The sequence below is a fragment of the Ruminococcus flavefaciens 007c genome (assembly GCF_000571935.1).
In the GTDB taxonomy this organism is placed as follows: Bacteria; Bacillota; Clostridia; order Oscillospirales; family Ruminococcaceae; genus Ruminococcus; species Ruminococcus flavefaciens_F.
Genome location: NZ_ATAX01000017.1, coordinates 1 through 82,484 on the forward strand (window position 1 = coordinate 1; position 82,484 = coordinate 82,484).

The 82,484-nt window shown below is 47.6% G+C and carries 85 protein-coding genes; 15 read left to right on the top strand and 70 right to left on the bottom strand.

All coding sequences use genetic code 11. The features are described from left to right. Window positions 1-2,671: calcium-binding protein (locus RF007C_RS05530; protein ID WP_037297987.1), on the bottom strand; the 2,671-nt coding region annotated here is incomplete at its 3' end. Between the two features lie 716 nt (window positions 2,672-3,387). Here RF007C_RS05530 and RF007C_RS05535 point away from each other — a divergent pair. The 4 genes from RF007C_RS05535 (at window position 3,388) to RF007C_RS16360 (ending at window position 7,606) form a co-directional block, all read left to right on the top strand. After that, window positions 3,388-3,954 carry an RNA polymerase sigma factor gene (locus tag RF007C_RS05535; protein ID WP_019679600.1) on the top strand — a complete coding sequence of 189 codons (567 nt, stop codon included), beginning with the start codon at window positions 3,388-3,390 and terminating at the stop codon, window positions 3,952-3,954. A 12-nt stretch (window positions 3,955-3,966) separates the two neighbouring features. Then, complete coding sequence (locus RF007C_RS05540; protein WP_037297989.1) at window positions 3,967-5,085, top strand: hypothetical protein; 1,119 nt, start codon at window positions 3,967-3,969, stop codon at window positions 5,083-5,085. Between the two features lie 8 nt (window positions 5,086-5,093). After that, window positions 5,094-5,216 (top strand): hypothetical protein, encoded by a 123-nt coding sequence (locus RF007C_RS18180; RefSeq protein WP_275450837.1) that lies wholly within the window; start codon window positions 5,094-5,096, stop codon window positions 5,214-5,216. 191 nt (window positions 5,217-5,407) lie between these two features. Next, window positions 5,408-7,606: a glycosyl hydrolase family 8 gene (locus tag RF007C_RS16360; RefSeq protein ID WP_051456532.1), complete on the top strand. Its 2,199-nt coding sequence runs from the start codon at window positions 5,408-5,410 to the stop codon at window positions 7,604-7,606. Between the two features lie 78 nt (window positions 7,607-7,684). Here the strand turns inward: RF007C_RS16360 and RF007C_RS05555 are convergent, their stop codons facing one another. The 8 genes from RF007C_RS05555 to RF007C_RS05590 all read right to left on the bottom strand — a co-directional run bounded on the left by RF007C_RS05555 (window position 7,685) and on the right by RF007C_RS05590 (window position 14,704). After that, window positions 7,685-8,191: a hypothetical protein gene (locus tag RF007C_RS05555; RefSeq protein WP_037297991.1), complete on the bottom strand. Its 507-nt coding sequence runs from the start codon at window positions 8,189-8,191 to the stop codon at window positions 7,685-7,687. Continuing rightward, entirely contained in the window at window positions 8,188-9,324 is a 1,137-nt protein-coding gene (locus RF007C_RS05560) for a hypothetical protein (RefSeq protein WP_037297994.1), read from the bottom strand. The genes RF007C_RS05555 and RF007C_RS05560 overlap by 4 nt, the downstream gene beginning before the upstream one ends. A 77-nt stretch (window positions 9,325-9,401) precedes the next feature. Continuing rightward, window positions 9,402-9,758, bottom strand: coding sequence for a hypothetical protein (locus RF007C_RS05565; RefSeq protein WP_037297997.1), 357 nt, complete (start codon window positions 9,756-9,758; stop codon window positions 9,402-9,404). 378 nt (window positions 9,759-10,136) lie between these two features. Then, window positions 10,137-10,322 carry a dockerin type I domain-containing protein gene (locus RF007C_RS05570; RefSeq protein ID WP_037297999.1) on the bottom strand — a complete coding sequence of 62 codons (186 nt, stop codon included), beginning with the start codon at window positions 10,320-10,322 and terminating at the stop codon, window positions 10,137-10,139. A gap of 401 nt (window positions 10,323-10,723) precedes the next feature. Continuing rightward, entirely contained in the window at window positions 10,724-11,104 is a 381-nt protein-coding gene (locus tag RF007C_RS05575; protein ID WP_037298001.1) for a hypothetical protein, read from the bottom strand. After that, window positions 11,076-11,870 (bottom strand): hypothetical protein, encoded by a 795-nt coding sequence (locus tag RF007C_RS05580; protein ID WP_051456533.1) that lies wholly within the window; start codon window positions 11,868-11,870, stop codon window positions 11,076-11,078. The genes RF007C_RS05575 and RF007C_RS05580 overlap by 29 nt, the downstream gene beginning before the upstream one ends. After that, the gene (locus RF007C_RS05585) at window positions 11,842-13,698 is read right to left on the bottom strand and encodes a recombinase family protein (protein ID WP_051456534.1); all 1,857 of its coding nucleotides are present in this window, start codon (window positions 13,696-13,698) and stop codon (window positions 11,842-11,844) included. The genes RF007C_RS05580 and RF007C_RS05585 overlap by 29 nt, the downstream gene beginning before the upstream one ends. Continuing rightward, window positions 13,664-14,704: an AAA family ATPase gene (locus tag RF007C_RS05590; RefSeq protein ID WP_161634874.1), complete on the bottom strand. Its 1,041-nt coding sequence runs from the start codon at window positions 14,702-14,704 to the stop codon at window positions 13,664-13,666. Before RF007C_RS05590 ends, RF007C_RS05585 begins: the two co-directional genes overlap by 35 nt. Before the next feature lie 255 nt (window positions 14,705-14,959). Between RF007C_RS05590 and RF007C_RS05595 the strand changes: the two genes are divergently transcribed. Then, complete coding sequence (locus RF007C_RS05595) at window positions 14,960-15,301, top strand: helix-turn-helix domain-containing protein (RefSeq protein WP_037298004.1); 342 nt, start codon at window positions 14,960-14,962, stop codon at window positions 15,299-15,301. Window positions 15,302-15,392: 91 nt separating this feature from the next. Here the strand turns inward: RF007C_RS05595 and RF007C_RS05600 are convergent, their stop codons facing one another. The 9 genes from RF007C_RS05600 to RF007C_RS16370 all read right to left on the bottom strand — a co-directional run bounded on the left by RF007C_RS05600 (window position 15,393) and on the right by RF007C_RS16370 (window position 25,846). Beyond that, complete coding sequence (locus RF007C_RS05600) at window positions 15,393-15,803, bottom strand: hypothetical protein (protein ID WP_037298005.1); 411 nt, start codon at window positions 15,801-15,803, stop codon at window positions 15,393-15,395. Window positions 15,804-15,978: 175 nt separating this feature from the next. Then, a complete protein-coding gene (locus RF007C_RS05605) occupies window positions 15,979-17,046 on the bottom strand; it encodes an NAD-dependent epimerase/dehydratase family protein (RefSeq protein WP_037298007.1) in 1,068 nt (355 codons plus the stop codon). 3 nt (window positions 17,047-17,049) lie between these two features. Beyond that, window positions 17,050-18,543, bottom strand: a complete 1,494-nt coding sequence (locus RF007C_RS05610) for a nucleotide sugar dehydrogenase (protein WP_037298009.1) — start codon at window positions 18,541-18,543, stop codon at window positions 17,050-17,052. A gap of 246 nt (window positions 18,544-18,789) precedes the next feature. Then, window positions 18,790-19,152 (bottom strand): hypothetical protein, encoded by a 363-nt coding sequence (locus RF007C_RS05615; protein ID WP_161634875.1) that lies wholly within the window; start codon window positions 19,150-19,152, stop codon window positions 18,790-18,792. 43 nt (window positions 19,153-19,195) lie between these two features. Next, window positions 19,196-20,386, bottom strand: coding sequence for a recombinase family protein (locus RF007C_RS05620; RefSeq protein WP_051456536.1), 1,191 nt, complete (start codon window positions 20,384-20,386; stop codon window positions 19,196-19,198). Beyond that, window positions 20,383-21,891: a recombinase family protein gene (locus RF007C_RS05625; protein WP_051456537.1), complete on the bottom strand. Its 1,509-nt coding sequence runs from the start codon at window positions 21,889-21,891 to the stop codon at window positions 20,383-20,385. The genes RF007C_RS05620 and RF007C_RS05625 overlap by 4 nt, the downstream gene beginning before the upstream one ends. A 188-nt stretch (window positions 21,892-22,079) precedes the next feature. Further along, entirely contained in the window at window positions 22,080-23,555 is a 1,476-nt protein-coding gene (locus tag RF007C_RS16365) for a recombinase family protein (RefSeq protein WP_051456538.1), read from the bottom strand. Further along, on the bottom strand, window positions 23,537-24,505 hold the full coding sequence (locus RF007C_RS05635; protein ID WP_051456539.1) for a recombinase family protein: 969 nt from the start codon (window positions 24,503-24,505) through the stop codon (window positions 23,537-23,539). Before RF007C_RS05635 ends, RF007C_RS16365 begins: the two co-directional genes overlap by 19 nt. A gap of 153 nt (window positions 24,506-24,658) precedes the next feature. Further along, on the bottom strand, window positions 24,659-25,846 hold the full coding sequence (locus RF007C_RS16370; protein ID WP_051456540.1) for a GH25 family lysozyme: 1,188 nt from the start codon (window positions 25,844-25,846) through the stop codon (window positions 24,659-24,661). A 131-nt stretch (window positions 25,847-25,977) separates the two neighbouring features. On the opposite strand from RF007C_RS16370, the gene RF007C_RS05650 reads away from it, so the two are divergent. Both RF007C_RS05650 and RF007C_RS16375 read left to right on the top strand, forming a co-directional pair. Next, window positions 25,978-26,562, top strand: coding sequence for a hypothetical protein (locus RF007C_RS05650; RefSeq protein WP_037298013.1), 585 nt, complete (start codon window positions 25,978-25,980; stop codon window positions 26,560-26,562). 60 nt (window positions 26,563-26,622) lie between these two features. Beyond that, window positions 26,623-27,162, top strand: coding sequence for a DUF6465 family protein (locus RF007C_RS16375; RefSeq protein ID WP_051456541.1), 540 nt, complete (start codon window positions 26,623-26,625; stop codon window positions 27,160-27,162). Window positions 27,163-27,203: 41 nt separating this feature from the next. On the opposite strand, the gene RF007C_RS05660 is transcribed toward RF007C_RS16375, so the two are convergent. Genes RF007C_RS05660 through RF007C_RS05685 form a run of 6 tightly spaced genes read right to left on the bottom strand, consistent with a single transcriptional unit; the run spans window position 27,204 to window position 33,031 of the window. Continuing rightward, complete coding sequence (locus RF007C_RS05660; RefSeq protein ID WP_037298016.1) at window positions 27,204-27,665, bottom strand: phage holin family protein; 462 nt, start codon at window positions 27,663-27,665, stop codon at window positions 27,204-27,206. Between the two features lie 12 nt (window positions 27,666-27,677). Then, a complete protein-coding gene (locus tag RF007C_RS05665; RefSeq protein ID WP_037298018.1) occupies window positions 27,678-28,349 on the bottom strand; it encodes a hypothetical protein in 672 nt (223 codons plus the stop codon). Next, entirely contained in the window at window positions 28,346-29,704 is a 1,359-nt protein-coding gene (locus tag RF007C_RS17720; RefSeq protein WP_037298019.1) for a hypothetical protein, read from the bottom strand. The genes RF007C_RS05665 and RF007C_RS17720 overlap by 4 nt, the downstream gene beginning before the upstream one ends. After that, entirely contained in the window at window positions 29,704-31,053 is a 1,350-nt protein-coding gene (locus RF007C_RS05675; protein ID WP_037298022.1) for a leucine-rich repeat domain-containing protein, read from the bottom strand. Before RF007C_RS05675 ends, RF007C_RS17720 begins: the two co-directional genes overlap by 1 nt. A gap of 4 nt (window positions 31,054-31,057) precedes the next feature. Then, complete coding sequence (locus RF007C_RS05680; RefSeq protein WP_037298023.1) at window positions 31,058-32,170, bottom strand: siphovirus ReqiPepy6 Gp37-like family protein; 1,113 nt, start codon at window positions 32,168-32,170, stop codon at window positions 31,058-31,060. Window positions 32,171-32,173: 3 nt separating this feature from the next. Continuing rightward, complete coding sequence (locus tag RF007C_RS05685) at window positions 32,174-33,031, bottom strand: phage distal tail protein (RefSeq protein ID WP_037298027.1); 858 nt, start codon at window positions 33,029-33,031, stop codon at window positions 32,174-32,176. 73 nt (window positions 33,032-33,104) lie between these two features. Here RF007C_RS05685 and RF007C_RS05690 point away from each other — a divergent pair, with 73 nt between their 5' ends. Continuing rightward, window positions 33,105-34,109: a hypothetical protein gene (locus RF007C_RS05690; protein WP_037298030.1), complete on the top strand. Its 1,005-nt coding sequence runs from the start codon at window positions 33,105-33,107 to the stop codon at window positions 34,107-34,109. Window positions 34,110-34,177: 68 nt separating this feature from the next. On the opposite strand, the gene RF007C_RS05695 is transcribed toward RF007C_RS05690, so the two are convergent. From RF007C_RS05695 to RF007C_RS05760, 15 genes are all read right to left on the bottom strand, one after another. Continuing rightward, window positions 34,178-39,055, bottom strand: a complete 4,878-nt coding sequence (locus RF007C_RS05695) for a phage tail tape measure protein (protein ID WP_051456542.1) — start codon at window positions 39,053-39,055, stop codon at window positions 34,178-34,180. Window positions 39,056-39,106: 51 nt separating this feature from the next. Next, entirely contained in the window at window positions 39,107-39,760 is a 654-nt protein-coding gene (locus RF007C_RS05700; RefSeq protein WP_037298031.1) for a YczE/YyaS/YitT family protein, read from the bottom strand. Beyond that, on the bottom strand, window positions 39,750-39,914 hold the full coding sequence (locus tag RF007C_RS17725; RefSeq protein ID WP_193385749.1) for a hypothetical protein: 165 nt from the start codon (window positions 39,912-39,914) through the stop codon (window positions 39,750-39,752). The genes RF007C_RS05700 and RF007C_RS17725 overlap by 11 nt, the downstream gene beginning before the upstream one ends. Further along, window positions 39,911-40,291, bottom strand: a complete 381-nt coding sequence (locus tag RF007C_RS05705) for a hypothetical protein (RefSeq protein ID WP_037298034.1) — start codon at window positions 40,289-40,291, stop codon at window positions 39,911-39,913. The genes RF007C_RS17725 and RF007C_RS05705 overlap by 4 nt, the downstream gene beginning before the upstream one ends. 15 nt (window positions 40,292-40,306) lie before the next feature. After that, window positions 40,307-40,957, bottom strand: a complete 651-nt coding sequence (locus RF007C_RS05710; RefSeq protein WP_037298035.1) for a major tail protein — start codon at window positions 40,955-40,957, stop codon at window positions 40,307-40,309. 2 nt (window positions 40,958-40,959) lie between these two features. Beyond that, a complete protein-coding gene (locus RF007C_RS05715) occupies window positions 40,960-41,277 on the bottom strand; it encodes a hypothetical protein (protein WP_037298038.1) in 318 nt (105 codons plus the stop codon). After that, window positions 41,274-41,642 (bottom strand): HK97 gp10 family phage protein, encoded by a 369-nt coding sequence (locus RF007C_RS05720; protein ID WP_037298040.1) that lies wholly within the window; start codon window positions 41,640-41,642, stop codon window positions 41,274-41,276. The genes RF007C_RS05715 and RF007C_RS05720 overlap by 4 nt, the downstream gene beginning before the upstream one ends. Beyond that, window positions 41,629-41,994 carry a head-tail adaptor protein gene (locus tag RF007C_RS05725; RefSeq protein WP_037298042.1) on the bottom strand — a complete coding sequence of 122 codons (366 nt, stop codon included), beginning with the start codon at window positions 41,992-41,994 and terminating at the stop codon, window positions 41,629-41,631. Before RF007C_RS05725 ends, RF007C_RS05720 begins: the two co-directional genes overlap by 14 nt. Then, the gene (locus tag RF007C_RS05730) at window positions 41,994-42,272 is read right to left on the bottom strand and encodes a head-tail connector protein (protein ID WP_343203229.1); all 279 of its coding nucleotides are present in this window, start codon (window positions 42,270-42,272) and stop codon (window positions 41,994-41,996) included. Before RF007C_RS05730 ends, RF007C_RS05725 begins: the two co-directional genes overlap by 1 nt. Window positions 42,273-42,292: 20 nt before the next feature. Next, window positions 42,293-43,549, bottom strand: a complete 1,257-nt coding sequence (locus RF007C_RS05735) for a phage major capsid protein (RefSeq protein WP_051456543.1) — start codon at window positions 43,547-43,549, stop codon at window positions 42,293-42,295. A 54-nt stretch (window positions 43,550-43,603) separates the two neighbouring features. After that, a complete protein-coding gene (locus RF007C_RS05740) occupies window positions 43,604-44,533 on the bottom strand; it encodes a head maturation protease, ClpP-related (protein ID WP_051456544.1) in 930 nt (309 codons plus the stop codon). Next, complete coding sequence (locus RF007C_RS05745; RefSeq protein ID WP_037298044.1) at window positions 44,534-45,904, bottom strand: phage portal protein; 1,371 nt, start codon at window positions 45,902-45,904, stop codon at window positions 44,534-44,536. Between the two features lie 12 nt (window positions 45,905-45,916). Beyond that, complete coding sequence (locus RF007C_RS05750; protein ID WP_206537798.1) at window positions 45,917-47,557, bottom strand: terminase large subunit; 1,641 nt, start codon at window positions 47,555-47,557, stop codon at window positions 45,917-45,919. Further along, the gene (locus RF007C_RS05755) at window positions 47,557-48,030 is read right to left on the bottom strand and encodes a phage terminase small subunit P27 family (RefSeq protein WP_037298047.1); all 474 of its coding nucleotides are present in this window, start codon (window positions 48,028-48,030) and stop codon (window positions 47,557-47,559) included. The genes RF007C_RS05750 and RF007C_RS05755 overlap by 1 nt, the downstream gene beginning before the upstream one ends. Window positions 48,031-48,111: 81 nt before the next feature. Continuing rightward, on the bottom strand, window positions 48,112-48,351 hold the full coding sequence (locus RF007C_RS05760) for a DUF7678 domain-containing protein (protein WP_037298049.1): 240 nt from the start codon (window positions 48,349-48,351) through the stop codon (window positions 48,112-48,114). A 340-nt stretch (window positions 48,352-48,691) separates the two neighbouring features. Between RF007C_RS05760 and RF007C_RS16380 the strand changes: the two genes are divergently transcribed. Continuing rightward, a complete protein-coding gene (locus RF007C_RS16380; protein ID WP_051456545.1) occupies window positions 48,692-49,660 on the top strand; it encodes a hypothetical protein in 969 nt (322 codons plus the stop codon). Between the two features lie 204 nt (window positions 49,661-49,864). On the opposite strand, the gene RF007C_RS05770 is transcribed toward RF007C_RS16380, so the two are convergent. Both RF007C_RS05770 and RF007C_RS17730 read right to left on the bottom strand, forming a co-directional pair. Then, a complete protein-coding gene (locus RF007C_RS05770) occupies window positions 49,865-50,209 on the bottom strand; it encodes a hypothetical protein (RefSeq protein ID WP_037298053.1) in 345 nt (114 codons plus the stop codon). Window positions 50,210-50,401: 192 nt separating this feature from the next. Next, a complete protein-coding gene (locus tag RF007C_RS17730) occupies window positions 50,402-50,764 on the bottom strand; it encodes a DUF6900 domain-containing protein (RefSeq protein ID WP_051456546.1) in 363 nt (120 codons plus the stop codon). Between the two features lie 245 nt (window positions 50,765-51,009). Between RF007C_RS17730 and RF007C_RS05780 the strand changes: the two genes are divergently transcribed. Continuing rightward, window positions 51,010-51,339, top strand: a complete 330-nt coding sequence (locus RF007C_RS05780) for a hypothetical protein (RefSeq protein WP_037298054.1) — start codon at window positions 51,010-51,012, stop codon at window positions 51,337-51,339. An 81-nt stretch (window positions 51,340-51,420) separates the two neighbouring features. Here the strand turns inward: RF007C_RS05780 and RF007C_RS05785 are convergent, their stop codons facing one another. From RF007C_RS05785 to RF007C_RS05925, 29 genes are all read right to left on the bottom strand, one after another. Continuing rightward, window positions 51,421-51,774 (bottom strand): DUF3846 domain-containing protein, encoded by a 354-nt coding sequence (locus RF007C_RS05785; RefSeq protein ID WP_051456547.1) that lies wholly within the window; start codon window positions 51,772-51,774, stop codon window positions 51,421-51,423. Between the two features lie 243 nt (window positions 51,775-52,017). Next, a complete protein-coding gene (locus RF007C_RS05790) occupies window positions 52,018-52,221 on the bottom strand; it encodes a hypothetical protein (protein ID WP_024860231.1) in 204 nt (67 codons plus the stop codon). Next, entirely contained in the window at window positions 52,218-52,682 is a 465-nt protein-coding gene (locus RF007C_RS05795) for a gamma-glutamylcyclotransferase family protein (protein WP_037298056.1), read from the bottom strand. The genes RF007C_RS05790 and RF007C_RS05795 overlap by 4 nt, the downstream gene beginning before the upstream one ends. Before the next feature lie 78 nt (window positions 52,683-52,760). Then, window positions 52,761-52,955, bottom strand: a complete 195-nt coding sequence (locus tag RF007C_RS05800) for a DUF6900 domain-containing protein (protein ID WP_037298059.1) — start codon at window positions 52,953-52,955, stop codon at window positions 52,761-52,763. A 278-nt stretch (window positions 52,956-53,233) separates the two neighbouring features. Continuing rightward, the gene (locus tag RF007C_RS05805) at window positions 53,234-54,178 is read right to left on the bottom strand and encodes an amidoligase family protein (protein ID WP_037298062.1); all 945 of its coding nucleotides are present in this window, start codon (window positions 54,176-54,178) and stop codon (window positions 53,234-53,236) included. A 224-nt stretch (window positions 54,179-54,402) separates the two neighbouring features. Beyond that, on the bottom strand, window positions 54,403-54,711 hold the full coding sequence (locus RF007C_RS05810; RefSeq protein ID WP_343203230.1) for a DUF4314 domain-containing protein: 309 nt from the start codon (window positions 54,709-54,711) through the stop codon (window positions 54,403-54,405). Further along, entirely contained in the window at window positions 54,617-55,648 is a 1,032-nt protein-coding gene (locus tag RF007C_RS05815; RefSeq protein WP_037298067.1) for a hypothetical protein, read from the bottom strand. Before RF007C_RS05815 ends, RF007C_RS05810 begins: the two co-directional genes overlap by 95 nt. A 223-nt stretch (window positions 55,649-55,871) precedes the next feature. After that, a complete protein-coding gene (locus RF007C_RS05820) occupies window positions 55,872-57,152 on the bottom strand; it encodes a site-specific DNA-methyltransferase (protein WP_051456548.1) in 1,281 nt (426 codons plus the stop codon). A 1-nt stretch (window position 57,153) separates the two neighbouring features. Then, window positions 57,154-57,453: a hypothetical protein gene (locus RF007C_RS05825; protein WP_037298070.1), complete on the bottom strand. Its 300-nt coding sequence runs from the start codon at window positions 57,451-57,453 to the stop codon at window positions 57,154-57,156. Beyond that, window positions 57,450-57,917: an anaerobic ribonucleoside-triphosphate reductase activating protein gene (gene nrdG, locus RF007C_RS05830; RefSeq protein ID WP_037298073.1), complete on the bottom strand. Its 468-nt coding sequence runs from the start codon at window positions 57,915-57,917 to the stop codon at window positions 57,450-57,452. The genes RF007C_RS05825 and nrdG overlap by 4 nt, the downstream gene beginning before the upstream one ends. Further along, on the bottom strand, window positions 57,914-60,055 hold the full coding sequence (gene nrdD, locus RF007C_RS05835) for an anaerobic ribonucleoside-triphosphate reductase (protein ID WP_037298076.1): 2,142 nt from the start codon (window positions 60,053-60,055) through the stop codon (window positions 57,914-57,916). Before nrdD ends, nrdG begins: the two co-directional genes overlap by 4 nt. Then, the gene (locus RF007C_RS05840) at window positions 60,052-60,546 is read right to left on the bottom strand and encodes a hypothetical protein (RefSeq protein ID WP_037298079.1); all 495 of its coding nucleotides are present in this window, start codon (window positions 60,544-60,546) and stop codon (window positions 60,052-60,054) included. The genes nrdD and RF007C_RS05840 overlap by 4 nt, the downstream gene beginning before the upstream one ends. 183 nt (window positions 60,547-60,729) lie before the next feature. Then, on the bottom strand, window positions 60,730-61,020 hold the full coding sequence (locus RF007C_RS05845; protein WP_051456549.1) for a hypothetical protein: 291 nt from the start codon (window positions 61,018-61,020) through the stop codon (window positions 60,730-60,732). Window positions 61,021-61,449: 429 nt separating this feature from the next. After that, complete coding sequence (locus RF007C_RS05850) at window positions 61,450-61,809, bottom strand: HNH endonuclease (RefSeq protein WP_037298081.1); 360 nt, start codon at window positions 61,807-61,809, stop codon at window positions 61,450-61,452. 146 nt (window positions 61,810-61,955) lie between these two features. Then, complete coding sequence (gene metK, locus RF007C_RS05855; protein ID WP_037298084.1) at window positions 61,956-63,050, bottom strand: methionine adenosyltransferase; 1,095 nt, start codon at window positions 63,048-63,050, stop codon at window positions 61,956-61,958. 1 nt (window position 63,051) lies between these two features. After that, entirely contained in the window at window positions 63,052-63,240 is a 189-nt protein-coding gene (locus tag RF007C_RS05860; protein ID WP_037298087.1) for a hypothetical protein, read from the bottom strand. Between the two features lie 299 nt (window positions 63,241-63,539). Then, entirely contained in the window at window positions 63,540-65,975 is a 2,436-nt protein-coding gene (locus tag RF007C_RS05865) for a phage/plasmid primase, P4 family (protein WP_051456550.1), read from the bottom strand. Continuing rightward, on the bottom strand, window positions 65,966-66,451 hold the full coding sequence (locus RF007C_RS05870; protein ID WP_051456551.1) for a type II toxin-antitoxin system PemK/MazF family toxin: 486 nt from the start codon (window positions 66,449-66,451) through the stop codon (window positions 65,966-65,968). The genes RF007C_RS05865 and RF007C_RS05870 overlap by 10 nt, the downstream gene beginning before the upstream one ends. Window positions 66,452-66,547: 96 nt before the next feature. Then, window positions 66,548-67,918 carry an SNF2-related protein gene (locus tag RF007C_RS05875; RefSeq protein ID WP_037298089.1) on the bottom strand — a complete coding sequence of 457 codons (1,371 nt, stop codon included), beginning with the start codon at window positions 67,916-67,918 and terminating at the stop codon, window positions 66,548-66,550. Further along, window positions 67,915-68,355: a VRR-NUC domain-containing protein gene (locus tag RF007C_RS18235; RefSeq protein ID WP_343203231.1), complete on the bottom strand. Its 441-nt coding sequence runs from the start codon at window positions 68,353-68,355 to the stop codon at window positions 67,915-67,917. Before RF007C_RS18235 ends, RF007C_RS05875 begins: the two co-directional genes overlap by 4 nt. Continuing rightward, entirely contained in the window at window positions 68,352-68,585 is a 234-nt protein-coding gene (locus RF007C_RS05885; protein ID WP_037298092.1) for a hypothetical protein, read from the bottom strand. Before RF007C_RS05885 ends, RF007C_RS18235 begins: the two co-directional genes overlap by 4 nt. Beyond that, window positions 68,582-69,631, bottom strand: a complete 1,050-nt coding sequence (locus RF007C_RS05890; RefSeq protein WP_037298095.1) for a DUF932 domain-containing protein — start codon at window positions 69,629-69,631, stop codon at window positions 68,582-68,584. Before RF007C_RS05890 ends, RF007C_RS05885 begins: the two co-directional genes overlap by 4 nt. 12 nt (window positions 69,632-69,643) lie before the next feature. Further along, a complete protein-coding gene (locus RF007C_RS05895; RefSeq protein ID WP_037298097.1) occupies window positions 69,644-71,599 on the bottom strand; it encodes a DNA polymerase in 1,956 nt (651 codons plus the stop codon). Window positions 71,600-71,649: 50 nt separating this feature from the next. Then, window positions 71,650-72,231 carry a DUF2815 family protein gene (locus RF007C_RS05900; RefSeq protein WP_037298099.1) on the bottom strand — a complete coding sequence of 194 codons (582 nt, stop codon included), beginning with the start codon at window positions 72,229-72,231 and terminating at the stop codon, window positions 71,650-71,652. A 26-nt stretch (window positions 72,232-72,257) separates the two neighbouring features. After that, complete coding sequence (locus RF007C_RS05905; RefSeq protein ID WP_037298101.1) at window positions 72,258-73,508, bottom strand: DUF2800 domain-containing protein; 1,251 nt, start codon at window positions 73,506-73,508, stop codon at window positions 72,258-72,260. A gap of 14 nt (window positions 73,509-73,522) precedes the next feature. After that, window positions 73,523-74,011, bottom strand: a complete 489-nt coding sequence (locus RF007C_RS05910) for a hypothetical protein (protein ID WP_037298104.1) — start codon at window positions 74,009-74,011, stop codon at window positions 73,523-73,525. Then, window positions 73,998-74,357: a hypothetical protein gene (locus RF007C_RS05915; protein ID WP_037298106.1), complete on the bottom strand. Its 360-nt coding sequence runs from the start codon at window positions 74,355-74,357 to the stop codon at window positions 73,998-74,000. Before RF007C_RS05915 ends, RF007C_RS05910 begins: the two co-directional genes overlap by 14 nt. Before the next feature lie 122 nt (window positions 74,358-74,479). Further along, on the bottom strand, window positions 74,480-75,187 hold the full coding sequence (locus tag RF007C_RS05920) for a sigma-70 family RNA polymerase sigma factor (RefSeq protein WP_037298108.1): 708 nt from the start codon (window positions 75,185-75,187) through the stop codon (window positions 74,480-74,482). 612 nt (window positions 75,188-75,799) lie between these two features. Beyond that, window positions 75,800-77,728: a helix-turn-helix domain-containing protein gene (locus tag RF007C_RS05925; RefSeq protein WP_037298110.1), complete on the bottom strand. Its 1,929-nt coding sequence runs from the start codon at window positions 77,726-77,728 to the stop codon at window positions 75,800-75,802. Window positions 77,729-78,161: 433 nt separating this feature from the next. On the opposite strand from RF007C_RS05925, the gene RF007C_RS16390 reads away from it, so the two are divergent. The 5 genes from RF007C_RS16390 to RF007C_RS05950 all read left to right on the top strand — a co-directional run. Next, complete coding sequence (locus tag RF007C_RS16390; protein ID WP_051456552.1) at window positions 78,162-79,043, top strand: XRE family transcriptional regulator; 882 nt, start codon at window positions 78,162-78,164, stop codon at window positions 79,041-79,043. 5 nt (window positions 79,044-79,048) lie between these two features. Continuing rightward, entirely contained in the window at window positions 79,049-79,606 is a 558-nt protein-coding gene (locus RF007C_RS05935) for a thymidine kinase (protein WP_037298113.1), read from the top strand. 14 nt (window positions 79,607-79,620) lie between these two features. Continuing rightward, window positions 79,621-80,253 (top strand): SOS response-associated peptidase, encoded by a 633-nt coding sequence (locus RF007C_RS05940; RefSeq protein ID WP_051456553.1) that lies wholly within the window; start codon window positions 79,621-79,623, stop codon window positions 80,251-80,253. Window positions 80,254-80,479: 226 nt separating this feature from the next. Continuing rightward, entirely contained in the window at window positions 80,480-81,985 is a 1,506-nt protein-coding gene (locus RF007C_RS05945; protein WP_037298116.1) for a type I restriction-modification system subunit M, read from the top strand. Beyond that, on the top strand, window positions 81,975-82,484 hold a 510-nt coding region (locus RF007C_RS05950), incomplete at its 3' end, for a restriction endonuclease subunit S (RefSeq protein WP_037298119.1). The genes RF007C_RS05945 and RF007C_RS05950, both read left to right, overlap by 11 nt.

Here is an 82,484-nt window from a genome sequence, read left to right on the forward strand (position 1 = left end):
CGTCTCCGCCGTTGAGGTAATCGTTGCCTGTACCGCCGTGGAGCTCGTCGTTTCCGTTGCCGCCGTAGAGCTTGTCATTGCCTGCACCGCCGAACAAAACATCGTTTCCGCTTAATCCCTTTATTTCATCGTCACCTGATTTACCAAAGAAAACATCTGCTGAATCTGTGCCGCTGAGCTTATCATTATCATATGTACCTTTGATAGCACCAATTATTGCATCATCAAACAGATCAGAAGAATATACAAAGTTATTCACGATCATATTTCTTACGTTCGTGAAGAGACTGAAGTTATTCTGAACTGTTTTTTCAACATAGAACAGATATGCACAGAGATCGGTTAACTCAGAAAAATCTAATGCATTAAATTCTGCAGCCATATAAAGATGTGCTTTCAGTACGGATGTATCATAAGTAATTGTTCCGTTATTATCCACCTTCATCATAATATCGCTAAGATACTTTTCGATTCTACTACCTACCATTGCGAAATAGTACATCTCGACAAGGGATGAATAAACACTTTCGAGTATAGGCACAGCAGCTGAATTAGGCTCTGCTCCATTTACTCCGACAAAATCTTCTCCCATAAACTGCTCTATGATATGCAGTTTCTTTGCGCTGAAACTATTGCCTCGGCTGTTATCCTCGATCTCATCTGTATTACAAATGAAATTAAGTATCTTCTCAACACTTTCAAGACGGCTGTCTCTGTCCGAAGTGTTTACAAAAGATTCAACAAGGCCTCTGAGTTCGCCTGTCTCATCTGTTTTTATAGCATTGTAGAGTGAGCTTACCTTTCCATAATTCTTTACATTCGGAAGTCCATCAACAAGTTCGTCAAAACCTGTAATTACCTCTTCTATGGTATCGTAAAGATCTGAAGCTACCCAAAGCTCTCCTATCTTGCTGTTGTCCTTTGAACTGTCACTGTAAACTACTTCAGAAGTATTTCCGATAACGGCCTCTGTTCCTGTTCCAAGGTTGGAGTTCTCATAATCAAGCTTGATAGCACTGATACCTGATTTGCTGAGCTTTGTCAGCTCACTTGCTTCGGATATACCGTTGCCGTTAGCGTCCTTCCAGAGTAAAAGATCATTATATATGCTGTCTGAAGAATCAATTACTCCGTCCTGATTAGTATCATACTGCTTAAGTGCTTCAAAACCATTTTTCGCACGTTCACCTGTTTCATTTATAATATGATAATCACCGAATACCTCGCGGCCGTTATCGATCTTGCCATTTTTATTAATATCCAACCCGAGTATTGAATCCTGATCTGTCCAGTTGATCTTCTCGGCATAGCCATCGGAATTAAGATCAAAATATGCTCCTTCAGACTTGTTACGGATATTAAAACCATCATTATCTGTGTCAAGTATCAGCGGATCAACAGCAACTCTTGCTTTTTTAGCTGAGCTGTATTTCGAGCCTATTATCGATTCCCATCCAAGCCTCCATGTACCAATCCAGCCGTCATATTCATCACCTGAATAGATAACATCTGCTACATGATCCATTTTCTTATCAAAAGCAATTGCTTTATCATCTATCCAATCAATAATCGATTCTTTAATAGCGTCCTTCTTTTTCTCTAAATTATCATATGTTTCGTCAACCCAATCGGTAACGCCCCAATCAACAAGCTTATCATATATTGCGTCTCCAAGAGACTTTTTACTTTCCTTAATGTTCTTATTTGATTCTGTCCATACGACTTCTGCCCAATCCCAAAATCCACCTTTCTCCCATGCATCAGAAGCCTTTTCTTTAAATGATCTGTGATCTTCAAAGAGACTAATGCCTGTCAGCGGCTCCAATTCACAGTTGAGCTCATAAATAATTCTCCATTCAATATAAGGCATGAACAATGATTGCTTTTCAGGCATCATTTTATTCAGAATACACGACATCTCACCGTCCTTAATGCTCGGACCGTTTTTCCAATCATCGGTCGGTTCTGCATGGCTGGCTATATTGTATGCAAGGAATTGAGCAGAATATGAATGATTCGGATTAATCCTTCTGATCTCTTCATTAAATCCTTCACTGTCCGTTCCTTCGCCTGCACCTATAAGATCTTTTTCCAGAAGTGAGAAATTTGTTTTCTCCACTATCTTTTTGCCATACTGATAGCACGCAAACAGCTGTGTTAGCATAGTATTCATGAGATTTCCTCCGGGCACTAAACCCACGAGGTTTTTAATAATTGACATGAGTTCGCCGGTAGCATGGTCAAATGTATCCATGACCTTGGCATTCGTCTGGATAGCACCTCTGTCATCCTGATACTGTTCTATGACTTTAAGGTCTTTCCTGAGGTTATTAAGATGTGTTCCGTATGAATCCCAGTTGCTCTTGAAGCTTTTAAGGCTCTTATAAATTTCACTTTTACGCAGCTCCGAATATGCAGGAGACTTATCAATAACGCCCATTAAACCGTTTATTGTTGCAGTAAGGGGATCCTTCTCCCATTTGTCATCCCCCATTATTTTATATATTTTTACAAGAGTATCACCGTTCAAGCCTAATGATTTCATCTCGTCTTCAAGATACTCATCTACGCAATACGCAAAAACAGACTGTGCTGCTTCGCCCGGTTTAGCTTTCAAATCATCAAGATATTTGTTTACAAGTTCCTCTGTTGGATTATTAGTATTAGCCATTTTTTATTCCTTTCTATCATGGTTATCCGTATTTACATATGAATAATCGAAAAACATATTTAGGTAGTCTTGCATTATCGTTGTTTTTTCAATCCCCGAAAAAGAACGCTTTCCTTTCTCCTGCCAAAAGCCCAAAACAACAATAGTGAATTATAATGTCCTTAGCAATAACCAAAATCTGACTGACAAGACATTATAACAAATCCCAATTAATTCCTATACCCCCTTCATCCTTAGATTTGATCAGACAACTACCCCAGTCTAATCAGAATATATTATATTATATCAAAAGTAAACTGTCAAATCGGTTGTTAACTCGGGTTAACGATTAAATAAAAAAACAACGCATTGCAGAAACAGACATTTCTAAAGTTTGACAGTAAAACAAAGTGCCTATAATTGTTTGTTTTAAGCAATAAAAGCTTATAGCAAATAACATTTATGCATTTCCCTTGGATTCAATTATACTATGTGATATAATACTGTTATGATGTAAAGATATATCGGGAGCATTTAACACTTGGTCAGTGCTAAAAAATGTTAAGAAATTTCTTATAAAGGAAAACTGCTATGACAGTTTTTCAGCTTACTTTAACGGAAATACTGTATACATAATGTTATAAAAAATTTTTTAGAAAAAATGTCCTACCCGATGTCACAAGTACGAGTGTATATAATGAAAGCGATCGCTGAACTGAATAGAAGGAGGTATACATATGACGGATCAGGAGTTCAAGAAACACATGGAACAATCTCCGGAAGAGTGCATGAGAGCAATTTTCAATGAATACTGCAATTATGTATATGTTATAGCCGCAACTAAACTTAAAAACTGCAGTACTGCGGAAGATATAGAGGAATGTGTGAGTGATACTTTTACAGAGGTATTCAAAAAGATAAATAATCTTGGTGACCGAGATGGTGACCTGAAAGGATTTATCGGAGTGATAGCCAAACGCAAAGCAATAGATATGTACAGAAAGCTCAATGTAAAAGCTGAAAAAACGATATCTGCTGACGATGAAGTGATCAGAGAAATATCGTCGGGAGAAAGTATAATTGAATCTTCTGAGCTGTCAGAGCGTAATTACATCTTATTTAATAAAATAAAAGAATTAGGCGAACCTGACACGTCGATAATAATAAAACAGTACTACTATAATATGACAGTAGCTGAAATAGGAAGAGCGATCTCAATGACCGCAGACGCAGTACAGAAACGAAGCATTAGGGCAAGACAAAAGCTGAAAAAGATGCTTTGTGAAGTCGGCATAAATTATTAAGGAGGGATATGTATGAATATGAAAGATGAAATGTCCAAGGAATTCGACATTGACCTTGAAACTGCAGACAGAATTGCAAAGGAATATCCGTCCCTGTCAGATTCAGCCAAAGAAAGAATGTTTAATATGACTAAGAAGAAAATTAATTTAACAAACGCTGCTGATGAGGATAATAATGACAGCGTACACGGTGTAGAAAAATACAATCGTCCGGGGTGGATAAAGTTTGCTGGTATGGCAGCAGCAGTTGCTATTATCGCAGGCGGCTTCGGCGGAGGAACCTATCTGTTCCACAAGATGAAGGATTCAGCTCCGAATACAAGCGCAACATCAGGAACAGAACCTGCTACTGAAAGTTCATCATTTACGACAGAAACTGCTACTGAATCTTCTGTAATAACAAGCATTACTACAATAACTATAACAACAGCAGCAACTACAGCTACTACTGCCGTTGCTGAGACAACTACAGAAGCAACTGAGACAAAGAGCTTAACTCCTGAAGAAGAAATAGCACATAACCTTACTGATAATTATTGGGATTATGAGTGCTTCTTCCATACTCATTCACATTCAATGACTTCTCAAGATGCAAGTGCAAAGGGCATAAATTTGAAATACTCTTACCAGCGTGACGGGAGGACAATTGATACCGAACTAACATATATTAAAACCGATGATGAAAGACTTACAGAGAGTACTATGGACGATTTGAAGAAGTTATACAATACATATTACAGCAAAAACTATGATCCATTCTATTCTGACCATGTTCAAAATACAAAAGAATATGAATTATTCGGACCTTCATTTACGGCAGATACTCTTACGACTGACACACAAGTAGATCGTATTTATACATTTATTGAGTATGAGGGCGAATTATATCAGAGAATTATACCCAGTCAATATTTCGCAGGTACACACTGGTCAGATAATCAGGTAGATATAACCGACGTAACTGAAAAATCTTTCACACTTAAAAGAAAGATACATTACCCACCAAAGAACGGTGAAATTCCTGGTGAATTCACATTTAAAATTGTATTCGATGAAGATGTTCAGGATTGGAGAATCGAGCAGGTAGATGAAGAATATGAATTCACAAATACATCTGAAGCCGCCAACTGATCCTATATATGAAAAAGAAGATGACACAGGCTGAGTTTGCCGCATGGACTGATTATTCTCTTGAGCTCAGGTCTAAGGCTGAAAACGGGGAAATCGAGTTTGAGGTCTATGTGGAAAATATAAAAAAGTAGTGTTATAAAAGTACTCTCCATAAAAGCAGTTAAATGACATATGATCTTTTCTGCTCCCCCATTGCATTCTGTGGGATTCTATGCTATAATGGCTATAAAAGCTGAGGAGGAACTATTCCTTTCCCAGACAGGGAAAACATCATTCCACGAACCTCAGAAAATATGCAATGCGTAGATGGGGAGGAAGCGCCATGAAAAAGAAACTTTTTGCATTACTCGGTTGTGTGCTGTTGCTGAACATGATCAGGATTCCGATTCCTGCATCAGCACAAACACTGACCAATGACACACAACATTATTATGAAGACTGGAAAGAAACTTATCTGCGGCAAAATCCGTATGTCAAAGATGAAACGCAGTATTATGTGTTCTACGGAGAGCAGGAATATGCGGAAGCACATTCCACGGTTGAGGTCACTGTTTCTGAAGCACATGGTTACGGTATGCTCATCGCGGCTCTGATGTCAGACTATGACAACGAGGCCAAAGACATTTTCGACGGTATGTACCATTATTATCTGGCACATCCGAGCAGCATCGGCCCGCATCTGATGGCGTGGCAGCAGAGCGATAACGGCAAGGCCCTCGTAGATTCCAACGGTGCGGATTCTGCAACGGACGGAGATCTGGACATTGCCTATGCACTGCTGCTGGCGGATAAGATCTGGGGAAGCAGCGGCGAAATCAATTACCGGCAGGCTGCCGAGCTTGTGATCAATGACATTATGAAATATGATGTGAGCCATGATGATAACATTCTGCGGCTCGGTGACTGGGCATACGATGTCGATAAAAATGACAAATATTACACTGCGACACGTGCTTCGGATTTCATCATGCAGTATTTTCCGGTGTTTTACGAAGTGACCGGCGATGAACGCTGGATGCAGCTTTATAACAACACCTACGGCATCATTAACCATTTTGTGGATAAATATCAGACCGGTCTGCTGCCGGACTTCATCATCAAGGACAGCAGCGGTGAATGGATCTCCGCACCCGCGAACTTCCTTGAAAATGAAAACGACGGTGTCTATGAATACAATTCCTGCCGTGTTCCGTGGCGTATCAGTACGGATGCGCTCGTCGGTCAAAACGCAGATGCAAAAAAGTATGCGGAAACAGTCAACGCATTTTTCGTAAAGGAAACAGGCGGCAAGCCGGAAAAGATCATGGCGGGCTATACACCTGACGGCCATGCGGTCGCAGACTGGGACGATCTTTGTTTTACTGCACCGCTGATGCTTTCCGCAGCAGCTGCCGGAGATAGCAAATGGCATGATACGATACGCAAAGAGGTTCTGGATATCGGCGTGGATTCCTATTTCGGTAACACGATCGCCATGCTTTGCCTGATTACCGATGACGGCGGCTGGCTTGTGCCGGAAACAGCAGCAAAGCCGACCGGAGATGCCAACGGTGACGGTGAATTCAATGTTGCCGATGTGGTACTATTTCAGAAATGGCTCCTGGCTGTTCCTGACGCAAATCTTGCCAACTGTAAAGCAGTTGATTTTTATAATGACGACGAGCTCGATATCTTCGACCTTATCCTCATGAAGAAGGAACTTGTCAGGAAAAACGCCATTAATTATGTAGAGCCCAACAAGCGCATAGAATTCGGTGCAACATACGATATTACCGGAAACGGATTGAAATTATACAGAGGTCCCGATGAAAGCTATGAAGTTATCGACAATGTACCTCCATGGACAACGCTTAAAGAACTCGGCTATCAGAATGAAAACAGTCCCTGGATCTTCACGGAATACTCCGGACAGTATGGCTGGATAAACACTTCGAAGCTGAATACATCAGCCTTTACGGGCTTACAGTGGGGCAAGCCGGTAATATACCTCTATCCCGAAAAAGAGACCGATGTTCATGTTGATCTTAAACTGACCACCTCTGATCTCTATACAACATATCCGAGATATAACAACGGCTGGGATGTTACGGCATATCCCGACGGTTCACTTCTCAACAAGGCAGACGGTACGCATCATAAGTACCTTTTCTGGGAAAGTGTGAATGCCCGCACAAGATTTGACTTCTCTAAGGGATTCTGCGTTGCAGGCAGTGATACCGAGAGCTTCCTTAAGGAAAAGCTCACATATATGGGACTGACCGAGGAAGAAATGAACGAATTCATAGTATACTGGCTGCCTAAGATGGAGCATAACAAGTATAACCTCATTACATTCCAAGGCGATGCTTATACAAATTCAGCAAAGCTTGATATTACTCCCAAGCCTGACAGCCTGCTCCGCATCTTCATGGCTTATGTTCCGCTTGAAGAAGCTGTAAATATCCAGCCTCAGCAGCTACAGACCTTTGAGAGAAAGGGCTTTACAGTTGTTGAATGGGGCGGTACGGAGATCCAGTCGTAAAATCATTTTATGTATGTAATAAAAGAGCCCGTCTGATCACAGAATCAGGCGGGCTCATTTATATCGTAACCCGTCCTTCTACGGTAGAAAGGCCCCATACATAGCCTGATCTAACTCTGCGAAGCCAGTAGGAATACGACGCTTCTTGCTGTACTCTTGTACCTGCTTGCAACGTTTCTCTGCATCATGTACAAGATCAAGTGGCTCAGAAGTATCAAGCTCATGAATACGCTCACACTGGGTATCTATGTAAGTCCATGCATCATCTACATCATCTGCACCGAGTTCCTTGATTTTATTAAACATATCAAGTAATATCGTATGTCGTTTATTCTTTGTGAGTTCTTGAGTAAGGAACTCTAACGGCTCGTTTACTTGTATGTAAGTAAAGTCAGGAAATGTCATCTGGAAGGTGAACTTATCAGGTATAGTACCGTACTGATCTCTGTGCTTCAGAATAAATTCTATCTGAGCAGGAAACAGCTTGTAGTATGACTTATCAAACGAACAGAGTGTATCTATTTCTTCTTGGTTGTCTGATAATAAGATCCTGTTGATTACCTGTAATTCTACTGCGTTAATCATTTAATAATCACCCCCGTTAATACAGTTTTCATTCTTTCAAAGAACGGTCCTGAGCCTACCAAGGTATTCAGATTGGGGGATACTATGATAGTTTGTAGCCCGTTGGTTTTACGGGTATGAATGAGATTAAGCAAGGTCTGAGCCTGAAAATCTCCGAATTTGACATAATCAATATTGGAGATAACAAGCAATTTGGCCTTAGCTATGAATATTTGTTCATACTCAAACGCTTCGGGCATTTCTTTTACACTCCAACTATGTTGTATGTCATCCAGGTACTCACTGAAATTCAAGTGATAAACTGCACATCTCAAACAGTTCCCTTTCCAGTGTGTGCATATCGCTGCGTAGATTAAGCGAGAAGCCATGTCTATGGTGTCAGGTGATATAACTACACTATAAGAATTAGGAGCCGCTGTGAGCCATTCTGAAACGTCTGAGAGCATCTTGGGCTGTATCTCGAAAACAGAAGAGTTACAAGACATCTTATTTCTCTCCAACAGATAAGAAAACTCCACTAAGGGCGGACAAGAATTATCGCATATGGTCCTACGACAATACTGTTTGAATGGACAATCCATAGTACCATATGCTATACCCTTGTTAAGCGCCGTTTTATATCGAGCCAGATATGGATTACGACTCTGAAAGAAATCAACACGGGCAGTTACACACTGTTTTGCAAGCTCAACAGGATCTCCGCATTTGTTTTGAATATAGTAGGTTTCTGGTGCGAACAGTGTAATATACGGCAGGAGACTACCCTTGAGAGGGTATTTATGCTGTACACCGTTATCACGTTCAAGAAGATACCTACGGACAACATATTCTTTGATAAACTCTGCGGTCTTAGGGATTACCTTACTCTCAGGCAGGCTATCCCATACTTCGAGAGTCTTATGAAGCACCCCGTCAATTTCTATATTTTCATAGAAGCTGATTTCTTCTCCATCCACCACTCTTGTAAGCTGATAGAAATGAGGGTATTTTATCATATTCTCCCTTAGCTCATCATGACTATATCCATTGATAGGGATAATAACTCCTAAGTCCTCATCATAGTCTATACCGTCTATACGCTCATACATAGCTGCGGCACGGGTATGAATTAAATGATTAGGGTATAACTTCATCAGATTCCGATCAGTCATCTTATTTACTTGAATTTCTCCGATAATTCTGTAAATTTCAAATCAATACTCACCTACTTTCATTCGAGAAATATAGAGATATTATCTATATCACAGTTTTGATACAGCTCAGGTGCAATATTCTGAGCGATATTATCTACGTAATAAATATCAAAGTCATCTCTATATTCCTTTAGCTTATATTCCTCAGACTGAATATGCTGTACAAAAGCCCACCAGACGTATATAAACACCATAGTAATTTTATTCTTCTTTTTTGCCGCATCAAACAGATAGATATATGCAGGCATGGAGGACTTAGAGGTGATTTCCTCGTCTTTATCCATCTGGCTTATCCAATATTCAAGCTGCTTCGTAAACTCTGCGGTAGTCCCGCAGCATACGTCATAGGCATAACGAGCTATCTCATTCTGCAAAGCAGTTTCCCGACCTACACTATTCTGTGCATATATACATCAAAACAGATTATTCAAGTTCTCCTTGCGAGGTAGTATGATAAAGGGGCGACTAATCCAGGTCGCCTTTTGATGTAAAAATAAGTCTAAGCAAGTACATAGACCAAATTAGAATATCTAAAATAGTCTATAGATTAAACTAGACTAAATTAGGCATAGTGGGAATACGGAAATGGAACCTGCAAAACAACGACAGCTATTACCACAGTCAAGCGAGATGTACAACTGCAGGAATAATAAACAGTCAATGTTGAAAATGGGGAAAAAAGCCCCCTCAGAGCTTATAAGATAACTCTGAGGGGATATGTTTTGCTTAAACGTAGTCAATAGCAGCGTTCATCAAAGAATAATACTGTATCCTCTTACATTATAAAGATAATACTCCATAGATGGCCATTCTGTTACATAGTTACCGTCGCTGTCTCTGAGTGATGCAGCGTATGAGTAGTAAGCAAGAACGAGACTCGCATCTGTCGCATTGATCTGGCCGTCTCTGTTAATGTCATAAGCAACAAGCACGATCATATGATTATAAATGTCTCTATTATACTGTGTGGGTACGTCCTTCCAAGTTTGTCAGTAGGGATTGCTCAATCGGCGGAGAATGAAAATCCCGATTTTACGCCATTTTCTTAAAATCCGGTATTTTTGGATAGTTCCGAGCGAGGGATAAAGTTCTATTTTTGAAATGTTCATTCTGGCAGAATATCCCCTTATCAGAGGGATAAATGAAAAACAGCCCACCAGGTATGTCTCCGTCTTACGAATTATATCGTAATTTGGAAACACACCCAGTGGGCTGCTTCATTATTTACTTTTATGTATCGGCCTCACGGATCTTCCGCATCTGGATGCGATGGAAATATCATTCGGCGCTTATTGCAATAAACCCCAATATATGGTATAATACAGCTGATATCTACAGTTCAGCCTACCAGATGTCCTTCCTGCACACGATACGCCGTTGTAAGGTCGAATACGACCAAATCTCGGTCAGGCACAGCTATGCCGCGTATACGGTATGTGGACTTCATATCCCAGCCGCAGGTCTGATATATAAAACGTACCATATCCATGCTTTTGAGCTCATAACTATCGTGTGAAGTATCCTCTGACAGCTGATGAGCTCCGCTTGACTTATAGCTGCACTTCTCAACAGCCAGCTTTCCATTCTCCGGATCTAACAGAAATCTGAAATACTGCGGTAAGCCAATAGCTTTCAGAGTTGTCTTGAATACAGTGATCCGTCCATATGCAACCGAGAAGCTGATTCCAAGATCAGCATTCTCCCACGACAGGTTCTCCATCTGACACCTCCTCTTCTACGTCAGGGTATACTTCGCCCGTAGAATTTGCAGGGGCAGAATTATCCTCAAGAGTAAGCTGCTTGCCAGCCTGCTCGATCTCCACAGGTTTCTTGTCGCCTGTGAGCATAGCTACGTTGATATACCCGTTCTCGACTGTGACCTGTGTCTGCTTTTTATGCTCTTCCACAGGGACTCCGAATGTTCCAGCAATATCCTCGGAGTAGTATCCCTTCTTGTAGTCCACGGTCTCGTCGATCACTTCGCCCTTCTTGGGCTTTTCACGGAATGTCTCCTTCACGATCAGGTCGAAAACATAATAGGTCTCGCCCTCAAACTCAATCTTATAGCCCAGTATCTTATAACGGCACTTAGAATCCCAATGCATGAGTTCATACAGCTTATCCGTAAAATCGGGGCAGGTCATCTTACGGCTCTTACGCTTATCCGGCTTGGCTATGCACCAGCGCAGAGCATCCTTGTCGTTCTCCTGACAGCCCTTGACCGCAAACTTTTTCTCGTCTTCGCAAAGCAGCAGCTGTACAAAGACCACATCTTCCAGACCGTTGATGCAGGCGGTATTGAATGTGATACTGCCTTTTCTGATCGTAACAGCCGGATCACGCAGGTGTGCAAACAGTTCCTTGCGGACAACCACAAAGTTATAGCTTCCGAAAGCCTGTTCCAGCTCTCTTCTTCGGAGTTCCTTTTCGGTAGTCAGTTCTTCGAGCGTCATTTCTTCACTCGTCGGCATCATCTGCTCGGTCATATCCTAAGTCCCATCCTTCCATAATTGTTTCGGCTTCCTTCATCAGCTCTGCAAGAGTTTCTGAAGATAGTGCATTCATTTCTTCTATAACCTTTGCCGGTCTGAGAACATCCCAGTCACCACTGTAGTGCTGCTGTGACAGCAGATGTCCGCGTGTAATCGATACGATCGGAGTTCCAAAACCTGCACCCCATGACGGCGGATAGACTCTCACAGTTTCCTGAACCACGATCTGCTCCTCATCATCTTTTTCCGGGACGATGACCTGCTCTACTGTTTTCGACACTACGGGTTCGTCCAGTTCAAATAAAAGGAGCTTATCAGAGCCGTTGCTGCGGAATTCTCCCTTAAATCTGTACTTGCCGTCATCCTCCCACGACATCAGGCTGAATATGACCTTTGCCAGCCCACGGCAACTCATGCTGTTCACGATCCACTTATCTTCTTTCAACCTTCCCCAGTGGATCGCATTCGGATTATCGCTCTCACAAGGGCGGATCGCGATGCAGTTATTCACAGTGTTGATAAGCAGTTCAACGTACTCTACATCCTCAAATTTCTTTAAGCACGCAGTACTAAAGCGCATCTTTCCGCCTGAAATCGTCAGAGACAGGTTATCAGAAGATGGAAAGAAATGTGAACTGACACGCTGATATCCGTTCAGATTCAGCTTTAGACCTGACTGGACATATTCTTCCTTTTCAATAACGGTCTGAACACTTTCACAGGCCTTCTGATAGTCCTCAGGAGAAAAGCCCTCCCAGTTCCGGTCAATCGGAACATATCCTTTGAGCGCACCGTCCACCACAACGCTTAGCACGGGCAGGGCATGCTTTTTTCTTTTGTAAAATGCAGATGCGCGGATAATCTGGGCAGCATTGAATACTTCACGGCTGATGATAGCATCGTGATGATCACGCTTTCTATATTTGGGGAGCTTGCCGTCATTTTTTACTGCCTTATGCGTTTTGAAATCAGGCGTGTAAGTCTTATGAGCAAGGACATCGCCGCAATGACGCTCATTGTCTATAATTTGGGTTATCCATGAAGATTTCCACTCGGTATTGCCAAGCTTGGTCTCACGCTGATAATCCGTCAGAAGATCGGCAATTTCCTTACTTGACCATCCGTTCACATACAGATAGTAAATGACCTTGACTGTCTCCGCCTCGGACTCGTTTATTACCAGTCCGCCGTCCTCGTCGTTGTCATAGCCCAGAAGCTCCGGAGTCAGGAAGATTCCGTTCTGGAAACGGCGCTGGACAGACCAGTTCATGATGAAGGACTTGGAGCGTGACTCCTCCTCGGCAACAGTAGCGAGGATAGTCAGAAGCATAGTGCCTTCTGCGCCCAGTGTGCAGAGATTGTTTTCATCAAAGCGCACGCCAACACCGTAGTTTTTCAACTCCTGAACGATAGAGAGGCAGTCAACAACATTTCTGGCGAAACGAGCGATGGATTTCACAAGGATAAGCTGGACTTTTCCTGCTTTTGCATCCTCGATCAGAGACAGCATACCTGCACGGTGAGACAATTCGGTTCCGGAAATACCTTCATCACTGTAGATGCCGGCAAACTCCCAGTTCGGATTCTCATTGATACGCTTGGTGAAATCATTGACCTGTAATTCAAACGAGGAGGTCTGCTCGTCATTCTGTGTAGAGACACGGACATAGGCAGCGACCTTCATCTTCCTGTTTTCAATATCAAGGTCACTATCTTCATTTGCAGGGATGACTTCAATCTCTGAAGGATCGATTCCCTTGTATTTTTCCCTGATCTCGCCTTTATGTTCAGAATTCCTGATTCTGCGCTTTGACGCCTTCATTATTGCCCCCTGAGTGTGATGATTTAGCTGCTTCTCCTGGCATTATCCAATACCAGGTCTTCATTTTTCGATATGACTTAATGCCGAGTTCTATTTTGACTTCATTCATAGTTTTTTCTCCGATACGGTATTCTGCCATGAGACGCTTTATCTCCATAGCCTCCACCGCACCTTTCTCCAAAGCCATCTTTAAAAGAAAAGCTGCGCGCTCATGCTTATTGATTGGTAACTCTTCAATACTAGGCTCTGAATTACAAGATAAAACTATTCCGGGTCTCTCTGACGTACCAATCCACCTGAATCCTGTGGTCGGACGTATCTCAAATAACAGATCTGCCCCTTTAGATTCTAGGCTGTTCTTTACCTGCCTTACAATACGGACATCCTCGTCCTCAGAGCTTCTCTCTACCTGAAGAACACTGCGAGCGGCAGCAACAACATCTATACTGCCTAGTCCACGATACAGATCCTTTGCACCTTCATTTTTACTGAAGTGTCCAATCAGTACAACAGCACATTTATATGTTGATGCCCACATTCCAATGCGGCGCATCAGTTTTCTTGCTTTTCCTGCCATCTGGAGGTCAGAATCATTACCGATATATGATTGAATCGGATCAATAACCACAAGACGAGGATTCCATTCGATAATAGCTCTACGGATTCGCTCATCATCAAGAGTCAGTCCATTGTAGACTTCTTCATCAATAAAAGCTATATTCCGGCAGTCGGCACCCGCGGCAACAAGTCTTGGTTTTATCGTATCCTTAACTCCATCCTCGGAACACTGATAAATGACCCTCTTCGGAGAACCAAATGATCTGCCATCAGGAGTTTGACCACCTTTTGAGAGTTCTGCGATCAAACTCATCATCAAGCTTGACTTTCCGCAGCCGGGATCGCCTTGCAGAAGTGTGATTTTACCAAGAGCAATATACGGCTGCCACAGCCAGCTGACGGGAACCGCTGATATGTCACTAAATAAAGTTAGTATTTTCGATTCCACAGTATTGCACACTCCCGTCTCAGTCATCATTATTTCATCTTCAATTATACAGTATGTAAGGATATCTTACAACGAACCAATGGATAGAATAATAGCGGTTTATTAGAACCAATAGATAGAATTATCTCTTAAGATGGTGCAATAGTAGGGAGAAAAGCAACCGCCATCTTAAAATTCAGAAAACAGCTTGCTATGTGTTCAACATGATGGTAATATATATACTGCCATGCGGGCCATATAGAAAGGCTGAATTATATGGATGCAAAATTCGATTTAATCGGTATGCGGATTAAACTCTTTAGAGAAAACAATGGTTTATCGCAGGAGGAGCTGGGAGACAGAATTGGCATTTCGAATAGACACTTAAGCAAAGTTGAAACGGGTGCCAAAAACCCAAGTCTTGAACTTGTACTGAAAATAGCTAATGCTCTAAAAATCACTGTAGACGACCTCCTCACAGATTATCTTACAAATTCCAATGAGGAGCAGAACACAGAATTGCTGACTTTTTTCAGTGACTGCACTCCTGCGGAAAAAGCTATCCTCATGGATATGCTCAGACACATGAAAAAGCTCCTTCAGGAGCACGGAATCTAAAACAAAAATACTGCCCGCATAGGCAGCAGAGCATCCGGATCAGGTCTTGGGTGCTTCTGCTCTCTACACGGGCAGTATTTCTCATATATTTTTATTCGCCGGCTTTCAGCGCATAGTACAGTTTGGTGATGTATTCAGCCAGTTCGGCGCTCATATTCATCACAACCGATTTGCCGGAGATATTATCCAGCATTTCCTTGGCGGATGCAAAGATATCTCCAATATCGGAATCCGAATGATCGGTTTGATCTGCTTTCACAAATGCAACCGCTTCATCGATCAGTTTTGCAAGGTGCTCGCCTTCAAGCACTGTCTTTAGCGGAATCGCATCCTGATCTTTGGCAAGAGCCGGAAGCTTCAGCACAATACCTTCGCTGAGCACAGCAGCCAGTTTTTGCTCGGCATCCTTACATCTGACAAGATATGTGCGTAGCAGAATTGCGATAATACGATCTCCGAAAGGAATGTCATCAATGCTCACAGAGTAAAATGGATGTTTCATTTTATGTACCTCCTACGTGGGTTTCTTTTGCTTATCAGCTTACTACAAAAAAATTTACATTGCAAGAGGTAACAGAAAAGTTTGTAATAGCATTACAAAAACGATGCCCACAAACTATGCTTTCAATCGGCAAATTATCTATGCCATTTGAAGACGTAGTAAGTGGGCATTATGTTTATTTATAGTATTCAGCGTACCACTGCGCGAACTTTCTCAGTCCTTCACGGATGCTGATCGTCGGTCTGAAACCGTAGTCATCCTCCAGAGCTTTACTGTCCGCATAGGTCACAGGTACATCTCCGGGCTGCATTCCGACTAGTTCTCTGTGTCCCTCAAAGTCATAATCAGCCGGAAGAACACCTGCATTCACAAGCTCTTCCTGTAATGTGCTGATATAGTCCAGCAGGTTCTCAGGAGTACCGCCGCCGATGTTATACACGGCATAAGGCGGAAGCGGCAGTCCGTCCTCGCCGTTCTGCTTCTCCGGCGCTCCCTGCATGACTCTGTATACGCCCTCAACAATATCGTCAACGTATGTGAAGTCGCGCTTGCAGTTGCCGTAGTTGAAGATCTTGATCGTCCCGTCTTTCGCTAAAGTGTTCGTAGCTGAGAAGTAGAACATATCCGGTCTGCCTGCAGGACCATAAACTGTAAAGAAACGTAAGCCGGTTGAAGGAATGTTGTAGAGTTTGGAATAGCTGTGAGCAAGAAGCTCGTTGCTCTTCTTAGTTGCAGCGTAAAGACTTACCGGATTATCCACCTTGTCCTCAGTACTGAACGGAACCTTCTTGTTTCCGCCATAGACAGAAGAGCTTGACGCATACACAAGATGCTCTACAGGATTATGACGGCAGGCTTCAAGGATATTGTAGAAACCGATGATATTGCTTTCAATATACACATCCGGGTGGTCGATGGAATAACGGACACCTGCCTGTGCTGCTAAGTTGACCACTACATCAAAGTGATACTCAGCAAACAGCTTGTCGATCAGTGCCTTATCGCCAATTGAACCTTTCACAAATATGTGTCTGACTGGCGAAGTGATCGCAGCTTCTTTGATAAGAGACAGACGATATTCCTTCAGTGCCGGGTCATAGTAGTCATTCATATTGTCAAGAGAGACCACTGTGCCGGATGACATTTCTTTCAGCAGTCTCAGCACAAGGTATGCACCGATGAATCCGGGAGAACCGGTCACAAGGATGGTCTTGCCGTTTAAATCAATTCTGGTTTTGCTCATATCTTAATCTCTTCTGAACAGATCTCTTGTATAAACCTTTTCTTCTACGTCATCAAGAATAGAGTCATATCTGTTAGCAACGATACAGCCGCACTTCTTCTTGAACTTCTTAAGGTCGTTTACAACAACAGAACCAAAGAATGTGCTACCGTTTTCAAGTGTAGGCTCGTAGATAATAACAGTTGCTCCTTTGGCCTTGATGCGCTTCATAACGCCCTGAATAGATGACTGACGGAAGTTGTCTGAGTTGGATTTCATTGTGAGTCTGTATACGCCCACAACGATTTCTTTCTGCTTGCTTTCCTGTTCAGCAGAATAGTCAGCACTATTGCCATAAGTACCCGCGATCTCCATGATACGGTCAGCAATGAAGTCTTTTCTGGTCCTGTTTGACTCAACGATAGCAGTCATCATGTTCTGAGGAACATTCTGATAGTTTGCAAGAAGCTGCTTTGTGTCCTTGGGCAGACAGTAGCCGCCGTAACCGAATGATGGATTGTTATAGTAGTCGCCCACACGAGGATCAAGACAGATACCACGGATGATATTGGCCGTATTCAGTCCCTTGACCTCTGCGTATGTATCCAGTTCATTGAAATAGGAAACACGCAATGCAAGATATGTATTAGCAAACAGCTTAACAGCCTCTGCCTCAGTTGTAGCCATAAAGAGAATATCAATGTTTGGCTTAATAGCGCCCTGCTGTAAAAGTGCAGCAAACTCCTCGGCAGCCTTCATGTTAGCGTCATCAGAGCCAACAATGATACGAGAGGGGTAAAGGTTATCGTAGAGTGCCTTGGATTCTCTGAGGAACTCAGGGCTGAATATGATATTATCCATGCCCATTTTCTCACGCACCTGCGCGGTATAGCCAACAGGAATCGTCGACTTGATAACGATAGTAGGCTTTTTCTTCTTTTTTCCCGTTACATCCTTTATGAGGGAAAGAACTGCTTCTACAGCGGAGCAATCGAAGAAGTTTGTCTTCGGATCATAGTTTGTAGGTGCAGCCACGATAATGAAATCTGCGTCCTTGTATGCAGATTCGCCGTCTGTTGTAGCCTTGAGGGAAAGCTGACGCTCTTCATGCTCAGCAAGATACTGCTCAATGAAGTCATCCTGAATCGGAGACTGCCAGTTATTCAGCTTCTCCACCTTTTCCGGTACGATATCCACAGCGGTAACATCGTTGTGCTGTGAAAGCAGAACTGCGAGGGACAGTCCGACATAACCGGTACCTGCTACAGCGATCTTCTTGCGTTCAATCGGCGCTGCCTCTACTGCGTCATCTTCCAGAACATCAGCATTGTCAAAACCAAGGACTGTGCTGAGTGCAAGGAGCTGATCCACAGACGGTGTATAGTCTTCACTTTCCAGTCTGGAGATGATTGAACGGTTGATGCCTGTCTTTTTTGACAGGGTAAGCTGCGACATCTTGATTGCCTTTCTTCTGCTTACAACAGTCTCAGCAAGCAGCTTCGAAGATAAGTGCTTCATAAGTACCTCCTATGCAAAGTGTTACCACTAGCAACACTTGTGATTTCTAATATGATGATATTATTATAGCAGATGTTATGCAAAAAGTCAATGTATACGTTGCCAAATATGAACTCATAAATACAATTCACTTTATACATTGTGACGCCAGTGTTGCTATCGGTAACACAAAATAAAAAAGCCCACTAAGCTGCTACCGGATTCATTCGGTAGTTGCTCAGTGGGCGGAGGTGGTAGATACGCCTATTAAATAATGATCCATTTTCCATTGCGGGCAGAGCCTTCTCGTTTGATGCGATTATTCTTCTTCAAGTTATCCAATGCTGTTTTTGTCTGTTTGAGAGTAATACTCAGTTTAGAAGCTATTTCCATTTGTGTTATACAGGGATCTGCTTTAATCAACTGAAATACCAGTTCAACCCTTTCAGCTATTTCAGTACCTTTTTTAGTACCTTTTTTAGTACCTTTTCCAAAAAGGGACTGATCTTTCTCAACTAAAGGAAGCGTAACAATCGTCTTATCAGGCTCATTTGTTTCAGTATTGCCGAAGAACTCCTCAATATTCGGCTCCACACAGAGCAAACTGGCATTAAAAGTATTATACCACAAACGCCTCTCATTTACAAGGGGCAAAAGCTGTTTTTCGCTTGATTTATGTTGTTTCGACCGCAATATCCTCTTCGGTGATAACCACACGCTGGATTTGTCCGGCGTTCTCGGCATTCACCTCACACCCGATGCTCTCTTCTATAGTCTGAAGCAGCAGATCCTCCTTGATCGTCCTCAGCTTGCAGCCATTTCCTTTCCGTCCCTCATGGCGTCCTCTGCAGGTCCATACCTTATGTTTGATTCCTTTCGGGCCGTTCAGTGTACGTCTTGTCATCGGTTCACCGCACTCGCCGCAGAATAGCTTTCCGTACAGGAAGTGCGGTCTGCCGCCAATTCTTCCGACCGCAGCCGTAACAGCTTTCTTTTGTCGCATGATCTCCTGCACGGTATCCCATGTTTTCCTGTCCACAATAGCCTCATGATCATTTTCAAGATAATTGCTCTCATACGGCGCTCTTTCATCCGGCTTCTTCGTCAGGAAATTCTTTGGAGGCTGTTTCTGAAGCAGCTTATCTCCCATATATGTCTCATTCTGAAGGATATACATGATATTATTATGCGCCAGCGGCTGGCCTTTTTTCGTCCTGATTCCATAATCAGTCAGTAAACGGCGGATCTCCTCAATGCTCTTGCCTTCAATATACATCTGAAAGATCATGCGGACCGCATCCGCATCCTGATTCGGTACAAGTTTGCCGTCAACACAGTCATATCCAAGGATACGGTTATTCCCAAGGTTATACTCTCCGCGCTTGAAGCGTTCCCGATATCCCCACCTGACGTTTTCCGAAATAGAGCGGCTCTCGTCCTGCGCGATTGCAGAGAGAAATGAAAACATCATGGAACAGGAAGGTTCGGCGGTATCCAGATTCTCTTTATCAAAATGTATATCAACGCCGTTACCGTGCAGAAGATTGGCGTATTTCTGGCAATCCACGATATTTCGTGAGAATCTGGATATGCTTTTTACAAGGATATAGTCCACTTTGCCGTTCAGCGCATCCTTGATAAGTCTCTGAAATCCCGGGCGATTTGAGGCCTTGACACCGCTTTTCTCGTCGCTGTATACTCCTGCAAAGTCCCAGTCGTCATGCGCCTGTATGAGCCTTGTATAATAGGAAAGCTGCGCCTCGTAGCTTTCTTCCTGCTCGTCAAGAGTTGTAGACACACGGCAGTAGGCCGCTACACGCTTCTTATGCTGATCTCTGATTCTGGGGATTCTTGTAATCTTCATTTCTTATCCCTGCCTTTCCCTTTACTTGTCTTTTTCTTTTCAGCTTTCCTCTGCTGCTGATTATAATAGCGCTTTGCAATTCTGCCCGGAAGATCCGAATCATAAAATACGTCTGAAGGAACCGTTGTCACAAGACCACATTTCCAGAAGACTTTCATGGATCTGTCATCCGGATCAGGTGTTCCTTTCACTTCCAAAGCAATCAGTTCCTTTGTGGTCCTGATGTGTTTTCCGAACTCAATATGATCAACAAGATCATCCACCCACCAATAATCGACCTTTTTCATTCTGGGATATTCTCTTTTGTATCTCAGCATAATTTCTGCCTCAGAGCCGAATTTTGGGCTGTCAAGTTTCTTCTCTACAATGCCGGCGTCCAATGTGTGATAAGCATTGAGCAGCGCTTGATCCACAAAGCTTGCACGGATAATAAACTGCCGACAGGCATGCTCACCGATCTCGCAGCTCCATCCGCTTCCGGGTCTTTGTATCTTGATACTCCTCTTAAACAGTCTGGAACCGCAGATCGGACACACGAGTTTGTCGCCGAGCGGGTACTGATTGTTATACTTACCGGGCATATCCGGATGAGGTGTTCTTCTTAATGCAAAGATCTGCTTACACCGATTGAATTGCTTCCTGCTGATTATGGCTTGATGATGATTTTCAATATAGTAACTGGGCACCTCAGTGGTATCATTCTTTATTTGCTTATGTGTAATATGGCTTTCGCAGATGGTCTTTTGCAGGAGAATATCTCCACAGTATCTTTCATTCTGAAGCATTAACCGCACTGTACACATGGACCACGTTTCGCAGTTTTCCGGTGTTGGAACATGATTGCTCTGTAAATGCTTCATGATCTTGTCGATGGACTCACCGTGCTCATACAGCGTGAATATTTCCTTCACAACCCTGGCCTGTTCCGGCACGATCTGGTATTCTCCGTTTTCATTCTTCTCGTATCCGTACAGTTTGCTCCAACGGGATCTTCCTTCCTCATAGCGTTTTCTGATACTCCATGTCGTATTCAGCGAAATAGAGCGGCTTTCCTCCTGTGCAAATGCTGCAAGGACGGTCAGAAGCATTTCTGAGAATGCAGTTCTTGTGTCGATATGATTGCTTTCAAAGATAAGATGTACTCCGATCTCATTGAGGTGTCTGACAAACGTCAGGCATTCAAGGGTATTTCTGGCAAAGCGGGAAATACTTTTAGTTACGATAAGATCGATTTTTCCTGCTTCACAATCCCTGATCATTTTCCGGAATTGTTTTCGCTTTGAAGCACTGGTACCTGTCATGCCTTCATCTGCATAGATTCCTGCCAGCTTCCAGCCCGGTCTGCTTTCTATCATATCAGTGTAGGATCTGACCTGATTCTCGAAGCTGGTTCTCTGCTCATCATTGTCAGTAGACACACGGCAGTATGCTGCAACTCTCAGTTCTTTCGCAGAATCCGGCTCTTCAGGACTCTGCGGCTCAAGAATGATCTTCTCAATATTCATAATTTGCCCCTTTCTGAATGGGATCAACTGAGTATTATCCCTCAGCGTTATCCTATTATTGCGTAAAACAGCCGATATATCAAGTCATTTCGCAATCATAAATCGGAGAATAATCCCGATGTTTCAGCAGGATAACTGGTCAATATACAGAAAAAAGCGGCCTCCTGTAATCAGAAAGCCGCATAGTATTATTTATTATTCCGCACTTCTTCAACAAGCTTCGGAAACTGTGAAGGGTACCTCAGAAGATAGGCATCCCATAATTCTGCCTTGTGCCTTGGATCCTGTGAGTCCCGCAGCACACCGGAAGATAATGTTGTCACACTGCCGCATTTCCAGTGAATGCTAATCGTTCTGTCATCAATACCGCCTTTTTTCAGTTCAGAAGCCGTGTGGCTGTGCAAGCCAAAATCGATCCTTTCAACCAGATCATCCAGCCACCAGTAATCAATTTTACTGAATGATGGATGTTTTTCTTTTACCTGCAGGAGCAGTTCTGCATTTTCTGCTCTATCAGCATTTTTGCTATTTACGATACGCTTCACTTCTTCTAAATCAAGCATTTCATAGGCTTTAAGAATTGCTTTTTCTACTTCCTGAGACTGTATTACGAATTCTCTGCATGCTCCTTCGCCCTCACAGCAGAAATGAGTATAACAGTTCTGGATCAACAGTTTTCTGTGGCGGAGAACATGTCCACAATAGGGGCAGCGGATGAATTCTGCAAATGGATACTGCAGCGGCGTTGTTGATTTCTTCAGTTCAAGGATCACATTGCACCGTTCAAACTGTTTCCTTGATATAATGGGCTCATGGTGATTTTTTATATATACACTTGGCAGTGCTCCGTTATTCCGGCGTGAACGATGAGTGATATAATCCTTTACATAGTATTTCTGAGCTATGATATCACCAACATATTTCTCATTGGCTATCATGTAGTGGATCCTTGAATCGTCCCAAACCTTATCTTTTCCATCCGGTCTCGTATATCCTTTCTCATACAGTATCCTTGTTATCTCAGGAACAGATGTCCCGTGTTCATATAAATCAAAAATCAGTCTGACGGCCTCTGCCTCTCTTGGAACGATTTCTATATTATCGTTTGCTTCATTCTTTCGGTAACCGTAGCACCTTATCAAAAGCGGTTCACCGTTCTGAAGCCGTTTCCGTTTTCCCCATCTTACATTCTCCGAATGTGAATGGCTCTCTTCCTGGGCGAACGCCGCAAATACAGAAAGCAGTATTTCGGATGAGATCATATCTGTATCGATTCCTTCTTTTTCAAGTATTAATCGGACTCCAAGATCTCTGAGCTTTTTGATACAATTCAGTGCATCAAGCGTATTACGCGCAAATCGGGACAGTGATTTACAGATCACGCAATCTATAAGGCCTTTTTCACAGTCTTCAAGCATTCTGAGGAACTCTTTACGTCTCGCCATCATTGTCGCAGAAGTACCTCTGTCGGCGTAGATCCCTGCAAACTCCCAGTCGGGCTCCGAAGAAATCTTTTCTGTATATACCGCAACCTGTGTTTCGTAACTGGTAAGCTGCTCTTCAGACTTTGAGGAAACACGACAATAAGCACATACACGCAGCTTCGGCTTTGTGGTCCCGGAAATATCCTGATTGAGTATTCGCTTTATCTTTGTGCTTCCCACAATTTTACCTCCTTTTCCGCGATCTTTTGGCTTTTTTCCATCAGATATTTTTCTTCAGCAGAGAATACTGATCTTCCGCCTCCGATTGTCCCGTGTTTTATCAATTCCTGAACAATGTCGAATAACTCGTGGCTTACGATGGCCGGATGATGCCCTTCAATAAGGATCTGATCTACAAAACCTTTATTTTTGACTCTTTTTTCCTTTCCGTTACTATCAATGATCGTACATTCTTTGTTGGATAGGAAATCACCCACATAGTTCTCACTGCGCAGAAGCAATGCCACAGTAGGATTTGTCCATACTTTTTCGCTTCCTTCTTCTCTTTCCATACGATTCATTTCATCTCTGATTTCAGAGTATGTGTGGCACATAGCCGCCATATAGAAGGCCATTCTGACAACTTCTGCCTGATTCGGAACGATCACCCATCCATGATTTTTTCCGTCAGATGTGTAGCCATATCTTGGAGGAGACCATGTTTCTCCTCGTTCAAGGTGTTTCATTCTGCTCCATGCCTGATTCTGCGATAAAGAAATGCTCTCTTCCTGCGCGATCGTTGCAAGTATACCGAGTATCAATTCTCCTGTCATGGTATCAGTATCAAGGTTTTCTTTCTCAAATAATACACGCACCCCAAGTTCCTTGAGATGTCTGACCGTTTCAACACAGTCTGCCATGTTTCTTGCAAATCGTGATATACTTTTCGTCAGGATAAGATCGATCTTGCCGTCTTCACAATCCTTAATCATACGATTCAGTTCTTCACGGTTGTACATCTTTCTGCCGCTTTTTCCGTGATCACCGTACACTCCGACAAACTCCATTTCCGGATCTGAGTTTATCAGTCTTTCGTAATACTCGCATTGTACTTCAAATGAGCCGTCCTGAGTATCACTTGCTGTGCTTACGCGGCAGTATGCACACGCTCGTATTTTCTTGTTTTCCATAAATACCTCCTATCTGACCACCGTCTTCTGCGGTCATCATATATTGGCATAAAACAGCATACATAGCAAGTCTTTTCAGCAATTATTTTAAGACCACAGGGGGGTATTTATTTCTTATGTAAACAGAGGGATGTTTCCCTCCGTTCAGAGTGATCACTCCTTGACAAAAGTACCCTTGTAGGTGTCGTTGCCAATCTTGATAGTTGCTGTTACAGTACTTTCGGTCTTGGGCGCATCAGCAACCTGCACAGGTACAGGAGCATTTCCCCAGCCGTTCAGCCCTTTGCTCTTGATAGTAGTCGGGAAATCCTTGTAGCAGATATCCAGATCCACATTACCGTTGATGCCAGCGACCTTGCCTTTCTCAGAATGCTGCCAGATGCCGTAAGCACCGCTGTAATTGGTCTGATCGACCCAGTGCGCCAGCCAGATCGTGTACCAGGACTTGATATCATCAGCGGTATGCGTTGTGAGAGACGAAGCAGAGCCGTACAGACCAACAAAATAACCGGCGCTCTCAACCTTTTTGAGGAATGCTCGCATGATATCAGAGACCTGTTTCTTGCCGAGGTCGAACTGCTTCTTTTCCTCAAGATCGAAATAGACGGGCATCTCGAACTGTTTTCCCTTGATAACGGACAGGAAAACATCCGCTTCCTGTTCTGCTTCCTCCGGGGTCATGGCATAGGAATACCAGTACGCACCGATAGGAAGACCGACAGCCTTTGCGCCGGCGTAATTCTGCTCAAACTTCTCGTCCTTCTGCGATGCCAGTCTGCCGTAGCCTGCACGCAGGATAGCGAAATCAATACCGTCAGCCTTGACCTTACCCCAGTCGATATTTCCGTTGTGAACGCTCACATCAATGCCCTTCATGTCCTCACCTCCGAAATACTTGTAGAAATCATCAGTGACCGTGCTGTTGCCGTGGACTTCATCGCCGTACCACTTGCCGTTGGGACGCACATCAACGTGAGTGTACTGGTAAGCGGCGGTGATATTTGCAATGCCCCTGAAACCGATATCCTGCGCCTTGCAACAGACCACCTTGGAGGAAATCGGCTGCCCGTCCTGCCCGTAACAGCAGATGTCAGCGGCATTGCCGAGTGTATGCTGTCCGGTTCCGCTGCCCTTTACTGCCTTATCGTGCGCAGGACAGCGGAAGCCGGAAGTCACAATTATCTTAGAGCAGTTGAGGGCTGCATACAGCTGTTCCAGCTTCTGCACCAGTTCATCGAAGACACTGAACTCGTGCTCATTTCCGCACTTGCAGCGGAACTCTTTTGCATTGAAATGCGGGGAAAGCTGTGTGGTATCATTGAATTCATATTTCTGGATCATAATTCTTTCCTTTCCGCGAAAAATCGCTTGTTTTAGCTTGACTAAAACGGTATACTAATGCTATAATAAGAAAAATGAGTCTCTTTTCAGAATTGTGTTGCTGTGATAAATCAGAATGCGAGGTGATTGCTGTGTCCTATTATGATGAAGACTTTAAGTTGGCCGAAGTCATATCCTTCCTGAAAAACAGAGACTATTCCTCCTTCGACTTCCGCCGCGAATACACCGCCAATGATGCCTTGATTTCTATAAAAGACACAGACGCGCTCCTTACCATCTGCAATGTTCCGGACAATATGATTCCGGAGCAAACAGTCATACAGGTGATAGATGTGCTGGAACATCTGGATGAATGCATCGAACAGGCGTCTGACTGGCTCACATCCCATGAATTCGAACTCGGATTGCAGCACATCAAAAATGACTGGAAACCCGGGGAAGCATGGGTCAGAAGGGTCAAAGCGTTTTGCGAAGAAAAAGAAAGCATACGTGACAGAATGAAAAAAAGATATACGGTATCCGAGATCTGTTTCAGATGGGATGATGACTTCTGGCCGCCTTCTGTTATTAATGAATACTGGCGGGGTCCTGAACCTCCAAAGGGTGCCGATGTTTTTTTCATAGATTTCTGCCACAGAGACTGTGATTCGGGCTTCCGCTTCATGTTCCTTTGCGAGGATCGGAGACTGTATAAGTTCATAATCCATATCCTATGATTGACCGCAGGAACACTTTTCTTAAAATGGCGAAAAATAAAACACGGAGGTGCATGAACAATGCCAAGAAATACTGCAAGCCTGAAAACCGATACTGCAAAGAAAACAACACGCAAGAAAAAAGCCGCTGTTGAAGCAGTCGCTGAGACCACTCCGATTACAGTAGCCGAAGTTGTAGAATCTGTTGCAGAAACAACAGCCGTTGATGCATCTGCTGTCAAAACCCCTGCCAAGAAGCGCGGCAGAAAGCCTTCGGTAAAGAAAGCCGAAGCTGTTGTTGAAACTGCTCCGGTCATCGCAGAACCGATTGCTGAGACTGTCACCGAAGCCCCTGTCGCTGAAACACCCGAAAAGAAAACACACAAGCCCAGAGCGAAGAAGGCTGACAAGAAAGCAGAGCCTGTTCTTATCACCACGCTTCAGCTTGGGAATGCGGAGTTTGACATCAGCGATATCGCAGCAAAGGCATACAAGGCATACAAGTCCACGCATAAGCGTAAGGCTGTAACAGAATTCCGTGTTTATGTCAAGCCCGAAGAGGGAGTGGCATACTTCACTGTCAACGGTGAAGGTTCACCTGATTTCAAGATCAATCTATAATACACCATCTCCTTTATAATGCAGTCGAGCGATCGGCTGCATTACTTTTTTCCGTCTTCAAGATCATCGATCATTTCCTGAATATCATCGTCAATGTGCTGCGCTCTCTTTTGAAGCACCTCGATAGCTTTCTTAATAGCAGGCGGATACGGGATTCCCATGAGACTGGTGTTTTCAATAATAGAAAGCAGTTCATTGACACAGAAGCCAATGCAGGTCGCATCTCGGATATATGTGGTACCGATCATGATATCCATACGGACAGCCACAACCACCATGAGCAGAATGCAGAACTTCTTCGCAAGCCCGACCCAGCCTGCTTTGGAACTCAGTCTGCCGGTCTTGCTGTGCTTGCTTCTGCCCATAGATGCGGTAATCAGTCCGGTTGTGAAGTCGATTGCCATGAAAATGAGGATTGTTGCCAATGCTGAATCCCACCCTCCGAGCAGCGCCGCAAAAAAGCCGCCGATGACCCCGGCGGCAGTACAGATATTTTCTTTCATTCAATCATCCTTTCAAATTGTCACATCTACAACCTTCACAGCGCGGATCATCGGACTGGTATTGTCGGTGATCGCTTTCCATGCAAGGTAATACTCTCCCGAAGGAATGTTACTGCACTCATGCAGTACATTGACATAGTTGCCCACAGTGCCGAGCCAGCCGAACGGAACAGAAATAGCACTATGATTCCGGATAGCCTCATAGATATACCTTGCAGTTTCTGCCGAAGAAAGACCGGCGTTATTTTTCGGAACAAGCCACATCTCACCGATATCCGTAGCACCCGACTTATAGCTCAGCATGATCTTGTTAGAAGAGCTGATGTGAACAGGCTCCACACACATCGTGTAAATGGTCTGCCCCCAGTTGAAGTCCGGCTGATTGTAGTAGATCGCATAGCCGTTCTCTTCGCAGCAGAAATGCTGATAGGATTCTGTGAAGCCTGCAAGGGAGCGATAGCCGTCGTTATAGAAGGTGTAGACCTTTTCGCCGTAATCATGGAGCGCGTCAATGGAAGCCCTGAACAGCGTGACATCCGGCTTTGTCTGCGGGATCTGTAGCACCTTCGGCACGAGTGAGTTCAGCTTTTCAGATTCCGAAGCCTGCACGCCCATTGTGACAAGATTTCGGGCTAAAGCATCCCTCTGCTCATCGAGAGCCGTCAGATAGTTTCCGATACTCATGTCGTCACCTCCACAATATCCGCCAGTGCTGTCTCAACTCCGGAGAGGGCTTCCTCAACAGCAGAAAGCCTTGAGAGAATATCCGAGATACTCGTCCTGCACCCCTGCATATCATAGAGGATCTCAGTCTTGAAGCGCTCAAATACTCCCTCATTGACACCCACACGCTCAGTCAGATTCATGGCTGTAGTATATGCATCGTTCCAGCGAGTGACGTGGGATTCCGTGATACTGTTCAGCGTCGTAAGGTTGTGATGCCAGTGGGCCTGTCCGACAACTGTTGCGATGGATGCGATATCATCAAGCATTTCCTGTGTGATGCCGTCCAGCACTGCCTTGTTTGTATGCGAATGCGACTGTGCGGAGACTTCGCTCAGACCTGTAGACAGCCCATGCAGAGCGCTTGCGGTTGAAGCCTGAAAAGCAGCTTGATCACGCATATACTGTTCTGTGATGGTATCCAGCACATCCTTGTTGTTATGTGTATGCGCAGCAGAACTGATCGGAAGAAGTGCTTCCCGGATATCATGAATATCATAGGTTGTTGCATCCTCAAACTGCTGCAAGCCCTGCAGGTCAGCAAGTAGCGCCGCCGTCAGTGCATTCAGCACATCGAGATTCGCATGGCTGTGCGTACTCGGTCTGAGGTTCTCCACAGCTTCGTTCAATGTCTGAATCTCGTACTGTGTTCTGTCCTCAAACTGCTGCAGGTCGTCAAGCTCCTGCAGAAGTTCAGGTGTGATTGCATCGAGCGTTTCCTTGTTATCGTGGCTGTGTGCCTCTTCTGCAACGGGAGCGATCTCACGCTCGATGATCGTTGTGACCTCAGATGTTTTCGGGTACTCCGACATATCCGGCGTGATGCCGTCCTTGCCCTTCAGACTTTCCAGCCACTCCTCTTCAGTGCCGACATAGCCGTGCTCCACAGCGATTTCATAGGCACTCTTGCCGTCCAGTCCATGCTCTGCATCCTCGATACGCTTCAGAAGCTGCGTATACAGATCAGGTGTTGGCGGGATGGGCGGATCATCACCCTCAAAGCCGGATTCACGAATATTCAGCGTAACCGGAACAGTTGTTGCTCTCACGGTTGTATCGGATTCCGTATCGTAGCCGAATACAGCCATTTTTGCCGCACCTGCGTGAAGCTCCGCAGGCAGATACAAAGTCGTTCCATCCGTGCCGAGCACAACGGAATACACCTCATCACACTGCGAAAACTGCACGACCTTGTGAAAACGCTTCCAATCGCCGTCAAATGTGAATTTGAACTGCACATACTGAATCTGGTGGTCCGCAAGCACTTCACGTTCAATGATCTCAATGCTCTGGTTCTTTACAAGGAATTTCCACATTATTCACGCACCTCCGTCCATTCGTGGGTTTCTGTATCATACTGCATATATCCGTCAAGACAGATGACCCTGTGCATATTACCGGGCGCAGTACTACTATTGCCGTCCCAGTTAGATTCCTTTGTCACTGCTGCCCATTCTGCAAGAGTGCCCTCATAGGTGATCTCCTGAATTGGAGTGTAATTTATCATATGAGCGCAGATCTTTGTTACATTATGGCTCAGAGTAAGGCTCCGAAGCGGTGTGCTAACAAAACAAAAACCCGGAACTATAGCACATTCTACTCTTGCTCTTGAAAGATAAGGGCAGCCCATGAAGATATATGTGCCGAGTGTAGTAAGTGTTTCTGGAAGTGTCACATTCGTAATATGCTGGTCCACAAATGCTTTCTCTCCGATTGCGGTTATATTCGCCGGAATAATAAGCTCGGTTAGTCCGCCGTGTTCGTACATAAAGAATGCACGCTCTCCGATCTCGGTAAGAGTTGTCGGAAAGCTGACAGACTCCATATTTTTACATCGTTCAAAGTTACTCTTACCGATAGCGGTAATGCCTTCGGAAATAACAAGTGAACGGATATTTTCATTCTCCCAGAACGGTGAATCACCAAGTTCATAATCATAGGTCACACCGGTACCATGAAGAAGCAGTTTTCCGTTCTCGTACAGTACATAGTGGATATGCTCGCCGCAGGTACCGATCTCAACGATACCGCCGATGATATCATCGACTTCGGTCTGAAGTGCCTCCACCTGATGACTGAGTTCTGCAATGGTCTGATTGTTCTCCTGAACCTCTGCGATAAGCTGTGCAAGCTGAGACTGCATATCCGTTACTTTGCATTTACCGAGGATGCATTTGCAGTAGCCGCAGACATTCTTGTCCTCTCGATAATCGTACCAGTCACGCTCTGTAAGGTCGGTAGCACCCGGATTCAGACGAACCGCATACATGAGCAGTCTTGTTTTATATTCATCTGTCGGCAGTGACGGCAGGCTCGGATTCTCCGCAGGCGTACCGGGCGTTATCTCAAGAGATACATTTCGTACTGATTCTCCGACATCAAGCAGAATTGCGATCGCCACATAACGCGGTAGCGACTCATCCTGATACTCTGTAAGGTCAATGGTGTAGCGGGAGTCGTTGACGAAATAGTGGCCGTCGATCCATGCTTTGCCTGTGCCGAGCCTGACTTTGAGGCCGGTGTCGGCGGTGGTCAGCTTGAAACACTGCCCATATGTGTCGAGAATACCGTTGCAGATGATGCTACTGAGATACTCTGTGAAGTTCTCTGCCGTATAGGTTCTGTCAAGCCCTTTTGAATTGAAAAAACCGCATGAAAATGCCATAATATCATTCCTTTCTGAATGTCGGTGTCAGGCTTCTGCCGTTCTGATCGAAAGCCTCGATCATGCCGATAAGCTGCACTTTCGGCTGTAGCATACCAAATCGCTTATGCTCGACAGTCACATAATCACCGACGAAATAATCACGGTTGTAGACATATTGCGTGCTATCCGCTGCAATCTCCGACTCCGATGCAGTTTTCGGATCGACCAGCTTTTCAGACCCGCGTGTTTTCAGCAGTGCGATATACTGCCCCTCCGGAATCGGCACTGTTTCACCTTCGACCTGTTCCTCCTCTGAGATGTCCTTTGCATCAACATAAAGCTCGTACCTGTCAAGATAGGTCGGCTCAGTATCCACACAATATGTGGTATTCTTGCGCTCTGCGCCCTCACCGTGACCATAGATGTAGGCGAAGTTGCGAGTAACAGCAGAATCTGAAGCATATGAGAATGACAACAGATTGCTGTAGGCATCGGAGAATATAATGTGCGGATTCTCTTCCTGCAATAGACTGCGGTCTGTGCCTTCTGCGAGATCAAGCACCATTTTATAGGTTTCGCCAACATCCTTCACAAGTCGGATATTTGCAGAGCCGCCGATCTTCTCACAGATCGTGTATACCCATTCCATGAGATTTTCATAGGATACCTGCAGCGTTGCGGTTTGTTCCCAGCAAGCCCCCGATACTGAGCCGAGTGATAAGCCGGGAATGCGACGGTTATCATTGAGAAGTGTATTCTGCCTGACAATATCATGCACAATTTCGCTGTATGCCTTCTGCGCCGTGACATTATATGTCGGGTGAATGATGCGGCGCTCCAGCAGGCACATGAGAAATCTGCCTTTTACGGTCAGATAGTCGCCGTTCTCAGCATCTGTATCAATTTGAACGGAATCAATAATGCCGAAATGCTGACTGTCATCATCCCTGCCGACAATTCTGCCTGTCTGGAAGATTGATAGATTCTCCGGATTGGCGGCGATATACACTTCAAAGCAGCCGCACTGATAATACTCAATATCCCACAGTAGCGAGGAAAAACTGTCACACACTGCTTCGAGTGTGATCGTTAGGCTGTCTGCCTCAGCGTCCATTCTGTATACTTCAATCTGCATATATCACACTCCAAGATAAGCATTTGTGTGTACGATCGTCACTTTCAGATTTTGCAGTCCGGTACCGCGCAGATAAAAGCGGTTTTTGCCTTCACGCAGCGTCAGCCATGTTGAACCGGAAACAAGACGGTTGATGATATTCGTCTTAACGCCGCCTCTGTCAAGCGTGACCGTCTTATGACCTGTCTTTGTTGTAACAGTAATGATATCACCTGCGAGAATATCGCCCGTGATCTGCAAATATTCATCGGTATCCGCATTGTACAGCGTGGGTGATCTTGCATCTTCGAGGGCTTCAATCTGCAAAGTAAAGCCTATCTCGTCACCATCGTTGATGATCTCCATGATGTTTTGTGTATTGTATTTGCCCAGTACAAATGGCTCCGGGTTGCTCTCGGTCGGAAACGGGAATGTGAAAGCGCCAGTGATCTGGCTGTAATATGCCATGACGGATTCCGTGGAGTACCAGTAGATGTCCGGGCAGAGTATGGATATCTGTCCAGTGACAAGCTGCTCAAAGTTGCTGACCTCGCAAGTTTCCACATAGCCCTCGGTGAAAACATCTATGCCTGCCGTCTTGTAGTAGACCTTGACATATCGGCTCGGTTTCACCACCTTGTATAGCTGATGTCGGCGGCCTTCTACGCCCACACCTCGCATCTCAAAGTGAATGACCACATTACGCTTCTCGATGAAGGCGTTGTTCAGATAACTGCCGTCCATACCTGCGTAGGAGGAGGTGCTGATCGTGCCGGGCGGCGGAGAAAGCCCCTCGATCTTTGAGGTCATATATTGGTTTGCGGTCGCCGTCATGTTGATCTGGACTCCGGCTGCATTTTCTAATATAAGGCTGAAAAACATGATAAGCACCCCCCTTGTTTTTTCTATGGGATTGATGTATAATACTTATATAAAAGTCTGAGAGGAGTTAAGTATGAAACAGATTCAGATTGGCGATTACTTATTTATGTCTTGTGATGAAAAAGATAAAAAGAACATTGTAAATGATTTCATAAAGAATGAAAGTGTGACTTTCCTCGAATACTATCAGTTTTTGCTAAATGGAGGATTTGATGAACTTGAAAAGCAACTGTTTGAACACTTTAAAATCAAAAAGTGGCCTTCAATAACGAATGACGATATTATTTGTAGCATTCTCCCTAAATCAGAACCTGATCGAATTAATAAAAGAAAAAAGAAAGACTATTATATAGCAAATGCATACTGTGCATTTGATGTGTTAAAACAGATATACAGTTTGGAATTATATAACCAATTGAAAAATATATCATCAACATACTATTTTACATACTATCTTATTCTAAAAAACATCATGATGGATATAGATCAGCTTAAAAATTTATATAGTAATTTAATTGAAAACGACTTCAGATATCCAGCTTCTGTAAATAGACCCATACATACAATGGAACTACACAATGTTCTACGCCAAGCTGTATACGGAAACATCTCTTTTCATTCATTTGCTGATTATGAAACCGCTGCACCTATTGCTGTAATTAGACAAATTATTGAATTGCGTATTCGGAGAGCAATCGGTGTTCTGGGCTATATTGATGAATCGAGTAATAACATCTATCCTTTGAAAATGACAAAGGTATTTGAAATAATTAAACAGTATCCAGATATTATATTTCCAAATCACTTGACTTATCTTGAGCGAATATATCAATGGAGTAATTTGTACATCCATTCTGGCAAAGGAGATTTTGCTTGGATTACGTTTTTCCTTGAGAAATATTTGCGCCCATTAAGTTTTGGAGACAGAAAAAAAGATGGGAACTGGAGCTTTAAAAATGCTATTACCGTAACCAAAGAAACATTAGATAATATTAAACAAGATATACAGAATCTGAATCCAAACCTTCAGCTATTAACGTGTGATCCTGAATGTGAACTTACTGAAAGACAGGATTAAAAAAACATCTCCTCAAGAGCAACGCTCAATTATTAAAGTGTTGAGCGTTGCTTGTGAAGAAGATATTTTTATATATTAAGTGCATTCCGCGTCTGACGATAGATTTCCAGCCGTGACAGCGATTTCGGACTATTATTGGTCTGATTCACTGTGCGGCTGTTGTCGTTATTGTAGTTGTTCACCACAGTTGTGCCGCCCGCGCCTACCATTGCGCCGGTCACACCGGACATATCCACATTGAAGTCAGAATTCATCGCAATGGCCATAGCGTCCGCCACACCGGAGATTGCCTTCTCGACATATTTCTTGCTCTTGTTGATACCCTGTGCAAGCCCCTTCATGAAGTCCGGCATCCAGCTTTCAAACTCCGTCAGAGGTCCCTTATCAGGAACGGAGAAATGCAGATAATCGCTGATCGCTCGTGCCACATCCGCAACAGTGTTGATGAGATTGCCGAGCATATAGTTCAGACCGTTGATAAGGTTCTGCATGAGGTCGCGTCCCCACGACCATGAACTGTTGACCTTGTCCATGACCGCATCATATACAGCCCTCATTGCATTTGTGACTGCATCACGCACGCCGCCAAGCCGATCACCGATACCGTTCCGGATATTATCCCAGATAGACAGCACAGCGTCCTTTACCTGATTCATTGGATTTCTCACGATATCCGGCATCGCGTTCCATACAGACTGCACCACGGTTCTGATCGCATTCAGCGCAGTATTCACTACATCCTTCGCAGCATTCCATGTTGTAGAGATCATATTTTTGATGTCAAGCTGTCCGGTATTGATGAGCGTTTTCATTGCTGTCCAGACCGCAGTCACGATCTTTTTGATCCCATCCAGTGCTGCCTCAATAACAGATACAGCCGCTTTCCATGTTGTGGTGATGACCTTTTTGATGCTGTCGAGCGCATTTTCAACCACGGAAACAATGGCCTTCCATCCGCCTGTGATACCGATTTTGATCTGCGACATGGTCGCATCAATTGCTGTATTCGCATTTGCCCAGACGTTTTTTACAGTATCAAAGACCTGTTCCATGAACCCCTGCACTGCAGTGACAACATTGGACAGAGCATTTCTGATAACAGTGCTGATCGTTTCTGCAAGATTGCCTGCAAAGCCATTGATTGCATCGCCAACAACACCAGCGTTCTGGTTGATACCGTCTGCAAGTCCCTGCATGAAGTCAGGCATCCAGCTCTCGAAATCAGCCAGAGGTCCTTCATCCGGTACCGAGAAGTGCAGGAAAGACTTGATCTTATCTGCAACGCCCTTTACAGCGTCTGCAACCTTGCCTATACAGTTTTTAATACCGCTGACAATGTTGTTGATGATATCCGCGCCCCACTGAAATGCCTGAGAGCCGAGATTTTTAATGAAGTTTACTGCCGCATTGAAGCCGTTGACAATCGTATCCTTGATGGCTGTGATCTTTTCGGTGACCGCTGATTTCACACTGTTCCAGATATTGGAGACAGTGTTTTTTATTGCGTTCATGACTGTGCTGACTGTATTTTTGATGCCGTTCCAGATGTTGGATACCGTAGAGGAAATAGCGTTCAGGACGCTGCCGACAAATCCGCTGATCGCATTCCATACAGCCGATACGACTGCATGAATCGCATTCAGCGTATTGGTGATGTGATTCTTAATGCTCTCCCAGATAGAGGAGATCACTGACCAGATTGCATTCAGAATACTGGAGATGAAGCCGGAGATCGCATTCCATACGGTAGAGATCACATTGGAAATGGTATCCATTACCGTGCTGACAGTGGTAGAGATCGCATTCCAGATCGTTTCAAAAAATGTCTTGATGCCCTCTAGAACGATTGTCACAACAGCTTTTATCGTCTCCCATGTTGTAGTGATCTTTTCGTGAATCCAGTCCATAACACGGGAGATGATCACATGGATCGCTTCAAAAATCGTCTCGAACAGATACCTGAATGCCTCCAGCAGCGGAGAGATAAAGTCGTAAATGGTCTGCCATACAGTTGTGATAACCGACCAGATCGCATTCAGCACCGTGCTGATCGCTGTATGAATCGCGTTCCAAACGACAGTGATAACAGTTTGGATGAGGTTGATTTTCTCTGCGACGCTGTTGTAAATTGCAGTCCAGATACCGACAAAGAAATTCTTGATACCCGTCCAGATAGTTGTGAAAAAGTTCTTGATCGCATTGAGGACTGTGCTTACGAAGTTCTTTATACCGTTCCAGATGTTCACAAAGAAGTTCTTGATGCTCGTCCAGACGCCTACCCAGAAGTCCTTTACTTCACCAAGATCTGTACCGAAAATACCGCAGAGCATATTCAGCGCATTTTTCAGCGTATCCTTGATGAAATTCCATACCGCTACGAAAATACCCTTAATACCGTTCCATACCTTATCCCAGTCTCCCGTGAAGATGCCGACGAAAACATCCAGAACACTCAGGATGATGTCTGTCACGGCCTTGAAGATATTCGCGATCTGCTGGAACTGCCCCTCAAAGATCGGTTTCAGGAACTTGCAGAGACCGTCCCATACAGCCTTGATGATCTCGGTGATGTTTTTGAAATCGAAGCCCAGCGCATTGATACGGTCAACGATACCCTGACAGAAGCCGGAAAAGATACTTTTGATCTGTTCCCAGATCGCAGTGATCTTGTTTCGGAAGTCCTCATTTGTTTTCCATAGATGCACAAAAGCCGCTACCAGAGCGGCGATGACCGCAATGACAGCGACTACGGGTGCGGATATACCGCCGATAGCTGCGCCGAAGGATGAAAATGCTGCTTTTGCGCCTGCGATCATGGAAGGCAGGTTTGCTACAAGCTGCATCAGCTTGCCGACACCGACCATTGTTTTGCCGATGACGAGAAGCAGCGGCCCCAGTGCCGCCGCCACAAGAGCGATTTTCACGATAGTCTCCTTCGTTGCCGGAGACATCGCATTGAATTTATCAATAAGTCCCTGAATACGGGTAACAATAGACCTGATTGCAGGCATCAGGATCTCACCGAAGCTGATTGCAAGCTCCTGCAACTGAGATTTCAGGATGGTCATCTGTCCGGCAAGGTTGTCCTGCATGGTGTCTGCCATGCCCTTCGCAGAACCTTCACAGCCGTAAATGGCAGTAGAGAGCTTGTTATAGTCCTCCTCACTGGCATTGATGATCGCAAGCATACCCGCCATATTCTGCTTACCGAAGATAGCGGCAGCCGCCTGCATCTGCTCTGCCTGTGCAAGGCCCTCTGTTGTTGTTGACAGTTCTGCAACAATATCATCGAAATCACGGGCATTTCCCTCGGCGTCTGTCAATTCCACATTGACCTTGCCCATTTTCTCGCGGAGCATACCCATGATATCTCCGAGCGAACGCATATTGCCGTCTGCATCGGTCATGAGTGTATTTGCCCCGGCGATCTCTTTGGAGACACCTTCCTGTTCTTTTGCAAGTGCCTCCTGCGCACGGGCAAGTTTCAGCTGTGCTTTTTCGTAGTTATTGCTTGCAAGCTGTGCCTGCGAACTGCCCTCGCCGTACTTGCTGATCGCATCGTTCAGTTTGATCTGTGCATTGTCAAGGGAGATAGTCGCATCCTCTACAGCCTGTTCAGCTTTCTCAACCTTTGCAAAGTCGATTTTCTGAATGGTCTCAGTGCTGATAAAGCCGAGCTGCTGCATTGCTGCCGCCTGCTGTTTGGTCGGTTTTGTGAGGTTTACAAGTGCGTTTTTCAAGCTGTTACCGGCCTGAGAGCCTTTGATACCTGAATTAGCCATGAGTCCGAGAGCAATAGATAAGTCCTCCGCACTCGCTCCCATTGAACCGGCAATCGGAGCAACATATTTGAAGGATTCGCCCATGAGAGACACATTCGTGTTGGCGTTACTCGATGCTGCCGCGAGGATATCTGCGAAGTGCGCAGAATCATCCGCGCTCATACCAAGAGCCGTCAGAGCGTCCGTAACAATATCCGATGTCGTTGCAAGGTCTTCACCGGAAGCTGCAGCGAGGTTCATAATACCCTCGACACCGTTCAGCATATCCTCGGTTTTCCAGCCCGCCATTGCCATATAGTTCATGGCATCAGCGGCTTCCGATGCTGAGAATTTCGTCTGACTGCCCATCTCCCGGGCCTTATCTCTCAGTGCCTGAAGATCCTCACCGGTCGCACCGGATACAGCGGAGACCTTGCTCATGGATGCATCAAAATCCGCTGTAGTTTTTACAGCGGCAGTTCCGAGTCCGAGGATCGGTACAGTCACATATTTTGTCAGGTTCGTACCGACCGTTGCGATCTTGTCGCCGACCTTTTCAATAGATGCTCCCGCTTCACCGATTTTTACAAGTGCCGTCTGAGAATTTGCAGCTTCCTGCTGCAGATTTCGCAGTTCCTGTTCCGTATCGACAATTTCACGCTGAAGGGCGTCGTACTGCTCAGGCGGAATCGGATGTCCGAATTCATCGGAGACATCCTTTGCCTGCTGTTTCAAGCCGTTCAGCTCATCGGTGGTCTGCTTGATCTCACTTTGCAGGGCATCATATTTCTCCTGCGAAATTTCACCGCGGGAAAGCTGTTCATCGGCGATGCGGCTCTGCTCCTTCAGTTCCCGGAGCTTTGTCTCAGTCTCACCGATCTTCTGCTTGATAGGGTCGTATTTTGCCTTCCACGCATCGTAATTGTCTTTGGTTTTGGCAGCCTGTTCGCTGGCTTTTTTCAGTGTTTCGAGCTTGTCACTGGTCGATGATACGGCATCGGCAAGCAATCGCTGTTTCTGCGACAGCAGTTCCGTATTGGTAGGGTCGAGCTTCAGCAGCTTTTCGACATCCTTGAGCTGTGTCTGCGTGTTTTTGATATTCTTATTGACACCTTCAAGGGCTTTGCTGAGTTTCGTGGTATCGCCGCCGATCTCAACGGTGATGCCCTTGATTCTGTTTGCCATGCGGATCACCTGCCTTTCGCATGGGTATATTCAAGCATTAAAAATGTGCTGTTATTGTTTCATCAGCCTGAATGTTTCTGACAGGCTTTTGTGTTTCAGCTTCCTCGGCTCAAACCCGATCACATCGAAAAACAGGTGCATAACAGCACCGCCGAAAAATACAGAAATGAGTGTACCAATACCAACCGAGCCGCCGAGTAACCACCCAGCAAATGTGATAACTGCCCACAGTAGTATCTCAACCACCCCGATCGGTATCTTCGGCATTCGTTTCCCGATAGCAATCAGCAGCCCGTCCTTCGGACCACAGCCCTGTTCTGCTGACATATACAGATACATTCCGAGTGAGATAAACAGAAATCCGAACAGCATCAGTACGATACCCAGCCAAATGCTGTGATTCTCAGGATATGGGGAATAATCGTTCAATAGCTGTGTCAGGTTCCCGGTTATAACAGCATCCAGTATTGTCGCAGACCCGATACGCTCCAAGAAAAGAAGCTGTATCAGAACCGCAGTCACAGAGATCAGCACCATAGAACTGCCGTAGTTCAGCGGTGTATGCTGTGCGATACCCATGCCGAGGCAGTCCCAAGGTGCCAGACCAATGTTTGCGGCTATCGTCAGATGCACACCGAAGGAGTAAACGGCAAGCCCGAATAAGATCCGCAGCCAGCCGGAAACGATGTGCTTTTTAGAAGGCATCGAAGTTTTCCTGCGTTGCCTTGATCGGGTAATCATAATCGTCATTATCCTTTTCAATGAACATTTCGTTGACCATCCCGATAGTGAGCAGATCAAGGTCGGAAAGACTCAGCCCGATCTGCACACATCGGAGAAGGAACAGCGGCGTTGTCATCTCGCGGTCAACTGGGCGAGACTTTTTTTTGACTCTGCCTGCGTCTCCAGATTCACGCCCCAGAGTTCAAAGAGCTGCGGCAGCACTTCGTAGATTGAGAAGGTGTTGAACTGCTCCAACCACTCATCCGGGCTGTCCGGAACGCCCTCCGGGTCAGCGTGCTTTGCCATAGTCCAGGCGATATTCTCGAACACCTCAAGGCTCTCGATACCGAGACCGGAATTCTCCTCATCGCTCTCGTCAACCGAATCCTTCAGCGCAGAGAAATCCTTGAAGATGTCCTTGCGGAACTTTGCACGGTAAAGGCGAGGCAGTGTAGCACTCGCCTTGAAAGGAACCTCGATGCCGTCAACAGTAATTGTTTTTCTGATAGCCATATACTTTCCTCCGAATCAGTCAGTAGTAGTGGATGCGGCTGTGCTGCCGCCCTTTGTGGTACTTGCGGAACGTGTATTGGTGCTGTTGTTGGTAGTAGCCGCTGTCGGGATATAGACGGTGTTGTACCAGTTGTTGTAGGTGGTCTCATCTGTGCTTTCACAGGTCTTGGACTTTACCAGACCGGAAGGCAGCGCAGAAGCCTTCAGCGACAGTGTCTCTGTCTTGACTTCCTTGCTCTCCTCAGTGGTCTGACCTTCAGTTGCAGGACGGGATGCAGAGCAGCAGTACAGCACATGACGAATGTGATTTTTGTCTCCGTCAAACTCGAACAGGAGTGCGAACTGCGATGTCTCCGCATCGTTGCGCTCCACGAGAACGCCCTTGCTGTCGAGCTGTTCGCCGAGGATATCGGTTGCGAAATCGGTGGTGATGAGCGCGATTTCGAGGTCACCCTCATAGCCTGCGTTGTTGTTGATAACGTAGTAAACGGTGTTGTCGGCGTAGAAATTGTCGTTCTCGCCGTTTGCGTCAATGCTCAGCGAGACTGCACCGGGCAGACGGACAGGCGTTGCAAATGTCGGCACACCGTCATCGCTCCACGCTGTGATCTTTGCCCAGTGAACCTTGTTCAGACCGAACTTGACCTTGTTTTTCTTCAGAGCCATATTCATACCTCCAATGTGTACAGGACCTCATAGAGCCGTTCGCTCTCGATCCATGTTTCAGATTTTGTATAATAAATATTGTGCTGATGCAGTACTTCCTCTACACGCTCCTCCGCATCCGGGGATTTTTCATCGGTGTACAGTTCAATATGCAGCCGCTTGAAGCTGACATACATCAGATTATCCGCACTGAATGTATTTTCACCGGGAGACAGAAACAGCGTGAACGGAGGATCTGGGCTTTCACCCTCTGCGAAATGATGATACGCAAAGGGCAGCCCGATCTCCTGCATCATCTCGGAAATTTCTTCGTAGGTCACGATAACTCCTTTTTAATGAGCGTTTCGAGCATATCCGCACCGTTTGCTTCGGCAGGAGCGATATGCGGGATAGCCGCCACACGTCCGCCGCCGCGCTTTGCATGACCGTGTTCGAGGAGATGTGCGATCTGATAGCGGTCTTTGCTGTGGACGGTCATTTCCAGTGTGTGGCTGTTTTCCTTCGTTTTCTTCGCTGTCCAGCTTCGCTTGTAGCGCCCGGACTTCACAGGGGCGTTGGCAGAGATCTCGTTTTTGACCGCTGTTGCCGTTTTTCTCACAGCGCGTTTCATGCCCGCATCTGCAAGCTCCGCATATTCCGTCAGTCCCTTCATGACCTCCGATGCCAGATCGTCAATAGATGTCATCCTTCGCACCTGCCTTTCTGGATTCGCAGATCAGCTTCATATAGTCCTGCGTCTGATAATTCGGCACAATGCCCTTGATGTCATAGTCAATACCTTCAAAGCGGATGCGGTATACGGTAGAAGCCATCTTTTTTGTCTGCGGGGTCTGACGGATAATGACCTCCAGCTTTTGTATCTCTCTGGTCACTCCGGTATTTGTTTCCTCAGCTGCACCGCCCACGGTATTGGATACCGTCACGGAAGCCCAGAGGGAGAACACCTCCTCCCACCGGGCTTTGTGATTTCCGATCGCATCTTTTTTGACATGATTTTCGAGGACGGCGATCCGCTGATTCAGTTTTCCAATCTCCATCAGACCACGCCCTCTCTTTGTGCGAATAATAGCGCCCTGAGTGTCAGTGTCAGTGCATGATAATCTGCAGTATTGCGGTTTTCATAGAGGTAAGATACAGTATACAGCATAGCCTGCCGGGAGGTTTCCTCATTTTCCGCTAACTGTTTTTCGGTCATGCGTCCCACATCCATCACGAGCCGCTGCGCCGTATCGATCAGAGTGAGGATGAGCTTGTCATCCTCACAGTGGTCAACACGGAGGTAGTTTTTTGTTTCAGGCAGTGAGATCAGATTCACTTATCTGCCCTCCGTTCTTATCAGCCGTTGCCGCCGGTATTACCGCCGGTTGTACCGCCGCCGGTGGTGTTGGACTTCGTACCTGCCATCTTCAGCACCTTCACGGACTCCGGCAGGATCAGACGACCGTCCACACGCTGTGTGGTAAGGAAGCCGACCTGATCGGTGCGGGCATACAGCTCGTTCAGACGGCGGAAGGTGCGGTTCTGACGGTCTGCCACCCAGTAATTCTTCATGTCACCGAAGAGAAGCACACGCTCGCCCTTGGCGATACCGGGCATGAAAGAGCTGGTGCGGATCGGTCTGCCGAGCAGAGTGTCCGGCTTTGCGATGTCGAGGGACGGCTTCCAGAGGTAGTTGTCGTTCTTGTCCTTCAGCTTCATGAGCTGAAGCAGGATTGTCTCATTGCAGACGAACTGTGCGTTTCTGCGGTAGGGAGACTTCAGGCTGTAGTAGAGATCAAAGATCTCATCGAAGGTGATCGCTGTCTGCGAAGCGGCAGTCACGCCAAGCTCTGCACCGCCGGTCTCATCGAGGATACCGAGGGGCTTCTTGTCGCCGTCACCGGTGAAGAATGCACGCTCCTCGGCATTGCCCATTGCAACACCGAAACGTGCAGCGATATACGATGCGAGGTCAAAGGCGGAGTCGTGCAGAAGCTCGTTGCTGATCTTGATCATCGTGCCGAGCTTGTATGCGGAGAGGGTCGTCTGACCGAAACGTGTATCGGTCTCCGGGATCTCCTCACCCTCATCGATCCACTGTGCCTCCATCGTATCGTTCGCAATCGGGATCTTACGGGTGCCGGAATTGGTCTTGATGACCGTTGCCATCTGACGGAAGATGTTGTTCTCTTCCAGTGCCTGAATCAGTCTGCGCTCGAACTCGTCCGGCACAGTGTAGCCGCCCTCGGTGTCCTCACCGACAGAGAGTGCGTTGCGGACTGCAAGCTGATCGCCCTTGTTGCGGATCATATCCCAGAAGGCAGACTTGTACTCGTCAGTCGCGGTCGGGTTGGTGGGCGGCGTATTCTTTGTGCAGGGAGCGTTGGTGACGGGCTTGGAGGTCGGTGCGGAAAGTGCCGCATCGAGGGCTGCCTGCTGCTCAAGGCGCTCGATCTCTGCGCCCAGCGCCTGCACCTCACCGGCCATTTTGTTGTACTGCTCCACTGCGGAAGCCTCCACGAGACCGTTCTCACCACGGTGCTTTTCGAGGAATGCCTTTGTCTGCTCCCACAGGGTATTACGCTTGCTGCGAAGTTCCATGATCTTGCTCATATCTTTTCTCCGTTTCTGCCGGATATCTCCGGCTGTCATAAAAATACAGCCTGCTTATCTCAGAAAAGCAAGCTGCTGTTTCAAAATCTCATACGGCATAGCGCCGTCAGCGGTTTTGCCGTCCATACCGATCACAGGTATTTCCGGCACTGTAACTGTCGGTACGGTCAGCTCTTCCTCGGAAGGTTTCTGTGCATCATCTGCCTTGCCGTCATCGGACGGCTCTGCGCCTCCCGGTGCTGCGGAAGCGGTGATCTTTCCCAGAATGGTCTGTCCCATGACACGGGTACTGTACTCCCAAAGGGCATCGCCGGTGTCCAGCTTGAACGGCTTCTTTTCGGTCTCTTTCTTTTCATCGCCCTCATCGTCACCGCCTTCCTTATCGGGCTTGTCAGGCTCGTCCGGATCGTCAGGATCATCCTCCTTCTTGTCCGGTTCGGGCTTTTCGTCAAAGAGGATCTCATCAGCAAAGCCCAGCTCGACCGCCTTTTTCGCATTGATCCATGTCTCATCGGACATGAGTTTGCTGATGCGGTTTCGGGAAAGACCCGTCTTTGCGGCATATGCGTTGATGATGCTTTCTTTGACCTCGTTCAACGTTGCAATTGCTTTTTCCATGTCCTTTGCATTGCCGAAAGCAATGGTGGACGGGTCATGGATCATGAGAAGTGCGGTGGGAGACATCTGCACGGTATTGCCTGCCATAGCGATCACACTTGCCGCTGATGCAGCGATGCTTGCGATTCTGACAGTGACATTGTGCGGATAGTCACGGATCATTGTGTAGATCTCTGCAGCGGCGAAGACGTTGCCGCCCGGTGAATTGATCCAGAGTGTGAGGTCGCCGTCCTCGGTATACAGCTCATCTCTGAAATCCTGCGGCGTGATCTCATCGCCCCAGAACGAATCCGAGTCGATCGGTCCCTCCAGGCGGAGCACTCTACCGCCGCTGTCATCGTGAATATAGTCCCAGAATTTCGGCATTTACATCCCTCCGTTTCGTACTTTCTTCCTGCGCCTTTTCCGCAGGAATCTGTCATCGGTCGATTCTTCATCCGGTTCGTCCTGTTCCTCTGTATCTGTCTGCTCCGGCTCGTCCAGGTCGTAGGCGGCACCTGCATCCTGCAGCTTGTTATAGCTGCCGTTGAGGTAATAATCATCACCGCCGAGATCGTGCGGAATAAGATCCATGTTTTCAAGCCTGCGCACATCATTCGGGCTCATAAAGCCGTTACCGACACCGATCGCATAAGCGTTCATTCTGCTCTGATAATCGCCGCGCATCAGGCCGTCCACATTGAATTTCGGGAAATATACATCCTGTTCCTCCTCCAGCAGAAGGTCTTTGATGATGCCTTTTTCAATGCGGATGATCCACGGCATGAGCGAATACTGCACAAATGCGATGCCCTGATGCTCGATGTTATTGAAGGTGCTGCGCTTCAGGTCCTGTACCAGATGGGGCGGCACCTGAAACATTCGGCAGATCTCTTCCACATCAAATTCTCTTGTGGATAGGAACTGCGAATCCTCCGGCGGCAGCGAGATCGGTTTATACTGCATTCCTTCTTCTAGGACTGCGATGCGGTGCGCATTGCGGGAACCGCCGTACACCCTCGTCCAGTTCTCACGGATCTTTTCCGGATTTTTCAGCACGCCCGGATGTTCCAGAACACCGGCAGGCTGCGCTCCGTTTTTGAAGAAGGCGCTGCCGTAACGCTCCACCGCCATTGCTGCGCCCAGCGCATTTTTCATCATGGCAATGGGTGAAAATCCCACAAGTCCGTTGAATCCCAGACCGGGAATGTGAAGAATCTCGTCCCGCTGAAAAATGATATCCTTGTCATGCTCACCGGGCTTTTCGTCGGTGTATGCATGGTAGGTGTAAAACAAGTCGCCGCTTTTCGGGTCGCGGTCGATCTCCATGTTTTCCGGAAGCAGCGGATACAGACCGAGGATCTCGTTCTTACCGTCCCGGACGATCTGTGCGTATGCGTTGCCCCAGAGCAGCAAATGACACATCAGCGCCTCCCAGAATGAAAATGAACTCATTTCGGGATTCGGCTGCCGGTAGAGTATCTTATACAGCGGATGATCGGTAGCGCGTTCCTTATCCTCTCCGGCACCTGTATATCTGTACAGATGCAGCGGAAGCCCTGCGATAGTATTTGACAGCAGTCTCACACAGGCATAAACGGTCACGATTTGCATTGCCGTTCGTTCATCGACACGCTCTCCGCTGTGCGTCATTCCGAAAACAAACAGATTACCGGAATCGCGGACATTGTCCCGGATATCCGGCAATGACGGTGCATCTCTCGGCTTGTTGATGCCAAGCCAGCTTAATAAGCCCATAAATATTACCTCCTACAGAACGATCAGGTCATGATCGGGTTCGTCATAGACACTGCCCTGCATTTCATGGCGGATCACTCTGTCGAGTGCCATGATCCATGCGACAATGCCGTCGATTTTCTCAGTACTTTTCTTTTTGCTCGGTTTGATATTCTCCGCCGCATCAATTTCAGCGACCACATTTCCTGCCATCCATCTGAGAACGGGATTGCCGCCGTGAACGAACATACCTTCGAGTATGAGCTTGTACAGCTCCTTCATCGGCGGTGACATATCCTTGAAGCCCATGCCCATCGGAACAACGGTAAATCCGTCTCCCTCAAGGTCTGTGATCAGCTGTGTAGCGTTCCATCGGTCGGCTGCGATCTCCTTAATGTTATACATGGTGTGCAGTTCGTTGATCGTTTTACGAACAAAGTTATAGTCCACCACATTGCCCTCTGTGATATGAAAAAGTCCCATGCGCTCCCAGACATCGTAGGGAACATGATCTCGCCGCACACGCAGGTCAAGCGTTTCTCTCGGCAGCCAGAAGTGTGGGACAACGATGTATTTTTCGCCCTCTGTCAACGGCGGGAACACCAGAACAAAAGCGGTGATATCCGATGTGCTGGAAAGGTCCAGTCCCGCATAGCACTCTCTGCCTCGTAGCTTTTCAAGGTCGATCGGTAGATTTCCTCTGTCGTAGATATGCTCCGGGATCCATGCGACCGCACTGCCGACCCACTGGTCGAGTCTAAGCTGACGGAATACATTTTCTTCAGCAGGATTTGTCAGCGCCTCACGGTGCGCATCACGGACACGGTCAATGGTGATCGTATGCCCGAGAGACGGATTTGCTTTGTACCATGATTCCTCGGCGTTCCAGTCGTCATCATCGTTCAAGCCATATATAACAGGATAGAAGGAAGGGTCGATGCGTCTGCCGTCCAGAATATCTTTTGCTTTGGTGTGGTATTCGTAGCAGATGCTGTTGCGGTCAGTGCCGGCGGTGGTAATAAGGAAGTACAGCGGCTGTGTTCGTGCGTCGCCGGAGCCCTTTGTGAGAACATCCACAAGGCTACGGTTCGGCTGCGCGTGAAGCTCGTCAAGTACCAGACCGGATACATTCAGACCGTGCTTTGTGCCGACTTCAGCCGAAAGCACCTGATAGAATCCCACATTGCTGTAGTTCACCAGTCGTTTTGTCGCCGCCATGATCTTGGAGCGTTTCAGAAGCGCCGGCGTCATTTCCACCATGCGCTTTGCAACGTCAAAAACGATGGAAGCCTGCTGCCGGTCAGCGGCAGCACCATAGACTTCGGCGGACGGCTCGTTGTCGGCGTACAGCAGATACAGTGCAATTGCCGCTGCAAGCTCCGATTTTCCGTTTTTCTTCGGAATCTCAACATATGCTGTACGGAATTGCCGGGTGTCGTCTTCTTTTACAACACCGAAAATATCCCGGATGATCTGCTCCTGCCACGGCAGCAGCCAGAACGGTTTGCCCGCCCATCTGCCCTTGGTGTGGCAGAGGTTTTCTATAAAGCGAACAGCCCTGTCCGCTTTTGCCGCATCGTAATGGGAGTCCGGCAGCATGAAGCGGGTGGGCTGATAATCGGTGAGTTTCGGATAATTCGCAGGTCTTTCTCTTGCTTTTGCTGTTCTTGCCATCAGCCGCCTCCCAGAAGTGCATCCATATCGTCAACGGCGGCGTCCTTCATATCTGCACCGGCAGTGATACGGCTTCTTGCTGCCGGAGTCAGTCCGAACTGTTCTGCGATCTTGTTCATGATCTTCAGATAGGTCTGCGCAATGCTGACCTGCGGGACCTGCTGCCAGTAGCCGGATTTTGTTTTTACGATCGTGCCGTGCTGCGTCATGAATTCCTCGGCTTCCTTCCAACGGGCGTATGCCTGACAATAGGATGCGAATGCCGCCTGATCGACCTCGGTCAGCACACCGATCGCTTCAAGCTGTTTGGATAGCCTGCGCCATTCCTTTTTTGCTTCGGGCTCCAGCCACTTCGGACAGGGCGGTGCTTTTTTCACAGGCTTTGGTTCAGCCTCATTCAGCGGACGCTTGCCCGGATTGCCTTCCAGCTCTTTGATCGCAGTGGGTTTTGGTTTTCTGCCTCTCTGAGCCATCCGCATCACTCCTTCCTGTAAAAATGTGCATAAAGAAAAGAGCCTGCATTTGCAAGCCCTTTCTATGTATGTTTGCTGCCTTTAGTTGTACTCATGCATCAGGATCGCCAGCGCCATTTCTGCGGCTTCGTTCTGGGGCGGAACATCTTCGCCCCGGTCGTAGTTGTAAATGACCTTGCCCTCGACCTTCAGTGTCAGTTTGCTGATCCTGCCGCCCTCGATTCCGTACTGGCTGCCCTCGTCGTAGGCTTTCACCCAGTAGTGAACCACCGTGTACTTTCCGTTGTCATTCGGGACTCCGATCGTACCTTCATGCCACATAATGTTTTCCTCCGTATTTTCGTAGTTTTCGGCTCGGTTTCCCGTTCCGTTGTACACATATTAACTCTAAACATTGAATATATCAAGTGTGAGTAATAACAATGATCTCTGCGGTAGTTTCCGCTTGTTTGTGTACTTTACGCCCGCCCACAGGAGACGTGTAAACGTACTGTTTGGGGCTTGTATTTTCAGTCGAATAATGATATACTGTTAATGTGAGGTTATCATCTCACATATATGAGATGGTAGGCTCGTATCCCCCACAGTTATTGGGGGTAAAACTAAAGTTTTCTATTAATCTGAGATGATTTTGCTCACATTTGAGTTGGTGGTATTAATTATGGATAATATGTATTGGCCGGTATATAAAAATATCGAAAGAGAGTTTTTAAAAATTGCTGAATATATTAATATTTGTGACGAGCAGTTGAAAGTATATTCGTTTCATATTGCTGATTTAATTATTAGATGCGCAATTGAAATAGAGGCTATTTCAAAAGAATTATATAAAAGATTGGGCGGAAATATGAACCCAGTAGATGAGAATGGAAAAACAAGAGACTTATATTTTGATACGGATTGTTTAGGACTCTTAGAAGAAAAATGGGGCATCAGTAAAAAGAAGGTAAAAGTCTCTGCATTAGAAGTGTTTTTGACTAGAGAAGAAAATATAATTCTTACTCCTTTGAAAAAATCGAATAAGAGGGGATCAAGTGGCTCACAATGGAAAAAGGCGTATCAAGCATTAAAGCATGACAGGCGAAATTCACTAAAATGCGCAACTATTGAAAATTTAATTTCTTCAATGGCTGCCTTATTTATTCTTAATTTGTATTATAAAGATGAGACATCTGATCTTGGAAGATTATATATGAATGATAGAACATTTGATAGTAGAGCCGGCTCAGACATCTTTAATGCATATGTAGTATCTGCAACGACTTTAAGAATGGAACTAGAAATGGATGATTTAAATATAATAAATATAGATGAAGAAAAGAGGAAAGAATCCATTTTTATTATAAAATACACTGACAGCACATACCGTGAAATGCATAGAGCTTTTTGCTTAGATTATTATGAGACCAAAAGTAACTTTGACAAATCAGAAGTTATACAAAAATATGTGGCAGAACATCCTGAATCCAAGGAGAAGTCTATGAACGAGATTTGCATTGAAGCTGGAGGACATGAATTATTATGCAATATTTTTGTTAATAGGCATTCTTTAAATTCAAAAAACTATAGGACAGAAGTTATCGTTAATAAAAATGAGGATATATATCAAAAATTAAAATACATAGATTAATATTTATCAATACGGATGGTTGAAGAATAATCATTATATAAATGATAGGAGCAACAATTTCGCAATCCATTTAATAATTGACATTAGCAACGCAATGCAGAAAATTGGAGGAGCGTAGGAATACTACTCACTAAGCAAGACTTTATTACTATCACAGAATACATAACGAGGCAGAGGCCCCTTTCGGGGGTTCTGCCTTTTGGCTTATCTGCCGGTCATCCATTCCCATTCGCTTTCGCAGGCGTCTGCGTACTCTGCCTCGAAAAGTGCATCGTCGTCGATCCATTCGGTTTCGTAGTCAATATCCTCGATGCCCTCAAAGGTCGTGCCGTTTGCGGCGGCATCTTCCTGCACAAGGCTGTCGGCGTTCTCCTCAACCCAAGCACTGAAGTCTTCTGCGTCGAGGTCGTCCTCGTTCTCGACCTCCAGTTCGTAGCCTTTATCCTCGGTGTCGTACCAAAGGATCGTGGCGCTTCTGATCGCCTCGCGTGCGTTCCAGTCGTCTCTGCCTGCCATTGCTCTTGCCTTTGCCATTCCGTAGCTGATCATTGTTTTTTCCTCCGCTTTTCGTTGTTTTGGTGGGCTTTGCCCTTCCGTTGTGTACATATTAACTCTGAATGCGAATAATAGCAAGCCGCTAAATGTACAGAAGATACGTGAAAAATGTTCGGCAGGTGTTGTGTATTATATGCCGCCTATATGAGGTTCGGCAGCCCCTCCGCAGAAGGGCTGCCCGCTGGTTTACTTGCTCTTGCGTCCCGCCTCGTAAGCCGCCGTGAGCGCCTCCTTGATCTCCCAGACGGCGACCTCGAAGAAGTCATCGTCGTCCTTCATGCGGGTTTCGAGGTCACCCCGCTGTTCCACGCTTATGATGTGGGAGAAGGCGATGCCGGTGATGACCTTATCCACCCCGGTCAGGCTGTCGAGGTGCGCCATTCGCAGTTCCGCCTTTGCCTTGCCGAGGGCTGTCTGGAGGTTGATCAGGCAGGTCTCCTTCGGGATGCCGTAGATCTCCGCGCAATCCTCATCGGTCATCTGCTCGGTGGCAGTGATGCCGTTCTCCAGCATCTTGATCTTCTCCTCGATTCTCTGCTTCTTGGTCATGTTTATGTCCTCCGTGTTTTTATTCCGGTGGGCTTTCCGCCCTTCCGTTGTACCCATATTAACTCTGAAAGCACATTATATCAAGCCACTAAAACTACAGAAGATACGTGGGAAATGTGTGGCGGGTGTTGTGTATATTACTTCGTAGTAGTCAAATAGTTGGTTTGATAAATCACAGTTCACTTGACAGACCTTTCCCAATTTGATATAATGTAAGCAAATTATTGAGCAACTTGGAGGTCAACATGGATGAGAAAAAACTAAACCCATTTGAGATATTGAAACAGTATTCATCATATGGTCATAATAGTGGTGAACGTTATCAGGCCCATGTTTTGGGCACAACATGTGACAAGAATAATTATAACGCGATTCTCTTTGTTTGTTTACAGATTGATGTCAATCGAAATTATGCAGAAATCATCATAGAGGGAGATGCACAGTATTTCAATTACAGTTTTAAATCCTCTTATTCAACCGACAATAGTGCATTCAAATTGATAAACAGAACACTTATCATTAAAGGAACAGATAAATTCGGCAACAACATAACACTTGAAATAACTGAAAAATGAGTGCGGAACGGAGGTATGTGTCTTGGTACACTAACCTCCGTTTTTTACTATCAGTCCTATTATCCTATCTGCAGTTCAATATCAATCGTCGAGAGGAATCGGCATCAGGATGTTGCCGACCAGTACGAAATCGTATGCCTGCCGGAAGAACTCCGTGTATTTCTCGGTCAGCTCCTGCGGCAGGTCGGTGAAGTCATCCTCGCCCAAACCGCAAAGGAAGAACGTACCCTTGATGACACCGTAGCCTTTGATTGGGCGGTTCCATTCCTGCTCCGGATGGTAGAGGGCTTCCTCCTCGCACACCAGTGCGACCGGATCATCGAAGGGGTAAATCGCCTGAATGTATCCGCCGACCGTCTGCTGCAGGCTGTCAAGCTCTCCGCTGATCTCCTTTGCGTAGGGGCGCTTTCCCGGTTCAACAACTAAAATGTTCATGTGAATGCTCCTTTGTGTTTATTCCGCTTCTCTTGCGGTAGTGACATATTAACTCTGAACCGAGGATATATCAAGCATTATCGGCAAAATAAATGTGACAAACATCGCGGCGGAAATGCCGCTGAATTGTACATCGCACAAGAGCCGTACACGTGCGCTGTGTGGGGCTGGTTACCGAAAGGGATACCGTTTGGAGGATATCCGTCCCGCGCCACACGTTGCAACGTGGCGGCTCTGTGCGCCTTATTCTTCGCCTTCGTACTTCTCGTGGATGATGCCGAGAATCTTGTCCTGTTCCTCACGTCCGACGCCGATGCTTTCAAGTGCCTCACGCGTTCCGCAGTCGGGGCAGATCGGGCTGTTATCCACGCGGGAAAGGGCTGGTCGGGCGGTATACGCCTGCCCGCATTTCGGGCAGATGCGCGGCTCGTTGTTGCGGTCTTTCATCGCTGTACCTCCTTTGCGCTGATTTCGTAGGCGGCATCGAGGAACTTGGTATCGAAGCCGAAGTTCCGGTAGCCTTCCTCGCAGGTGCGGATGTAGGCAAGCGACGGAATGCCGAGGCTGCGTTCCTCATGCATGATGTATACGAAGGCGGTCAGCTTCTTGGTCTTGCCACTTGCCAGCTTCACCGGCAGGCGGACTTCCTTCTTGTAGTAGAAGGTCGGGCAGCCCTCGTAGGCATCCAGCCGTTTCTCGTCGGCTGCGGTGACCTCCCAGACCGCAATCGGAACGATGCCGTTCTTCTTCGGTTCAATGGTCAGGTACGCGCCTGTCTTGCTGCCCTTGTAAAGCAGCTCGTAATCGGGAATCACCGTGATCCCGATGGGCTTTGCGCCGGGGCAGCGGTACCGCATCTGGCGGATGTTCAGGTTCGAGCCGTAGGCAAGGTAGTACTTCTTTTCCATGTCAATCGTCCTTTCCGAAGGAAGTCTCCTTCTACCACCCTGAGCCGCCCGTAGGCGGCAGGTGGGGAAAGGCGGCAGTTACTTTTCCGCCTTGCCCAGTTCGTATGCCTTGCGGAGCATCTCTCGGATGCCCCAGACGCTCACCTCCGGGAAGTCATCGGTGTCGTTCCAGCGGGTGTCCAGCCCGCCGCGCTGTTCCAGTGCGTAGTCCGCTTTCATTGCGATCTGCTCCAGCTTCTTGTCGGTTTCCGTTCCCCATTCGATGTTGCTCATTGCTCGTTCCTCCGTGTTTGTTTTTCCGGTCGTTTTCCGTTCCGGTAGTCACATATTAACTCTTTTCGGGGAGAATAGCAAGCCGCTAAATGTACAAAACATCACGGGGGAAAATGTGCCATTCTTTGTGTAGTATATGCCTTGCCGTTGTTTGCGCCGTGCGCGCCCGTGTGCGGGCTTTTTCCGAAAGGGGCAGTTACTTGGAGGATACCCGTCCCGCCCCACACGGGGCGCTGTGGGCGACTGTTTCGCCGCCCTTGCCCGTGGCGGCAGACCGGTTAAGGTCTGCCGAATCGGAAGGCGTTGTCGCCGGTAAGGTTCTGCGTCAGGGTTTCTCTTGCGGTGGCGAACTCGTCGCCAATGAAGCCCATTCTCATCAGCCAAGTCCGCATCGCGAACTTTTTGTTTTCTTTCTGCTGTTCCTTCGGGCTTGCGCTGCGCAGGTCTTTTGCCATCTGGCTCATTGCGAGGCAAAGCTGAATGTAGCTCTTGAGCTTGCCTGCGTGAAGCCCGTTCTGCTTGCCGCCTGCGGGCTTGTCGAACTGGAAAAGGCGGAATTCAATCGTGCCCTTTGTGAAGGTGGCGTGGAGGTTCAGCATATGGTAGCGGCTGTCGTTGTAGTGGTGGGTTCTGCCGTAGTCGCATCCCTGTGCGCCGTACCAGATGTCTGCAAGCTGCGCCATCGTGGTGGGCTTCTTTTTGTTGAGCTGCTGCAGGAAATTCGGGTTTACCGTTCTGCAGTAGCGGTTCATTCGGCTGCTGTCAACCTTGATTGCTTCGGCGATCAGCGTTTCGTGGCTTGCCATCAGGTTTGCGAGGTTTCTCAGGCTCTGCGGTGTGTGTCCCGCTGCGCCGATGTGAATGTGAACTCCGCAGCCCCTTGTGTAGTCGCTCTTTGCGCCCGCCTTGCGAAGGCGTCTGATCAGCTCCTGCAGGGTTTCGATGTCCGCGTAGTGCAGGATCGGTGTGACCAGTTCGCACTTTTCGCTGTCCGGTCCGCTGATGCTGCAGTCGCGCTGGAATTTCCACTCGCGTCCCTGCGCGTCCCAAGCGCTGTAGGTTTCGTAGCCGTTGCGGTGTGCGGTGTACTCGCTGCGGTTTGTTCCGAAGAACTCGGCGGCGAGCTTTGCGGCAGCCTTGCGGGTGATGTTGTTCATCTCAACCTCAACCCCGATCGTCTGCTCCTTCATTCTGTTGATCTGTGCCTGTGTCTTTGCGTTCATGGTGGTATCCTCCTGTTTGGTTTTTGGTGTGTTTTCCCTTTCGGTAGTCACATATTAACTCTAAACCGAGGATATATCAAGCCGCTAAAACCACAGAAATACGAGGAAAATACAGCCTTGATGATTGTGTATTTTACATTCTTGACACACTTGATTTTCTATGGTAATATTGGGTACGATGGAATAGGTTCTCACATTTTCCGGCGCCCCCGGAGGCTGTAAAATCAGCCGCCGGAGATGACCTCGAACTCGTCTGCGCCTTCGATCAGCGCAAGGCTTCTGCCGTTGTCCCACTTCATATGAATGTTGCCTGCATCGTCGATGATCGCAACCGTTCCGGTTGTTCCGGGCGGCACGGGCGCGATGTCGTCCGCCATGCGAATCAGTCGGATGCGTGTACCTACGGGATAACGCTCGCGCAGCGCCTGAAGCTGTCTTTCATTCGGAAATTGCATCGTTTTCTTCCTCCTCGCTATTCTGAGCATCACGCTTTGCCTTCTGCTTCGCTTCCCAGCGCTCACGCTCCGCTTCATTGCGGAATGCGGTATGCCCGGAAAGGTTCTCCATCAGGCGCTTGCGGTCTGCCTTGCAGTCTTTTCCGTTCAGCCCAAGGCGGATCAGCCAGACGCGGAGCGAATACTTCTCGTTGCTGTCATCGACATCCTTTGCCTGAACACGCTTCTGGGTAATTGCCATCTTGTTCATAGCTGCGGCAAGCTTCATGAAAGTCTGCACATGCTCAGCATCCTGTGCCTGACCGAAGCCGTCGAAGGTGAGCTTGTCATCATCGAAGGATATTCCCATCAGCGGAGTACTCATCTCACCCCATTCCCTAACATATGAAATCAATTCATTCACACTCCGGAATACCTTCTCATCAAGGATCGAATCCACCAGTTCCTTGTCTGCAAAAAATGTACCGCCGGTTGCTTTGGAGATCAGAGGTCCGCGGGAGTGGATCATACAGATCAGATTTGTGAGGGACTGTACTGTATGCGCATTCAGGGAAAAAGAGATTCTTGTGCAAAGATACTCATCTGATTCAGATTCCGCATTTTTGTAAACTGAATCCCGGCTTTCATCCATATCGCTTTCCGGAATGATCTCAGGCTCCGATTCTGACACTTCTGCAGGCGATTCTTCGATGAAGGGCGGCTCATCTTCAAGCTGTTCATCATCACCCCATTCTTCTGTGGTTTCAGCCGCAAGACTGATTTCCGGAGGTGTCTCCACATGTGTATCGTCTTCGCTGATCAGCGCACCGATCATACCTTCTTTTGTAAGAATGCCGATAATCAGTTCATCTGCATCATTCGTTGTTGTCAGTTCGCCGTCTTTCTCAACCGTGAATTCCCCGACTTCAAAAGCGCATCTCGGTACAAAGGTATATCTCGCTTTCTTCCTCGTAAGCTCTTCCAGTCTCTTTACCAGTTCTTTGCGGTTTGGAATCTTCTGTGCATAAGTTTTCATATGTGTACGCTCCTTTTTCATTATTGCCGTCCAACCGTCCTATACGGTCTTCCCCGGCGGTAGTCACATATTAAGCTATTTTGCTGATAATATCAAGACTGTAAATCGGAGAATGTAAGGGGCTATATTGCCCATGTGATTGTGCATAGTACAGAATCTGAAATGCCGAACAGCTTACTTAGTATCAGTTCGTTCACAATTTGCTGCAGCGGCGGTACAGATATCAGTCATCGGCTTCAGAATCATTTTCATCAGTAGGCATCTCTGCAACAGCTTCCTCGTATGACAGCTTCTGCCCATCACGGAGTACATATGCGACCTCGGCGGTCTGCTTCTCCCGACACCATGCGAGGTATCGCTTCACGATGACGTCCACGAATTTTGGGTCAAGCTCGATTCCACGGCAGACACGGTCTGTCTCACAGCAGGCGATCAGCGTTGAGCCAGAGCCGAGGAACGGGTCGAGAACGATACCGTTTGTCATGGTGCTGTTCTTGATCGGATATGCCATCAGCGGGATGGGCTTTGTGGTCGGATGGTCGGGGCTGCTTTTCGGCTTGTCATATTCCCAGACAGTTGTCTGCTTGCGGTCGGCGTACCACTGATGCTTGCCCTTCTGCTTCCAGCCGAACAGACACGGCTCGTGGATCCACTGATACGGACTGCGTCCAAGCACCAACGAATTCTTCTTCCAGATACAGCAGCCGGAAAGCTGGAATCCTGCATCCTTGAATGCCTTTCTGAAATTCAGCCCCTCGGTGTCGGCATGCCATACATAGATGCTGCCGTCATCTGCAAGGCTGTCATACATACACTTATAGGCAGAGAGCAGAAAGTTATAGAAATCGCTGTCGCTCATGTTGTCGTTCATGATCTTGCCGGCGGTCTCCTCAACGTCCACATTGTAAGGTGGATCCGTCAGGACGAGGTTTGCTTTCTGTCCTTCCATAAGCTTTGTGTATGTCTCCGCGACTGTGCTGTCGCCGCAGATCACACGATGCCTGCCGAGTATCCAGATATCTCCCGGCTTGGAGAAGGTCGGTTTCTGAAGTTCCTCTTCCACATCGAAGCTGTCCTCTTTGACCTGCTTATCGTGTACCTGATTGAAAAGCTGCTCGATCTCCGGCGGGTCAAAGCCGGTCTTACCGAGGTCGAAATCGCTGCTCTGAATATCCTCCAGAAGTTCAGCGAGAAGGTTCTCGTCCCACGCGCCTGTGATCTTGTTAAGTGCAATGTTCAGCGCCTTCTCACGGACCTTGTCGATGTCCACCACAGCACACGGTACTTCCGTATAACCGAGCGCCGTCGCTACGGTCAGTCTTTGGTGTCCGCCGATGATCGTCATGTCGGCATTGACAACAAGTGGGTCGGCAAAGCCGAATTCCTCTATGCTGTTTTTTATTTTCTCATATTCTTTATCTCCGGGCTTCAGCTTTTTACGCGGGTTGTATTCCGCAGGCTTCAGCTCCGAAACAGGAATCATACGCAGTTCTGCTGTTTTCATCTCATTCCTCCCGTATATACATCTGCCGCAGCTCTGCGGCTCTTTTGGTGTTCGCATCTTTCAGCACCGTGACATCACGGAGCGTTTCTTCACTCAGAGGCTTGCCCTTCAGCTTTTCGGCAAGTGACCGGTACTTGCGGATACTCCGGCGGAGTGCTGCATCGGTCACAGACACGATATACGCTTTGCCGCAATAGTCACAATTGAAGAAGCTGTATTCGATCTCTCCCTCACGCTGCGTTTTCGGCTCCGGCACAAAGGCACAGCCGCAGGCATCGCAGCGGACATTCTGTTTTGTCATATCGGTCTGCCTCCTTTGAGTCTGAGTATCCGCTGATTGCGGCTGCCGCGGAACTGAAGCGAGATATCCTTCTGTTCCAGCAGGAACGGCCCGTCCACAAGCACATCAACATAACGGAGAATTTCATTGTTCCGAAGTATCTCGTAAGTGTATCCGGAGAACAGCCAGGTGTCCGAATTCGGACACTCCATCTTTACCCGTTTCAGAAACGGTATAAGCACACGCTCGTTTTCTTCCTCGCATGGTTCACCGCCGAGAACAGAAAGTCCCTGTATCCAAGAAGGACGCAGGGATTCGATGATCTCATCTTCAGTTTCCTTTGTGAAGGGCTTCCCGTACCCGAAATCCCATGCCTCTGGATTATGACAGCCTTTGCAGTGATTCCGGCACCCGGATACAAACAGTGACACACGCACACCGTAACCGTTGGCAATGTCGTTTTTATTCAGACCGCAGTAATTCACAGGTGCATCACCCGATCCTTGATCTCAGCGGTGCGCCCCTGATTCCAGAACTGCGTTCCAAGGTAACCGCAGGTGCGGCGGCATACATTCAGTGTCCGCTGATCGCGGTTGCCGCAGTTCGGGCATTCCCAGATCAGCTTGCCGTCCTCCTCGGTGATCTGTATCTCGCCGTCATACCTGCAGACCTGACAGTAATCAGATTTCGTGTTCAGCTCAGCATACAGGATGGTTTCGTAGATATGCCGCATCAGCGCCAGTACCGCTGGGATGTTGTTCTGCAGATTCGGTACTTCCACATAGGAGATTGCACCGCCGGGAGAAAGCGCCTGAAACTCCGCTTCAAAGGTCAGCTTTGAAAACGCATCGATCGGCTCGGTGACATGAACGTGATAGCTGTTTGTGATATAGCTTTTATCCGTCACATGAGGAATGATGCCGTGCCGCCTTTGCAGACATTGTGCAAATTTGTATGTGACGCTCTCCATCGGTGTGCCGTACAGCGAGAAGCTGATATTAGTCTCGGCTCTCCATTTGCTGCACTTGTCATTGAGAAATCTCATGACCGCAAGAGCGAAGGTCTTACCGTCCGGCTCTGTATGTGAACAGCCTGTCATGCGGTATGTCATCTCTGCGATGCCTGCATAGCCGAGGGAGATGGTGCTGTAATTGTTGTACAGCAGATCATCAATGATCTCGCCGTCCTTCAGTCTTGCCAGCGCACCGTTCTGCCAGAGGATCGGTGCAACATCGGACGGCGTTCCTTTGAGCCGTTCGTGCCTGCACATGAGAGCCTTACGGCACAGTTCGCAGCGTTCATTCAGAAGCTGCCAGAACTTATTCTCGTCACCGCCTGCGCTGCAAGCGATATCCACAAGGTTGATGGTTACAACACCCTGATTAAAACGCCCGTAATACTTGTGATCGTCCGAAGGCGTGAGAAAACTTCGGCAGCCCATGCAGGCATACACATCACCCTTCAGCTGTTTCATCACCTTGGCGGAGATGTAGTCGGGAACCATGCGCTTTGCCGTACACTTGGCGGCAAGCTCAGTCAGGTAGTAATATTTTGTTCCGGGTTGGATATTGTCTTCATCGAGAACATAGATCAGTTTCGGGAATGCTGGTGTGATCCAGACACCCTTTTCGTTTTTCACACCTTCGATACGCTGAAGCAGCGTTTCTTCGATGGTGAGCGCTAGGTCATCTCTGGTCTGTCCCTCCGGCACCTCGTCCAGATACATGAACACCGTTACGAACGGCGTCTGTCCGTTGGTGGTGAGCAGCGTATTGATCTGGTACTGAATGGTCTGCACGCCGCGCTTGACTTCCCGGCGTACTCGCTTCTCAACGATGTGGCTGATCTCATCCTCAGACAGTTTGCAGCCGCAGTCGCAGTTCACATCCTCGAATACTTCAGCTCGTATCTTCTGCCTGCTGACATCCACGAAAGGCGCAAGATGCGCCAGTGATACAGTCTGACCGCCGTACTGATTCGATGCGACCTGCGCAATGATCTGCGTTGCGATATTGCAGGCGGTCGAAAAGCTGTGCGGCTTCTCGATCATTGTACCGGAAACCACTGTGCCGTTCTGCAGCATATCCGCCAGATTGACCAGACAGCAGTTGTGCATCGGCTCAGCGATATAGTCCAGGTCGTGAACATGGATGATACCCTCATCATGAGCGGCGATCACATCTGCCGGGAACAGGAAGCGCCGACAGATGTCTCTGCTGACTTCGCCTGCCATATAGTCCCGTAGCGTGCTGTTGATGATCGGGTTCTTATTGGCGTTCTCCTGTTTTGCCTCCTCGTTGTTGCGTTCGAGCAGGCTCAGGATCTTGCCGTCTGTGGTGTTCATCCTGCGCTGCTGTTCATGCAGCAGTCTGTATTCGCTATAGTGCCGTGCAAGTTTGTACGCTTCGGCCTTGTCCAGTTCATCGAGAACCATGTCCTGGACTTCTTCGACATGGACAGGTCTTGCAAGGGCGCTGCAGCGTTTTTCTACATTACTGACAATGAATCCGATCACGGTATCGCTGATCTTGCCATCGACCTCTGCGTTTGCAGCTGTGATCGCGGCACGGATCTTTTCGCAGTCGTAGGGAACCTCACACCCGTTTCTTTTTATAATTTTCATATCGCATCCACCTCATTCTCCATATCAGCTTCTGATTCAGCCAGCAGATCATCGCAGGTTTTGTTCAGGTTTTTTCTGCACTGTGCGTTCAGTATTTCATACACAGCAGATCTTTCGTCATCGGTAAGCTCTATTGCATACATATCCTCATTGTCATCTGAATCTGAATTCCTGACGATGAAGTTTATACAGTTATCCACACAGCCTTGCTGATTGTTACCGAGAAATTTACTGATACCGATATAAAAATCATACCAGCCGTCATGATCCACTTCACCGTTTCGTCCGTCAATCGGATACATAGGAAGATATCCTTTTTCAAGACGAATACGATCAGCCATCTCAACAAGTGTTTTTGTTGCTGTGAGCATGAACTCTACGGTCGGAAAACGGTATGGGTAAGTATCATTGATCTGATCACTACTGTATACAATCTCAGCTTCGGGATCTATAAGTATTGCGTTATGAATAAAGTTTTCTGTCAGTGTCACTTATCTGTCCTCCTCTGTGCCGGACACTCTCCGGCGTATGGACAATTCATGCAGTTTCTGATACTGCACCTTCCTGTACGAGAAAACATTATACGAATCAGTGCTGCATTGCTTACGGCTAGAAATGCCAGAAGCACCCAGTTCAGAATAGCAAGCATCATGTTCACTTCCTCCTTATCATTTTTAATTACACTTATCACGAAAAGCTCTGGTCCTGCACCGACCTGAGCAGTATTTTTTTGACCGCCCGGTTTTCGGCTGTCTCAGTTTTTCACCGCACACCGGGCAGCGGTTGTTCTGCTTGCACCAGATAGAATAATTTGCTTTTACCAGTGTTCCGTCTCCTGCCAGACCGTTCATTCTGCAGTATAAATGGACCTGATCAACATTGAGTCCCAGACTGTTTGCGATTGCCTTATATCCAATGCCATCCATACGCATGGACCTGATCTGTCTCTTCTGAGCATCAGTCATATCTTCACCGCCTTCAAATGTACCATTTTTGTAAGTTTGGGGTATCCACACGGGCTCCGCCAGGAAATGAATCAGAATGCGTTTCACCATTAAAAAGCACTGTTTTATATCAATTTTTGTCGTAAAATCGCTGTTTTAGAATGCAATTTGTAACGAAACTCAGTAATAAGATTATCAAAATCACTTCTCCGCAACGGCATATCAAAATGCGCGATAAATCAATGTTTCCTGACTCATGAAACGATTCTGCAAGGCAGTCAGAATAATCTGGAAATAGTTCTTTGGATACCCACCCCTTGCAATTTCGCGGTTTTTCACACGAGAGGGGCCGACGGTCTTGTGCTGCCCTCATTTTAGAGATTTCGACCCGCCCCCGGAGGGGCGCCCCAGCCCCAGGCCCCGCCCCATAGGTACACCCCTGAGCCACAGTCAATACTTGTACTCAGGGGTGTGATCCTCGTTTCGGGTCTTGATGCTGTGGTGACGATGGCAGAGGCTCTGCCAGTTGCTCTGATCCCAGAAGAGAACACTGTCTCCTCGGTGCGGCTTGATGTGATCGACATCGGTCGACTTGACGTAGCGGCCTTGCTTCAGGCACTCCACACACAGCGGATGTGTTTCAAGGTAACGCTTGCGTGCTTTGTTCCATGCAGTGCCGTAGCCTCGACTGCCTGCTGACCGTGTCTCCTCCGGGTGGAGGGAACGGTGCTTGTCACAGTACTTCGTACCGTAGGGAACGAGTGCCGCACAGCCGGGATGCCGGCATGGTGTGTTCGGTCTGCTTGGCATTGTCTCTGTCTCCTCTCTGTCTTTGTGTTTGGTAAGGGGCGGTCAGCCCCGCAAATGGTGTGTTGGTCGGTCTGAGCAACGTCCCTCATATACTGTCGTGGGAATGCCGAAATTTTCGGTATCATATTCAAAAAAATTCAGTTTTTTTAAATTTCCCACGGAAGCCCCGATTTTCCGAAGTGTCCGTATGCAGAAACCTTGTTATAATCAACATCGAGTAGACCGAGACTCTCGATAATCCCTCTCGGTGTGAGGTCGTAGTTCTCACGGACATACTGGTTGATAAACTCCGCATCCTGATGCTCTGTTCCGAAGGTCTCCACATACACGGACACAGGTTCGGCCACACCAATGGCGTATGCGATCTGCACTTCTGCCTTGTCTGCATATCCAGCACTGACGATATCCCTTGCGATCTTGCGGGCGGCATACGCACCGCTGCGGTCAACTTTAGTCGGATCCTTGCCGGACATCGCACCGCCGCCAATGTGTCCGATTCCGCCGTAGGTATCGCAGGCGAGTTTGCGTCCGGTCACGCCGCAGTCTGCAAAAGAGCTGCCGAGAACGAATCTGCCGGTCGGATTGACCAGTTTCTCAAAGTCAGTATTCAGTCCGTACTCTGTCGCTGTTCTCACCATCAGCTTTTCAATGATCGGTCTGAAATCCTCAACATCCACATCGCGGATATGCTGTACCGAACAGAGGAAGGTCGTGATCCTGCCGCTGTCATAATCAAAGCTGACCTGCGCCTTGGCATCGGCTTTCAGCATGCGGCAGGGGTACGCTTTCAAAAGTTCCAGAAATCTGGTTGCGATCACATACGGGATCGGGAGCAGTTCCGGCGTTTCATTGGTCGCATAGCCGTACATCATGCCCTGATCTCCGGCACCGCCGGTATTCACACCGAGGGCGATATCGTTACTCTGATGATCGACCAGAATCGCAATGTCCAGATCATCGGAGGTGAAGTCCAGCTTATAGTCAAGTCCGGCATCGCTGTTCTCTGCACCGCCGTTGTTGATGCAGTCAAACACCTGCTGCACCAGAGCCTTGTAGTCCGGCTCATGGGTACTGGTCAGCTCACCTGCAATGACAAGGCATCGGTTCTTGAAAAGGCACTCGATCCCAACACGGCTGTCGCGGTCATGCTGAAGGCAGTCGGTCACAATTGCATCTGCGATCTGGTCACAGATCTTGTCGGGATGTCCTGCTGAAACTTGTTCACTTGTAATGATTCTCATATTATTTTTCCTCCTGATTTTTCTTTTCAAATACGCACAAGAGTGTGCAGAATACATCCGAGCTTTCCAGCACCGTAGTCTGTGTAAGCTCAAATTCCGGATTCTTATCCAGCTTTTCGTTGATCACATCTGCGATTGTCTTACCGTATTCCTTGTTGACGGTACCACGCAGAATTGCTGTTCTCTGCATAATATTTACCTCCATACCTTGACACCTGTTGCCCCTGCCACGTTTGTAGCACTCACATAGTTGGCATTTGCAACAGATGCCCACAGTTTTTTCTCGATATTACTTCATTTTCACTATCTCTGTAGCACTTGTAGCATTCCGTTCCATAACTTTTCCTATATTCTTCTTTATAGTAATATTTATATATTCACTTGCTACATTTGCTACATAAAATAGAATATATAAAGATATATATACTAGAAACAATAGAAAACTACAGAAGAAAGGCGCTTTTCAGCTTATGCGCCGGCCATAGGTCATCACTCCTCATCGTCCAGAGGTACGAGATCCATTCCCGGTTCTTCTCCGCTTACCCAGGTGACATCGTTCACAAGTGACAGCGGATTCATATTGCCGGTCGTTGTCTGCTTCCACGGTCTGCGCTTGACAACGAGATATTCCAGAGAGAGCCGCTTATAGAAATTCTGAGAACTCTCATACTTGCATCCGTTGTCGCTGCACCATGTCTTGTAGTGACTGTATACCGCCGAGGCCTTGATCTCCGAGCCTTTTTCCTTTTTCAGGCACTGACGCATAAACTGCGCGATGCGGTCGGACTCCACACGATACTCCTCGGTAGCAGCCTTCACTTCCTCCGGCTCGTCAAGCCCCTCTGCCTTGTACAGGCGATAACCCTCGATACACCAGTTCAGGATGCCGGAGAGGTTCTCCGGCTGCATCAGTGTAGTCTTCAGCGTCTTGTCCTGTTCGTGGTCCTCGAAATGTCGGGTAAACGGAATGATCTTCAGTCTGCCGGATTCAAACAGTGTGCGTTCAGTGACATTGGGCAGATGGTTGGTGTCGATGAAGATCTTCGCCTGCATATGGAATTCAAAATATCCCTCGTACAGAAAACGTGCTGTGATGCTGCCATTACCGGTGAGCTGCTTTGTCAGTGAGGCATTGATCGTCAGCTTTTGCTCCATTTCGGAAATGCCGACAAATCTTGCGCCGGCGAGACGTGCGACATCATCAGAGGAACCGTTGGACTGCCCGCGGAAATAGTTTGTGGCAAGCATATCCGGCTTGGCAGAACGGCCGTATTCTCCCATAACACGCAGGATCGTTTCGATGGTCGTGGTCTTGCCGTTTCTGGTCGTAGGGCCGAACATGATGAACAGACATTCCAGCGATGTATCGCCGGAGAGCGAGTAGCCGATTGCTTTCTGAAGATAGCGTGCAACATTCTTTCTGCCGACCATGACCTCATCCACAAACTGGATCCAGCGCGGGCAGACAGCATTCGGGTCGTAATTGATGTGGCTGATCTTCGTAATGAGGTCCTTTGGGTCATGCTCATGAAATTCCAGTGTCCGCAGATCGAGGGTGCCGTTCTCAAGGTTCAGTAGATAGACATTCGCATCAAAAGCGGACATCCTGATCGGATACACAGACTTTGCGTCCTCCACCATCGTCTTGCGGTTCTTTCGCATCTGGAGCTTCTGAACTCGCTTGATATATCTGTTGCGGGTGTCCTCGTCCCTGATCTGCAGTGCAAACGTATACAGCAGATCGGCGAGGTGCTTTGCAAGCTCGGCTACGGCGAGAGCATTTTCGTCCGGCTGCCAGACCTTGCCGTCATAGACATACCAGACATTGCGGTCGCCGTTGAACCGTGCGATGGGTTTGAAATAATCGGCGAAAGCGTTGCCGATGCCGATCTCGTCGCGCTGATAGCGCGGATTCGTATGCGGCTGCATTTCGTCAAGTTTGAGGGTGATGCGGGAGAGATCGGGACGGAAACCTGCGTGTTCCTCCACTTCTTCTTCGTCCAATGCTTCAAAGTCATCCTCCGCCGATGTGTCGAAGATCGGTGTATAGATCTCAGATGTCGATGCGATGGCATTACGGATGGTGATCTGACCGTAAGTTCTGTCACCGGTCATACGATCCCACTTGTCACGCATCAGACCCGATGAACGGAAGATACGGTCGATCTGCTCCTCCACATTGCCGCACCAGAAGCAGAGCATGGAAACAAACGCCATATCTGCATCAGATTGCGAATCATAGCCTTCCTCCCAGTGTCCCTCATAAAGCGCTTTGAACTTGTCACCGGAAGCAGAGGCAGATGCGTGCGCGATGACACCCTCGTCATCCAGATAGGATGCAGGCTCGATGGTCTTATTTGATACACGGGTGCTGCGCTTCATGAAGGTGTCGAGCAGATTGCGGAGCGTATCATCGTCACGCTCGACTGTGCCGGGGCGGAACATATCACCTGTGACCGTCACAAAGCGGTTGGTCGTTCCGGGCAGATAGACCTCCAGACCGTGCTTACGGTTGTTGATGTAGTACACTGTCTTATCGTAGGCGAAGTCGGGGCTGAGTTTGAAGAAGCCACGCAGTCCGGTTCCGGAGGGAGAGCGTTCAAAATATGCTGTGCTGAAGATACCGAGAATGGATGCTGCCACATCATTCAGGCTTCCGTCCTCACGGATACAGTGGTCAATATCAATGGCACCAATGCCCTCGCTGACACGATAACCGATACCGTCCCAGCCGCCGATGGCGTATGCCTTCATCGCGGTCTTGAAGTCGGTGAAGGTGTCCGGCTCGTTTGTTTTGGCCATCTGTCTTGTTCTCGGGTCATAAGGCACCTTGGTCGGTCTGCCGCTGCGTTTTTCCAGTTTCCAGACACAGAAGGATGCCGACTGCTTCAGTGCGTCCGGGATATTTACAAAATTTACAGGCATTCGGGATGTCTCCTTTCAAGGAAAAGCTGTGCAATGACAGCGGTTTCAATACGGTTCATCGCATCGGCATCCGAAATATGCCCTGCATAGCTGCGGAGCGCATGCTTGCTGACAGTCGTTAGCTGCTCCGCAAGGATCATGGACGGATCCAGATGCTGATGAAGATCGGAAATACTGTCGGGGAACAGATGCGTATGGCACGGCAGCTCCGGCTTTTTCAGATGCCGCGTCATGGGAACGATATTGACCGTGTCGGCGTGTGCGTTGCCCATATCATTCGAGAGAATGATCACAGGACGAATGCCGCCCTGCACGCTGGAATCCGGATGACTGCCAAGATCCGCAAACCAGATGTCACCGCGCTGCGGTTTGTGTTCAGTTGTGTGATGCTGCACCGGCGCAGTGATATATTTTCTCGGATCGAAGCCGAGCCCTCTGTGGTATTCTGTTTTCAGGCGTTTATTCTTACGCGCCATAGTTTTCACCTCCGTGGTCTGCGGCGTAACCGAATTGTCGCCGCTTTGCCGTCTTTCTGTCGTCAAATAGAGATAGATCATACTGCATGTATAAGGTTACAATCTTGCCTTGACTGCTGAAATCAGCTTCTCCTGCGTCACATCCTTTGAAGCAAGCGCTTTCAGGACATCATCATCTACAGTGTCTTTTGTTACGATGTGGTGGATGGTCACAGTGTTCTGCTGGCCCTGACGCCAGAGTCGGGCGTTGGTCTGCTGATACAGTTCCAGACTCCACGTCAGTCCAAACCAGATCAGGATGTGACCGCCGGACTGAATATTAAGTCCGTGTCCTGCCGATGCAGGGTGTATGAGAGCGACCGGAATGTTTCCTGCATTCCAGTCTGTGATATCGTCGGAATCCTTAATATCCCTCGGAGCATAGCCGCAGGCGGTCAGATGCTCTATAATTCGGGTGCGGTCATGCTTGAACCAGTAACCGATCAGCACAGGCTGTCCGTTTGCCGCTTCGATCAGGTCTTCCAGCATTTCCAGCTTTCTGCTATGAATGTTGCGTGCTTCCTTGTTTTCGTCATAGACAGCACCGTTTGCCATCTGAAGCAGCTTATTACTGAGACTCGCAGCGTTGGCGGCATCAATATCTCCGTCCTCAAGCGGGATGATAAGGTCATGCTTCAACTGATCGTAGAACTTTCGCTCCACTGTATTCATCTCGACCTCATGATTGACATACACGCATTCAGGCATATCCAGATAGTCCAGTGCTTTCATAGAAATGGTGATGTCGGAGATCTTCTGATATATCTGTTCCTCCGCACCGGGACGGGGTGTATATGAGAACACCACACCTGTGCTCGGATTCATGCTTCCGGGCTTGAAGTAGCTTTCGCGAAATCTGCCTATAAACCGACCGAGCCGTTCGCCGCCGTCAAGGATACCGATTTCTGCCCACAGATCCATGAGACCGTTGGATGTCGGCGTTCCTGTCAGTCCGACCCATCGTTTCACGAACGGACGTACCTTCCGCAGCCATTTGAATCGCTGTGACTGATAGTTCTTGAAGGAACTCAGCTCGTCAATGACGATCATATCAAAATCCCAGCGGAGACCGTTTTTCTCATAATACTCTACAAGCCATTTCACGTTCTCACGATTCACGATGTAGATGAAAGCATTATGATTGACCGCTGCGGTGCGATCCTTAACGCTGCCGACAATGACAGATATTTCAAGATTCTGCAAGTGATCCCACTTCTTTACCTCGGCGGGCCATGTGTCACGGGCGACTCTGAGGGGCGCGATCACAAGCACCTTGTTCACTTTCAGCTCGTCAAACATCAGAGCGTTGAGGGCTGTGAGCGTGATGATCGTCTTGCCGAGTCCCATGTCCAGAAATAATGCTGAAACAGGATGCTCCCGGATATATTCGATGCAGTATTTCTGGTAGTCGTGCGGTGTGTATTTCATCCGGTATCATCCTCCTCCAAATTATAGAATTCTGCCAGATCATCGGGGTCAATCGGTTCCAGTGTCTCTCCGAAATCATCCATCTCAGACGGAAGCGTTGTGATCTCCAGATCGGGTATTTTCGCACCAATGCCCTCCGGAAAGGGCTCGCCGGGTGTCCATGCAAGGATCGCATCAATGCACGGTTTGATCTGATACAGCTTGTCGATGCAGAGAACGGGAAAGCCCAGCTTCATCAGCTGATGCCGTCTTTTTCTCTGCAGCGGGCGCATCATTTTGCCCGGCGCTTTCAGCTCGACAAACACTGTCTTTGCAGGAAAGAACAGAACGAGTCTGTCCGGCAGCCCGTTCGCTGTCTGCGATGTCAGCTTATATGCCACACCGCCTGCAGACTTGACTGCCTTGACAAACTCATTCTCAACAACATATTCTCTCAATGTCTGCCGTCCTTCCAGTATTCGCACCAGCCGGACGGGAACGGCGTATGATGACAGTTTCCATAGAAACGGCAGTTCTCACAGCACTGGTCGTCTACATACAGTTCCTCGTCACTGTGGTCGTAATCGTCATAGCCGCCGCGGGTATAATTACAGATCTCCGGCACAGGATATCCGCGGCGTTTCCTGCGTGTCTTATATCCTTTTCTGTCTTTCCATGTTCTGCTCATGCGTTGATCTCCTTCCACTGTGTTTTCGGCATGGTCGCTACCTGCCAGCCGATGCCTTCCAGCGCAGTGGCTCTGTCGTAGGACTCTACATCCTGCGAAGCCCGCGTGATGGCATTGCTCAGGCCGTAGAGGGAGAGGTCGCCGCCCTTGATGAGATAATTCAGGATACTATCCTGTTCCGGCTGGTTGAGGTCATAAGCCTTGCCGGTCAGTTCGATGACATCCTGAACTCTGCCGGTGATCTTCGCACCGTGGCTCTGCTCCAATACACCGACGATCTGAGAAAACCTTGCTTCTTCGATTGCGGCAAGAGTTGTGTCACGGAGCTTCAGCATAAATGCGTGGTCTTCCGCTTCAAGCGTTTCATCTGTATAGATATTGAAGCTGTCTTCCAGAGCCTTTGCCGCTCTGCCCACATGGGTACGGCGTTCGCCCATACTGTTGACCACCATACCATTGGTGCAGGCAAGCGTATAAACAAGCGGCTGCACGGAAACTGCGCCGAGTCCGACTTCGGAATTGGAAATGATAACACCTGCCTGAACTCTGTCTCCGACACAAGCCATTTCAAGGCGATGATTGACGATCTTCAGATACAGCTTGTTCTCCGTGACTTCGCAGCTCATGACCTCCATGCCGTCCTGTCCTGCGAACAGCGGCAGTACCGCCGATGCAATCTCCAGATTGTCGATGCGGCGGTAACGGTCGGAAAGGAGCGCACGGGCGACCTGACCACTGCCGTAATCAAGGGTACGCACCATATAGCTGTTGCCATTATCGGAGAACCATGCGTTCACATTATCTGCCAGAAGCTCCGGCTTCTGTTTCTGCATCATGTCATAATATCTCGCTGGGATACCGAGTGCCGATGCCACCTGACGATGAAAAAGCTGTGTTGTGCCAAAGCTGTGATCGTCTCCGATGCGGAAGGTGCTGCCGTCCTCGTCCAGACTGAATGCCTCTGCCGCACCGATATAGTCCTGCTTTGCTGCATTCTGACGCTGAAGCTCTGTCAGAACCTCCGGTAATGCTCGTCCCTGTTTCATAGAAAAATCCTCCTAGTCTTTGAAATAATAATTGCCTGTATATCCGGCAGAGGACAGCGGAAGGCCGTCCGCCCATGCCGGATTCTGATTCATGATATCGCACACATCATCGACAGTGTATTGTCCTTTCGGCACTTCGAGAATGACCTCATCGTGTACATGTCCGACAATGCCGAGCCCTACAAGCTCCATCCGGCGCATTGCTTCTGCAAGCAGGTCACGGGCAGTCGCCTGTGTGATGTTCTCTGTCAGCTTGCCGGAATAGGTTTCACCGCGTCTCCATTTGTTGTTTGCGCCGAGTCCTTCAAAGGTCAGTGCCATGCGTCCGAAACGATTTGGCTGTAATTTCGGTTTGATGTAGGCAAGCCTGCGACCTGACGGCAGCACGATCCACAATGTATTTGCTGAGAACTGAAAACCGATCCTGCCAACGGTTTTGTCCGTATGGTCATTTACTGTTTCGATCGCCGCTTTTTCCACGGCATACCAGAATTTCACGATCTCCGGGTTTGCGTCACGCCAGCTTGAAATGATGTCTGGAAGTTCATCCTCTTTCAGTCCCATATCCAGTGCGCCCATTGAGATCAGCGCACCGCTGCCGCCTCCGTAACCACAGGCAAGCTCTGCAACTTTGCCTTTCTGCCGCAGTTCGCCGTTGATGCCGTGCTTCACAACCGGAACGCCAAACATTTGCGAGGCAGATGCACAGTAGATATCCTCGCCGCGGACAAAGGCATCCAGCCGCCATTGCTCTCCGGCAAGCCATGCAAGCACACGAGCCTCGATAGCAGAGAAGTCAGCCACGATAAACTCACAGCCATCTTTCGGAATGAGCATCGTGCGGATAAGCTGTGACAGGATATCCGGCGTATTGCCGTACAGCGCTTCGATCATATCAAAACAGCCCATTTTGACCAGTTCTCTTGCTTCATCGAGCGTCGAGATGTGGTTCTGCGGAAGATTCTGCAATTGAATCCCGCGTCCTGCCCAGCGCTGTGTACGGTTCGCGCCGGAGAACTGAAACAGTCCGTGCGCTCTGCCGTCCTGACAGATGTATCTCTCTGCCGCCTGATACTTCTTCACAGAGGACTTTGCCATCTGCAATCGCAGCTTCATCATATCCAGAGCTTCACCGTCTGCGCTGTGCTTGTCGAGGTCTGTGATAAGAGAAGCGACATTCTTTTTGCCGAGGGAATCCACCTCAATGCCGCGCTCCTCAAGCCAGCCCTTCAGCTGAGATACGGAGTTGGGATTTTCAAGTCCTGTCAGGGCGTAGGCGCGTTTTGTCATTTCTTCGGACATTGCCATATTGCAGATGATCGCCTGCTGTACCAGTTCCTTATCGATCAGGATGCCGCGGTCATTGATGCGCTGATCCATATGGTAGTAGTCCCATTCCTGCGGGAGCAGGGGGAACTTTTCAAGTCTCCGGCGAATATCCCGCTCGGTTTCCACGTCCTGTATGCAGTAGCTTTTGAACAGCTTCCAGTCATCGGGAGCATGCTCCGGCAGATTCCTTGTTCTGCCGCCGTTTGCTTTGGTGGGCTTACAGGGCAGAGAGAAATAACGGATCAGGCGCTCACCGACGGCGTCCTTCTGCTGTGCGGTCTTCAGAGCCTGTGCCGCAGTTGCCAACTTCAGCGGCAGGGACAGCGATGCCGCCCACACCATCGTGCATTGCCAACTGTCCGGGGAAAGCTGTGTGCCGAGATATTTTGAAAGACAGGTACGCTCAAACTGTGCGTTCCATGCCGATTTGATAATACTGTCATCCTGCAGTGCATCCATAACATCCGTAGGGAGCTGCTCGCCGCAGGCCATATCCACGCATTGTGTTTCTTCATCGTCAAATGCATATGCGAACAGCAGGATATGGAAATCACCCTCAACATAGCGGTACACACCGCAGTTCGGGAGGTCAACATTCGAATAGGTCTCTAAGTCGATGGAAAGTACACGTCTGCTCAATAATGATCACCACCTTGTGTATGTAAAAGGGAGGACACGCCTCCCTTGTCTCAGTTCAGAAAATCCATATCATCATCGTCAAGCTCGTCGGCATCATCGCCCTCGACCTCCACAAAATCGGATGCCGCAGTCGGTCTGCCGGCAAGGCGCTCACCGTGACGGACAAGCTGAATGTTCTGGAGTCCTGCTGCAATGCCCTTGTTACCGGATGCTGCAAAACCGTAGAAGTTGACGCTGACATTGCAGTAATCGCCGCTGCCGCATTCCATCGGGTCGAGAATCGGCTGCACATGGCGGTCAACGATCTGCGGTGCGTCCTTACTGGTCGCATTGAAGAAGAAATGACCTGCGTAGTTCTCGTCATCGGGGCGGTCAATATCGCCGTCATGCATGGGCAGTTTGAGATTTGCGGGGATCTTGCCGCTCCACTTCTTCTCCTTGGCAGCTTCCTTCGCAGCCTCGATCGCTTTCTTGATCTTGGCGAGGGTAGCCTTGTCATCCTTGGGGATCAGCAAAGAGACGGAATACTTTTCATCGCTGCCGTTGATGCTCTTGGGCTCCCAGATGTTTGCAAAAGAGATGCGGCAGGGCACGATGACCTTCGTTGCGGGTGCTGTATTGTTGTTTGCCATTGTTTTTTCCTCCTGAAATGTAGTTTTTATTCCTCGTCAGGCAGTACCGAAAACTCCTGATCCGGGGCTGATGTGAGATCGACAGGCTCTCTCGGGTCGCTTTCCGGTACGAGAGCCAGCTTTCCGGGCGGCTTGGCGACATATGCACCGAGCAGCTCATTGAACTTTTTCTTGCCCATCATCTTTTCAAATTCCGTCAGCGTGATGAGCGTCTGCTTGTAAAGATCGGTGTAGCCGTTCTGCACAGCAGTATCGACCACCGCCTTGGTGTCAGTGAAAATACGTTTACTTCTGCCTTCGACCACCTTATAGCCGGGAATGGGTACGCCGTGGTTGATCGCTTCAGAGGAGACGAATGCGAACACAGCCTCTATCCACGAGGATATCCTGTTCAGCGTCGGCAGTATCTCCGCCAGTTCGGATATCGGGATCAGTCCCGGCTGCTTGAATACGGCGGTATTGGTATCCGCTTCATAAGGGGCGGTCATATCGCTTTCCTCTGTGGTATCATCAAATGCGCCTGCATCAAGGTCGAGGAAATCCTCACGGCAGAGCGCCAGTGCTTCATCGGCACACGCCTTGCAGACCGGCTTTGCACGGCAGAAGCGGCACCAGTCGCCGGGATGCTGTTCACCCTTGCCCTCGAAAGCAAGCAGAGCGGTCGGTTTGATGCTCTCGCCCCAGTCCTCAAGCTCCTGCCTGCTGCATTCAAAGGTGCTGATATTGTCAAGGCGGGGCTGGATGATGCTCATACGAACGATCTCGATATCATACAAAAAGCCGTAGGCGGCTAAACCTCCGAGCGCGTACAGCATCATCTGACTGTTGTGGTCTGCATCCACGAACACGCCTTTGCCCGTCTTGAAATCACATACATGAAGCAGGCCTCTGCCGTTTTCGTCCTTGCCAATAATAAGCATATCTGCAGTACCAAAGCCGGAAGGAGCTATGTGACTGTAATCGACACGTTCTTCAACGAAAGCAAGGGGTTCACAGCCGTTTTCCCGCATCTGCTCGATGATGGAAATGACGAATTCGGCATACACGTCGGTAATCTGCTCAATTTCCTCAGTGTCGAACTCCTCTGACTGCGGGCGTTTCACACGCTCATGCAGATACTTTCGGACCTTGTACTCGCAGATCTCATGGGCGAATGTACCTTCTTCGGCATAGACGGAGCTTTCGTTCGGGAAGTTCTCCTGCAACCGGACGGAAGGCGGACAGTGCAGCCACTGCTTGGAACTGGATGCGCTCAGAAGCGCATGTACATCCGGCATCCGATCACCTCCGGTCAGAGCTGGGACACATCGGTGAGGAATGCCTCATACTTGTCCTGCGGAATGTCGCTGACCTTTGCTGCGCCATATGATTTCAGCAGGGCGAGAACCTTGTCCTTGTTGGCTCTGTTCTGCTTGATCTTGCCGGTCACGACCTTAATAAGGTCATCGGCAGTCAGCTCCGATGCAGGCTCCTGTTTCTTTGCAGCGGCTTTCTTTTTCGGCTGATCCTTCGGCTTTTCCTCCGGCTCAGTGTCCCACGGAAGATCATCTGCCGAGAGGATTTCCTCAAACTCATCCGGATTGATAGTCTCCGGAGCCGTCTCAGCCGCAGGCTTCGGCACACCGTTGATCGCCATTTCTGCAAGCTGCTGTGCCATGCCCGGCTCCATTGAATTCAGAAGCTGGATAACACCGCCAAAGATCGTGCCGAGTCCGTCGATCAGCTTTTTTGCGTCTACCGGGATCGGCTCCGGCAGCTTGTTCTTTTTAGTCTCCGTCATAGATCAGTCCCTCCTCGTCATCATCATAGTTTTCAGGCATCTTATCACTGACACCGCTGTCCCTGCGGAGCTTCTTCCTGAAATCGTCCGGGTAGCGGATCTCGAAGAAAACGCCCTCGTCATCGATCTTCAGGCGGAATACACCGACATCCAGTTCCATGTTCGGGAGCATGGCTGATGCCATCGACATGAAGCGAAACATATCCGTTGCGGTCTGTGCGATGTCTCCGGCACGCTTGTCCATTGCCGTTTCAAGCAGCTTCAGTGCATCCGGCTTAGCTGCGGACTTGCCGGGATCAGGTGCGGCACCGCCGTTGTAACGGTTCTTCGGGGTTCTGTTTTCCATAAGCTTTTCCTTTCTGTGCGGCCTTGCGGCCAATGTATTATCGTGAGGAGCATCAAGGCCTCTCATATACTGTCGTGGGAGTAGTCAAATTTTCGGTATCGACTAAAATTTTTATGTTTTGATCAATCAAGAATGCCTTTTGCTTTAGCAAGTGCATACTTCATATGCTGATGAACGGTTGATACACGGCAGCTCAGAATTTCGGCGATTTCTTCAATTGTCATGCAATCTCTGTAATACATGATGAACACTTTACGCTGCTTCTCCGTCATCGCAGCCAGCATTTCTTCTCTGGTCTCACGACGTTCAACGGCATCCTGCGGATTCTCACCCATGCGTCCGTCGTACCAGTTGAAGGCTCTGCGAAAAGGGTCTGCTACCGCCAGTTCCATATCACCGTCCTTATCTCCGTTGTCTGCGCTGTCATAATCTGTGGTGTCCTTGCGGCTGCCGGTGCGGTTCATGCTGTTTGCCTCGATGCGGTGGTCGCCGATCAGTGTCACTGCTAGGATCCACGGCTGTGCAGAGAGAAAGCCGTCCGGCAGTTCGTAGGTCTCTCTGAAGGTGTCCTTTTCCGAATCTCTCAGCTTATTAAAATAGAAAGTGAAGCTTTTGCAGTACGGCAGCCACACAACTGTGCGTCCGGTGATATTCTGATAGATTGCAAAGCCGTTGCTGAACAGTGTGCAGTCGTTTGTTTCTGCGATCGGATCACCGGCGGTCTCAAACAGCTCTTTCGGTGTCGGAGTCTTGCCGGACTTTTCAGCAAGGTCGAGGAAGGTGAGCAGTTCTCCGAGGGTGGTCTTATCTGTTACTGTGATCGTATTCATAGCCGTTCCTTTCCGCAAGGAACGCACTCGCGGCAGATGCTCCTACTGCGTAAAAGGCACGCAGGCAGACGATGTCCACACGGAATACAGCCGCGGTCTGTACAGACCACAAGTCCTACTGCATTCCGTTATGAGCATCTGTCCGCCAATGCGCGCCTTGACTAACAAATGTGATTTTTTATGCTTCGGTATAAGAATAGCCGGATGCATACAGAGGGAGAACATACAGCCGGTCTGTCGTCCACAGGGTATAGCTGTGGCATTGAGACGTTAGCTGTATGAACATCCGCTACCGTATGCATCCGGCAGTGAGGTGTTTTTTACAGTCCCGTAGGCTGATGCCTGTCCTTGACTGTGTCTATATCATAACATATCCGAATTTTCTTTTACATACATAAAAAATGGGGGCTGTTTTTTATGCACTGTGCTTGTATCGCCCTCTTGCATTAGTCCGTAGTTGTTCGCATTATCTAAATTAGATGGATATTATATGAACATTCTATTTCTAAACTGTTTCAAAAACGCAAATCGCCCCCATTTTTTCCGGGGGCTGCATAAAATTATTTCAGGGTATAAAAAAGGAGGCTCGAAAGCCTCCTGAAAATGTCGTTTTTACATACTTTTCTTAGCGTACCGCTTCTTTTCCTCACAGTCTCTCGTCCACGGCGTAAAGCCTTCTGCCTTCAGCAGATCATTGATCTGGTATACATTTGCCTTCGGCATCAGCTCGAAAATTGTCACATACAGCCGGTGGGCAGGATTACCCATGTCGAATTCGACTTTTGCCTTCTGCATAAGGTCAAGACGGAACGACTCCTCAAGCTCCAAAGCTACACAGAATGCCAGCACCGTTTCAAGCTTCACTTTCTTGCCGCTGCGCATCTTGTTGACAGTGTTCACGCCCATACCGCTGCGGTCTGCGACCTGATCTGAGGTAACACCGCATCTTTCCATATGGAATCGCACCGCCTTGCCGAATTCGTTGACAGCTGAAGGAACGGCGAGCTTATCGTTTTCTTCAGATATCTCATACATTGCCATGCGGATCTTCTTTCGCTGCTCATCGCTGAACGAACGATTCTCAGCTGTGATCTCTGTCAATTCGTCCTTATGCAGCTCGCCATAGGTATAGCTGTAGTCAAATTCTGCATAGACACGTTTGAAATCCAGACAGCACTCTGCCATATGATGTCTTGCATACTCGGTCAAGCCCATAGCGATACCGTGTTCCTTGCGGATATACCTGTCGCTGTTGATGATAACATGACCGTCCAGATATATGAACTTCTTGGAACGGACAAGCTCTGCGAAGGTATCGCAGGATGCAAATACATCGGAGATGTGACTGAACGACAGCGTATAGGTATAATCATCCGGGAATCTCAGCTCTACATCGTAGTCCTCGACATATCCTGTGGTGTTGTAGACATACACACCGCGTACTTCCGGCCACCCCAGTTCAACGATACGCTTCTTCGCAGCATTGCGGGATACTCCGAACTTCCATTTTACAAGATCGATCAGTTCTCTGTAATCGTCCCAATCAGGCTCGCCGGGGAGCTTCTCAAAGAAGTTCAGAATGACCTCGGACGCCTGTTCCTCCGGCATCTGAATGAAGCGCGGGATCGCATTTGCCTGCGTTTCCATCCATTTCAGGCAACTGCGTTGTGTTTTGGAGTAAAAATAGTCATTGAACTCCGGCATCTTCCTGCCGACCATTTTCCGATAATAGCTCTGCAGCTCATAGAACAGGTTGTGAAGGTAAGCGTGAACGCACTCATGAATAATAGCGTTCTGAGCTTCTTCCTCCTCCAGAGACTCATCCACAAGGATCGTAGGACCGCCAATTTTCATTTTGATTGCTTTGCCGTCCTTATCATAGACGGTCGTATCCCGCTTATCAAGGATCAGTTTGGACTTGACCTTGCCGTTTTTTGAAAGACGGGCATACTTTATGTCAAGACCCATAAACCTCGCAATCACAAATGTATTGATGCAGCCTGGATAATTCGATTTATAGGGATAAAAGCCGTCAAATATCTCCTGAGCTATGCTCTCAAAATCCTTCTTTGAAAGGATAGGCACCAGAAATTCATCCAGAGGATTATTCAGTCGGATAAACTGCCCGTTGTATATTTCTGCATCACACAGAAAATCCGATCCGCCGTTGGAGCAGTAATAACCGTGTACGATATATTTCTGACACTGCCTGTACCCGTTCATATCGAACACGACATTGCAGATCACATACATATCAAAGGAATCGTGGTCTATGCGGTCATATCTGCCTTCCTCTATGATGACAGTTTCGATATCGGCCTCCCTCGGAACACCCCACGGCAGCGGGAGCTGACGATAGTAGTGTAGTTCACGGATGTGTCGGCCATACTCCAGTGTGTAGTTCCATTTGAGAAAATCGGTGAAGGACACGATCTCCGGAAGTTCCCCATGCCAGTCCGGGTTACGGATCACTTTGTACTGCCCCGGATGCAGCTTGTCGGGAATCGTGAGAAAAGGTCCTCTGTCAAGGTATATAGTCATTTACGCCCTCCTGTTTTCGCGACTTGTGTTTCTTTGATACTGTCCCTATCTCTTGTTCTGTATCTCTCTATATATAGTGGCGAAGTGGTTTGATGGCGAAGTTGACGGTATTCTGAGCATAAACGGGATGAGCTTGTCCTGCCGCACACCGAAGGCAGATCGATGTCTCGTTTTTCCCCGGGCGGAATACCGATATTGCCATTATATCACACTCTCAAACGAAATGCAAGCACAATTTTAAGTTGACAAAACACTGATAGTGTGCTATAATGTAGTCAAAGATACAATGCCTACGGCATTTTTTGTAGTTCTAACAATTTTGGCGTTGAAAAGTCTTTGATAAACTTTGTAGAGTTGCACAGATTTCAATAAGAATATTTGTTCGTTTTGGAAATTGACATTTATCAGGTTTTGCTGAAGGGAGAGCTTTGTTATGAAGCAGCATAAAAAATCGAATATCTCAGTCTCACAGGGGAGGGAGGAAAGTGCAGGGAAAAAGAGTAATATCTCTGATCCTGCACACCGAAAGGATGCTCATGCTGTCGGAGGACGCATCAAGTACTACAGGGAGCGTCAAAAAATAGATCAGAAAGTGATCGCAGAAAAGATCGGCGTGACCTCTAATGCTATCAGTAACTGGGAGAACGGAAGAACACGCCCGGATTTCAGTGTTGTTCCCAAGCTCTGTGAAGCACTTGGTATCACGCTGTATGAACTATATGGCATTGAAAACAAGCAAGATACCTATACGGATAAGGAGAAGTCTATGGTAGAGAGATACCGTGGACTGTCGTATCCACACCAGCTTGCAGTTGACAGCCTGCTCTCTTCGCTTGAGACAGCAGAAACCGTTGGCAGCTTCCCGGAAATTATCAAACTGGTATGCTGCGACAAGGGGCTTGCTGCAGGCTTTGACGTTGGTGCTGAGTTTGAGGATCACGGGACGCCGATCTATCTGTATCCGAATACGAACGCAGCAATACGACAGGCAGACCTTGTATTTCCGGTCAACGGAGACAGTATGGAACCTGAGTACCACGATGGCGACCTTGTTCTTGTGGAGAAGTATCCCGGCTGTCCTGAACTGCAATACGGCGAGGTCGGAGCCTTTATGGTGGGCAACAGTACATATATAAAGATATATGAAGAGGAAGGTCTGGTTTCGTATAATGAAATATATGATACTATGACGTTCACAGAATATGACAATGTCATTTTGATCGGGCGTGTTCTCGGTATCCTTGAACCTGCATCCATAGCAAGCAAGAGAGATGCTGAGCGATACGACGCCATGCACGAGGACGATGAGGAGTAAAATCTATGGCAAAACTGATATTCCGTTATGGTGCGATGGGCAGCTCCAAGACCGCCAATGCGCTGATGGTGCGATATAACTACTATGAACGCGATAAGAAGGTTGTCCTTCTGAAGCCCCGATGTGAGGACAGGGATGGTGCAAAAGTGATAAAGTCCCGTATTGGTCTGGAGGAACCCTGCGAATTTGCAGAGGATTTTCTTGAAAACTATAGCGGTGAGCATTATGACTGCATTATCGTTGACGAAGTACAGTTCCTTGCGCCGGAGATCATTGACAGGCTCAGCGATCTTGTCGATACCTACGGCATCACCGTTATCTGCTACGGCCTGCGGACAGACTTCCAGAGTCATCTGTTTCCCGGAGCACAGCGGCTCATGGAGCTTGCAGACGATATTGAGCAGATACGGACGATTTGCTGGTGCGGCAAGCGGGCGCATTTCAATGCAAGGCTGCTGAACGGTGAGATGGTCACAGAGGGCGAACAGGTACAGCTCGGCGGCAACGAGAGCTATATTTCGCTTTGCAGGAAACACTATAAGCAGAGAAAGATCGAGGGCTGAAAGGTCGTGATTATATGTGTACTCGCTTTTATGTGGAGCCTGCATATTACGCTCCAATTATCACCAGAGCGCAGAAACTGAAGTTAGCAGATGATATGATGAGGCATCTCGGTAAGCCGCTGACCATGTCCGGCGAGATGCGACCGACCGATGTCACCGCCGTTCTTGCGCCGAATAAAGAAGGCAGGGTTGCAGTTTTCCCAATGATATGGGGCTTCAGCCACGAAGCAACTGATGCACCGATAGTCAACTGCCGCCTTGAAACAGCAAGTCAGAAGGAAATGTGGAAGGACTCATGGTTCCGGCGGCGGTGCGTGATTCCCTGTAGCTGGTATTTTGAGTGGGAACACTTCAGAAGCCCGGATGGGAAACGTTCTAAGGTCGGCGATAAGTATCTGATACAGCCGAAAGACAGCCATACGACTATGCTGGCGGGATTATATCGGTTTGAGGAGCGTAATGGGCTGCAGGTTCCTGTTTTCTCAGTTCTCACACGGTATGCTATTGGCGAGCTGAGAGAAATTCATGATAGGATGCCCATGATACTGCAGCGAGAGGATGTTGAAAGCTGGATAAAGCCCAACGGAAATCCGCAGGAGGTTAGCCGGAGAGCTTTGACAGAGATGTGTTTTGAAAAAACAGGATAAAATTAAGGCTCTATGCTGTGACACCTTTTTGGAATCATGGCACAGAGCCTTGTTTTGCTTGACAATTGCTCGATATTGTCAGCAAAGATGCGCTTGCGGTTGAGTACTATACATTTACTTTTTAGACGAAAAAGTGCGGATCGTGTATTGAAAAAATCAGCGGATTGTGCTATAATAACCAATATAATACATGGCTATAAGCATAGTTTTAAGAGGTGTAAATACTATGGCTGAAAAGAATACCGCCAATATTGGCTTTGAAAAGCAGATCTGGGACGCTGCCTGCGTATTGTGGGGGCATATTCCGGCTGCCGAATACAGAAAAGTTATCGTAGGACTGATCTTTCTGCGTTACATATCGAGTGCTTTTGAGAAGCGTTATAACGAACTTGTGGCTGAGGGTGACGGCTTCGAGGACGAGCCTGACGCATACCTTATGGACAATATCTTCTTCGTGCCTGAAAAGGCTCGTTGGTCTGTGGTGTCCGCTGCTGCTCACACTCCTGAGATTGGCTCTGTGATTGACGATGCTATGAGGGCTATTGAGGAAGAAAACAAGACCTTGAAGAATGTTCTGCCGAAGAATTATGCAAGCCCCGATCTTGACAAACGTGTTCTAGGTGATGTGGTCGATTTGTTCACCAATATGGATATGACCGACACTGAGGACAGCAAGGACTTGCTCGGTCGCACCTATGAATACTGTATCGCTCAGTTTGCTGCCTATGAAGGTGTCAAGGGCGGTGAGTTCTATACTCCGTCAAGCGTGGTTCGTACCCTTGTTGAGATACTGCGTCCGTTTGAGAACTGCCGTGTATATGATCCGTGTTGCGGTTCCGGCGGTATGTTCGTACAGAGTGCGAAATTTATTCAGGCGCATAGCGGAAACAGGGGCAATATCTCTGTTTACGGACAGGAATCCAATGCCGATACATGGAAAATGGCTAAAATGAATATGGCTATCCGGGGTATTGATGCGGATTTCGGACAGTATCATGCTGATACTTTCTTCAATGATCTGCACAAGACCCTGAAAGCCGACTTTATCATGGCAAATCCGCCCTTCAATCTCTCCAACTGGGGACAGGATAAGCTAAAAGACGATATTCGTTGGAAATACGGTGTCCCGCCTGCCGGAAACGCTAACTATGCGTGGATACAGCACATGATACACCACCTTGCACCGAATGGCAAGATCGGTCTGGTGCTTGCGAATGGTGCGCTGTCTACGCAGTCCAGCGGTGAGGGCGATATTCGTAAAAATATCATTGAAGCCGACTTGGTTGAGGGTATCGTGGCGATGCCGACACAGCTTTTCTACTCCGTCACTATCCCTGTAACTCTGTGGTTCATCACAAAGGGCAAGAAGCAGAAAGGCAAAACGCTGTTCATTGATGCCCGTAAAATGGGCTATATGGTTGACCGCAAGCACCGTGACTTCACAGACGAGGATATTCAGAAGCTCGCTGATACCTTCAAGGCATTCCAGGACGGCACATTAGAGGAAGTCAAGGGCTTCTGTGCGGTGGCTGACATTCAGGCTATCGCTGCACAGGATTATATTCTCACGCCAGGCCGCTATGTCGGCATTGAGGAGCAGGAAGATGACGGCGAGCCTTTTGACGAGAAGATGAAGCGCCTGACTTCGGAGCTGTCGGAGATGTTCGCAAAGTCCCATGAGCTTGAAAACGAGATCAGGGAGAAGCTGGGGGCGATTGGGTATGACATTTGAAACAGTAAGGCTCGGTGATGTTGTCCTATTCAATCCTCGTGAAAGCATTAAAAAAGGCGTAATAGCAAAGAAAATTGATATGTCTGTTCTCCAACCTTTCACAAGAGATGTTCCGTCTTATGAGCTTTTAGAATATAAGGGCGGTACAAAATTCAGGAATGGCGATACGATTATGGCAAGAATAACTCCTTGCCTTGAAAATGGAAAAACCGCCAAAGTAAATGTGTTAGGGGATAATGAAGTCGGTTTCGGCTCTACGGAATATATAGTTTTTAGAGCAATAAACGGCATTTCAGACGAAGACTTTGTCTATTATCTTGTATGTAGCCCTATTGTGCGCGAGCCTGCAATAAAATCTATGGTGGGTTCATCAGGTAGGCAACGTGTTCAAACCGATGTGCTTCAAAACCTTGAAATCAATTTACCTGACTTAGAAACACAACAGATTATAGGCTCGGTTCTTAGGAGCATTGACGATAGAATATCCTTAAATACTGCG

Excerpts from the sequence above, each read along its gene's own strand:
- RF007C_RS05535 (WP_019679600.1), top strand. The coding sequence starts at position 3,388 with ATGACGGATCAGGAGTTCAAGAAACACATGGAACAATCTCCGGAAGAG.
- RF007C_RS05540 (WP_037297989.1), top strand. The coding sequence starts at position 3,967 with ATGAATATGAAAGATGAAATGTCCAAGGAATTCGACATTGACCTTGAA.
- RF007C_RS18180 (WP_275450837.1), top strand. The coding sequence starts at position 5,094 with ATGAAAAAGAAGATGACACAGGCTGAGTTTGCCGCATGGACTGATTAT.
- RF007C_RS16360 (WP_051456532.1), top strand. The coding sequence starts at position 5,408 with ATGAAAAAGAAACTTTTTGCATTACTCGGTTGTGTGCTGTTGCTGAAC.
- RF007C_RS05555 (WP_037297991.1), bottom strand. The coding sequence starts at position 8,191 with ATGATTAACGCAGTAGAATTACAGGTAATCAACAGGATCTTATTATCA.
- RF007C_RS05560 (WP_037297994.1), bottom strand. The coding sequence starts at position 9,324 with ATGAAGTTATACCCTAATCATTTAATTCATACCCGTGCCGCAGCTATG.
- RF007C_RS05570 (WP_037297999.1), bottom strand. The coding sequence starts at position 10,322 with ATGATCGTGCTTGTTGCTTATGACATTAACAGAGACGGCCAGATCAAT.
- RF007C_RS05575 (WP_037298001.1), bottom strand. The coding sequence starts at position 11,104 with ATGGAGAACCTGTCGTGGGAGAATGCTGATCTTGGAATCAGCTTCTCG.
- RF007C_RS05580 (WP_051456533.1), bottom strand. The coding sequence starts at position 11,870 with ATGACCGAGCAGATGATGCCGACGAGTGAAGAAATGACGCTCGAAGAA.
- RF007C_RS05585 (WP_051456534.1), bottom strand. The coding sequence starts at position 13,698 with ATGAAGGCGTCAAAGCGCAGAATCAGGAATTCTGAACATAAAGGCGAG.
- RF007C_RS05595 (WP_037298004.1), top strand. The coding sequence starts at position 14,960 with ATGGATGCAAAATTCGATTTAATCGGTATGCGGATTAAACTCTTTAGA.
- RF007C_RS05600 (WP_037298005.1), bottom strand. The coding sequence starts at position 15,803 with ATGAAACATCCATTTTACTCTGTGAGCATTGATGACATTCCTTTCGGA.
- RF007C_RS05605 (WP_037298007.1), bottom strand. The coding sequence starts at position 17,046 with ATGAGCAAAACCAGAATTGATTTAAACGGCAAGACCATCCTTGTGACC.
- RF007C_RS05610 (WP_037298009.1), bottom strand. The coding sequence starts at position 18,543 with ATGAAGCACTTATCTTCGAAGCTGCTTGCTGAGACTGTTGTAAGCAGA.
- RF007C_RS05620 (WP_051456536.1), bottom strand. The coding sequence starts at position 20,386 with ATGAAGATTACAAGAATCCCCAGAATCAGAGATCAGCATAAGAAGCGT.
- RF007C_RS05625 (WP_051456537.1), bottom strand. The coding sequence starts at position 21,891 with ATGAATATTGAGAAGATCATTCTTGAGCCGCAGAGTCCTGAAGAGCCG.
- RF007C_RS05635 (WP_051456539.1), bottom strand. The coding sequence starts at position 24,505 with ATGGAAAACAAGAAAATACGAGCGTGTGCATACTGCCGCGTAAGCACA.
- RF007C_RS16370 (WP_051456540.1), bottom strand. The coding sequence starts at position 25,846 with ATGATCCAGAAATATGAATTCAATGATACCACACAGCTTTCCCCGCAT.
- RF007C_RS16375 (WP_051456541.1), top strand. The coding sequence starts at position 26,623 with ATGCCAAGAAATACTGCAAGCCTGAAAACCGATACTGCAAAGAAAACA.
- RF007C_RS05660 (WP_037298016.1), bottom strand. The coding sequence starts at position 27,665 with ATGAAAGAAAATATCTGTACTGCCGCCGGGGTCATCGGCGGCTTTTTT.
- RF007C_RS05665 (WP_037298018.1), bottom strand. The coding sequence starts at position 28,349 with ATGAGTATCGGAAACTATCTGACGGCTCTCGATGAGCAGAGGGATGCT.
- RF007C_RS17720 (WP_037298019.1), bottom strand. The coding sequence starts at position 29,704 with ATGTGGAAATTCCTTGTAAAGAACCAGAGCATTGAGATCATTGAACGT.
- RF007C_RS05675 (WP_037298022.1), bottom strand. The coding sequence starts at position 31,053 with ATGGCATTTTCATGCGGTTTTTTCAATTCAAAAGGGCTTGACAGAACC.
- RF007C_RS05680 (WP_037298023.1), bottom strand. The coding sequence starts at position 32,170 with ATGCAGATTGAAGTATACAGAATGGACGCTGAGGCAGACAGCCTAACG.
- RF007C_RS05685 (WP_037298027.1), bottom strand. The coding sequence starts at position 33,031 with ATGTTTTTCAGCCTTATATTAGAAAATGCAGCCGGAGTCCAGATCAAC.
- RF007C_RS05690 (WP_037298030.1), top strand. The coding sequence starts at position 33,105 with ATGAAACAGATTCAGATTGGCGATTACTTATTTATGTCTTGTGATGAA.
- RF007C_RS05695 (WP_051456542.1), bottom strand. The coding sequence starts at position 39,055 with ATGGCAAACAGAATCAAGGGCATCACCGTTGAGATCGGCGGCGATACC.
- RF007C_RS05700 (WP_037298031.1), bottom strand. The coding sequence starts at position 39,760 with ATGCCTTCTAAAAAGCACATCGTTTCCGGCTGGCTGCGGATCTTATTC.
- RF007C_RS17725 (WP_193385749.1), bottom strand. The coding sequence starts at position 39,914 with ATGACAACGCCGCTGTTCCTTCTCCGATGTGTGCAGATCGGGCTGAGT.
- RF007C_RS05705 (WP_037298034.1), bottom strand. The coding sequence starts at position 40,291 with ATGGCTATCAGAAAAACAATTACTGTTGACGGCATCGAGGTTCCTTTC.
- RF007C_RS05710 (WP_037298035.1), bottom strand. The coding sequence starts at position 40,957 with ATGGCTCTGAAGAAAAACAAGGTCAAGTTCGGTCTGAACAAGGTTCAC.
- RF007C_RS05720 (WP_037298040.1), bottom strand. The coding sequence starts at position 41,642 with ATGACATCTATTGACGATCTGGCATCGGAGGTCATGAAGGGACTGACG.
- RF007C_RS05725 (WP_037298042.1), bottom strand. The coding sequence starts at position 41,994 with ATGGAGATTGGAAAACTGAATCAGCGGATCGCCGTCCTCGAAAATCAT.
- RF007C_RS05735 (WP_051456543.1), bottom strand. The coding sequence starts at position 43,549 with ATGAGCAAGATCATGGAACTTCGCAGCAAGCGTAATACCCTGTGGGAG.
- RF007C_RS05740 (WP_051456544.1), bottom strand. The coding sequence starts at position 44,533 with ATGCCGAAATTCTGGGACTATATTCACGATGACAGCGGCGGTAGAGTG.
- RF007C_RS05745 (WP_037298044.1), bottom strand. The coding sequence starts at position 45,904 with ATGGGCTTATTAAGCTGGCTTGGCATCAACAAGCCGAGAGATGCACCG.
- RF007C_RS05750 (WP_206537798.1), bottom strand. The coding sequence starts at position 47,557 with ATGGCAAGAACAGCAAAAGCAAGAGAAAGACCTGCGAATTATCCGAAA.
- RF007C_RS05755 (WP_037298047.1), bottom strand. The coding sequence starts at position 48,030 with ATGGCTCAGAGAGGCAGAAAACCAAAACCCACTGCGATCAAAGAGCTG.
- RF007C_RS05760 (WP_037298049.1), bottom strand. The coding sequence starts at position 48,351 with ATGTGGCATGAAGGTACGATCGGAGTCCCGAATGACAACGGAAAGTAC.
- RF007C_RS16380 (WP_051456545.1), top strand. The coding sequence starts at position 48,692 with ATGGATAATATGTATTGGCCGGTATATAAAAATATCGAAAGAGAGTTT.
- RF007C_RS05770 (WP_037298053.1), bottom strand. The coding sequence starts at position 50,209 with ATGATCAGCTACGGAATGGCAAAGGCAAGAGCAATGGCAGGCAGAGAC.
- RF007C_RS17730 (WP_051456546.1), bottom strand. The coding sequence starts at position 50,764 with ATGACCAAGAAGCAGAGAATCGAGGAGAAGATCAAGATGCTGGAGAAC.
- RF007C_RS05780 (WP_037298054.1), top strand. The coding sequence starts at position 51,010 with ATGGATGAGAAAAAACTAAACCCATTTGAGATATTGAAACAGTATTCA.
- RF007C_RS05785 (WP_051456547.1), bottom strand. The coding sequence starts at position 51,774 with ATGAACATTTTAGTTGTTGAACCGGGAAAGCGCCCCTACGCAAAGGAG.
- RF007C_RS05790 (WP_024860231.1), bottom strand. The coding sequence starts at position 52,221 with ATGAAAGACCGCAACAACGAGCCGCGCATCTGCCCGAAATGCGGGCAG.
- RF007C_RS05795 (WP_037298056.1), bottom strand. The coding sequence starts at position 52,682 with ATGGAAAAGAAGTACTACCTTGCCTACGGCTCGAACCTGAACATCCGC.
- RF007C_RS05800 (WP_037298059.1), bottom strand. The coding sequence starts at position 52,955 with ATGAGCAACATCGAATGGGGAACGGAAACCGACAAGAAGCTGGAGCAG.
- RF007C_RS05805 (WP_037298062.1), bottom strand. The coding sequence starts at position 54,178 with ATGAACGCAAAGACACAGGCACAGATCAACAGAATGAAGGAGCAGACG.
- RF007C_RS05810 (WP_343203230.1), bottom strand. The coding sequence starts at position 54,711 with ATGAAGCGGAGCGTGAGCGCTGGGAAGCGAAGCAGAAGGCAAAGCGTG.
- RF007C_RS05815 (WP_037298067.1), bottom strand. The coding sequence starts at position 55,648 with ATGAAAACTTATGCACAGAAGATTCCAAACCGCAAAGAACTGGTAAAG.
- RF007C_RS05820 (WP_051456548.1), bottom strand. The coding sequence starts at position 57,152 with ATGAAAACAGCAGAACTGCGTATGATTCCTGTTTCGGAGCTGAAGCCT.
- RF007C_RS05825 (WP_037298070.1), bottom strand. The coding sequence starts at position 57,453 with ATGACAAAACAGAATGTCCGCTGCGATGCCTGCGGCTGTGCCTTTGTG.
- nrdD (WP_037298076.1), bottom strand. The coding sequence starts at position 60,055 with ATGAAAATTATAAAAAGAAACGGGTGTGAGGTTCCCTACGACTGCGAA.
- RF007C_RS05845 (WP_051456549.1), bottom strand. The coding sequence starts at position 61,020 with ATGACTGATGCTCAGAAGAGACAGATCAGGTCCATGCGTATGGATGGC.
- RF007C_RS05850 (WP_037298081.1), bottom strand. The coding sequence starts at position 61,809 with ATGCCAAGCAGACCGAACACACCATGCCGGCATCCCGGCTGTGCGGCA.
- metK (WP_037298084.1), bottom strand. The coding sequence starts at position 63,050 with ATGAGAATCATTACAAGTGAACAAGTTTCAGCAGGACATCCCGACAAG.
- RF007C_RS05860 (WP_037298087.1), bottom strand. The coding sequence starts at position 63,240 with ATGCAGAGAACAGCAATTCTGCGTGGTACCGTCAACAAGGAATACGGT.
- RF007C_RS05865 (WP_051456550.1), bottom strand. The coding sequence starts at position 65,975 with ATGCCTGTAAATTTTGTAAATATCCCGGACGCACTGAAGCAGTCGGCA.
- RF007C_RS05870 (WP_051456551.1), bottom strand. The coding sequence starts at position 66,451 with ATGGCGCGTAAGAATAAACGCCTGAAAACAGAATACCACAGAGGGCTC.
- RF007C_RS05875 (WP_037298089.1), bottom strand. The coding sequence starts at position 67,918 with ATGAAATACACACCGCACGACTACCAGAAATACTGCATCGAATATATC.
- RF007C_RS05885 (WP_037298092.1), bottom strand. The coding sequence starts at position 68,585 with ATGAGCAGAACATGGAAAGACAGAAAAGGATATAAGACACGCAGGAAA.
- RF007C_RS05890 (WP_037298095.1), bottom strand. The coding sequence starts at position 69,631 with ATGAAACAGGGACGAGCATTACCGGAGGTTCTGACAGAGCTTCAGCGT.
- RF007C_RS05900 (WP_037298099.1), bottom strand. The coding sequence starts at position 72,231 with ATGGCAAACAACAATACAGCACCCGCAACGAAGGTCATCGTGCCCTGC.
- RF007C_RS05905 (WP_037298101.1), bottom strand. The coding sequence starts at position 73,508 with ATGCCGGATGTACATGCGCTTCTGAGCGCATCCAGTTCCAAGCAGTGG.
- RF007C_RS05910 (WP_037298104.1), bottom strand. The coding sequence starts at position 74,011 with ATGACGGAGACTAAAAAGAACAAGCTGCCGGAGCCGATCCCGGTAGAC.
- RF007C_RS05915 (WP_037298106.1), bottom strand. The coding sequence starts at position 74,357 with ATGGAAAACAGAACCCCGAAGAACCGTTACAACGGCGGTGCCGCACCT.
- RF007C_RS05920 (WP_037298108.1), bottom strand. The coding sequence starts at position 75,187 with ATGAATACGATCACAGTAACAGATAAGACCACCCTCGGAGAACTGCTC.
- RF007C_RS05925 (WP_037298110.1), bottom strand. The coding sequence starts at position 77,728 with ATGACTATATACCTTGACAGAGGACCTTTTCTCACGATTCCCGACAAG.
- RF007C_RS16390 (WP_051456552.1), top strand. The coding sequence starts at position 78,162 with ATGAAGCAGCATAAAAAATCGAATATCTCAGTCTCACAGGGGAGGGAG.
- RF007C_RS05935 (WP_037298113.1), top strand. The coding sequence starts at position 79,049 with ATGGCAAAACTGATATTCCGTTATGGTGCGATGGGCAGCTCCAAGACC.
- RF007C_RS05940 (WP_051456553.1), top strand. The coding sequence starts at position 79,621 with ATGTGTACTCGCTTTTATGTGGAGCCTGCATATTACGCTCCAATTATC.
- RF007C_RS05945 (WP_037298116.1), top strand. The coding sequence starts at position 80,480 with ATGGCTGAAAAGAATACCGCCAATATTGGCTTTGAAAAGCAGATCTGG.